The 114,572-nt window shown below is 55.8% G+C and carries 107 protein-coding genes, 3 tRNA genes, 2 pseudogenes and 1 other annotated feature (2 of these 113 only partly in view); of the genes and pseudogenes, 69 read left to right on the top strand and 43 right to left on the bottom strand.

The annotated features are described in order from the left end of the window. The 11 genes from CDA56_RS04790 to CDA56_RS04840 form a co-directional block, all read right to left on the bottom strand. Positions 1-131: the beginning of a 4-hydroxyphenylacetate 3-monooxygenase reductase subunit gene (locus CDA56_RS04790; RefSeq protein WP_047724590.1), read on the bottom strand. 382 nt of this gene lie to the left of the window's left edge; the window shows 131 of its 513 coding nt (coding positions 1-131); it begins with the start codon at positions 129-131; the stop codon falls past the left edge of the window. Between the two features lie 19 nt (positions 132-150). Then, positions 151-1,713, bottom strand: coding sequence for a 4-hydroxyphenylacetate 3-monooxygenase, oxygenase component (hpaB, locus tag CDA56_RS04795; protein ID WP_102803615.1), 1,563 nt, complete (start codon positions 1,711-1,713; stop codon positions 151-153). Positions 1,714-2,077: 364 nt separating this feature from the next. Continuing rightward, positions 2,078-2,968, bottom strand: a complete 891-nt coding sequence (gene hpaA, locus CDA56_RS04800) for a 4-hydroxyphenylacetate catabolism regulatory protein HpaA (protein WP_102803616.1) — start codon at positions 2,966-2,968, stop codon at positions 2,078-2,080. Between the two features lie 9 nt (positions 2,969-2,977). Beyond that, positions 2,978-4,354, bottom strand: a complete 1,377-nt coding sequence (gene hpaX, locus CDA56_RS04805) for a 4-hydroxyphenylacetate permease (RefSeq protein WP_014227785.1) — start codon at positions 4,352-4,354, stop codon at positions 2,978-2,980. A gap of 43 nt (positions 4,355-4,397) precedes the next feature. After that, the gene (gene hpaI / locus CDA56_RS04810) at positions 4,398-5,189 is read right to left on the bottom strand and encodes a 4-hydroxy-2-oxoheptanedioate aldolase (protein WP_004098302.1); all 792 of its coding nucleotides are present in this window, start codon (positions 5,187-5,189) and stop codon (positions 4,398-4,400) included. Positions 5,190-5,199: 10 nt separating this feature from the next. Then, positions 5,200-6,003, bottom strand: coding sequence for a 2-oxo-hept-4-ene-1,7-dioate hydratase (gene hpaH / locus CDA56_RS04815; protein ID WP_004098303.1), 804 nt, complete (start codon positions 6,001-6,003; stop codon positions 5,200-5,202). A gap of 99 nt (positions 6,004-6,102) precedes the next feature. Continuing rightward, the gene (locus tag CDA56_RS04820) at positions 6,103-6,483 is read right to left on the bottom strand and encodes a 5-carboxymethyl-2-hydroxymuconate Delta-isomerase (protein ID WP_004098305.1); all 381 of its coding nucleotides are present in this window, start codon (positions 6,481-6,483) and stop codon (positions 6,103-6,105) included. A 12-nt stretch (positions 6,484-6,495) separates the two neighbouring features. Then, the gene (gene hpaD, locus CDA56_RS04825) at positions 6,496-7,353 is read right to left on the bottom strand and encodes a 3,4-dihydroxyphenylacetate 2,3-dioxygenase (RefSeq protein WP_004098307.1); all 858 of its coding nucleotides are present in this window, start codon (positions 7,351-7,353) and stop codon (positions 6,496-6,498) included. Between the two features lies 1 nt (position 7,354). After that, positions 7,355-8,821, bottom strand: a complete 1,467-nt coding sequence (gene hpaE / locus CDA56_RS04830; RefSeq protein WP_032719289.1) for a 5-carboxymethyl-2-hydroxymuconate semialdehyde dehydrogenase — start codon at positions 8,819-8,821, stop codon at positions 7,355-7,357. Further along, positions 8,818-9,582: a fumarylacetoacetate hydrolase family protein gene (locus CDA56_RS04835; RefSeq protein WP_103814869.1), complete on the bottom strand. Its 765-nt coding sequence runs from the start codon at positions 9,580-9,582 to the stop codon at positions 8,818-8,820. The genes hpaE and CDA56_RS04835 overlap by 4 nt, the downstream gene beginning before the upstream one ends. Continuing rightward, complete coding sequence (locus tag CDA56_RS04840) at positions 9,579-10,211, bottom strand: fumarylacetoacetate hydrolase family protein (protein ID WP_048262622.1); 633 nt, start codon at positions 10,209-10,211, stop codon at positions 9,579-9,581. The genes CDA56_RS04835 and CDA56_RS04840 overlap by 4 nt, the downstream gene beginning before the upstream one ends. 285 nt (positions 10,212-10,496) lie before the next feature. Between CDA56_RS04840 and hpaR the strand changes: the two genes are divergently transcribed. Beyond that, positions 10,497-10,934, top strand: a complete 438-nt coding sequence (gene hpaR, locus CDA56_RS04845; RefSeq protein ID WP_014227790.1) for a homoprotocatechuate degradation operon regulator HpaR — start codon at positions 10,497-10,499, stop codon at positions 10,932-10,934. Between the two features lie 121 nt (positions 10,935-11,055). Here the strand turns inward: hpaR and CDA56_RS04850 are convergent, their stop codons facing one another. Then, entirely contained in the window at positions 11,056-12,270 is a 1,215-nt protein-coding gene (locus tag CDA56_RS04850) for an amino acid deaminase (RefSeq protein WP_103814867.1), read from the bottom strand. 201 nt (positions 12,271-12,471) lie between these two features. Between CDA56_RS04850 and CDA56_RS04855 the strand changes: the two genes are divergently transcribed. The 5 genes from CDA56_RS04855 to CDA56_RS04875 all read left to right on the top strand — a co-directional run bounded on the left by CDA56_RS04855 (position 12,472) and on the right by CDA56_RS04875 (position 17,458). Next, entirely contained in the window at positions 12,472-13,911 is a 1,440-nt protein-coding gene (locus CDA56_RS04855; RefSeq protein WP_025106893.1) for an N-acyl-D-amino-acid deacylase family protein, read from the top strand. Between the two features lie 10 nt (positions 13,912-13,921). Continuing rightward, a complete protein-coding gene (locus tag CDA56_RS04860) occupies positions 13,922-14,314 on the top strand; it encodes a RidA family protein (RefSeq protein WP_038424036.1) in 393 nt (130 codons plus the stop codon). A gap of 184 nt (positions 14,315-14,498) precedes the next feature. Then, positions 14,499-15,986: a sodium:solute symporter family protein gene (locus CDA56_RS04865; protein ID WP_103814865.1), complete on the top strand. Its 1,488-nt coding sequence runs from the start codon at positions 14,499-14,501 to the stop codon at positions 15,984-15,986. 10 nt (positions 15,987-15,996) lie between these two features. Further along, complete coding sequence (locus CDA56_RS04870) at positions 15,997-16,869, top strand: 2-dehydro-3-deoxygalactonokinase (protein WP_103814878.1); 873 nt, start codon at positions 15,997-15,999, stop codon at positions 16,867-16,869. Next, positions 16,856-17,458 (top strand): 2-dehydro-3-deoxy-6-phosphogalactonate aldolase, encoded by a 603-nt coding sequence (locus CDA56_RS04875; RefSeq protein ID WP_103814863.1) that lies wholly within the window; start codon positions 16,856-16,858, stop codon positions 17,456-17,458. Before CDA56_RS04870 ends, CDA56_RS04875 begins: the two co-directional genes overlap by 14 nt. On the opposite strand, the gene CDA56_RS04880 is transcribed toward CDA56_RS04875, so the two are convergent. Then, positions 17,455-18,318 carry a MurR/RpiR family transcriptional regulator gene (locus CDA56_RS04880; protein ID WP_014227796.1) on the bottom strand — a complete coding sequence of 288 codons (864 nt, stop codon included), beginning with the start codon at positions 18,316-18,318 and terminating at the stop codon, positions 17,455-17,457. The two genes, CDA56_RS04875 and CDA56_RS04880, sit on opposite strands and share 4 nt — an antisense overlap. 70 nt (positions 18,319-18,388) lie before the next feature. Further along, positions 18,389-18,922 (bottom strand): GNAT family N-acetyltransferase, encoded by a 534-nt coding sequence (locus CDA56_RS04885; RefSeq protein WP_103814861.1) that lies wholly within the window; start codon positions 18,920-18,922, stop codon positions 18,389-18,391. A gap of 32 nt (positions 18,923-18,954) precedes the next feature. Between CDA56_RS04885 and CDA56_RS04890 the strand changes: the two genes are divergently transcribed. Then, a complete protein-coding gene (locus CDA56_RS04890) occupies positions 18,955-19,791 on the top strand; it encodes a GNAT family N-acetyltransferase (RefSeq protein WP_103814859.1) in 837 nt (278 codons plus the stop codon). Positions 19,792-19,794: 3 nt separating this feature from the next. Here the strand turns inward: CDA56_RS04890 and CDA56_RS04895 are convergent, their stop codons facing one another. Both CDA56_RS04895 and CDA56_RS04900 read right to left on the bottom strand, forming a co-directional pair. Next, a complete protein-coding gene (locus tag CDA56_RS04895) occupies positions 19,795-21,156 on the bottom strand; it encodes an MFS transporter (RefSeq protein ID WP_014227799.1) in 1,362 nt (453 codons plus the stop codon). A 179-nt stretch (positions 21,157-21,335) separates the two neighbouring features. Further along, positions 21,336-22,250 (bottom strand): GntR family transcriptional regulator, encoded by a 915-nt coding sequence (locus CDA56_RS04900; RefSeq protein WP_064381016.1) that lies wholly within the window; start codon positions 22,248-22,250, stop codon positions 21,336-21,338. Positions 22,251-22,389: 139 nt separating this feature from the next. Here CDA56_RS04900 and CDA56_RS04905 point away from each other — a divergent pair, with 139 nt between their 5' ends. The 10 genes from CDA56_RS04905 (at position 22,390) to CDA56_RS04950 (ending at position 33,745) form a co-directional block, all read left to right on the top strand. Beyond that, a complete protein-coding gene (locus CDA56_RS04905) occupies positions 22,390-23,412 on the top strand; it encodes a zinc-binding alcohol dehydrogenase family protein (protein ID WP_103814857.1) in 1,023 nt (340 codons plus the stop codon). 11 nt (positions 23,413-23,423) lie between these two features. Then, positions 23,424-24,869: a tagaturonate reductase gene (locus CDA56_RS04910; RefSeq protein ID WP_064375503.1), complete on the top strand. Its 1,446-nt coding sequence runs from the start codon at positions 23,424-23,426 to the stop codon at positions 24,867-24,869. Positions 24,870-25,153: 284 nt separating this feature from the next. Then, positions 25,154-27,919: a sigma-54-dependent transcriptional regulator gene (locus CDA56_RS04915; protein ID WP_103814877.1), complete on the top strand. Its 2,766-nt coding sequence runs from the start codon at positions 25,154-25,156 to the stop codon at positions 27,917-27,919. A gap of 99 nt (positions 27,920-28,018) precedes the next feature. Further along, complete coding sequence (locus tag CDA56_RS04920) at positions 28,019-28,441, top strand: PTS sugar transporter subunit IIA (RefSeq protein ID WP_049083205.1); 423 nt, start codon at positions 28,019-28,021, stop codon at positions 28,439-28,441. A gap of 14 nt (positions 28,442-28,455) precedes the next feature. After that, on the top strand, positions 28,456-28,926 hold the full coding sequence (locus CDA56_RS04925; protein WP_025106881.1) for a PTS sugar transporter subunit IIB: 471 nt from the start codon (positions 28,456-28,458) through the stop codon (positions 28,924-28,926). Positions 28,927-28,944: 18 nt separating this feature from the next. Further along, positions 28,945-29,724: a PTS mannose/fructose/sorbose/N-acetylgalactosamine transporter subunit IIC gene (locus CDA56_RS04930; protein WP_025106880.1), complete on the top strand. Its 780-nt coding sequence runs from the start codon at positions 28,945-28,947 to the stop codon at positions 29,722-29,724. Then, on the top strand, positions 29,702-30,553 hold the full coding sequence (locus CDA56_RS04935) for a PTS system mannose/fructose/sorbose family transporter subunit IID (RefSeq protein WP_014227807.1): 852 nt from the start codon (positions 29,702-29,704) through the stop codon (positions 30,551-30,553). The genes CDA56_RS04930 and CDA56_RS04935 overlap by 23 nt, the downstream gene beginning before the upstream one ends. Before the next feature lie 12 nt (positions 30,554-30,565). Further along, the gene (locus CDA56_RS04940) at positions 30,566-31,627 is read left to right on the top strand and encodes an SIS domain-containing protein (RefSeq protein ID WP_048262645.1); all 1,062 of its coding nucleotides are present in this window, start codon (positions 30,566-30,568) and stop codon (positions 31,625-31,627) included. Between the two features lie 17 nt (positions 31,628-31,644). Next, entirely contained in the window at positions 31,645-32,655 is a 1,011-nt protein-coding gene (locus CDA56_RS04945) for an SIS domain-containing protein (RefSeq protein WP_165795126.1), read from the top strand. 139 nt (positions 32,656-32,794) lie between these two features. Beyond that, positions 32,795-33,745: an Rpn family recombination-promoting nuclease/putative transposase gene (locus CDA56_RS04950; RefSeq protein ID WP_049083202.1), complete on the top strand. Its 951-nt coding sequence runs from the start codon at positions 32,795-32,797 to the stop codon at positions 33,743-33,745. A 53-nt stretch (positions 33,746-33,798) separates the two neighbouring features. Here CDA56_RS04950 and opgB read toward each other — a convergent pair whose 3' ends face one another. From opgB to CDA56_RS04980, 6 genes are all read right to left on the bottom strand, one after another. Further along, on the bottom strand, positions 33,799-36,090 hold the full coding sequence (opgB, locus tag CDA56_RS04955; RefSeq protein WP_048262647.1) for a phosphatidylglycerol--membrane-oligosaccharide glycerophosphotransferase: 2,292 nt from the start codon (positions 36,088-36,090) through the stop codon (positions 33,799-33,801). 257 nt (positions 36,091-36,347) lie between these two features. Beyond that, positions 36,348-36,842 (bottom strand): YjjA family protein, encoded by a 495-nt coding sequence (locus CDA56_RS04960; protein ID WP_014227812.1) that lies wholly within the window; start codon positions 36,840-36,842, stop codon positions 36,348-36,350. Positions 36,843-36,907: 65 nt separating this feature from the next. Further along, positions 36,908-37,645 carry a replicative helicase loader DnaC gene (gene dnaC / locus CDA56_RS04965; RefSeq protein WP_014227813.1) on the bottom strand — a complete coding sequence of 246 codons (738 nt, stop codon included), beginning with the start codon at positions 37,643-37,645 and terminating at the stop codon, positions 36,908-36,910. A 2-nt stretch (positions 37,646-37,647) separates the two neighbouring features. Then, entirely contained in the window at positions 37,648-38,187 is a 540-nt protein-coding gene (dnaT, locus tag CDA56_RS04970; RefSeq protein ID WP_032692989.1) for a primosomal protein DnaT, read from the bottom strand. Between the two features lie 108 nt (positions 38,188-38,295). Continuing rightward, entirely contained in the window at positions 38,296-38,769 is a 474-nt protein-coding gene (locus CDA56_RS04975) for a threonine/serine exporter (RefSeq protein WP_004098364.1), read from the bottom strand. After that, the gene (locus CDA56_RS04980; protein ID WP_025106875.1) at positions 38,760-39,536 is read right to left on the bottom strand and encodes a threonine/serine exporter family protein; all 777 of its coding nucleotides are present in this window, start codon (positions 39,534-39,536) and stop codon (positions 38,760-38,762) included. Before CDA56_RS04980 ends, CDA56_RS04975 begins: the two co-directional genes overlap by 10 nt. A 283-nt stretch (positions 39,537-39,819) precedes the next feature. Between CDA56_RS04980 and pobA the strand changes: the two genes are divergently transcribed. The 4 genes from pobA (at position 39,820) to bglJ (ending at position 43,538) form a co-directional block, all read left to right on the top strand. Then, positions 39,820-41,004: a 4-hydroxybenzoate 3-monooxygenase gene (pobA, locus tag CDA56_RS04985; RefSeq protein ID WP_032747826.1), complete on the top strand. Its 1,185-nt coding sequence runs from the start codon at positions 39,820-39,822 to the stop codon at positions 41,002-41,004. A 22-nt stretch (positions 41,005-41,026) separates the two neighbouring features. Further along, positions 41,027-41,896 carry a helix-turn-helix domain-containing protein gene (locus CDA56_RS04990; RefSeq protein WP_014227817.1) on the top strand — a complete coding sequence of 290 codons (870 nt, stop codon included), beginning with the start codon at positions 41,027-41,029 and terminating at the stop codon, positions 41,894-41,896. A gap of 278 nt (positions 41,897-42,174) precedes the next feature. Then, the gene (locus CDA56_RS04995) at positions 42,175-42,897 is read left to right on the top strand and encodes a helix-turn-helix transcriptional regulator (protein WP_103814855.1); all 723 of its coding nucleotides are present in this window, start codon (positions 42,175-42,177) and stop codon (positions 42,895-42,897) included. Beyond that, a complete protein-coding gene (gene bglJ, locus CDA56_RS05000; protein WP_025106872.1) occupies positions 42,858-43,538 on the top strand; it encodes a DNA-binding transcriptional activator BglJ in 681 nt (226 codons plus the stop codon). The genes CDA56_RS04995 and bglJ overlap by 40 nt, the downstream gene beginning before the upstream one ends. A gap of 13 nt (positions 43,539-43,551) precedes the next feature. Here the strand turns inward: bglJ and CDA56_RS05005 are convergent, their stop codons facing one another. Next, positions 43,552-44,010, bottom strand: coding sequence for a YbaK/EbsC family protein (locus CDA56_RS05005; protein ID WP_014227821.1), 459 nt, complete (start codon positions 44,008-44,010; stop codon positions 43,552-43,554). A 340-nt stretch (positions 44,011-44,350) separates the two neighbouring features. Between CDA56_RS05005 and CDA56_RS05010 the strand changes: the two genes are divergently transcribed. Next, positions 44,351-45,694, top strand: a complete 1,344-nt coding sequence (locus CDA56_RS05010; RefSeq protein ID WP_025106871.1) for a PTS sugar transporter subunit IIC — start codon at positions 44,351-44,353, stop codon at positions 45,692-45,694. Between the two features lie 46 nt (positions 45,695-45,740). On the opposite strand, the gene fhuF is transcribed toward CDA56_RS05010, so the two are convergent. After that, entirely contained in the window at positions 45,741-46,529 is a 789-nt protein-coding gene (fhuF, locus tag CDA56_RS05015) for a siderophore-iron reductase FhuF (RefSeq protein WP_014227823.1), read from the bottom strand. Positions 46,530-46,637: 108 nt separating this feature from the next. After that, positions 46,638-47,684 (bottom strand): GGDEF domain-containing protein, encoded by a 1,047-nt coding sequence (locus CDA56_RS05020; protein WP_025106869.1) that lies wholly within the window; start codon positions 47,682-47,684, stop codon positions 46,638-46,640. 264 nt (positions 47,685-47,948) lie between these two features. Between CDA56_RS05020 and CDA56_RS05025 the strand changes: the two genes are divergently transcribed. After that, the gene (locus CDA56_RS05025; protein WP_014227825.1) at positions 47,949-48,188 is read left to right on the top strand and encodes a DUF1435 domain-containing protein; all 240 of its coding nucleotides are present in this window, start codon (positions 47,949-47,951) and stop codon (positions 48,186-48,188) included. A 19-nt stretch (positions 48,189-48,207) separates the two neighbouring features. On the opposite strand, the gene CDA56_RS05030 is transcribed toward CDA56_RS05025, so the two are convergent. The 4 genes from CDA56_RS05030 to rsmC form a co-directional block, all read right to left on the bottom strand. Further along, positions 48,208-48,293 (bottom strand) — tRNA-Leu (locus tag CDA56_RS05030). Between the two features lie 31 nt (positions 48,294-48,324). After that, positions 48,325-48,411 (bottom strand) — tRNA-Leu (locus CDA56_RS05035). A gap of 28 nt (positions 48,412-48,439) precedes the next feature. Next, positions 48,440-48,525, bottom strand: a tRNA-Leu gene (locus CDA56_RS05040). Positions 48,526-48,693: 168 nt separating this feature from the next. Next, positions 48,694-49,722 (bottom strand): 16S rRNA (guanine(1207)-N(2))-methyltransferase RsmC, encoded by a 1,029-nt coding sequence (gene rsmC / locus CDA56_RS05045; RefSeq protein WP_014227826.1) that lies wholly within the window; start codon positions 49,720-49,722, stop codon positions 48,694-48,696. Positions 49,723-49,880: 158 nt separating this feature from the next. On the opposite strand from rsmC, the gene CDA56_RS05050 reads away from it, so the two are divergent. From CDA56_RS05050 to deoD, 13 genes and pseudogenes are all read left to right on the top strand, one after another. Beyond that, on the top strand, positions 49,881-50,294 hold the full coding sequence (locus CDA56_RS05050; protein ID WP_014227827.1) for a DNA polymerase III subunit psi: 414 nt from the start codon (positions 49,881-49,883) through the stop codon (positions 50,292-50,294). Further along, entirely contained in the window at positions 50,263-50,709 is a 447-nt protein-coding gene (rimI, locus tag CDA56_RS05055; protein WP_004098383.1) for a ribosomal protein S18-alanine N-acetyltransferase, read from the top strand. The genes CDA56_RS05050 and rimI overlap by 32 nt, the downstream gene beginning before the upstream one ends. A 14-nt stretch (positions 50,710-50,723) precedes the next feature. Further along, positions 50,724-51,401, top strand: coding sequence for a pyrimidine 5'-nucleotidase (gene yjjG / locus CDA56_RS05060; protein ID WP_004098385.1), 678 nt, complete (start codon positions 50,724-50,726; stop codon positions 51,399-51,401). A gap of 91 nt (positions 51,402-51,492) precedes the next feature. Beyond that, a complete protein-coding gene (gene prfC, locus CDA56_RS05065; protein WP_004098388.1) occupies positions 51,493-53,082 on the top strand; it encodes a peptide chain release factor 3 in 1,590 nt (529 codons plus the stop codon). Between the two features lie 217 nt (positions 53,083-53,299). After that, positions 53,300-53,911 (top strand): molecular chaperone OsmY, encoded by a 612-nt coding sequence (gene osmY, locus CDA56_RS05070; RefSeq protein ID WP_014227828.1) that lies wholly within the window; start codon positions 53,300-53,302, stop codon positions 53,909-53,911. Positions 53,912-54,035: 124 nt separating this feature from the next. After that, positions 54,036-54,197, top strand: coding sequence for a DUF1328 domain-containing protein (locus CDA56_RS05075; RefSeq protein ID WP_003856556.1), 162 nt, complete (start codon positions 54,036-54,038; stop codon positions 54,195-54,197). Positions 54,198-54,317: 120 nt separating this feature from the next. Then, positions 54,318-55,390 (top strand): annotated as a pseudogene (locus tag CDA56_RS05080) (patatin-like phospholipase family protein). Further along, positions 55,387-56,166, top strand: a complete 780-nt coding sequence (locus tag CDA56_RS05085; RefSeq protein ID WP_064378335.1) for a metal-dependent hydrolase — start codon at positions 55,387-55,389, stop codon at positions 56,164-56,166. Before CDA56_RS05080 ends, CDA56_RS05085 begins: the two are co-directional and overlap by 4 nt. A 146-nt stretch (positions 56,167-56,312) precedes the next feature. Then, a complete protein-coding gene (locus CDA56_RS05090) occupies positions 56,313-57,590 on the top strand; it encodes a NupC/NupG family nucleoside CNT transporter (protein WP_014837350.1) in 1,278 nt (425 codons plus the stop codon). Positions 57,591-58,006: 416 nt separating this feature from the next. Continuing rightward, positions 58,007-58,786 (top strand): deoxyribose-phosphate aldolase, encoded by a 780-nt coding sequence (deoC, locus tag CDA56_RS05095; RefSeq protein WP_014837351.1) that lies wholly within the window; start codon positions 58,007-58,009, stop codon positions 58,784-58,786. Between the two features lie 78 nt (positions 58,787-58,864). Then, entirely contained in the window at positions 58,865-60,187 is a 1,323-nt protein-coding gene (gene deoA, locus CDA56_RS05100) for a thymidine phosphorylase (RefSeq protein WP_103814853.1), read from the top strand. A 52-nt stretch (positions 60,188-60,239) separates the two neighbouring features. Further along, a complete protein-coding gene (gene deoB, locus CDA56_RS05105) occupies positions 60,240-61,463 on the top strand; it encodes a phosphopentomutase (RefSeq protein WP_014837353.1) in 1,224 nt (407 codons plus the stop codon). A 93-nt stretch (positions 61,464-61,556) separates the two neighbouring features. After that, on the top strand, positions 61,557-62,279 hold the full coding sequence (gene deoD / locus CDA56_RS05110) for a purine-nucleoside phosphorylase (RefSeq protein WP_004098401.1): 723 nt from the start codon (positions 61,557-61,559) through the stop codon (positions 62,277-62,279). A 49-nt stretch (positions 62,280-62,328) separates the two neighbouring features. Here the strand turns inward: deoD and lplA are convergent, their stop codons facing one another. Both lplA and CDA56_RS05120 read right to left on the bottom strand, forming a co-directional pair. Beyond that, positions 62,329-63,345 (bottom strand): lipoate--protein ligase, encoded by a 1,017-nt coding sequence (gene lplA, locus CDA56_RS05115; protein ID WP_014227834.1) that lies wholly within the window; start codon positions 63,343-63,345, stop codon positions 62,329-62,331. A 10-nt stretch (positions 63,346-63,355) separates the two neighbouring features. Next, complete coding sequence (locus CDA56_RS05120; protein WP_014227835.1) at positions 63,356-63,997, bottom strand: YtjB family periplasmic protein; 642 nt, start codon at positions 63,995-63,997, stop codon at positions 63,356-63,358. A gap of 104 nt (positions 63,998-64,101) precedes the next feature. Between CDA56_RS05120 and serB the strand changes: the two genes are divergently transcribed. The 3 genes from serB to nadR are packed head-to-tail and all read left to right on the top strand — an operon-like array spanning position 64,102 to position 67,719. Continuing rightward, positions 64,102-65,073: a phosphoserine phosphatase gene (serB, locus tag CDA56_RS05130; protein WP_014227836.1), complete on the top strand. Its 972-nt coding sequence runs from the start codon at positions 64,102-64,104 to the stop codon at positions 65,071-65,073. Between the two features lie 9 nt (positions 65,074-65,082). Further along, positions 65,083-66,465 (top strand): DNA repair protein RadA, encoded by a 1,383-nt coding sequence (gene radA / locus CDA56_RS05135; RefSeq protein ID WP_004098408.1) that lies wholly within the window; start codon positions 65,083-65,085, stop codon positions 66,463-66,465. 21 nt (positions 66,466-66,486) lie between these two features. Beyond that, entirely contained in the window at positions 66,487-67,719 is a 1,233-nt protein-coding gene (gene nadR, locus CDA56_RS05140; RefSeq protein WP_004098414.1) for a multifunctional transcriptional regulator/nicotinamide-nucleotide adenylyltransferase/ribosylnicotinamide kinase NadR, read from the top strand. A gap of 108 nt (positions 67,720-67,827) precedes the next feature. Here nadR and ettA read toward each other — a convergent pair whose 3' ends face one another. After that, positions 67,828-69,495 (bottom strand): energy-dependent translational throttle protein EttA, encoded by a 1,668-nt coding sequence (ettA, locus tag CDA56_RS05145; protein ID WP_103814876.1) that lies wholly within the window; start codon positions 69,493-69,495, stop codon positions 67,828-67,830. A gap of 273 nt (positions 69,496-69,768) precedes the next feature. Here ettA and sltY point away from each other — a divergent pair, with 273 nt between their 5' ends. Both sltY and trpR read left to right on the top strand, forming a co-directional pair. After that, the gene (gene sltY / locus CDA56_RS05150; RefSeq protein ID WP_103814851.1) at positions 69,769-71,706 is read left to right on the top strand and encodes a murein transglycosylase; all 1,938 of its coding nucleotides are present in this window, start codon (positions 69,769-69,771) and stop codon (positions 71,704-71,706) included. A gap of 117 nt (positions 71,707-71,823) precedes the next feature. Further along, positions 71,824-72,156, top strand: coding sequence for a trp operon repressor (trpR, locus tag CDA56_RS05155; RefSeq protein WP_004098417.1), 333 nt, complete (start codon positions 71,824-71,826; stop codon positions 72,154-72,156). Here the strand turns inward: trpR and yjjX are convergent. Then, positions 72,143-72,658 carry an inosine/xanthosine triphosphatase gene (yjjX, locus tag CDA56_RS05160; RefSeq protein WP_014837357.1) on the bottom strand — a complete coding sequence of 172 codons (516 nt, stop codon included), beginning with the start codon at positions 72,656-72,658 and terminating at the stop codon, positions 72,143-72,145. The genes trpR and yjjX overlap by 14 nt on opposite strands. Positions 72,659-72,772: 114 nt before the next feature. Here yjjX and gpmB point away from each other — a divergent pair, with 114 nt between their 5' ends. Next, complete coding sequence (gene gpmB, locus CDA56_RS05165) at positions 72,773-73,420, top strand: 2,3-diphosphoglycerate-dependent phosphoglycerate mutase GpmB (protein ID WP_014227840.1); 648 nt, start codon at positions 72,773-72,775, stop codon at positions 73,418-73,420. Here the strand turns inward: gpmB and robA are convergent. After that, a complete protein-coding gene (robA, locus tag CDA56_RS05170; RefSeq protein ID WP_014227841.1) occupies positions 73,417-74,286 on the bottom strand; it encodes an MDR efflux pump AcrAB transcriptional activator RobA in 870 nt (289 codons plus the stop codon). The genes gpmB and robA overlap by 4 nt on opposite strands. A gap of 209 nt (positions 74,287-74,495) precedes the next feature. On the opposite strand from robA, the gene creA reads away from it, so the two are divergent. Genes creA through creD form a run of 4 tightly spaced genes read left to right on the top strand, consistent with a single transcriptional unit; the run spans position 74,496 to position 78,511 of the window. Continuing rightward, complete coding sequence (gene creA / locus CDA56_RS05175) at positions 74,496-74,969, top strand: protein CreA (protein WP_004098425.1); 474 nt, start codon at positions 74,496-74,498, stop codon at positions 74,967-74,969. 12 nt (positions 74,970-74,981) lie between these two features. After that, complete coding sequence (creB, locus tag CDA56_RS05180; protein WP_032747863.1) at positions 74,982-75,671, top strand: two-component system response regulator CreB; 690 nt, start codon at positions 74,982-74,984, stop codon at positions 75,669-75,671. After that, positions 75,671-77,095: a two-component system sensor histidine kinase CreC gene (gene creC, locus CDA56_RS05185; RefSeq protein WP_103814848.1), complete on the top strand. Its 1,425-nt coding sequence runs from the start codon at positions 75,671-75,673 to the stop codon at positions 77,093-77,095. Before creB ends, creC begins: the two co-directional genes overlap by 1 nt. A 57-nt stretch (positions 77,096-77,152) precedes the next feature. Beyond that, positions 77,153-78,511 carry a cell envelope integrity protein CreD gene (creD, locus tag CDA56_RS05190; protein WP_103814846.1) on the top strand — a complete coding sequence of 453 codons (1,359 nt, stop codon included), beginning with the start codon at positions 77,153-77,155 and terminating at the stop codon, positions 78,509-78,511. A gap of 53 nt (positions 78,512-78,564) precedes the next feature. Here creD and arcA read toward each other — a convergent pair whose 3' ends face one another. Next, positions 78,565-79,281 carry a two-component system response regulator ArcA gene (gene arcA, locus CDA56_RS05195; protein ID WP_002887843.1) on the bottom strand — a complete coding sequence of 239 codons (717 nt, stop codon included), beginning with the start codon at positions 79,279-79,281 and terminating at the stop codon, positions 78,565-78,567. A 95-nt stretch (positions 79,282-79,376) separates the two neighbouring features. Here arcA and yjjY point away from each other — a divergent pair, with 95 nt between their 5' ends. The 6 genes from yjjY (at position 79,377) to thrC (ending at position 85,642) form a co-directional block, all read left to right on the top strand. After that, positions 79,377-79,517, top strand: a complete 141-nt coding sequence (yjjY, locus tag CDA56_RS05200; protein WP_001541509.1) for a YjjY family protein — start codon at positions 79,377-79,379, stop codon at positions 79,515-79,517. A 398-nt stretch (positions 79,518-79,915) separates the two neighbouring features. Further along, positions 79,916-80,602 (top strand): tRNA/rRNA methyltransferase, encoded by a 687-nt coding sequence (locus CDA56_RS05205; RefSeq protein ID WP_102803623.1) that lies wholly within the window; start codon positions 79,916-79,918, stop codon positions 80,600-80,602. A 212-nt stretch (positions 80,603-80,814) separates the two neighbouring features. Continuing rightward, entirely contained in the window at positions 80,815-80,883 is a 69-nt protein-coding gene (gene thrL / locus CDA56_RS05210) for a thr operon leader peptide (protein WP_004222578.1), read from the top strand. Continuing rightward, positions 80,822-80,939 (top strand) — a sequence feature (Thr leader region). Its footprint overlaps the gene before it by 62 nt. 25 nt (positions 80,940-80,964) lie before the next feature. Then, positions 80,965-83,427, top strand: coding sequence for a bifunctional aspartate kinase/homoserine dehydrogenase I (gene thrA / locus CDA56_RS05215; protein ID WP_014227847.1), 2,463 nt, complete (start codon positions 80,965-80,967; stop codon positions 83,425-83,427). Between the two features lies 1 nt (position 83,428). Next, entirely contained in the window at positions 83,429-84,358 is a 930-nt protein-coding gene (gene thrB, locus CDA56_RS05220) for a homoserine kinase (RefSeq protein WP_004128739.1), read from the top strand. 3 nt (positions 84,359-84,361) lie between these two features. Then, entirely contained in the window at positions 84,362-85,642 is a 1,281-nt protein-coding gene (thrC, locus tag CDA56_RS05225; protein WP_004098452.1) for a threonine synthase, read from the top strand. Positions 85,643-85,694: 52 nt separating this feature from the next. On the opposite strand, the gene yaaA is transcribed toward thrC, so the two are convergent. Together yaaA and CDA56_RS05235 are read right to left on the bottom strand one after the other, a co-directional pair. Next, positions 85,695-86,468 carry a peroxide stress protein YaaA gene (gene yaaA, locus CDA56_RS05230; protein ID WP_102803624.1) on the bottom strand — a complete coding sequence of 258 codons (774 nt, stop codon included), beginning with the start codon at positions 86,466-86,468 and terminating at the stop codon, positions 85,695-85,697. Between the two features lie 77 nt (positions 86,469-86,545). Continuing rightward, entirely contained in the window at positions 86,546-87,976 is a 1,431-nt protein-coding gene (locus tag CDA56_RS05235; RefSeq protein WP_049069364.1) for an alanine/glycine:cation symporter family protein, read from the bottom strand. A gap of 203 nt (positions 87,977-88,179) precedes the next feature. On the opposite strand from CDA56_RS05235, the gene tal reads away from it, so the two are divergent. The 3 genes from tal to CDA56_RS05250 all read left to right on the top strand — a co-directional run bounded on the left by tal (position 88,180) and on the right by CDA56_RS05250 (position 91,251). Further along, a complete protein-coding gene (gene tal, locus CDA56_RS05240) occupies positions 88,180-89,133 on the top strand; it encodes a transaldolase (RefSeq protein WP_004098458.1) in 954 nt (317 codons plus the stop codon). Positions 89,134-89,232: 99 nt separating this feature from the next. Then, positions 89,233-89,820 (top strand): molybdopterin adenylyltransferase, encoded by a 588-nt coding sequence (mog, locus tag CDA56_RS05245; protein WP_004098459.1) that lies wholly within the window; start codon positions 89,233-89,235, stop codon positions 89,818-89,820. A gap of 120 nt (positions 89,821-89,940) precedes the next feature. Next, positions 89,941-91,251: an MFS transporter gene (locus tag CDA56_RS05250; RefSeq protein ID WP_014227850.1), complete on the top strand. Its 1,311-nt coding sequence runs from the start codon at positions 89,941-89,943 to the stop codon at positions 91,249-91,251. Between the two features lie 46 nt (positions 91,252-91,297). Here CDA56_RS05250 and satP read toward each other — a convergent pair whose 3' ends face one another. From satP to CDA56_RS05265, 3 genes are all read right to left on the bottom strand, one after another. Then, the gene (satP, locus tag CDA56_RS05255) at positions 91,298-91,864 is read right to left on the bottom strand and encodes an acetate uptake transporter (RefSeq protein WP_014227851.1); all 567 of its coding nucleotides are present in this window, start codon (positions 91,862-91,864) and stop codon (positions 91,298-91,300) included. Positions 91,865-91,952: 88 nt separating this feature from the next. Beyond that, positions 91,953-92,702, bottom strand: coding sequence for an acidic protein MsyB (msyB, locus tag CDA56_RS05260; RefSeq protein WP_102803625.1), 750 nt, complete (start codon positions 92,700-92,702; stop codon positions 91,953-91,955). 27 nt (positions 92,703-92,729) lie between these two features. After that, entirely contained in the window at positions 92,730-93,134 is a 405-nt protein-coding gene (locus CDA56_RS05265; protein ID WP_102803626.1) for a DUF2541 family protein, read from the bottom strand. A gap of 386 nt (positions 93,135-93,520) precedes the next feature. Between CDA56_RS05265 and dnaK the strand changes: the two genes are divergently transcribed. The 4 genes from dnaK to CDA56_RS05285 all read left to right on the top strand — a co-directional run bounded on the left by dnaK (position 93,521) and on the right by CDA56_RS05285 (position 98,248). Then, positions 93,521-95,437, top strand: a complete 1,917-nt coding sequence (gene dnaK / locus CDA56_RS05270) for a molecular chaperone DnaK (protein WP_004128758.1) — start codon at positions 93,521-93,523, stop codon at positions 95,435-95,437. An 87-nt stretch (positions 95,438-95,524) separates the two neighbouring features. After that, positions 95,525-96,661: a molecular chaperone DnaJ gene (gene dnaJ / locus CDA56_RS05275; protein ID WP_014837364.1), complete on the top strand. Its 1,137-nt coding sequence runs from the start codon at positions 95,525-95,527 to the stop codon at positions 96,659-96,661. A gap of 167 nt (positions 96,662-96,828) precedes the next feature. After that, positions 96,829-97,776 (top strand): LysR family transcriptional regulator, encoded by a 948-nt coding sequence (locus CDA56_RS05280; protein ID WP_025106854.1) that lies wholly within the window; start codon positions 96,829-96,831, stop codon positions 97,774-97,776. Positions 97,777-97,900: 124 nt separating this feature from the next. Beyond that, entirely contained in the window at positions 97,901-98,248 is a 348-nt protein-coding gene (locus CDA56_RS05285) for a phage holin family protein (RefSeq protein WP_014227856.1), read from the top strand. A 77-nt stretch (positions 98,249-98,325) separates the two neighbouring features. On the opposite strand, the pseudogene CDA56_RS05290 reads toward CDA56_RS05285, so the two are convergent. Both CDA56_RS05290 and CDA56_RS05295 read right to left on the bottom strand, forming a co-directional pair. Beyond that, positions 98,326-98,858, bottom strand: a pseudogene (locus tag CDA56_RS05290) (glycoside hydrolase family 108 protein). Positions 98,859-98,874: 16 nt separating this feature from the next. Beyond that, a complete protein-coding gene (locus tag CDA56_RS05295) occupies positions 98,875-99,318 on the bottom strand; it encodes a winged helix-turn-helix domain-containing protein (protein ID WP_103814844.1) in 444 nt (147 codons plus the stop codon). Positions 99,319-99,703: 385 nt separating this feature from the next. Here CDA56_RS05295 and CDA56_RS05300 point away from each other — a divergent pair, with 385 nt between their 5' ends. From CDA56_RS05300 to nhaR, 5 genes are all read left to right on the top strand, one after another. After that, the gene (locus tag CDA56_RS05300) at positions 99,704-101,803 is read left to right on the top strand and encodes a glycoside hydrolase family 18 protein (protein ID WP_104011296.1); all 2,100 of its coding nucleotides are present in this window, start codon (positions 99,704-99,706) and stop codon (positions 101,801-101,803) included. A 90-nt stretch (positions 101,804-101,893) separates the two neighbouring features. Next, complete coding sequence (locus CDA56_RS05305; protein WP_102804051.1) at positions 101,894-104,953, top strand: chitinase; 3,060 nt, start codon at positions 101,894-101,896, stop codon at positions 104,951-104,953. Between the two features lie 328 nt (positions 104,954-105,281). Then, complete coding sequence (locus tag CDA56_RS05310; protein ID WP_025108496.1) at positions 105,282-105,974, top strand: winged helix-turn-helix transcriptional regulator; 693 nt, start codon at positions 105,282-105,284, stop codon at positions 105,972-105,974. Positions 105,975-106,439: 465 nt separating this feature from the next. Continuing rightward, a complete protein-coding gene (gene nhaA, locus CDA56_RS05315; RefSeq protein ID WP_025108497.1) occupies positions 106,440-107,615 on the top strand; it encodes a Na+/H+ antiporter NhaA in 1,176 nt (391 codons plus the stop codon). Positions 107,616-107,667: 52 nt separating this feature from the next. Next, positions 107,668-108,567, top strand: coding sequence for a transcriptional activator NhaR (nhaR, locus tag CDA56_RS05320; RefSeq protein ID WP_014227863.1), 900 nt, complete (start codon positions 107,668-107,670; stop codon positions 108,565-108,567). A gap of 167 nt (positions 108,568-108,734) precedes the next feature. On the opposite strand, the gene rpsT is transcribed toward nhaR, so the two are convergent. Then, the gene (gene rpsT / locus CDA56_RS05325) at positions 108,735-108,998 is read right to left on the bottom strand and encodes a 30S ribosomal protein S20 (protein ID WP_003018940.1); all 264 of its coding nucleotides are present in this window, start codon (positions 108,996-108,998) and stop codon (positions 108,735-108,737) included. Positions 108,999-109,328: 330 nt separating this feature from the next. Between rpsT and ribF the strand changes: the two genes are divergently transcribed. The 5 genes in view from ribF to ispH are tightly spaced (at most 51 nt apart) and all read left to right on the top strand, a layout consistent with a single transcriptional unit that may run on beyond the window. Further along, complete coding sequence (gene ribF, locus CDA56_RS05335; protein ID WP_004098483.1) at positions 109,329-110,267, top strand: bifunctional riboflavin kinase/FAD synthetase; 939 nt, start codon at positions 109,329-109,331, stop codon at positions 110,265-110,267. Between the two features lie 44 nt (positions 110,268-110,311). Further along, positions 110,312-113,128: an isoleucine--tRNA ligase gene (gene ileS, locus CDA56_RS05340; protein ID WP_014227864.1), complete on the top strand. Its 2,817-nt coding sequence runs from the start codon at positions 110,312-110,314 to the stop codon at positions 113,126-113,128. Beyond that, a complete protein-coding gene (gene lspA / locus CDA56_RS05345; RefSeq protein ID WP_004098485.1) occupies positions 113,128-113,628 on the top strand; it encodes a signal peptidase II in 501 nt (166 codons plus the stop codon). The genes ileS and lspA overlap by 1 nt, the downstream gene beginning before the upstream one ends. A gap of 51 nt (positions 113,629-113,679) precedes the next feature. After that, a complete protein-coding gene (gene fkpB, locus CDA56_RS05350; RefSeq protein WP_103815547.1) occupies positions 113,680-114,129 on the top strand; it encodes an FKBP-type peptidyl-prolyl cis-trans isomerase in 450 nt (149 codons plus the stop codon). Position 114,130: 1 nt separating this feature from the next. Further along, a protein-coding gene (gene ispH, locus CDA56_RS05355) for a 4-hydroxy-3-methylbut-2-enyl diphosphate reductase (RefSeq protein ID WP_014227866.1) crosses the window boundary here: on the top strand, positions 114,131-114,572 show its 5' end (the start). Its footprint extends 509 nt past the window's final position; only the first 442 of its 951 coding nucleotides appear in the window; it begins with the start codon at positions 114,131-114,133; its stop codon lies off the right edge, out of view.

Raw genomic sequence — 114,572 nt, forward strand, 5'->3', positions numbered from 1 at the left:
GTCACCGAACAGACCGCGGTGGCGGTGATACCGCAGCGGCCCGCCTCGCCTTCGGTGGTGATGACGTTAACGGCGGCCGACAGACTGGCCATGGCATCGCGAAAACGCAGACGTTGTTCATCTAATTGCATTGTGACCTCCCGCTGCCGGTTACTTCAGCAGCTTATCCAGCATGTTGATATCGGTATTGTTGTGCAGATGCGGCACCGTCCAGCCGTTCTGGTCGTACTCGGACAGGCAGCGATCCACCATCGCCATCATTTTGTCCATGTTGCCGGAGCTCTGCGCCTGACGCAGGCACTGCAGGCGAATTTCATCCTGGCTACCGGAGTAGTTGATTTCGTACAGCTCATGACGGCCGCCAAACTCGCTGCCGATGGCGTCCCACATCAGTTTGAGGATCTTGATGCGCTCGACGTGATCCATGCCGTTCGATCCGCGCACGTATTTCGCCAGGTATTCGTTGATCTGCGGATTATTGAGATCGCGGGCGCTGGACGGCAGATAGATCAGGCCGCTGGTGACGTTGCGTTCAATAATGTTTTTGATTTTGGCGTAGGCCATCGGCGCCATCACGCGATAGGTTTGCAGCGCGGCGTGATCCGGCAGATACGCGCCGTTAACCCACGGCGTCGCTTCGGCGCACATCGAATCGCTCAGCGCCCAGAACATATTGCGCCAGGCCACCACTTCGCCGAGATCCGCCTGCACGCCGCGGAACTCCAGGGTGCCGGTACACTCCAGCGAGCGTTTCAGCAGGGCGGTGATAAAGTCGAGCTTCACGGCCAGACGCACGCAGGCCTGCAGCGGATACATGCGGGCGAAACCGCCCTCCATCGTCCAGCGGCGGCAGCGATCGAAGTCGCGATAGATCAGCACGTTTTCCCATGGGATCAGCACATTATCCATCACCAGGATCGCATCGTTCTCGTCGAAGCGGCTGGAGAGCGGATAATCGTAGGGCGATCCGGTTGCTCCGGCGACCAGCTCATAGGAGGCGCGGGAGATAAGCTTGACCCCTTCGGCGTCCATCGGCGCGACGAACATCAGCGCGAAGTCCGGGTTTTCGCCCATCACCTGCGCCGAGCCGAAGCCAATCATGTTGTAGTGGGTGAGCGCCGAGTTGGTGGCTACCACTTTCGCGCCGCTGACGATGATCCCGGCATCGGTCTCTTTCTCCAGCTTGATATAGACGTCTTTCACTTCGTCGGCTGGCTTATGGCGGTCGATGGGCGGGTTGACGATGGCGTGGTTAAAGTAGAGGCCGGTTTCCTGGATGCGGGTGTACCAGTTACGGGCGTTCTGTTCAAACTGACCATAAAACGCCGGGTTTGCGCCTAGCGCGCAGCCGAACGCGGCTTTGTAGTCCGGGGTACGGCCCATCCAGCCGTAGCTCAGGCGCGACCATTCGGCGATAGCGTCGCGCTGCTGGCGCAGATCGTCGGCGCTTTTCGCGACGCGGAAGAACTTGTGGGTATAGCCGCCGCTGCCGGTATCGGTGCCCCAGCACAGGGTATCCTGCAGTTCGGGTTTATGCAGCGCGTCGTACATCTGGGCGACGGAGGCGGCGGCGTTGCGGAACGCCGGGTGGGTGGTCACGTCCTTAACGCGTTTGCCGTAGATATAGATTTCGCGGCCGTCCTGCAGGCTCTTCAGGTACTCTTCACCGGTTAACGGGCGTTTAGCGTCGGCACGGAAATTTTCAGGTTTCATAGGTGACCTCTTCAGTATTAATCGGAATGCGATGTTAAATTTATGTTTTGTTTTTGTTGTTCAATTGAAGCGGTTAACGCGGCTTTCGTGAAGAGACTTTTAGGTCAACGGTCGGTACTTTTCAGGCGGGGTTGGGTTATGTGATCGGGGGTTGGTTTTTTCTATTTTCCGGCCTGGCTCCCCGGTGATCCGACGACAAGCCAGGGCGGGTTTTGAATGTGTAGGCCGGACAGATGCGCAGCATCGCCTCCGGGAAATGCAGCGATTCTGCGCTCTGCTCCGGGGGGGCGGCGCTTGATGCGCCTTGCCCGGGATACCGCCTCTCAGACGGCTGCGAACTCGCCGCGCCGTCCCCGGGAAGCTCTTATGATACCGGTACTTTTTGCGTTCTGAACGCGCTCGGCGAGCAGCCGACTAAGCGGTTAAAAAAGCGGGCAAAATAGGCCGGATCCTTAAAGCCCAGCTGCCAGGCTATCTCGTTGACCGCGCTGTCGGAAAAGAGCAGTAGCCTCTTGGCTTCGCGCAGCTGCCTGTCGAAAATCAGCCGTTTGGGCGGCCGGTTGGCGAAGCGGCGGCAGATATCGGTTAACCGGGATTCGGTCAGATGCAGCTCGCTGGCGTAATCCGGCACCGTCCAGTGCTGATGGTAGTGGCCGTCGATCAGCTGGTTAAACCGCTGGAACAGCTTGAGCTCGCCGCGTATCCCGCTGGCCGCGTGATCGTCAAGCTTCGCGTTGCGCAGCAGCAGGGTGAACACCGCCTGCGCCAGCAGCGTCAGGGTATGTTCCCGCCCCGGCAGCTGCGACGTCGATTCCCGTTCAATCAGCCGCCAGTAGTGCGCCAGCGCCGCCAGCTCCTCGGGCCTGTCGGCCAGCGACAGGCAGATGCCCGGCAGACCGAAAGCCTCCCGCGTGCCGGGATAGAGCACCTCCAGCAGCGGCCAGACCAGATCCTCGCGCACCGTCAGCACGTGACCGTCGCTATCGGACTCGGTGATAAAAGCGTGCGGCACCGAGGGCGGCGTCAGGACAAACAGCGGCGCCTGCACCGAATAGTGATGATCGTCGAGCTGCAGCTCAATCTGCCCGGTATCGAGAAAGTGCATCTGAAAATACTGGTCGTGACGGTGCGCCTGCATATCGCGGCCAAAGAACTCCGCCATCCTGGCAAACGATTGATAATGCACATCTTCCGTCCCCAGGCTCTCATCGTACTCTTTATTAATATCGATATTGGCTATCGGGCTCTGGCACATGGCGGCTCCTTACGGCGTCGCGCGCGGACGCGTTCCTTTCATCGGAATCACCCAGATAATCATCGCGCCGATGACCAGCAGGGCGGCGACGAACCACAGGCCGCTACTGAAGCTGCCGGTAATATCCTTCAGCCAGCCGATCATAAAGGGGCTGAGCGCCGATCCGATATTACCCGTCGCGTTGATCACCGCGATACCGATCGCTCTGGCGCGCAGGCTGATCGACTGATCCGGCGTGGTCCAGAAAATGGCCATTGCGCTAAACGATCCGGTGGAGGCCATCACGATCCCGAGCAGCTGGATCAGGTTGTGATCGGTGGCCGACGCCAGCAGCCAGCCCGCGGCGGCGAACAGGAACGGCAGGGCGGTGTGGTGCTTACGCTCCTGATGTTTATCGGAGTGGCGGCTCCAGTAGATCATCCCCAGAATGGTACAAATCTGCGGGATCGCCGCCAGCAGGCCGATGGTGATATTGCTGCTGCTTTCGTTAAAGCTTTTGAGGATCTGCGGCGTCCAGATGCTGATCGCACTGAGCGTATTGGTCAGGCAGAAGTAGGCCAGGGTGTACATCAGCACGATCGGCGTGAACACTTCCCGCCACAGGCTGCGCTGCTGCATGGCGTGATGGCTGATCGCCCCTTCCGGCTGGACCAGCGTCAGGCGGTCGTTATCCATCATCTCCTGCAGGCATTTTTTATCGTCCGCGGTCAGCCATTTCGCCTTCGACGGCGAATCATCAAGCCAGAACCAGACCATAATACCGAGCAGCACCGACGGGAAGCCTTCCAGCAGGAACAGCCACTGCCAGCCGTGCAGGTTCAGCAGGCCGTCCATCGACAGGATATAGCCGGAGACGATCGACCCCAGCGCGGTGGTCACCGGCATCGCGATCATAAACAGCGCGTTGGCGCGGGCGCGGAAAAAGGCCGGGAACCAGTAGGTCAGATAGAGCAGAATGCCGGGCAGAAAACCGGCCTCGGTGATCCCCACCAGCATGCGCAGGATATAGAGGCTGTTCGGTCCGGTCGCGAACATGGTGGCGGTGGAGGCGATGCCCCACAGCACCATGATGGTGGCGATCCAGCGGCGAGCGCCAACGATGCTGAGCATCACGTTGCTGGGAATGCCGAATATCACGTAGGTGGCGTAAAACAGGGTGGTGGCAAGACCAAACATGGTGGCGTTAAGGCCCAGATCCTGGCCCATGGTCAGCCCGGCAAAGCCGATATTGATGCGATCTAAAAACGAAAAGATAAACAGCACGAACAAAAAGACGATCAGGCGGCGAAAGAGCTTGTTGATAACCGACTGCTGCTGCGCCGTCAGCTGCTTGTGCTGATTAGCCGGATCGAACTTTTCCGGGATGGCAGATGATGTATCGCTCATTATCATTTTCCTCTAATGGGAATTTTGTAGGGTACTGCGGGTATTAATAGACGCCTGACGAACCCTGGGCGGTTTTTTCCGCGCCAAATCGCGCCGCCAGCGCTTCCGCGCCGCGGGCCAGCAGGGTGGTATCGACGCCGACGGCGACAAACAGCGCGCCGAGTTCCAGGTAGCGCTTCGCCAGCGGCTCGCTGGCCATCAGGATCCCCGGCGCTTTGCCCGCCGCGCGAATTTGCCCGATGGCGCGCTCAATGGCGGCCTGCACTTCCGGGTGCTGCGGGTTGCCGCTGAAGCCCATATCGGCGCTCAGATCCGCCGGGCCAATAAACACGCCGTCCACGCCCTCGACATCGAGGATCTGCGGCAGATTGTTGAGCGCTTCGCGGGTTTCGATCTGCACCAGCACGCACATCGCGTCGTTGGCCTGATGGAGATAATCCGGGACGCGGTTCCAGCGCGAGGCGCGGGCCAGCGCGCTGCCGACGCCGCGAATGCCCGCGGGCGGGTAGCGGGTGGCTTTCACCGCCAGCCGCGCTTCGTCGGCGTTCTGCACCATCGGCACCAGCAGGGTTTGCGCGCCGATATCCAGCAGCTGTTTAATCTGCACCGGGTCGTTCCACGACGGCCGCACCACCGGCTGGCTGGGGTAGGGAGCGATCGCCTGTAGCTGGGTCAGGATTGTCTGCACGCTGTTTGGCGCATGCTCGCCGTCGATCAGCAGCCAGTCGAACCCGGCCCCGGCCAGCAGCTCGGCGCTGTAGCTGCTGGTCAGCCCCAGCCACAGGCCAATCTGCGGACGACCCGCTTTTAAGGCGTCTTTAAAGGCGTTATGCATCATGTTTCTCCTAGACAAAGCGGCAGCTAATCGCGCCCATGTTGCCGTAGTCGACGTGGAAGGTGTCGCCTTTGCGCGCCGGTACCGGCCGGGTAAAGGAGCCGCCGAGAATAATCTGCCCGGCTTCCAGCTGGACGTCGTACGGCGCCAGCTTGTTCGCCAGCCAGGCCACGCCGTTGGCCGGGTGATTCAGCACCCCCGCGGCGACGCCGGTCTCTTCAATCACGCCGTTGCGATAGAGCAGGGCGGCGATCCAGCGCAGATCCAGCTCGTCGGGTTTAATCGGGCGGCCGCCGAGGATCACCCCGGCGTTGGCGGCGTTATCGGAGATGGTGTCGAAGACTTTGCGCGGGCGCTGGGTTTCCGGGTCGATGTTGTGGCAGCGGGCGTCAATCAGCTCCAGCGCCGGGATCACGTAGTCGGTGGCGTTGTAGACGTCAAACAGGGTGCAGTGGGGGCCGCGCAGCGGTTTGGCCAGCACGAAGGCCAGCTCCACTTCGATACGCGGGACGATAAAGCGGTCGGTAGGAATATCGCCGCCGTCGTGGAAAAACATATCGTCCAGCAGCGCGCCGTAGTCCGGTTCGCTGATTTGCGAACTGGCCTGCATTGCTTTTGAGGTCAGGCCGATTTTATGTCCTTTCAGCACGCGGCCTTCGGCGATTTTCATATTTACCCATTCGCGCTGTACCGCGTAGGCGTCTTCGATAGTGATCGTCGGGTGATCCAGCGAAATAGCGCGGATCTGTTCACGCTGTTTTTCCGCCTGGTTTAGCCGCTGGGCGATCAGGGTATGGGTATGTTTATCGAGCATAGTTGCTTCCTGTTACGTCATTCGGTGCTGCTGCGCCGGAAATAAAAGCCGGCGCCGTTTCGCCCTCTCCCGGCGGGAGAGGGCCTGACCGGCCGCACGCTATTTAAACAAGGCGTGCACGTTGTTCTGCTTGTAGTTCAGCGTCGGGTGCAGTTCATCAATCTCAAACGACAGCGCCAGATAGCGGCTCTCCATCAGCGCGGCGAAATGGGCTTTGATCAGCGTGAACAGCATATCGCCCACGTCCTGGCGGCTCTCCAGGCTGCGTCCGGCGCCAATTTTCAGCGTCATATGCACAAAGGCGTAATCGTGCTGGCCGTCGGCCATCTGCCAGGTATCCAGCCAGATGGCGCGGCTGCGAATGCCGCCGATGGGGAAGATGCCGGTGGCCGCCAGCGCGGCGTTCACTTTGCCGAACAGGCCCGGTAAATCAGCCTGCTCGCGGATGTTGTCGGTACATTCAGCGATAAAATGCGGCATTCTGCGTGCTCCTTACGCCGTTTCCGGCAGCGGGAAGACGGCGTTGACCTGACCGGTGCCGGAGCTGGCGAACAGCTCGGTAATAAACTCTACTTTGCCGTCGTATTTGTCCCAGCCCAGCAGGCCCAGCAGCATCACCGTGTCGTGCATATTGCCTTCGCCGAAGCAGTAGTCGGCGTACTCCGGCAGCATGGTGCAGAACTCTTTGAATTTGCCTTCGCGCCACAGCTTCACGACCCGTTCGTCCATCTGGTGATCGAACTCGCGGGTATAGCTGTTCATCCCCTCTTCGGCGCGCTGGTCGTCGATAAAACGGTGCGACAGCGAGCCGCTGGCAAAGACCGCCACGGTGCCGTCATATTTCTCGATAGCCTTAAGAATGGCTTCGCCCAGCCTGCGGCTGTCGGCAAAATCATGAACGGTACAGAACGCCGAGATAGAGACCACTTTGAAATGCTTATCGCTGTTCATGTAGCGCATCGGCACCAGGGTGCCGTACTCCAGCTTCAGGCTCGGAATGTTATGCGCTTTGGCGCGGACCCCGAGCTTGACCGCTTCGTCGGCGATCAGGTGGCCGAGCGCCGGGTTACCGTCATAGTCATAGGTCATGTCGCGAATAAAATGCGGCAGCTCGTTGCTGGTGTAGACGCCCTGGAAATGGTCGGCACAGTTGATGTGGTAGGCGCTGTTAACCAGCCAGTGGGTATCAAAAACGATGATGGTATCCACGCCCAGCTCGCGGCACCGCTTGCCGATTTCTTTATGCCCATCGATGGCTCCCTGGCGGCAGCCGTGGTTTTTACCCGGCAGTTCAGAGAGATACATCGACGGTACGTGAGTAATTTTTGCTGCTAACGCTAACTTTCCCATATCAGACTCCCCATTTTGGGATCGGATGGTCGCCCATCGAGATGCAGACGTTTTTCATTTCAGCGAACACTTCAAAACTGTATTCGCCGCCTTCGCGGCCGGTACCGGAGGCCTTCACGCCGCCGAACGGCTGACGCAGGTCGCGGACGTTCTGGGTGTTGACGAACACCATTCCGGCTTCGATGCCGCGCGCCAGGCGCAGTACCTTGCTGACGTCCTGGGTCCAGATATAAGAGGCGAGGCCGTACTCCACGTCGTTGGCCAGGCGCAGACCTTCCGCCTCGTCTTTAAACGGCAGCAGACAGGCTACCGGGCCAAAAATCTCTTCCTGCGCCACGCGCATGCGGTTATCGACGTCCGCCAGCACCGTTGGCCGCAGGAAGTTGCCGTTTCTCAGATGGGCGGGCAGATCGGCGGGCTTATCCGCGCCGCCGGCCAGCAGGGTCGCCCCTTCTTCAATGCCGAGGCGGATATAGCCGGAGACTTTCTCCCAGTGCTGCTGGCTAATCAGCGCGCCCACCTGGGTATTCGGGTCGGTGGGGTCGCCGACGCGCAGGCGGTTAGCCCGCTCGGCGAAGCGTTTAACGAACTCGGGGTAGATGCTCTGCTGAATGAAAATGCGCGAGCCGGCGGTGCAGCGTTCGCCGTTGATCGAGAAAATGGTGAATAGCGCGGCGTCGAGGGCGCGCTCAATATCGGCGTCTTCGAAAATCAGCACCGGCGATTTGCCGCCCAGCTCCATGGAGTACTTTTTCAGCCCGGCGTTTTTCATGATGTTGCGCCCGGTGGCGGTACCGCCAGTGAACGAGACCGCGCGTACGTCATGGTGGCGGACCAGCGCATCGCCCGCCGTCGCGCCGTAGCCCTGAACCACGTTCAGCACCCCCGGCGGAATACCCGCCTCCAGCGCCAGCTCGCCAAGACGGTCGGCGGTTAGCGGCGACAGTTCGGACATCTTCAGCACCGCGGTATTGCCCAGCGCGAGGCACGGCGCCACCTTCCAGGTGGCGGTCATAAACGGCACGTTCCACGGCGACACCAGCGCGCAGACGCCGACCGGCTGCACGAGGGTGTAGTTGAGCATCTTGTCGTCAACCGGGTAGGTCTTGCCGTTCATCTGCTGGCACACTTCGGCGAAGAATTCGAAGTTGTGCGAGGCGCGCGGGATCAGCACGTTTTTGGTCTGGTGGATCGGCAGGCCGGTATCGGCGGTCTCCATGGCGGCGATCTCCGGGACGTTCTGGTCGATCAGATCTCCCAGCCGGCGCATCAGACGCGCGCGCTCTTTCATCGGCAGATTGGCCCATTTCGGGAACGCCTCTTTCGCCGCCGCCACCGCCTGATTCACCTCGTCGGCGCCGCCGGAGGCGACTTCCGCCAGCACTTCGCCGGTGGCCGGGTTAGTGGTATGGAAATATTCCGCGGCGGCGACGTTTTTGCCGTTGATCCAGTGGTTAATTTTTTTCATGACAGCTTCTCCTCATATGCCTGCTGGCTAATGATGTGGTTGACCAGGCGGCCGACGCCTTCCACTTCGACGATCACTTCATCGCCCGGCACCACGTCCGACAGCCCCTTCGGCGTGCCGGTGGCGATCATGTCGCCCGGCTGCAGGGTCATAAATTCGCTGAGGTAAGCGATCAGGAACGGAATGCTGAAGATCAGATCGGCGGTGGTGCCCTGCTGGCGCAGTTCGCCATTGACCCAGGTGCACAGCGCCAGGTTGTGCGGATCGGGGATCGTCTCTTTGCTGACGATCCACGGGCCTATCGGCGTCAGGGTGTCGCGGCTTTTGACCCGCAGGTTGGGACGATAGTAGTTTTCCAGGTAGTCGCGGATGGCGTAGTCGTTGCAGACGGTGTACCCGGCTACGTACTCCATGGCGTCGGCTTCGGTGACCTTACGCGCGGTTTTGCCGATCACCACCACCAGTTCAGCCTCGTAGTGCATGTACTCGACGTTATCCGGGCGCACCGACTCTTGCCTATGGCCGATAAAGGTGTTGGGCGCTTTGATAAATACCAGCGGCTCGGTTGGCGGCGTAAACGCCAGCTCGCTGGCGTGATCGGCGTAGTTCAGGCCCAGCGCGAACAGGGTGCCGTCGGCGGGCGGCAGCCAGCGAAACTCGCCTTCCTGAAGTAACCTGCCGTTGGCGAGCTGGACCTGACCGCGTTCATCAACCTGGACATCGTGCCGTTGCCCCTGCCACTCAATACGTGCCTGTTTCATGCTAGTTCTCCTTCAGCAACCACCGGGTTTTCCAGCGCCGGGAAGCCCTCGGCGAGAATGCGTACGCGATCGCCGGGGCGCAGCGTAACGCGGGAGTGGGGCGTACCGATCAGAATCGCATCGCCGGGATTGAGGGTGGCGAATTCGCTCAGGGCGCTCAGCAGCTCGGCGGCGGAGCGCTGGAGATCGACGGTATTCCAGCTGTCCGCCTCGCGACCGTTGATTTCGGTGATGATGGTCAGGTTATCGACGTTGCTGAGCGGCGCGAGCGCGCCAAGCGGGCAGAAGCCGTCGCGGCATTTGGCTTTGATGGCCGGACGATAGAAGCTCTCTTCCGGCAGGCTGACGTCGTTCGCCAGCGCGTACCCGGCAATATAAGCCGCAGCGTCTTCCGCGGCGATTTTGCGTGCGGTTTTACCGACGATTAGCGCCACGGTGGCGCCGCTCTGCACGGTTTCGCCTTGCGGATAGGGAATGCTCTCGCCGTCGCCGATAACGGTGTTGCGCGGTTTGATAAACCAGACCGCGGTCTTCGGCGGGGTTTTATACGGGGCCTGCTGGAACGCTTCGCGCCAGGCGTCGAGCTGGCTGCGGTGGTTAAGCGCCACGGCGAAGATGGTACCTTTCATTGACCACTCCTCTGCTACGGAATTAGGAAGTTAGTTAATTCATTAATATGTTAATGATCATCTTTTATGCTTTGCGGAAAGGTTTGGCAAACAGAAGTGAATGTTTTGTGATCGGATTAACAATAAATTTACAGTTATATTTTTTATTTGTTGTTAATCAATTAGATAATTAATTTTCTTGTACCTTCTGGTACTTTTCAGAGGCAGAAACCGGTTGCCTTCAGAAGGAATTAGCGCTAATTATTAACTTATTAACAGATTGGGGATTTATTTCAGAGGTATGTGATGCATGATTCGTTAACTATCGCGCTGCTGCAGGCGCGGGAAGCGGCGATGGCCCACTTTCGGCCCATCGTTAAACGCCACAATCTGACCGAGCAGCAGTGGCGTATCGTGCGCATCCTCGCCGAAAATCCGTCGATGGATTTTCACGATCTGGCCTTTCGCGCCTGTATTTTACGTCCGAGCCTGACCGGTATTCTGACCCGCATGGAGCGCGACGGCCTGGTGCTGCGTTTAAAACCGGTTAACGATCAGCGCAAGCTGTACGTTTCGCTGACGCCTGCGGGCCTGAAGCTGTATGAAAGCGCCCAGGCCCAGGTCGAAGAAGCCTATCGCCAGATAGAAGCCCAATTTACCGTCGAAAAAATGCGTCAGCTTACCGCGCTGCTGGAGGAGTTTATCGCCCTGGGGAATGGGGTGGGTGGAGAGGAAGAAGCGTAATTTTCCTTCCGTGAAGCTAGAAATATTCCCCCGGTCGCGCTGTGCTTACCGAGGCTACGGGCCGGTGCCATCCCGTAGCCCGGATAAGGCGCCAGCCGCCATCCGGGGAGTTCCCTGCCACTCAGAACAGGGTATCGAGCTCTTCCAGCACGTTATACTGCTCGTCCACCAGCAGTAGGGTTTTCCATTTATCAAACGTCAGGCACGGATGCGAGGTGCCGAACACCAGAATATCGCCGACCTGCACGTCGCTGCCTGGCGCGAGGCGCAGCATACAGTGCTGATCCATGATCCCCACGCTCTCGATCCCCGCCGCAGACAGCTGCGCGCCGTTGCGATAGCGAGCGATCGGCTGCGGCAGTCCGGCGTCGAAGGCGCAGTCGCGCTTGCCGAAGTTGACCACCGCGCGATCCGCTTCCGGCACCGACTGGACCATCGCCATCAGCTCCAGCGCCGAGGTTAAATCACCGCCCAGATCGCAGGCGATCGGATCGCGCGCCACCAGCGCTTTCTGCGCGATATCGTAGATCCCCCGATCGTGGGTGATATAGCAGCCGGGACGGATAACGATCCGGCAGCGCGCCGGTTTCTTCGCCGCCAGCCAGATATTGCACACCACGTCATACCAGACGGTACCGGCGCCGGTCAGCACAAACTCCCCCTCAACCAGATGTTCCATCCGGCAGGCCAAATCGGCGGCCTGGCGCAGCAGAGCCTCCACCTGCGGCTGCGGATCGTCGCCGTGCAACACCCCTTCATACAGCTCAAGTCCGCGCAGCTTAAGGCCCGGAAGGTCCGCGACGGCCTCCGCCAGGGTCTGCGCATCCTCAACGCTGCGGCAGCCGCAGCGCCCGCCAGCCACGCCCAGCTCAATCAGCACGTCCAGCGTTTGCCGCCGTTCGCTGAAAAAGGCCGACAGCGCGCGGGCGTTGGCGAGGCTATCGATGCAGCAGATAAACTCCGCCGCCCGGTAATGCGCCTTCAGGCGCGATACCGCCTGCATATTCGCTCTGCCGACCAGCTGATTGACCATCAGAACGCGCTCAACGCCGCTGGCCATCGCCGCGCTGGCCTGCCAGGCGCTACCCACGCCGATTCCCCATGCGCCCGCCCGCTGCTGGGCCTGAAAAATCCACGGCGTCATCGTTGTTTTACCGTGCGGCGCCAGCGAGACGCCGCGCGCGTCGGCGTAGCGCTGCATCCAGGCGATGTTATTTTCCAGCGCCGTTTTTTTCAGCAGCGCGGCGGGGAGGCAGACCTCCTCCGCCAGCAGATTTGCCGGAGCGGCCATCACGGCGGCTTTGTGCGGAATAAGCGTATCGGAGTGGTATTTCATAACACTATCCTTTTAGGGTTCATGCTCGGAATAAAGCTGAGTATCAATTTTAATTAATTGAAAAATATAAATTTAATATGTGATTTTTATTGTTTGTGAATAAAAGTATCACAATTTGATCTGGTTTTTGCGTAGTTTTCCACTGTTTTTCCGCCTTGTAAATGGTTAACTTGTCGACAGAGTTGAAAGGGAGTCATTGCGATGAAAGTTAACTGGCTTTTCAAAAACGTCACGGTCATTGACGGCAGCGGCGGACCGCAGTTTCGCGGCGACGTGGCGGTGAAGGGCGATCGGATTGTAGATATGGCCCCGGCGCTGAACCTGCCGGCGGAGCAGGTGATTGACGGGCAGGGGCGCGTGCTGGCGCCCGGGTTTATCGATGTGCATACCCATGACGACATCAACGTCATTCGTATGCCAGCCTATTTGCCCAAGCTGAGTCAGGGGGTGACGACGGTGATTGTCGGCAACTGCGGGATCAGCGCGGCGACGGCGACCCTGCGCGACGGCGTGCCTGACCCGATGAACCTGCTGGGCGAGCAGGAGCACTTTGTTTACCCCACCGTTGATGCTTACGCCCAGGCGGTGGAGGCGGCGAAGCCGTCATTGAACGTCGGCACGCTGATTGGCCATACCGCGCTGCGCAATAACCATATGGACGATCTGTTCCGTCCGGCGACGGACACCGAGATCGCCGGAATGCGGGTGCAGCTGCGCGACGCGCTGCGCCAGGGGGCACTGGGTCTGAGCAGCGGGCTGGCCTACGCCAGCGCGTTTCAGTCCACCACCGAAGAGGTGATGGCGCTGGCCGAGGAGCTGGCGGCGGAGGGGGGAATTTATACCACCCACCTGCGTTCTGAGTTCGAGCCGATTCTGGAGGCGCTCGACGAGGCGTTCCGCATTGGCCGCCACGGCAACGTGCCGGTGGTGGTCTCGCATCATAAGTGCGCCGGCGCGAAAAACTGGGGCCGCACCCGCGAGACGCTGGCCTTCTTCGATGAGATGCGCCAGCGCCAGGAGATTGCCTGCGACTGCTATCCCTACTCCGCCAGCTCATCGACGCTGGATATGAAGCAGGTGACCGATGAGTTCGATATCGTCATCACCTGGTCGGAAGCGCAGCCCGAGCAGGCCGGGAAAACCCTGCGGCAGATTGCCGACGGCTGGCAGGTTAGCCTGCACGAGGCGGCGGCGCGGCTGATGCCCGCAGGCGCCATCTACTACAACATGGACGAGCAGGACGTGCGGCGGGTGCTGCGTTACCCGGTGACCATGATCGGCTCCGACGGTCTGCCGAACGACCCGATGCCGCATCCGCGGCTGTGGGGCGCGTTCCCGCGAGTCCTGGGCCACTACTGCCGCGATGAACGGCTGTTTCCGCTGACCACAGCTATCCACAAAATGACCGGGCTGTCGGCGGCGCGTTTCCAGCTGGCGGATCGTGGGTTGGTGAAAGTGGGCTACTTTGCCGATCTGGTGCTGTTCGATCCGCAGACGGTGCGCGATGTCGCCAGCTTCTCCGACCCGAAACAACCGGCGGAGGGGATCGAGGCGGTGATGGTCAACGGCGTGATGAGCTACGGCAGCGACAAAAAGATTATCGGGCGCGCGGGGCGTTTCCTGCGCCGCCAAATGAACTAAGGAGTGCAAAATGAGTATTAAACGTTATGGCGTAGAAGGCGGTACCGGCACCGGCGGGCAGCATCTGCCGTTCGCGCGCGCGGTGGAGGCGGGGGGCTGGCTGTACGTTTCCGGCCAGACGCCGATGAAGGACGGTGAAGTGGTGGAAGGCGGAATTGTCGACCAGGCGCGTCTGGCGATTCAGAACTGCGTGGATATCATGACCGAAGCGGGCTACACCCTGGCCGACGTGGTGCACGTCAAGGTGATCCTCACCGATGCGCGCTATTTCCAGTCTTTCAATAAAGTGTTCCGCGAGTTCTTTGGCGACAACCCGCCTGCCCGTATCTGCTGCGTCGCGGATCTGGTGGTGGATTGTAAAGTCGAAGTAGATGTGACCTGTTATAACGCGACTCGCGTGTAAATCCGAGCGCGAAAAATGGCATCCCCTCCGCCCGGAGGGGAATAAGAAAAAATGTGATATTGGCGCCAGACTGAATAAACAGAATGACGCCAGCGGTGTCGCTTTGCCTTTTTTCAGGCATTGTTTCTATCAACTTATAATATTCAGCAGTACGAGTATTATTTATTACGTCTGGATGTGAGCAATGAATAATATGTCATTTCTGATTTGGTTTTCGATTTATGCCTGCGCGATGATTACGTTAGGTTGGTATGTATCGCGTAAGCAAAAAACCGGCGAAGATTTTTTACTGGGTGGTCGTTCACTGCCGATGATTCTGACCCTGGGATCAACCGTCGGTACCATGGTGGGCACCGGTTCCAGCGTCGGTGCCGTCGGGTTTGGCTACACTAACGGCTGGGCGGGGATGCTATATGGCCTTGGCGGTGCGATAGGTATCCTGCTGGTGGCGTGGCTATTTGCGCCGGTGCGTAAATTTCGCTTCATGACCATGAGCGAAGAAATGTCTTATTACACCGGCGGCAGTAAGATTATTAAAAACCTGGTCGCTATTCTTATTTTTATTGCCTCTATCGGGTGGCTCGGTGCGCATATTTTAGGTGGCGGTCTGTATCTCGCTTGGGCCAGCGGCATCGATATTAATATGGCCAAAATTATTATTGCGCTGGCCTTTGTGGTGTATGTCGGTATCGGCGGTTACTCTGCGGTCGTCTGGATCGATACTATTCAGTCGATTGTTCTGTTCGTCGGTTTTATCCTGATGGCGATTCTGGCGGTACATCACGTCGGCGGCTGGAGCCATATTCAGCAGGCGGTTGATCCGGCGGCACAAAGTTTATTTGCCGTTGATAAGCTGGGCATACTCCCCGCGTTCTCCCTGGCGATGGTGATTGGCGTCGGCGTGCTGGCGACACCTTCTTATCGCCAGCGAATCTATTCGGCGAAGACCGTCTCCTCGGTACGTCAGTCCTTCACCATCACGGGTCTGCTGTATCTCGGCTTCTCCTTCCTGCCGGCGATTATCGGTATGGCGGTGTGGACAATGAATGCCAATCTGGAAAATAGCGGTTTCGCCTTCTTGTTTGCCACGCAGGTGCTGCCACCGGTACTGGCGATGGCGATTCTAATTGCCGGCATGTCGGCCAATATGTCTTCAGGTAGCTCTGATGCCATTGCTGCGGTCTCTATTATGCTTCGCGACCTCTATACCCTGACGACAGGACATATGCCTGCGCCGGAAAAAGCGATTCGCCTGTCCCGGATGTTCCACGTGCTGGTTATCGCCCTGGCGCTGCTGTTCGCACTGACCTCCAACGACATCATCAGCTATATCACCAAAATGATCTCGATGATCATGTCGGGGATGTTTATCTGCACCATGCTTGGCCGCTTCTGGACTCGCTTTAACTGGCAGGGCGCGGTTGCCGCGCTGGCCGGTGGGGCAGGAGCCTCGGTAGTGGTGCTGATGGACAGCGACTGGCTGGCTTTCTGGGGCAATCCGTGTATTCCATCGGTCCTGACCAGCCTGGTCGCCTCTGTGCTGGTGACGTTGGTGACGCCGGCCAGCAGCATGAGCCGTGAAGAAGCGCTTGAGACGATCACCCGCGAACGTGAAAGTCGACCCTCTGCGCCGCCGCTACCCATTGGCAAACGCAATACGTCGCGGGGCTAAGCAGATGGGAATCAAAAACTATATTGCCGTCGACTGGGGCTCTACCCAGCTGCGCGGCTGGCTGATTCGCAACGGCCAGTGCGTCGGGACGAAGCAGCTGCCGCTGGGCATCACCCGCCTGAACGGACGATCGCCCGCTGACGTATTCGCGGAGCATGTGGCCCCCTGGCGCGGCGCCGAAATGCTGCCGGTGCTGATGGCCGGGATGATCGGCAGCGATGCGGGCTGGCAAGCGGTGCCGTATCTGGCCTGCCCGGCGGCGATCGACGCGCCGGGGCAGCAGCGATGCGCCGTGGCTGAAGGCGTGTGGATTATTCCCGGGCTCAAGATTGCCCGGGACGGGGAGTTCAACGTGATGCGCGGCGAAGAGACGCAGCTGCTGGGGGCTATGGAGCTGGCGCCGGCGGAGTGCTACGTGCTGCCGGGCACCCACTGCAAATGGGTACAGGTGACGGACGGCATGGTGCGTCATTTTGCCACGGCGATGACCGGCGAACTGCACCATCTGCTGATGACGCAATCGCTGATCGGCAAAGGACTGCCGGCCCAGCAGGCGGACGAGGCGGCGTTTGAACAGGGGCTGGAAAAAGGGCTGGCGCAGCCGTCGCTGATTAGCGAACTGTTTGTCGCCAGGGCCGCCCGGGTACTCGGGGCGCTGGCGGCAACCTCGGTCAGCGACTATCTCTCCGGGCTGCTGATTGGCGCGGAGGTGGCGACCCTCGGGCAGCGTTACCGTACCTCCGGCGTCACGCTGGTTGGCGACCCGGCGCTGAATGCCCGCTACAGCCGGGCGATGAGGGCGCGCGGAATGACGGTTAACAGCTGCAGCGGCGATGAGGCGCTGCTGGGCGGCATGGCGAGGATAATGCATGAACAAGATTAAACTGGTAGCGATTTTACGCGGTATTCGCCCCGCTGAGGCGGCGGAGCATATTGAGACGCTGATAAAGGCGGGATTTCGCTATATCGAAATTCCGCTCAACTCACCGGACTGGCAGCAGAGCATTCCGCAGATGGCCGCACGCTTCGGCGAGCAGGCGGTGATTGGCGCGGGAACGGTGCTTAAGGTGGAGCAGGTCGATTTTCTGGCCGATGCCGGGGCGAAGCTTATCGTGACGCCGAATACTCAGCCGGCGACCATCCGCCGGGCGGTGGCGCGCGGAATGCGGGTCTGCGCCGGATGCGCTACCGCGACCGAGGCGTTCAGCGCGCTGGACGCCGGGGCGCAGTGGCTGAAGATTTTCCCGTCTTCCACCTTCGGCCCGGACTATATTCGGGCGCTGAAAGCGGTGCTGCCGCCGGAGGTGCCGGTGCTGGCGGTCGGCGGCGTGACGCCGGAGAATCTGGCGAGCTGGGTCGAGGCGGGATGCGCCGGCGCCGGTCTGGGAAGCGATCTGTATCGCGCCGGGCAGGCCGTGGAGCGTACCCGTCAGCAGGCAGAGAGGTTTATCGCCGCCGCCCGCAGCGGTTAATCGCCCAGCGGCTGCCTGTCGACGCCTCCGCGATGGCTGTCGAGCGCCAGCTTAATCCGGCGCAGCCTGCCCTTTGCCTGGGTTTTGTTGGCCATCGCCAGTTCGGTGGCCAGCACGTCAACCATCGCCAGCATCGCATAGCGTGAGGTGCTGGGCTTGAAGATATAGTCGTTTTCGCGCACCAGCAGCGGCAGCACCAGATCCGCCTGCTCCGCCAGCGGCGTTCCGGCGGGGGTGATGGCAATGACCTTTGCGCCGTACTGCCTGGCAATCGCCGCGCTCTCAATAATTTCCTGGGTATAGCCGCCCAGCGACAGCACGATAACCACATCCTTTGGCGTCACCGCCGAGCTCATCATGCGCACCAGCAGGCCGTCGTTCTGGCTGACCACCGGCAGACCGAGGCGAAACAGACGGTACTGGATCTCCTGGGCGCAGATGGTGGAGCCGCCGCCCATCCCGAGGGCCAGGATCTGCCGCGCGTCGCTCAGCCAGCTCACCGCGCGCTTCAGCGCCTCAATATCCAGCGCCCGGCGGTTGGTCTCCAGCACGCCGATGATCGACTCGTAGATCCCCTGCACGCCCTCAAGGTCCGGAACATCGAGGATAAATCGCTGTCCGACCGCCAGGGATTGCGCGAGCTTCATTTTCAGCTCTCGGACGTCTTTGCAGCCGAGCGCCCGGGCAAAGCGGGTGACCGAGGCCTGGCTGGTGTGGGTCAGGCGCGCCATCTCCGCGATGGGCAGCTCCGCCGCCGCCGCGACATCATCGAGAATAAACTGCGCGATGCGTTTTTCGGTCGCCGTGAGTTCCACAAAGCGATCGGTAATGCAGGAAATGATATCGATTGACCAGGACATACGGGTATCAACGGGTAAGTTTTGAATGGTACTTTGTACCATATTCCGCCGCTGAAATCAGCGCCGGAGGCTACAGCGCTAAGCGCATGGCGCAGCGCGTTTCCGGCGGCAGGCCGTGTTCTGTTTCCAGCTCCCTTTTCGCCGCCAGCCCTGCCGGTAGCCTTAGCTCGCTTAACATTGAAAACCCCAGGCGCGTGTAAAACGGCGCGTTCCACGGCACGTCGCGGAAGGTGGTGAGCGTGACCGCCGGATACGCCGCCTGGCGGGCTGTCTCAATGACCTGCTCCAGCATCATGCGGCCAATACCTCGCCCCTGCCACGCCTGATGAACGGCGATCTCCACGATAAACAGCGCATCATCCAGCGGTTCGCTCAGCAGGAAGCCGATCGGTTGGTCATCGGCCACGGCCAGCAGGCTGTGGTCAGTTTCAAGAAACAGCCGGTGGCGCTCGGGGCTTATCACTTCGCTTTCCGCCAGCCAGGCCAGCGCCGGGATCTGGCGAAAAGCCTGGGCCGCCGAGCGCTCAACGGCGGGCAGAAGAGGGATGTCTCTCTCCTCAGTCAGGCGTAACGTCGCGGCGGCGGTTATAGTGTTAGTTTTCATCACCTCAGCATAGCAGCCTCCGGGAGAAATGTATGGAGCTTACCCCCGTTTCCGCCACCCAGTTCAGCGTCGCGCAGCTGACGACGATCCTTTGCGACTGTTTCGAAGATTACCTGGTTCCCGTCACGCTGTCGGTAGAGGTTTTTGTCCAGCGTTTTAGCGCCGAAGGACTGAGCCTGCTGGATTCCTGCGTCTGGCTGGATGGAGAGGTCCCCGCGGCGATGGCGGTCGTCGCCCGCCGCGGCGATGAAGCCAGGCTGGCGGCGTTCGCGGTGCGGCCTGCCTATCGCGGAAAGGGCGTTGGTCGCCGGCTGATGTCGCCGCTTATCGACGCGCTGCGCGAGCAGGGCGTACGGCGGATGTGGCTGGAGGTTATCCGCGACAACCACGCCGCGGTGGCGCTGTATCAATCGCTGGGCTTCGAGGTGCGGCACGGGCTGTGCGGCTATTTAAGCGCGCAGGCCGGAAGTGACGGGCCCTCCGTATTAGAGGATGTTGACGTGCTGGCGCTGACGCGCAGGGCAGGCGCCGAGATTAACGGCCAGCTGCCGTGGTTGATGGACCCGCTTACCTTCAGCACCCTGCCGTGCCGGGCGCTGAGCCTCCATCAGCAGGCTTTCGCCGTGCTGGCGACCTTATCCGGCAGGCCGCAGCTGCAGTTTTTATGGGTCGATCCCGCCGCCCGCGGGCGCGGGCTGGGACGGGAAATGCTGATGGCGCTCGCCCAACGCTTTCCGGGGCTCGGGACCTCGGTGACCATCCCGGAGCGCTTTACGCCGCTGTTTCACGCCGCCGGCTATACGCCCATGGCATTAAAACAGTATGAAATGAGCGCAACGTTGAGCGCCCCGCCGCCAGCAGGGCGTTGAGATTCAGCCGTTACGCGGGTCGCTAATCGGCTGACGAACCAGGAAAATATAGGCCAGCGCGCCGAGGGCGGTCACGCAGCCGCAGATAATCAGCGCCAGCTGGAATGAGTGGGTGGTATCGACGATAAACCCGGTCACCACCGGCGCGAAGGAGGCGCAGATAAAGCTGGCGAAGTTCTGGATGCTGCCGACGGATGCGGTCATTCTCGAGGCCACCGCGACGTGAATCAACCCCCAGCAGGAGGTGCCGGCAAAGTGGATGCAGAACAGCGCCATACCGATTAACAGCACCGCGGCGATAGAGGTAGTGGCCTGCGGCACAATTAACGTAAACGCGGCGGAGCAGAACATCCCGGCAATAATGCAAATTTTACGGCTTTTGATCGGCGCCATGCCGCCTTTAACCAGCCAGTCGGTGACGTAGCCGTTGATAAGCATACCGGCGGCGCCAAACAGGAAAGGAATGGCGGCCATAAAACCGGTACTTTTCAGATCGAGGCTATACGCCGTTTGCAGGTAGCCCGGCAGCCAGGCCAGATACAGCCACGCGGTATAGTTGATGCCGCTGAAGCCCAGCATCATTCCCCACATGGTTTTGTTTTTAAACAGGCTGCGCCATTCGGCAAAGCTCAGCGGGTCGCGGCGAACGTTGACGCTTCCGGCGTTAAGGTAGGCCTGCTCATCGGCGGTGAGAGAGATATCTTCCCGGTTGCGATAGAGCATATACCAGCCGATAGCGACGAAGATCCCCAGCACGCCGATGGTGATAAACATCCCGCGCCAGCCCATCATCAGCATCATGGCGGCAAGGATCGGCGGGCTGATCGCGACGCCAATCGTCGAGGCGGCGTTAAAGAAGCCCATCGGGCGGCCGCGCTCTTTGATATTAAACCAGTCGTTGATCACCTTGACGCCGCAGGGGTTCATCGGCGCTTCGCCGATCCCCATGCCGATACGCACCAGCACGAACTGGGTAAAGCTGTGTACCATCCCCGAGACTGCCTGAAACAGCGACCAGAAAAACATCCCCAGCCCCAGCATGATGCGCGGACCTTTACGGTCCAGCAGCGGCCCGCAGGGAAGCTGGGCGATGCCGTAGGCCAGCGAGAAAACGGACAGCAGCGCCCCGATTTCGGTGGCGCTGAGCCCCAGATCCTCGCGAATCGTTAAGTTCGCGACGGACAATGAACTTCTGTCGAGGTAATTAATCACCGCCGCCAGAAATAACAGGATCATTGCCGTTGTCTGAATTTTTTTAATGCGAGTACTACGCGTTAACGTATTATCTAACGGAACAGTCATCGTCTCCGCCTTTCCTTTATCAAAGGTTGTCTGCGGGTCGATAGTGATATTTCGTGATTCCACGCCTGACTCCTGGTTATTCTATTTGAACGACAAGTGACATCGAATGGTTTAAACCCCACCCACCTATTTCACAGTAAAGTAAGTCGACTTGTTTTCAGCATAAATAACCTTTTTTCTGGCGCTGGTTTATGTTTTGAGAACTGTGCTGCTGATTATCATTTTCTGTTTTTAATCGGTACTTAATAAGCCAGGGATTCGCTCTGCCTGAGCGAGTTAATCATTGATTGCTTCGCCGAGTTCAGGTGGTTACGCAGCGCCAGGTTGGCGTCCAGATCGCTGCGGCAGATGAGCGCGCTCAGGATAGTCATATGTTCATCAATGGCGATGATATTGCGCTGTTTAAGGTCGCTCTCATCCCACTGATAGTGAAAGTGAAAAATCACGGAAATAATCTCAAGGGATTGATTAAAAAATATATTCTCAGCCGCGGACAGGAGCAGAGAATGAAAGTCGCGATCGAGCTGGGAAAACATACGAAAGCTGTCGCCGATGCTGTCACGCAGGGCGCGATGGCGTTCAAGCAGGGTTTTCGCCTGCAGCCAGCGGGCGTCGTTGTCCGGGAGGTTGAGGAAGTGCTGTAGGGCGTGGGTTTCCAGCATTTCCCGCAGTTCGAACAGCTGCTCGGCCCAGGATTGCTCAAACTTCTTCATATTCCACTGGCCGCGCTTTTCGCTTTCAATCAGGTTGTAGCGGCTGAATTTCAACAAAAACTCCCTGACCACGACCGGGCTGACGCCGGCAGCACGCGCCAGCTGTAGCTCGGAAAACACCTCTCCGGCGCGCAGCTGGCGCTGGTTAATCATGGTGTAAAATGCCTGCTCGAAGAGACGGTTCTGCTCGGCCAGCGAGGCGCTGGAGCCATCGAAGCCGTCCTGCATCTCCGGCTGGCGAAGGATCTGGTAGTCCTGACCGCTCTGGCGCAGCACGCCGCGCTCGCACAGGTGGCTGAGGATATGGCGCACGGTGGTGCGGCTGATGTTGTACATCTCCGCCAGCGCGCTTTGTGAGGGCAGCGGCGACGGAAGAAAGCCGCGCGCCATATCGTTAATGACCTGGTTAATGACGTTGTGACGAAGGTTTTGCGAGCGGCTCATTATGCATCTCCATTTTTTTAGCTATTAAAGCCGGATTTAAAACAGTTTTGTGCGTGAGATTTCACAATTTTTGCAATGAATTTATTCTCACCTCTGTTTTTCATCGATATCTAAACCAACAAATACGGAGGAAATTATTATGACGTCGATGAATACATTAGTGTGTCAGGAACCCAAAATATTGCGCTGGGAAAAACGCCAGATTCCCATTCCCGGCGATGATGAAGTGCTTATTAAAATAAAAACGGTGGGGATTTGTGGTACGGATATTCATGCCTGGGGAGGGAATCAACCTTTTTTTAGCTATCCGCGCGTGCTCGGTCATGAAATATGCGGTGAGATTATCGGTCTGGGTAAAAGTATTCTTAATCTGAAAAGCGGACAGCAGGTTGCCGTCATACCCTACGTCGCCTGCGGTCAGTGTCCGGCCTGCCTGAGCGGCCGGACAAACTGCTGCGAGAAAATTTCCGTGATTGGCGTACATCGGGACGGCGGGTTTAGCGAGTACCTCTGCGTGCCGGTAAAAAATCTGCTGGTGGTGGATGACGTCGAGCCGGAAGCCGCGGCGCTGATTGAGCCTTTTGCCATCAGCGCCCACGCGGTGCGTCGCGCCGCTATCCAGCCGGGAGAGCAGGTGCTGGTGGTCGGCGCGGGCCCCATTGGTCTCGGGGCGGCGGCGATCGCCAAAGCCGACGGGGCGCAGGTGGTGGTGGCGGATACCAGCCCGGCGCGGCGCGACCACGTGGCGCAGCACCTGGGTCTGGCCACGCTCGACCCTTCCGACCCGCAGTTCACCGAAAAGCTGTGTGCCACGTTTGGTGGTTCGCTGGCGCAGAAGGTGATCGACGCCACGGGGAATCAGCAGGCGATGAACAATACGGTGAATTTAATCCGCCACGGCGGCAGCATCATCTTTGTTGGCCTGTTTAAAGGTGAGCTGCAGATCCCGGACCCGGAGTTTCATAAGAAAGAGACGACCATGATGGGCAGCCGTAATGCGACGGAAGAGGATTTTGCCAAAGTCGGGCGGCTGATGGCCGAGGGGAAAGTGACCGCCGGGATGATGCTGACCCACCGCTACGATTTCAGGTCGCTGGCTGAGATTTACGAAAGCGATGTGATTAACAATCGCCAGCTTATCAAAGGCGTCATTCATTTTTAGCAGGTAAGGCTATGAAATCGTTAAACAGAAAAGATTTTCCCGGGCCGCGGTACCCGACGCGCGTGATTCAGTTCGGCGAAGGCAACTTCCTGCGGGCGTTTATCGACTGGCAGCTGGACCTGCTGAATGAGCAAACCGATCTGGCGGCAGGCGTGACCATCATTCGCCCGATCAACACCGAGTTTCCGCCGTCGCTTAATATCCAGGACGGACTCTACACCACGGCGATCCGCGGGCTGGACGAACGCGGCGAGGCGGTGAGCGAGGCGCGGATTATTCGATCGGTGAATAACGAGATCAACCCGTGGCAGGATTTTGCCGGCTATCTGGCGCTGGCTCGTAATCCGGCGATCGCGTTCGTATTTTCAAATACCACCGAAGCGGGCATCAGCTATCACGCCGGAGACCGGCCTGACGATAAGCCGCCGGTCAGCTTTCCGGCGAAGCTGACCCAGCTGCTGTTCGAACGGTTCCGCCATTTCAACGGCGCAGCGGATAAGGGATGGACGATGATTCCGTGTGAGCTGATCGACTACAACGGCGAAGCGCTGAAGGCGCTGGTGCTGCGCTATGCCGAAGAGTGGCAATTGCCCGCGGCTTTTCGCGACTGGGTTGAGACCGCCAATACGTTTTGTTCAACGCTGGTTGATCGCATCGTCACCGGCTACCCGCGCGAGGAAGCGGAAAAGCTCGAAGCGGAGCTGGGCTACCATGATGCTTTCCTGGATACCGCCGAATACTTCTGGCTGTTCGTTATCCAGGGGCCGCAGGCGCTGGCGAAGACGCTACGGCTCGAACGTTACCCGCTCAATATCCGTCTCGTAGAGGATATCCGGCCCTATAAAGAGCGCAAAGTCGCCATTCTTAACGGCGCGCACACCGCGCTGGTGCCGGTGGCGTGGCTGTGCGGCGTCGATACCGTTGGCGAAGCGATGCAGGACGAAGCCATTCGCCATTATGTGCAGCAAACTATCGACGAGGAGATTATTCCGGCGCTGGATTTACCGGCCGATGAGCTGAGGCAGTTTGCCGATGCCGTGACCGGGCGCTTTCTTAATCCCTGGATTCGCCATCAGCTGCTCTCTATCGCCCTGAACGGCATGACCAAATTTCGCACCCGGATCCTGCCGCAGCTGCTGACGCATATCCGCCAGCACGGCGCAATCCCGCCGCGGCTAACGTTCGCACTGGCGGCGCTCATCGCCTTCTATCGCGGGCAGCGCGACGGGCAGGCGTATCCGCTGCAGGACGATGACGTCTGGCTAAGCCGTTTTGCCGCAGGATGGGCGCAGGTGGCGCAAGGCCGCCCGCTGCATGAACTGGTCACCGAAGTCCTGCAGGATACCGGGCACTGGGGTGAAGATCTGACGGCAATACCGGGGCTTGCCGAACAGGTCACGCGGTATCTGGAAGTCATTTTGAGCGCGGGGATGCGGGAGGCCCTGAGGCGGCTGTAGTCGGTTTGTTGTGCGGCGCCCGCGGATTTGGGCGCCGTTTTTTTTGTGCTCTGAACCGCAAAAAATAAATTAAGCGCCAATGGTTGGTGGATTTCCCGCATCATAAGAGCCTATCCCATTAGGGCTATTTTGCTTGCCATTTTGAACCTGGGCAGTGCTCAGAATCCTCACGTACTACGTGTACGCTCCGGTTCTTCCGCGCTGGCCGTGTTCAAACTGCCTGCGCCAATAACGCCTACTGGAAGAGGCTCTAAGTACCTATGATGGCATTGATGGGGGATGCGATGCGTAAAACGGAACTGTTGGCTTTTCTGCAAAATCAGACCGATTTTTTTGATCCGGATAACCTGAGCGAGGTCTTCACCGCCGGCTACCTGGCCCGGCGTTTTGCCATGCAAAGAAACACCGCCAGCCACTATCTGAATCAGCTGGTGGCCCAGGATGTGCTGGTGAAGATTAATACCCGTCCGGTCTATTTCCTGCATAAGGCCGCCTTCTGCCAGCAGTTTTTCCCCCTTTCCCGCAGCGAGTACGCCAGCATGGCGGAGCTGCTCGCGGAGAGCGACCGGCAGCCGGAACAGGCGGATCATTTTTCATTGCTTACCGGCCATGACGGTAGCCTGCGCAAGCCTATCGAACAGATGAAAACCGCGCTGTTTTATCCCAACGGCGGGCTGCCGCTGCTGATCGTCGGCGACAGCGGAACCGGCAAAAGCTATATGGCGGAGCTGATGCACGAGTTTGCTATCGCCCAGGGACTGCTGGCGCCCGATGCGCCCTTTGTCTGCTTCAACTGCGCCCAGTACGCCAGTAACCCGGAGCTGCTGGCCGCCAACCTGTTTGGCTACGTCAAAGGCGCGTTTACCGGCGCGCAGGGCGATAAGGCCGGGGCGTTTGAGGCGGCAAACGGCGGCGTGCTGTTTCTCGATGAGGTCCACCGCCTCGATGCGCAGGGCCAGGAGAAGCTCTTCACCTGGCTGGACCGCAAAGAGATCTATCGGGTGGGAGAGACGGCGCAGGGGATGCCGATTTCGCTGCGGCTGGTGTTTGCCACCACCGAAGATATTCACAGCACGTTTCTGACCACCTTTATTCGTCGTATCCCGATCCTCATTAGCCTGCCTGATTTACAAAACCGCAGCCGCGGCGAGAAAGAAGCGTTAACGCTGCAGTTTTTCAGGCAGGAGGCCCGCACGCTGTCCGCCCGGCTGCAGCTGACGCCCCGGCTTTTACAGGTGCTGACGCACTACGTTTATCGCGGCAACGTCGGTGAGCTGAAGAATGTCGTCAAGTACGCCGTCGCGTCGGCGTGGGCCAGGTCTCCGGGCAGCGAGAGGCTAAACGTCACGCTGCACGATCTGCCGGAAAATATCATGGCCGCGACGCCGGCGCTTAGCGAACCGATGGGCCAGCAGGAGCCGCTGCTTATTGAACCGCAGACCAGCCTGGTCTGGCTGCTGCGCGCGCGCGACCCGGTTCAGGGGCTGATCTATGATGCTCAGTGCCGCGTTCTCGCGCTGTATGAGGCGGTGCTGAGTAAAAAAACGGTCTGGGAAGAGGCGCAAAAAAGCATGGGCGAGGAGATGGAAACCCTCTTCGATCGGCTGATTTTCGATAATCATGATGCCAACAGCTCGCATCTGCTGCTGCTGATAACCCATCAGGTGCGGGAGGAGTTTTATCGCCTTGAAAAGCGCTTCAATATTCAGTTTAACGGCAACTGTATCTACGCCCTGAGCCACTACCTGATTCATCGTTCTCGCCAGGCGCAGTCGACGATGAGCAATGAGAAAAGCCGCCAGCTGGAGGATTTCCTGGCGCAGAAATACCCGCTGCTGTATCGCTTTTGTGAAGAGATCCTCGCCGCGCTGGCGCTGAAGCTGGATATTGAACCCCGACGCATTGACCTGCTGCTGCTGGTGCTGTGGTTACAGAAAAATGGCGCCATTAGCCAGCAGCAGGTGACCCGGGCAGTTATCCTCGCCCACGGTTACGCCACCGCCAGCAGCATCGCCAACGTGGCGAACCGGTTGCTGAAAAGCCAGCTGTTTGAGTCATTCGATATGCCGCTCGACGTGACGCCGGAGGCTATCGCTAACCAGGTGATGGCCTGGATCGAGAGTCACGCGCTGGCCTCCGGACTGGTCATTCTGGTCGATATGGGATCGCTGAACGCCATTCACAGCCACTTCAACCGCCGGCTGTCCACGCCGATGGCGATTATTAATAACGTCTCGACCGGGATGGCGATGTACGTCGGGGAGCGGGTTTTGCAGGGCGATATGCTGGAAGATATCGTCCGGGAGATAGGCAATGACCTCGCGGTTGAGCATCAGCTCTATTACCCGCAAACGGACAAACCGCGGGCGATTCTTACAACCTGCGCCACCGGTCTGGGGGCGGCGGCGAATCTGTCGGCGCTGTTAAAAGCCAGCATTCCTGAGACGCTCGGCATCGATATTGTGGCATGCGATGTGGAAACCCTCGCCGATCCCGCGCGGCGGGCGCCGATGCTCAGCCGCTATGAGGTGCTGGCGATCGTCGGCACCCTCGATCCGCATCTCGCCGATCTGCCGTGGATCTCGCTGGATTCGCTGATTTCCGGCGAAGGAAGCCGCCCGCTGATGCGTATCTTCGGCGAACTGGCCTCCGCTGAGCAGGTCAGCGAGATCAATAACCTGATCCTGAAAAATTTCTCGCTGCGCCGGGTGATCGAGTCGGTGACGATCCTCGATACCGGTAAAGTGATCAATCAGGTCGAGCAGTTTTTACTGCGCTATGAGCATCTGGCCGGCTGCGATGTGCCTAACGATCGCAAGGTGGCGCTGTACGTGCATATCAGCTGTCTGATAGAACGCCTGATCCGTAACGCTTCGCCATCCCATTATTCCGGCAAACAGTGTCCGGAGAGCGAGCTGGTTATTCTGCGCGAGGCCTTTAGTGTCATTGAGAACGGATATAGTGTCAAAATCCCCGCCGTTGAGCTGTATTACATTCACGATATCCTGACGCGAGAAACGGAATTTATTCAGGAAGATCAAGAGTTTTAAGACTCGTCATCGGTTCGTCCTTGCGCTAACCGGCACGCCACTGTTTCTGGCACGCCGGTTGCAATTAAGAAAGCAGTGGAATGCGCTTTCGAGGTAAGGATGAAACGACACTATATTTTTGCCAGCCATGGCACCTTTGCTAACGGTTTGCTGAACTCCGTGGAGCTGATCCTCGGTAAGCAGCCGGATATTTATACTCTCTGCGCCTATGTCGAAGAGGAGGCCGATCTGACGCAGCAGGTGGAGATGCTGCTGGCGCGTTTCCCCACCCAGGATGAGCTGATTGTCATTACGGATATTTTCGCCGGTAGCGTCAATAATGAGTTTGTGCGTTTTTTATCGCGCCCTAATTTTCATTTATTGTCCGGTTTAAACCTGCCGCTGATTATTGATTTACTTATTTCCGCAGGCGAAGAAAATACCGAGAAATTAATTTCTGAAGCATTAACAAGCGCCAAAGAGAGCATTCAGTACTGCAATCAGACGATTGCCAGTGCGATGACTATTGATAAAGACTTCTGAAATGAGGGAACACCATGATTACGCTATTAAGGGTTGACCATCGATTACTTCACGGCCAGGTGGCCTTTTCCTGGACCCAGTATGTCGGCGCCGATTGCATTTTAATCGCCAACGATAATGTCCCTGAAGATGAGCTGCGGAAAACCACAATTAAGCTCGCTAAACCGCCTTCGGTAAAACTGGTGATTAAAAATATTAACGACGCTATCGAATCGATAAAAAGCGGCGTGACGGATAAATATCATCTTTTTATCGTCGTGGAATCGGTCAATGACGCCTGGCGTATTGCCAGCGCCGTCGAGGGGATAAAAAGTATTAATCTCGGCGGAATAAAAGCCAAAGAGGGCAGTAAAAATATTTCTAAGGCGATTAATTTACTGCCGGAAGAAATTGAACAACTGCAGCAGCTGGTCGGGAAAGGCGTCGAAGTTGAGATCCGCCAGGTCCCTAACGATCGCAAACAGCTTTTTGCGCAATGCGTTTAACTCCGCGGAGGACAGATTATGGTAGAGGCTCTCTTACTGGGTCTGGTGGCGTTTATCGCGCAATCGGAATATGCCCTGGGGACGTCGCTGATTTCGCGGCCAATCGTCACCGGGCTGCTGACCGGGCTGGTGCTGGGGGATGTCCAGACCGGCGTCATCATGGGCGCGACGCTTGAGCTGGCGTTTATCGGCTCTTTCTCCGTCGGCGCATCGATCCCGCCTGATGTAGTAACCGGCGGTATTCTCGGCGTGGCGTTCGCTATTACCTCCGGCGCAGGAACGGAAACGGCGTTGCTGCTTGGCCTGCCCATCGCCACCCTGACGCTGATCCTGAAAAACGTCTATCTGGGGATGTTTATCCCGATGCTCAGCCAGAAGGCTGACGGCTACGCGGAGCGGGCGGATACGGGCGGCATTGAGCGCATGCATCTGATTGCCGGCTTCGGGCTGTCGCTGATGCTCGCCACGGTGGTGACCATCTCATTCCTGGTCGGCAGCAATGCGGTGAAATCCCTGCTCGATACCATCCCGGAATTTATCAAACACGGGCTCAGCGTCGCTACCGGCATTATTCCGGCACTCGGCTTCGCAATGCTCGCCAGGCTGCTGATTAATAAGAAAGTCGCGCCGTACTTTTTCCTCGGCTTTGTGCTGATGGCCTACCTGAAAATCCCGGTGACCGGCATCGCTATTCTCGGCGCTATCGTGGCGGTGGTGATGGTTAACGTCACCGCGCTGAGCTCACCTCGTACGACGACAGAACAAGGAGTCAGCGATGACGACGAAGATGATTTCTGAAGAAACTCTGCAACCGCAGGCGCAGGAAGAGGCCCGTATCACGCCGCGCGATCTACGCCGGGTATTCTGGCGCTCCTTCCAGATGGAGTTCTCGTGGAACTATGAGCGGCAGATGAATCTCGCCTTTGTTTACGCGCTGATTCCGGTGCTGAAAAAGCTCTATCCGCGCAAAGAGGAGCTGGCCGGGGCGTTGAAACGGCATCTGGTGTTCTTCAATACCACGCCGCATATCGTCACCCTGCTGCTGGGGATCACCACGGCGATGGAGGAGAAGAATAGCCAGCAGAAGAACATGGACGCCAACGCGATTGATAACGTCAAAGCGTCGCTGATGGGGCCGCTGGCCGGGCTGGGGGACTCCTTTTTCTGGGGCACGCTGCGCCTGATCGCTACCGGCATCGGCACCAGCCTGGCGTTAAAGGGCAACATTCTCGGTCCCATTCTGTTTCTGCTGGTGTTCAACGTGCCGCACATCCTGGTGCGCTGGTTCTTTACCCGCTGGGGCTATGTGCTGGGTACCGGGGTACTGCAGCGGATCCAGAAGAGCGGAATGATGGAGAGCCTGACCTACGGCGCGTCGATTATCGGCCTGATGGTGGTCGGGGCGATGACCGCCTCAATGATTGATATCACCATCCCCCTCTCATTCGGCGCCGGAGAGGCGAAAACCCAGGTGCAGGACATTATCAACGACATCCTGCCCTGCATGCTGCCGCTGGTGAGTTTTGGCATCGTTTACTGGCTGCTGGGGCGCAAGGTTAAACCGCTTTCTATTATCGGCGGAATGGCGCTGGTGGGCATTCTGGGGTCGTGGATAGGTTTATTTTAACGGGAGTCGAAAATGGTACCAACGATGATGACCTATATCAGCGAAGAGTCGGCCTGTCTGACGCAGATCCTGCGCGACTACCGGCAAAAGCTGGCGGCGATTGAGACCTTTGCCCGCCAGCACCCGGTGCGCCGCATTCTGCTGTTGGCGACCGGCTCGTCGCTGAACGCCGCCCTGTGCGCGCGCTATTTCTTTGAGCAGCGCTTCGGCGTCCTGGTTGAGATTAAAGAGCCGTACAACTTTACGCACTACGAGGCGGTCGATCCGCATACCGATCTGGTGGTGGCGATTTCGCAGAGCGGTAAAAGCGCCTCGACGCTGGCGGCGATGCGTAAGGTGCAGGCATTGAGCCTGCCGGTTTTTGCGCTGACCTCCGATCCGCAAAGCCCGATCGCCCGGGCCTGCGACGGGATACTGGATATCAATACCGGGATTGAGAGCGTGGGGTTTGTCACCCGCGGGTTTAGCGCGACGGTGCTGAATTTGCTGCTGATGGCGCTGATGATTGCCCGTGCCCAGGGGAAAGCCAGCGAGGCCGAGGAGCAGCGCTATCTTGCCGAACTGCAGCGGCTGGCGGCGGCGATCCCGGATGTCATTGACCGCACCTCGCGGTTTATCGACAGGCATGGCGAAGCGCTGCGGGGCGGCGAGCGCTTCGTCGCCACCGGCTATGGCGCGCTGGTGGGCGTCGCCAAGGAGTTCGAAACCAAATTTACCGAAACGGTACGCGTGCCTTCCAGCGGTTTTGAACTTGAGGCCTATATGCACGGCCCCTATCTGGAAGCCAATGCCCGCCATGTGATGCTGTTTATTGAAGATGCGCCGGATGCGCGGACCCGGGCGCTGCGGGACTATATGGCGCCGTCCATTGCCCGCGCCTTTACGCTGACGCTGAGCGACGAAGAGGATGCGCAGACGCTGGCGCTAAGCTGCCCGTGTGAACATCACCTGGCGCCGCTGCTGCTGATTGTTCCCGTCCAGATGCTGGCCTGGCATACCGCCGGCCTGAAAGGCATCGATCTGGCTAAACGTATTTTTGACGATTTTGATCGCGTCTTAAAAAGTAAAATCTGATTATTCAGGAGAAAACTATGTTGGGTTTTAATCAGGACGAGTACCTGACCAGTGCTCGCGAGATCATCGCTGCGCGCAAACAGGCGGAAACCGTTGCCGATGATATTTATCAGAGCGGCTGTAGCGCCTTATTTTTCGCCTCGGTGGGCGGTTCTTTGGCGCCGATGATGGCAATAAATGAGTTTGCAAAAGAATTAACCAGCGTGCCGGTTTACCTTGAGCAGGCGGCGGAATTAATTCATCGCGGACATAAAAAATTAAATAAAGATGCGGTGGTGGTGACGCTATCTAAATCCGGCGATACCAAAGAGTCGGTGGCCATTGCCGAATGGTGCAAAGCGCAGGGGATTCGCGTGGTGGCCATCACCCGTAACGCCAATTCGCCATTAGCCGAGGCGGCGAGCTGGCATATTCCGATGTGCCACAAGAACGGCGTGGAATATGAATATATGCTGCTCTACTGGTTATTCTTCCGCGTCATTTATCGTCACGGCGAATTTTCCGATTACGATCGTTTTGCCCGCCAGCTGGAGTTGCTGCCGGAGAATCTCCTGCAGGCCAAACGCCAGTTCGATCCGCAGGCGGATAAAATCGCCGCTCAGTATCACGGCTGCGACTATATGATGTGGATCGGCGGGGCGGAAATGTGGGGTGAGGTCTATCTGTTCTCAATGTGTATTCTCGAAGAGATGCAGTGGAAGCGGACCAAGTCGGTGAGTTCGGCCGAGTTTTTCCACGGTACCCTGGAGCTGCTGGAAAAAGAGGTCCCGCTGTTCCTGGTCAAAGGCGAGGGTAAATGCCGGGCGCTGGATGAGCGCGTTGAGCGCTTCGCGGAGAAGATCACCGACCATCTGGTGGTGATTGACCCGCGCGACTATCCGCTGAACGGCATTGATGAGGCTTTCCGCTGGATTATGGCGCCGTGCGTGGTTTCCACCCTGCTGGTGGACAGGCTGGCGGCCCATTTTGAACACCATACCGGGCACGACCTTAATATCCGCCGTTATTACCGTCAGTTTGATTACTAAGCTTTGCTGATGGCGGCCAGCCGGGCTGGCCGCTGCGCGATTCTCCGAGGCGCTTCCCATAAAATCATCGCCAAAACCAACGAAGTAAAAACCGATGGTAGAGTCCGGCTTTCCTTCTCGTTCAGGCAAACGGACGGCCATGAAAAAACGGATGACCTCAACGCCGCACGATGCGGTCTTTAAGCGATTTCTTCGCCACCCGGAGACGGCGAATGATTTTCTCACGCTGCACCTGCCGGAAGCGATCCGCCAGCGGTGTGATTTTTCTACCCTACGGCTGGAGCCGGCGAGCTTTATTGATGAAGATCTGCGCGCCTGGTACTCGGACGTACTGTGGTCGGTACAAACCCCCTGCGGCCTGGGATATGTGTATGTGGTGATAGAGCACCAGAGTTCGCCGGATAACCATATGGCTTTTCGCCTGATGCGCTATGCGATTGCCGCGATGCAGCGGCACCTCGACGCCGGGCACAAAACGCTGCCGCTGGTGGTGCCGATGCTTTTTTATCACGGCGCGACCAGTCCTTATCCCTTTTCCCTGAACTGGCTGGACGAATTTGCTGACCCGCAGATGGCGAGGACGCTGTACGCCTGCCCGTTTCCGCTGGTTGACGTAACGGTGATGCCGGACGATGAAATCGTTCAGCACCGGCGGGTCGCTCTGCTGGAGCTGATGCAAAAGCATATTCGTCAGCGCGATCTCAGCGGGATTACGGAGTCGTTGGCGACCCTGGTGATGCTGGGATACACTAACCGCAGGCAGTTAAGAGTGCTGTTTCATTATATGCTGCAGTACGGCAATAGCGCCGATCCGAGCGTGTTTCTCCGCCGGTTGGCCCGCCGTCTGCCACACTATGAGGAGAGGTTGATGTCTATCGCTCAAAAGCTCAAGCAGGAAGGTCGGCAAGAGGGAAGGCAAGAAGGTCGCCAGGAGGGGAGGCGGGAAGGGATACAGGAAGGCCTGCAGGAAGGGAGCCGGCGGGAAGCGCTGCGCATTGCCGGCAGTATGCTGCAGAACGGTTTAGATACCGAGACGGTACAGCGGATTACCGGACTGTCGGCGGATGAGCTAAAGCCGCTGCATGGCTAATTTCCACCCACCGTCACCACGGCCCGGCGCAAAAAGCCGCCGGGCACGATGGCTTATCCTTCGCTTTTCACCACTTTGATTTCAACCATGCCGATGCCCAGCTGACGGGGAGAGTGGCCGAGAATATTGCCCTCGTTCGTGGACTGCGGGTCCGGCGGCGCAATCGTCAACGTACTGCTGCGCGACGGATTATCGAAATGCAGGGTAGTGGTGGTGACATCATTGGCCAGCGTTAGCGTTTGTTCGCTGTTGCCCACCCGTACCGGAATCGGCTTATTGGCATTCGGCCCGTAGGCTTTGGCGGTAATCACCAGATCGAATTTCTCCGGCAGCGGCTCTTTATATTCAATTTTCACTTCACTGCCGAGCTGGGCATTAGACCAGCGCCCCCAGGTTTCCGGTCGGGAGATGCCGCTGAACTGCTTCACCTCTTCCGGCGCGCCGGCGACGTTAAACAGGAAGCTGTCGGCTTTATAGCGAATATCGTTATCGACGATCTTCAGCGTATCGACGTTGCCTTTATAACGCTCCATGTCGATAAGGGTATCTTTGAACGCGGTTTTACCTTGCCACTGGGCTTTATCGACGCGCTGGACTTTCTGTTCGCCCCCCAGTTGGCCCTGCGAGACGCACCAGTCGGTAGAGAGCGCCACTTCCGGCGACCACAGCTGACCCATCTTGTAGCAGCGGTCGACCCAGACGAAGTTATCGCGCGGCGCGAAATCGGCCAGCTGGAAGCGCAGCGGCGCGGAGTATTCGCTTTCCGGCAGCGGCTCAACGCGCTTATCGGAGATACGCAGCAGCAGCGGCAGGCGGAAATGGCTGCCGGAGAAGGAGATCATATTCTTCTGTGAATCCACGGTGAAATTCTTCATCTCTTTGGGGAAATTCCACAGGCGGATGATATCCGGCTTCCACGCCAGCACCTTCTCTTTCATATTGAGGAACACGGCGGAGAGCGACTCGCCGGAAAGGCTGCTGCGGCCAAGGCCAATAAAGTTATCGCCGCCGAGGATATCGAGCACCGTCGCGCCGTTATCCATGGTATTACGCTTGATGGCCAGCGTATCCTGCTGGGGCTCATCGCCGCGCAGAACGAAAAACAGGTTGCTGCGATCCTGCTTATTCAGATAGTCCCAGGCGCTGTTTTTCATTGCCAGGTGATCGGATGACACCACGATGACCGTATTTTTGAACCACGGCGAAGCTTTAATCTTCTCGATTAACGCCGCGATATGCTCCTGACTACAGGAGACGGCGCTGAACGAAAGATTCTTTTTACCGTCCATATCGTAGCTTTTACGCTGGCAGGTGCGGGAGATAAAGCCATCCGGATGATGGGTATCGACCGTCAGCGCAAACAGCGAAAAGCGTTTTCCTGACTGCGAAAGCGCTTCGAATTTTTTCCAGGTTTCATCAAGAACCGTATCATCGTAGAACCCCCAGTCGTTACGATAGGTCGGATCGGCGACCGTGGTTTTTAGCTCTTCCGCGCCGTACAGATGATCGAAGCCGTGAGATTTAAGGAAAACGTCTTTTCCGGCGAAGCGCAGATTAGCGCCCTGCACAAAGTAGTTCTCATAACCCGAGTTTTTCAGGATATCTCCAAGGCAGATATTCTGCGGGAAAAAGCTGGAAACCGAGGCCGAGGCGTTGCCTTCAAACGGCGCAAACAGCGGGATCCCGCACTGGGAGGCGACCATTCCGGCAATCGTGTAGTCGGTACCGGGGAGCTGGGCGGTGTTGCTAAAGTCCAGCCCCTCGCTTTTCAGTTTGCCGAGCTCTGGGGCCAGGTTCGGGAACGCATCGTTATCAAAATAAGTGCGCTCAAGGCTTTCGCCGTAAATGTACACCAGGTTCAGTTTCGGGTTGGCGATGCTTTTTGACGGCTCTTTGTAGTAAGCCGCAAAGTCAGGATCGCCATCGCGGGACTGGGATTTAACCAACTCGCTAATCTGGCGGAAGGCGGGGCTGGCATCCACTGACGCCAGCGCCAGAACCAGCGCCACCAGGCTGTAACCAAAGTGATGAGGATGATGCCGGCGACGGCGGAGCACCCAGCCGAGTGCGCCAAATACCGCGACCAGCGCGACGACCAGCCCCACGCCCGGCAGAATATATTTGCCCACGCCGGCGCCCGTCAGGCTGTTGGTCAACGTATAAAGTACCGCGTCATTGATACCGTCGCCGGTGAAGTAATTGCTGGCGTAGAGGGTAATATTCAGAACAACGAACAGGCCCAGCACCGTGAGGGTGGCGGCGAACCACCAGGTATTACGACCGGCTTTTAATGCGTAAATCATCACCGAAGCAAGAAACAGGGCGATGGATAACAACTCTGACACAGCTCATCCTCATTCACGCCAGCTGTCGGCTGGCCAGATAGATCTTTTTTCACGCTACACTGTAATTGCAGCGCAATATTGCCGCAATTGTATCGTCATGAATTTGTGCTGTGGTTCAGAATTGGTTTAGAAATCGCCGTTTTTGAACTGCCTCACATCCAGTCAGCCAGGGGATTTGGGGGAAAGATGTTAAAAAACAGACGTTGCCGCCGCGCAGGCCGGGGTAACGCGCCAAACGCGGCATTAAGAGGATGAAATCAGGAGAGGAAGCTCACGCCCTGTTTTAAGACCAGATCGCAGGCTTTGGTTTTCACTTTTTCCGCCAGCGGGCTGCTGCCAAGGGTGTTCAGATTCAGCTGCTGGCCGTCTTTACTGGTCAGCAAGCCCTGAAGGCCCTCAAGATAGCTGGTGTCCTCTTTTTGTTTTTCCGGCGTGCTGAGACCCAGCTTATCCAGAACCTGATTTTTAACGTTTTCGGTATTGGTAACCGAAGCCAGCTTCTGTTTCGCGCAGTAAGACATAATCCCGGCGGCATTATTCATGCTGCTGGAAGTCAACGACTGGCTGCCGCCGTTGAGCAAACCGGTCAGCGAAGAGAGGGACATACCGCCGCTTTGCTGGCTTCCGCTCTGACTGCTGAGCTGGTTAGCGGCGCTGGAGAGCGAATCCTGCCAGGAGGTGGCGTGCGCGCCAAAGGTCAATAAAGCGCCGGCCACCATTGCCGTGCGGAACAACGTTTTTGCAGATTTCATAGACGTACTCTTCGCCGTGACTGAATAATCCCCTGATTATAACGCCGGCGGGGTTCAGAAATATCTTAATACTCTTTTCCGGTTACGCGATCGCGGTAGCTGTCCCAGTTGAAGTTAACCCACAGGCTATTGCCCAGCCGCATCCGGTCCATCACGCGCTCGCCGAGCAGCTTGTTCATCTCGTCCATGGTGCTGTTGGTTAACATACCGGTAGGGCGCTTTGACGAAGAGCGGCGATCGACGATCTGGTTAATAATCACTTTTTCGTAGCGTGATTCCGTTTGCATGCCGATTTCGTCAATCACCAGCAGGTCCACCTTGCTCAGGTCGGTGAGCAGCTGCTCTTCGCTGGTTTCCCGGTTGCCAAAGGTATCTTTCATCGCTGACATGATATCGGCGACGGTGATGATCAACACCGACTTACCCCGAAGCAGCAGTTCGTTGCAGATAGCGGCGGCGAGATGGTTTTTTCCGGTACCCGGTTTGCCGGAGAAGATAAAGCTGGCGATATTGCCGTCGAACTCCTCGACGTACTGGCGCGCTCGGGACAGCGCAATCATCTGGCCTTCACACTCCACCCGGTAGTTATCCAGCGAGCAGTTTTGATGCAGCGGGCGGATGCCGGAGCGGTTAAAGGTTCGCTGCATTTTCATGGCCCGGTTTTCGCGTTCCAGCGCCTCAGAACGCAGCTTGCCCTGTTCTTTTTGCCATGCCAGCAGCTCCTCACCTGTCTTAAACGCGGGTTCGACATGGGCTGGCATCATCTTTTGCAGGCGCTTCATTAAATCGCCGACATTTTTCATGCTCATCCTCGGAATCCTCGTGGAATGTGATTATCAGGTTCGCTAATCGCGTTGACGTCCCGGCGCGGCTGGCCGCCGTTGCTGGCCCGGCCAATCTGTACGCTGCGCGCCAGCTTCTGCTGCCACTGGACATGATGAAAGACTTTACCTTCAGCCTGCCAGTAAGCGACAAATGCCGCCAACTCTTCCGGCGTAACGGGCTGGCTCAGGGCGATGCCCCACAGCGCGGCCAGGCGCTGAAAATCCGCATCCGGCTGCCAGTCGGCGTACATCGGAAATTTCCCCATCGGAACCGCAACGGGGGTCGCCGTCGGCTCGTCAAAAAACTGCGCGTCCAGCGCAATATCGCTGTTAGGACGCGCGAGTTTTGCTTCCAGCTCCAGCAGCTGCGCCAGACGCTCCGGCGTCAGCGCATAGAATGCGGGGGCGTTGTTGGCAAATACGGCGACGGCGCCGCTGGCCGATTTTGCCAGTACCGCTGCGTGATCCTGTATGAAGTCATCCAGACCGCTAAAATCGGTAGTTAATATTCGTGAAGACATAAATCAATCTCAACTCTGAACAACTAAAAAGAGAGGGGTAGCTGCACACATAGTAGCATAGAGGTCGCTCAGGAAGGAGCGCCGCGGGCGACCCGGCGGCGCGATTAGCTAGACGCGCGGACGCTTGCGATACAGCCAAAGCCCGGGGATAGACAAGCCAATGGATAATGCGCCAACGATCGATGAAGCCTTAAGAAAGTTGCTCAGCAGCATAATCATCATCTCTTCCGAGTAGCCGAAATGGCTGATTTTCACCGCTGAAATCATCGCGGTATAGGCGGAGATGCCGGGGAACATCGGGATCACCGCCGCTACGGTAAAAATCTTCGGGTGCGCCAGATACCAGCGGGACCACTGGATACCGATGCTACCAACCAGCAGGGCCGCCATAAACGTCGCCCACTCAATATTAAAACCCGCCGTCATCATGACCATGCGCGAGCCGTGGCCGATAGCGCCCAGCAGCGCGCACCAGCGCAGCGCCCGCTGCGGGACGTTGAACACCATGGCGAACCCGACGGCGGGAATGGCTGCCAGCATCATATCCAGCGCCAGTTCGTAGAGATAGAAAATTATGCCCATCCGCGTAGTCCCCACATCGTCATCGCCATCACCACGCCGATACAGGTGGCGAGCGTCAGCAGGCTGGCAATGGCCCAGCGCGCCAGACCGGTGTTGATATGCCCCTTAAACATGTCGGCAACGGCGTTGATCAGCGGAAAACCGGGTACCAGCAGCAGCACGCTGGCGGCCATCGCGATCGTTGGCGTGCTGGCGAAAGCCGGCAGGCGCAGCATCAGCCCGGAGATAGTCGTTGCGACGAAGGCGGTAAGGCAAAAGTTGATTTGCGGATGCATTGAACGATGGGTGAGTACCTGGCGAATATACATGGCTACCGTACTGGCGCAGAAGGTGACCAGCGCACCGTCCCAGCCGCCGTTGTTAAGTTTGCAAAAGCAGGCGCAGGAGAGGCCGACCATGAAAACCAGCAGCCAGCGCGGATAGCGCAGCGGCTTGATTTGCGCGAATCGCTTTTCGACATCCTTATAATCCAGCAGCTTATGCTCTGCCATAATCACAATATGCTGAACCTCCGTGACGACGTGCATATTGATGCCGCGATCGGTGTTTTTTCGCGTTGAGGTCAGACACTCCCCATCCTTAATGGTGGTGAGAACAATCGCATTCGAAGAGATGGCGCTTTCCACGCTATCCATCCCTAAGGCCAGACCCAGACGGGTTGAGAGCTCCTCAACCAGCGCGCTTTCCGCGCCGTGTTGTAATAAGAAAAGACCACATTGAATACACAATCGCGTGATAGCGCGCTGAGTTGCCCGATCTGCTTGCATAAATACCTGCTGTCCGTGATGCCCGTTGCCGTAGTGTCTGGCGTTACTTTTACCTGAAGTCTTGTTTTAGCTGAGCGGTCAGGATCAAACAATGTGTAAAAAACCACCCGCTCTACGGGAACCCTGAAATTTGAACTCTGCCACACTTCCGCAAGATTGGTGAAAAGTCCAATTTTTGCACCCGTTTCTCCCTTCTTTTTCCCATCAGAGTTATCAAAAATGCAAATTCAAACTTTTAATAAACAAAAAATAAACAAATAATTAACCATGCTGAGGCGATGCGATGAAAACACAGGTGGCGATTATCGGAGCGGGCCCGTCGGGACTCCTGCTGGGGCAGTTATTACATCACGCCGGGATTCAGACCGTCATCCTTGAGCGACAGACGCCTGAGTATGTGCTGGGGAGGATCCGCGCGGGAATTCTGGAAAGCGGAACGGTAGAACTGCTGCGCGAAGCCGGGGCGGCCCGGCGAATGGATGCGGAAGGGCTGATCCATCACGGCGTCGAATTTTTGTTTGAGGGCAAGCGCGTACCGGTTCCGCTAACGGAACTGACGGCAGGCAAAAGCGTGATGGTGTATGGCCAGACCGAAGTGACGCGGGATTTGATGGCGGCGAGGGAGGCATGCGGGGCAGCGACGATTTATGGCGTCAGCGATGTCACCATTAATGAGGCAAAAAGCGATCGACCGTCGGTCTCTTTTATCAGCAATGGCGAAAACTGCCGCCTTGAGTGCGACTTTATCGCCGGCTGCGACGGCTTTCACGGCGTGTCCCGCCAGAGCATCCCGGCAGGGGTGCTGAAAGAGTACGAGAGCGTCTGGCCGTTTGGCTGGCTCGGGCTGCTGGCCGATACGCCACCGGTGAACCCGGAGCTGATTTACGCCCACCACGAGCGGGGGTTTGTGCTCTGTAGTCAGCGCTCACTAACTCGAAGCCGCTATTATCTGCAGGTACCGCTTAGCGAAAAGGTGGAGGAGTGGTCTGATGAACGCTTCTGGACTGAGCTCAAGCGGCGTCTCCCTGATGAGCTGACCAATAAGTTAGTAACCGGTCACTCACTTGAGAAGAGTATCGCGCCGCTGCGCAGCTATGTAGTGGAGCCGATGCAGTACGGGAGGCTATTTCTGCTGGGAGATGCGGCGCATATCGTACCGCCTACCGGGGCGAAGGGGCTGAATCTCGCGGCGTCCGATGTGAACTATCTTTGGCGGATCCTGCGTGAGTATTATCACCATGGCCGTATTGACCTCTTAGCCAGCTACTCGCGTTTGGCGCTGGATCGGGTGTGGAAAGGTGAGCGATTCAGCTGGTTTATGACGCGTCTGCTGCATGATTTTCCGCAACAAAGCGAGTTCGACAGAAAAATGCAGGCGGCGGATCGTCGCTACTATCTTGAATCACGCGCCGGGTTAACCACTATCGCTGAAAACTATGTGGGTCTGCCGATGGAACGCGTGGCGTAATAGAAAAGGCTCTGGAGTCGTGATGCAGGCAGCGAGTACCATTCCCGTTTTCAAACTGTATGGCGAAGATCAGGGCTGGCCAACGCCCGATCTTCTGCACTGTGAGTCCATACTCCAGCGCAGCCATCTTTATGAATGGCATATCCGCGTGCATCAGCACGCAGAGCTGGTGCAGCTACTGTATCTGCATAAAGGGCGGGCGGAGATTGAAATCGAAGGCGCGACGACCGTGATGACGGAGTCCTGTATTCAGGTGGTTCCGGCGCTATGTATTCATGGATTTCGCTTTTCGCCGGGTACGGAGGGCTACGTTTTGTCGCTGGCGCTGCCGCTGCTCGGAAGCCTTGAAAATCAGTTTGGCAGTCAGCTGGATGTGCTCGGCCACCCGCGTTGCGTGCCGGTGAAGAGCTCCCGGGGCCATATCCGGGCGCTGTTTACCGCTTTGCAAGAGGAGTACCGCGAAGATTACGATGCGCGCGAAATGATGCTTCATTCACTGCTGGGAGCGCTGTTGGTCTGGCTGAATCGGCAATATCAACCGCAGCTCATAACGGAGGACAAAGCGGAACGTAAGCGGAGCGTCATGCGTCATTTCTCGCGCCTTATCGAAAGCCACTATCGTGAACATATGCCATTAGCCGGGTATGCCAGGGAGGTGGGGGTGTCTGCGACTCATTTGAATTATTTGTGTCATGAATTTTATGGCTGCAGCGCACTGGGAGTTTTACATCAAAGGTTGATGCTTGAGGCGCGTCGCAACCTGCAGTACACCAGCATGACTATCGCTCAACTTTCTGATTACTTAGGGTTTACTGATGCGGCCTATTTTTCTCGCTTCTTTCGCCGCTATAGCGGTGAATCACCAAAAGTATTTAGGAAAAAAATAAAATAAATAAATCTTTATTTAATATATCTTAAGTTAGCGTATCTAACGACGATGTTAACCATTTCTAATTTATTGATGACAACTACCTGTGTTAATGTTAATCATTGGTATGGATAACAGCAATATGTTACTCCTCATTATTAAGTTGGCTTTAGGGTGCGATATCGCGCACCCGCCAGGGATGATAAAGATTCATTTGGGCAAAATAATTACGATGACTATTAAATTATGCATCCAATTGTTTTTCCGCCGGCGGTGAGTCTTCGACAGGAAGCGGAGGGTTTATGTTACCAGGACAAGGTAAGTTCGGCATTATTATCAGCAGAATACCGGTTATGCAGTCCGGCTTAAAAGCCATCGTTGGGGAGCATCTCCCTGATTATGAATTGAGTTTTTGTCGTTCTCAGGATGAGCTAACCCTGCTGCAGCTGCGTCGTGCAGTGTTAGTCATTGCTGACTTGTCCGGTGAAATAGAGCATCCAAGAAATATTTGCGAACATTACTACTCTTTAATGACTCAATACAGGGATATACACTGGGTCTTTATGGTAGGCAACGCCTGTTTTCCGTTAGCTGTTCAATTATTAATGCGTCCTGAAAGTACATTAATTTCGGACAGCGAGCCGGTAAAACGTCTCATTGAGGTTGTGCGCGCGGGTGGACTTGCCGCTGAACGAATTAGCCAGACGTTGTTCTCTCCTGAGGTAGAACGCATCGATGAAGAACCGCAAAAGCTGGTTATTCTGACTCTTTCTGAGCGTAAGGTGTTGAGGCTTCTTGCAAAAGGATGGGGAATTAATCAAATTGCTGCTTTATTGAAGAAGAGCAATAAAACCATAAGTGCGCAGAAAAATAGTGCTATGCGCCGCTTATCTTTGCGTAGTAATGCAGAGATGTATGCCTGGATTAATAGTGCACAGGGAATGAAGGAGCTGAATATTTATTCAGTCTATGGAGATCAAACAGAATGGAAAAAGACCTCACAACAAGATATGTCGCTATCGTAGAGAAATGTGCGATGACAGAAGTGGCGCTTCGCCACATATTAATTAATGAAAGTGGTAAGAATTATCGTATTCAGTTCTTTAAAGATACGATGGCATTAAAACGGGAGTTTCAGGCGAGAGATTTTTCTGCGATTATTTTTTCACTTTCAGGTAACCGCAGATCCCGACTTGAAAGCTTGCTCTTTCTCCATGAGATCGCGCGTTATTGTCCCGACACGCAAAGAATTATCTTAGCTAATGATGAAGCGGAAATGCGTTTGGTCAGCCATCTGACGCCTTCTCGCTTACACGGTATTTTGAATAAATCGGCCTGTCGGCTACAGCTGCAGGAGTGCTTGCTTCAGCTTCTCGATCGTAGCTATCCGGCGAATGAGAGCTCGTTAAGCCAAAAGCAGAGTATCTATAGCCAACTTTTGAGCCCAACGGAACATACCATCCTGCGATATATGTCTTATGGCTACTCGTTGCCGGAAATAGCGACGCAGCTGGAACGCAATATCAAAACGATCCGGGCCCATAAGTTTAACGCCATGACCAAGCTCGGCGTCAGTTCTGATATGGGACTACTGAGCGCGGCAGACATACTCATGCGCCTGTCGGCGAATAATGATGATGCCACGGTGATGCGCCTTGCTCAGTAACCTCAGCGGTCTGTTAAAGACACACGTCAATCCACTTAGCATCAGTCAGCTGCGCCAACCGTTCAGGTGAAATACGAACGGCGCTATATATTGAACCTGCTGCTGGCAGCACTTCCGGGTACTGCCTCAGTGAGATATCGCAGTACACAGCCAGCGGAACTTCCAGGCCAAATGGGCAGACGCCGCCAATGGGGTGTCCCGTTAGCGTAATGACCTCATCGCTGCTTAGCATACGGGCTTTAGCGCCAAAGGCTTCCTTTAGCTTTTTATTATCCAGGCGCGCATCGCCTTTCGCGACAACGAGAACAACCCTTTCTTTTATTTTTAAAGACAGGGTCTTGGCGATTTGCCCGGGTTCAACGTTATGCGCCGCTGCGGCTAACGCTACCGTGGCCGTGCTCTGAGTAAGTTCGATGATTTCGATATCGGGGGCGTGGTCAGTAAAAAACTGCCGCACGGACTGCAGACTCATTGGAATCTCCTGATTAAGGCTTGTTAAAAATCTGTCACAAGCTTCGCAAAGTGTAAATATCCATGGTAGAGAATCAAGATTCTTTTTAATTTCTGGATCTCCTTCACATTCACCGCAACCGGTTACTGTAACCGGTTGCGGTTATTCACAGAGACAGGAATACTGACAAGGTAACTTCCCAGCGTCACCTATAACAAAGAGCCGAAGATGAATCGAACCTGGTTGAGCAGTCGGGCCAGCAGGCTATCCGATTGGGTAACCCCCTCGCCGAAGCGGGTTCATCATAACGGCAAGATAATCGTTGTTGGGCCTGTTCATCTAGCCTGTCAGGAGGGCTGCTATGTCTGCTAACCATGCTGCATTTAATCTGATATTTCGCTTCGTAGAAAATTACATCAGCCCTGTCGCCGGACGCATCTCGTCTCAGCGCCACGTTATGGCAATCCGCGACGGTTTTATCTCCGCCATGCCGTTTATGATTGTCGGCTCTTTTCTGCTGGTATTTGCGTATCCGCCGTTTTCACCGGATACCACATGGGGATTTGCCCGCGCCTGGCTGGATCTGGCAAAAGAGTTTGAAGGGCGAATTCTGACGCCGTTCGATATGACGATGGGCATTATGTCGATCTACATTTGTGCCGCGATCGCCTATAACCTCGGCAAGCATTACGAAAAAACCAATCAGCTCGACCCCTTTATGTGCGCCATGCTGTCGATCATGGCCTTCCTGCTGGTGGCGGCGCCAAAAACGAACGGCAACCTGCCGGTAGATAGCCTGGGAGGAACGGGCATATTTACGGCGATTCTGGTGGCGGTCTACTGCGTTGAAATGATGCGCTTCCTGAAGGCGCATAATATCGGTATTCGCCTGCCGGATCAGGTGCCGCCGATGATCAAAAACTCGTTTGATCTGTTGATCCCGGTACTGGTTGTCGTCCTGACGCTCTATCCCCTGAGCCTGCTTATTCAGCATCATTTCGATATGCTGATCCCTCAGGCGATTATGGCTATCTTTAAGCCGCTGGTTTCCGCAGCGGACTCCTTACCCGCAATTTTGTTGGCGGTTCTGGTGGGCCACCTGCTGTGGTTTGCGGGGATCCACGGTGCGGCCATTGTTTCCGGCATGCTGCAAATGTTCTGGCTCACTAACCTCGGCATGAACCAGCAGGCCCTGGCTCAGGGGGCTCCGCTGCCGCATATCTTTATGGAAGCGTTCTGGACATTCTTTATTGTGATTGGCGGCTCAGGGGCGACGATGGGGCTGGTATTCTGCTATCTGCGCAGCCGCTCCGCGCATCTGCGTTCGATTGGCCGTCTGAGCGTGGTGCCAAGCCTGTTTAACATCAACGAGCCGGTTATTTTTGGCACCCCTATCGTGATGAACCCGGTATTCTTTATTCCCTTCCTGCTGGCGCCGATGGTTAATGCCGTACTGGCCTGGGCGGCAATGAAGCTGGATCTTATCGGCCGGGTGATTTCGGTTGTTCCGTGGACTGCTCCGGCGCCGATTGGCGGCGCGTGGGCGCTGGGGTGGGATTTCCGGGCGGCGATTCTGGTGGTCGTCCTGGCCTGCGTTTCGGCGATTATCTACTTCCCGTTCTTCAAGGTGTACGAGAAACAGCTGCTCGCGCAGGAAGCCGAAGAGGCGCAGCGCATGGCGGAAGAGAGTCAGCAAACGGCATAAAAACAAACGGGCGGCTGAATAGCCGCCCGTTTGTTTTCACCATCGATTATTTCAGCGTACAGTCCCCGCACTGCTGTACGTCCGGCAGGCGATAGCGCTGGCAGCAGGTGCGGCGCACGAGCTGCCCTTCACGTAAAACCACCGTACGCCACAGCGGGTTATCCTCACCGCCTGATAGCTGTTTGTTGAAGAAGAAGAGCTGACGCAGCGCGGCCACTTTTTCATCTCCGACCAGGGTTCTCATTTCCCCGAGATACCAGTTAATCAAATAACCCGTATTGCTCCAGATAAGTTTGCCATTGATATCGCCAGTAGCTTCAAGCGCCTGCACCACGGGTTGCAAAGCGGTGGTGACCAGCTTTTCCATCCGGGACTGCGCGGATTCTGCCGGGGAAGTACCTGCTGAATGGATATCAATCCAGAAACAGGCGGCACGGCCTGTTTCATGAAACTCGACGCGAAAATGCTCCGGCGCCAGGCTAACGGCGCGTTCTTCACTCAACAGCGCCAGCATTAAAGGGGGCACCAGTAAACCGATGTACCATTGTGCCCAGAGGGATAGCAGCGGTTTTTGCTCACGGGCTTGCCCGGGCTGGTTGCGATAAATATGGTCAGAATACGTCGCGATTAACGAACTCAGCGTCGCGGGCTGCGACCACTCAGCCAGGGTGAGGGCATGATGAGGGGCTTCTTCATTCAGACGGATAAAATCCAGCAGATGCGGACGTAACGCGGTAATTTTGTCCCGTATTGCGTTCGCCAGTTCACGCTCAGCCGAAGGGAGCGGAGCCCGCCAGATGATCTCATTGTTGAATGCGAGTGAACGGTAAGCCATCGGGTGCCAGATACAAATCTAAATGATAATGATTTCTGATACTAATGCCGCGGCACCGGCTTGGCAAGAGATTTGTCCGCGCGGCGACGCCTGCCGCGCGGTAAAGGCCTAGCTGGTGAGAATAATGTTACGTCCCATATTTTTGGCTTCGTAGAGCGCGTTGTCCGCCCGTTTCAGCGCGCTGTCGATATCCGCATCCATCAGCGGCGTCATGCCGATACTGATGGTCACGTTGGTCGCGACGCTTTCATTAAACATATGCGGGATTTTTAGATCGTAGACCCGCTGGCGGATGCGCTCTGCGGCCTGAAGGGCGTTTTCCGCACAGCTGCTGGTCAACAGCACCATAAACTCCTCGCCGCCAAAGCGGGCAACGATGTCGCGCGAGCGCACGGCGTTACGAATGGCGGCGGAGACCTGAATCAAAGCCTGGTCGCCCATCATATGCCCGTAGTGGTCGTTGTAGGCTTTGAAATGATCAATGTCCAGTAGCAGAACGTAATGCCCGGCGCCGTCGAGAGAAAGAATGGTGTCCAGCCGGTTTTGTAAGCCCCGGCGATTATACAAACCGGTAAGCGGATCCAACATACTGAGATCGTTAAGGGTATTGCGTTCCTTCAGCAGCTTATCCATGAGCCCCTGCGTGAATACATCGCTGCGTTTCTGAATAAGGCTTTGCAGGGTGATACCGGCAATAGGCAACAGAAAGCACCAGGACATGCGCAGCCATTGTTCTCCTCCGCCAAGAATCAGGCAGATAAGGTATGTGGGTAAAGAGTGCAAAGTAAAGCCAATGATATTGCTGGAAAAAGCAATGGTGCCAATAAATAACACGCTTAATAAGGCGATCACCAGGTAGTTAAAATGCGGCGGCCCCATCACCATTGCTTTTAGCGCAACGTGCCACGCCCAAAGCAGGCCAAATAGCAGAGAAATAACCGGAATATTTATTTTGTGCTGAGAGAATTTACAGTGCCATAGCAGCAGGACCGTGCTGCAGGCAACTATCAGAAAACAGGGTAATGTAAAAGTGATGACGGTAAAGAGCGGGCTGACAAGGGATAAGACGGATGAAACTAAATTAAGCAGTAAAAATAGCCGTAAGGAATACTGATATTTCTGTTCGTAATGGGAGCGCCAGGATTGTGCAGTCATGTCGGAGTTGTCATTATTAATCGTTAAAATTCAATGTGATGTTAGTTTGAAGTGAATAATAAAAAACAGTGCGCAAAATAAGGTTTTTACGAAATAATCAGATAATTTAATATATTATTTTTTTGCCGCTTAATTTATCACCTTCATGAATGTATGTCATTACCACAAACGTAAAGAATAAGGACGCGCTATTTTCCCGGGATGACAAATGATAAAAATTACCATATGATATTGGTTATCATTATCGTTGTGAGAGGCGAAAACATGTTGCAGCGAACTTTAGGGAGTGGATGGGGCGTGTTAATCCCTGGCGTACTGATTGCCGTCCTCGGGTTTGCCGATTTGTCGGTAGATGCCTGGCGCGGATTGGTGACGCTGGGAATGCTCATGTCAGCGGTGATGATTTGGCACCGTCAGCTAAGGCACTTTGTTCTGCTGCCATCATGCGTGGCGCTGGTCAGTGGGATGATGCTGGTAATAATGAATTTGAAGCTGATGGGATAAAACGGAAGGGTAAGAATATTGGTGCGAGGGGGGGACTTGAACCCCCACGTCCGTAAGGACACTAACACCTGAAGCTAGCGCGTCTACCAATTCCGCCACCTTCGCACAGTATTCTTAATTTTTGATATCGCCTCGTTGGTGCGAGGGGGGGGACTTGAACCCCCACGTCCGTAAGAACACTAACACCTGAAGCTAGCGCGTCTACCAATTCCGCCACCTTCGCCCAGTGCGAGCAATATCAACGTGGATTATGGTGCGAGGGGGGGACTTGAACCCCCACGTCCGTAAGGACACTAACACCTGAAGCTAGCGCGTCTACCAATTCCGCCACCTTCGCATACCATCGACACTATGAAAGTATCGTTACCACGGAGGCGCATTCTAGTGGTTTTCAGCTATTCGTCAATAGTTAATTGTATCAGTTGGATTGATTGTTGCAAAAATGGACGGTCAGAAAGGAAAAACATCGGCGACCAGCGTCTGCTGGCGCCGAAAAAACGCAGGATTATTTCTTCGCCTGACGGGTCATCACCGTCCGGTAGACCTTAAAGCGGCCCGTTTGGGCAATCACTTCATGGAAGCCGAAGATCTCATCCAGCACGTTCGGATAGGGCAGGAAGGCGTTAGCGACGATGCGCAGCTCGCCGCCGCTGTTCAAATGACGAACGGCGCCGCGAATCAGCGTTTGCGCGGCCTCCAGGCTGGTCTGTAGACCATCGTGGAAAGGCGGGTTGGAGATAATCATGTCGAAGCGGCCGTTCACTTCAGAGAACACGTTGCTGGCGAACACTTCCCCTTCGATGCCGTTAGCGGCCAGCGTGGCGCGACTGGCTTCAACTGCCGGGGCGCTGACGTCGCATAAGGAGAGGCGGACTTTAGGCGAGTGGCTGGCCAGCACGGTTGCCAGCACGCCGGCGCCGCAGCCGACATCAAGCACTTTACCTTTGGTATGCGGCGTCAGCGTAGAAAGCAGCAGCTGGCTACCGACATCCAGGCCATCGCGGCTGAAGACGCCCGGCAGCGTTTTAATCGTCAGATTATCCAGCGAATACTCGCCCCAGTACTGTTCTGCATTGAACGCGGGCTGTTTTTCCAGACGACCGTGATACAGCCCACAGCGGCGCGCGCTGTCGACTTTGCTCAGCGGCGCATATTCCGCCAGCATCTGCTCGGCGCTGCGCACGCCGCTGCGGTTCTCGCCAACCACGAAAATATCAATACCGGTCGGCAGCAGCGAAAGCAGGTTCATCAGCTGAAACTGCGCTTCCGGTTTGTTCTTTGGCCAGTAGTAAATCAGCGTATCGCAATCGGCGACATCGCCGGCCTCTGCGACCAGGCTATAGCGGGCATTTTCGCCCATCTGGCGGCTCAGTACCTGCCAGTGGTGGAACTGCTGGGTATGGGCGCGGCTGGCGGCCGTGTCCAGACGTGCGGGCAGGTCATCCTGCAGGTCACCGGCAAACAGAACGCGGGCGGACTCGAAATCATCACTGTGGCGCAGCAAGACTTCACTTGCCGGGGTAAAAGCGGACATGAAACACTCCTTCATTAAGACTGGCGCCGATTATACACGTTATCTTTCGGCCTGCCTCTTTGTTGGCGGCGGGATGCGCTCCGACCGCCGCGTAGTTTGTTGGCGCAGATACGACGGATTTGCTATATTGCGCGCTTAATTAACAGGAGTGTTTCGCTATGACATCCCGACGAGACTGGCAATTACAGCAGCTGGGCATCACCCAGTGGTCGCTACGTCGTCCTGGGGCGTTACAGGGTGAAATCGCTATCTCGCTTCCTGGACACATTCGTCTGGTGATGGTGGCGGAAGAACCGCCATCGCTGACCGAACCGCTTATCAGCGATATTCTGCGCGCGCTGGCCCTGATGCCGGAGCAGGTGATGCAGCTGACGCCTGAACGCGTTGCGATGCTGCCTCAGGACGCACGCTGTAATAGCTGGCGGCTCGGCACCGACGCGCCGCTGCTGCTGGCGGGCGCACAGCTTTCCACGCCCGCATTCGATGAACTTCAGACCAGCACGCCTGCTCGCATGGCGCTCTGGCAACAGATTTGCGCACATGAACACGATTTCTACCCTCAATCCGGCTGATTTGCCCCGCGCCTGGCAAATTGAAACGCGCGCCCACGCTTTTCCGTGGAGCGAACAGACGTTTGCCAGTAATCAGGGCGAGCGCTATCTGAATCTTCAACTGTCCGTGGACGGCGTGATGGCGGCCTTTGCCATTACGCAAATCGTGCTCGACGAAGCGACGCTGTTCAATATTGCCGTCGACCCCGCTTTCCAGCGTCGCGGTCTGGGCAGGGCGCTGCTGGAACGGGTGATTGATGAAGTTGAAAAACGCGGCGTCGTCACGCTGTGGCTGGAGGTGCGCGCGTCTAACGTCGCCGCCATCGCGCTCTATGAAAGCTTAGGCTTTAACGAGGCGACGATTCGCCGCAACTATTACCCCACGGTCGACGGACGTGAGGACGCCATCATAATGGCACTGCCAATCAGTATGTAAGACAAGGTGATACGATGAAGTGGGACTGGATTTTCTTTGATGCCGACGAAACGTTATTTACGTTTGACTCATTTAGCGGCCTACAGCGGATGTTTCTCGACTATAGCGTGACGTTCTCCGCAGAGGATTTTCAGGACTACCAGGCCGTGAATAAGCCGCTATGGGTGGATTATCAAAACGGCGCCATTACCTCTCTTCAGCTGCAGCATCAGCGCTTTGACGGTTGGGCGGAACGCCTGAACGTCCCTCCCGGCGAGCTGAACGCCGCGTTTATGAACGCGATGGCGGAGATCTGCTCGCCGCTGCCGGGGGCGGTATCGCTGCTTGATTCGCTGCAGGGGAAGGTAAAAATGGGCATCATCACCAACGGTTTTACCTCACTGCAGCAGACGCGTCTTGAACGTACCGGACTGCGCGATCACTTTGATTTGCTCATTATTTCCGAAGAGGTTGGGGTGGCTAAGCCGGATGCGCGTATTTTCGACTATGCGCTGGCGCAGGCGGGCAATCCCGATCGTTCGCGGGTGCTGATGGTTGGCGATACGGCGGAATCGGATATTCGCGGCGGCGTGAATGCCGGCCTGGCGACCTGCTGGTTCAACCCCCATCAGCGCGAACTGCCCGCGGACCTCCGCGCGGACTGGACGGTCACCTCTTTAAGCGAACTGGAGCAACTCCTGTGTAAACACTGATTGCCTCCCCCCATTGATGGGTAAAATAGCCGCAATTTTTTCGTATTCAACATGCGCGGCGCGTTGCCGCGTTTACTAAGAAGATTGAATTATGACGTTGTCTCCTTATTTGCAGGAGGTGGCCAAGCGCCGCACTTTTGCCATTATTTCTCACCCGGATGCCGGTAAAACGACCATTACTGAAAAGGTACTGTTATTCGGACAGGCTATTCAGACCGCCGGAACGGTGAAAGGTCGCGGCTCCAGCCAGCATGCGAAATCTGACTGGATGGAGATGGAAAAGCAGCGCGGTATCTCCATCACCACGTCCGTGATGCAGTTCCCGTATCACGACTGCCTGGTTAACCTGCTGGATACCCCGGGCCACGAAGACTTCTCCGAGGATACCTACCGTACCCTGACGGCGGTGGACTGCTGCCTGATGGTTATCGATGCCGCGAAAGGCGTCGAGGATCGTACCCGTAAGCTGATGGAAGTCACCCGTCTGCGCGATACGCCGATCCTGACGTTCATGAACAAACTCGACCGCGACATTCGCGATCCGATGGAGCTGCTGGATGAAGTGGAAAACGAGCTGAAAATCGGCTGTGCGCCGATCACCTGGCCGATTGGCTGCGGCAAACTGTTCAAGGGCGTTTACCATCTTTATAAAGATGAAACCTACCTGTATCAGACCGGTAAAGGCCACACCATCCAGGAAGTGCGCATCGTGAAGGGGCTGGATAACCCGGAGCTTGATGCCGCGGTGGGTGAAGACCTGGCGCAGCAGCTGCGCGATGAGCTGGAGCTGGTGCAGGGCGCGTCTAACGAATTCGATAAAGAGCTGTTCCTGGCGGGCGAAATTACGCCGGTATTCTTCGGCACCGCGCTGGGTAACTTTGGCGTCGATCATATGCTGGACGGTTTAGTGGAGTGGGCGCCTGCGCCGATGCCGCGCAAAACCGACACCCGCACCGTGGAGGCCGCGGAGGAGAAGTTCACCGGCTTCGTCTTTAAAATTCAGGCCAACATGGACCCGAAACACCGCGACCGCGTGGCCTTTATGCGCGTGGTTTCCGGTAAGTACGAGAAGGGTATGAAGATGCGCCAGGTGCGTATCGGCAAGGACGTGGTGATCTCCGACGCGCTGACCTTTATGGCCGGCGACCGTTCGCATGTGGAAGAGGCGTATCCGGGCGATATCCTGGGTCTGCATAACCACGGCACCATTCAGATTGGCGATACCTTCACCCAGGGTGAAATGATGAAGTTCACCGGTATCCCGAACTTCGCCCCGGAACTGTTCCGCCGCATTCGCCTGAAAGATCCGCTCAAGCAGAAACAGCTGCTGAAAGGGCTGGTTCAGCTCTCTGAAGAGGGGGCGGTGCAGGTGTTCCGTCCGATCGCCAATAACGATCTGATCGTTGGCGCGGTGGGTGTGCTGCAGTTTGATGTGGTTGTTGCTCGCCTGAAGAGCGAGTACAACGTTGAGGCGATTTACGAGTCCGTCAACGTCGCGACCGCACGCTGGGTGGAATGCAGCGACGCGAAGAAATTCGAAGAGTTTAAGCGTAAGAACGAAATTCAGCTGGCGCTGGATGGCGGCGATAACCTGACTTATATCGCCCCGACCATGGTTAACCTGAACCTGACGCAGGAACGTTACCCTGACGTCCAGTTCCGTAAAACCCGCGAGCACTAATCCTCTCCGGAGCGCGGTTTTCGCCGCGCTCCACGCCATTTTCCCCTCGGATTGCCCTTTCTGGAAAGTTCTTAATTCTTACCGTTTTGCGCGCTTTTTTACCCGTTCATGCCGCACTCTTCCGCGTATCTACTACATTTAATAAGTAATTTTTGGAATCCTGGCTTAATAGACTACTTATTTTGCTTTACCTGCTTAGATATAACGAGGAACAACGATGACAAAACTTAAGAGCGGCAAGACACTCCTGGCCCTCTTCCTGGGCTCAGCAATAATCAGCGCTTCGGCGTATGCGGAAAACTCGACCGCAGATAGCGCAAAATCTGCAGCAAGCAATGCCGGGCAAGCCGTTGATAATTCGATGAACAAAGTCGGGAATTTTATGGACGACAGCACCATCACCGCCAGGGTGAAAGCGGCGCTGATCGATCATAAAGATATTCGCAGCACCGATATCTCTGTGAAAACTGAAAACAAAGTCGTCACGTTAAGCGGTACGGTTGACAGTTCAGAGCAGCATAAGCAGGCGCTTAGCGTAGCGAAAGCGGTTGAAGGCGTGACCTCCGTTAACGACAAGCTTAGCGTACAGAACGAAAAATCTGCTTCGCTGAAGGGCTATGCCGGCGACACGGCGGTGACCAGCGAGATCAAAGCGAAATTACTGGCTGACGATATCGTTCCGTCGCGTAACGTGAAGGTGGAGACCACCGATGGCGTTGTACATTTATCCGGTACGGTAGAGTCCAGTAAGCAGTCGGAGCGGGCGGAAGGTATTGCGAAAGCCGTTTCCGGCGTCAAAAGCGTGAAGAATGACCTTAGCGTCAAATAAATCTATTCACTAAAAAAATTTATTCTGCGGTCTTTCCGCAGGATGTGTAGCACCACAGGGTTGTGTATGCGCGGCCTGAGTGCGCAGAAAATCGACCGTCATTAACTATGGTAAGGAGAGACGTATGTTTAGATGGGGCATTATTTTTCTGGTGATCGCGTTAATTGCCGCCGCTCTGGGCTTTGGTGGCCTGGCGGGTACCGCTGCCTGGGCTGCGAAAATTGTCTTCGTTGTTGGTATTATCCTGTTCCTGGTCAGCCTGTTCACCGGCCGTCGGCGTCCCTAGACGTTAACGCGTGAAATACCGTCTTACATAAAGCCAGTCAATGTGACTGGCTTTCTCAGTTTCAGGGCGTTAAAAATTGCGTTACCTTTGTTTTTATAATAAGCCAGACAGGAAAGCAGGGTGGGGCAGCGAATTCCCGTTACGTTGGGCAACATTACGCCGTTATCTGTTAAACCCTTCCAGCCGGGCAGGCTCGCACTGGTGTGCGAAGGCGGGGGCAGAGAGGGATTTTTACCGCCGGGGTACTGGATGAATTTATGCGCGCGGGATTCAACCCGTTCGACATGATGTTCGGTACCTCTGCCGGGGCGCAAAATCTCTCGGCCTATCTGTGCAACCAGCCCGGCTATGCCCGCAAAGTGATCACCCGCTACACCACCGCCCGCGAGTTTTTCGACCCGATGCGTTTTGTGCGCGGCGGGAATCTTATCGATCTTGACTGGCTGGTCGACACCACCTCGAAAAAGATGCCGCTGGCGATGGCCTATGCTGAAGATTGTTTTGCTCAGGGAAAAGAGTTCTGGATGTGCGCCTGTCGCGGCGATGATTACACGCCAAACTACTTTTCCCCCACTCAGCAGACCTGGCTTGACCTGATTCGCGCCTCCAGCGCCATTCCCGGTTTTTACCGCAGCGGCGTGCTGCTGGATGGCGTGAGCTATCTTGACGGCGGCGTCAGCGATGCGATCCCCGTACAGGAAGCGGCCCGCCGAGGGGCGCAAACCATCGTGGTGATCCGCACCGTTCCGTCCCAGATGTACTACACGCCGCAGTGGTTTAAACGGATGGAGCGCTGGCTTGGCGAAAGTAGTCTGCAGCCGTTTGTGAATCTGGTGCAGCATCACGAAACCACCTATCGCTCCACGCAAGAGTTCATTGAAAAACCGCCGGGTAAGCTGAGAATTCTGGAAATTTATCCGCAGAAGCCGTTGAGGAGTATGGCGTTAGGCAGCCGTCTTCCGGCGTTGCTGGAGGACTACAAGACCGGACGCCAGTGCGGGCGCTACTTTCTCGCTACCGTCGGTAAACTGCTGGCCGACAGACCGCCGCTGCTGCGCCATGCGCCGCGTATTGCGGTACCGAAAACGGTCGTTATTCCGCCAGCGCCGGTGGCCAATGAGATCCCTCAGGCGCCGGTCATCGCGGCGGTGCAGGCCAATGATGCCAGCTTTGAAAATGAGGACCTGGCGTGACCCTACGATTTATTGATACCCACTGCCATTTCGATTTTCCCCCTTTCACCGGCGACGAAAGCGCCAGCATTGCCCGGGCGACGGAGGCTGGCGTGACGCAGATCGTGATACCTGCGACAGAAGCGGATAACTTCGCCCGCGTGTTAGCGCTGGCGGAGAAATATGATGAGCTCTACGCCGCCTTAGGCCTCCATCCGATAGCGATTGAACGGCATAGCGCAGAGAGTCTTGAACGGCTTGAAGCCTGCCTGGCGAAACGCGACGCTAAGCTGGTCGCGGTTGGGGAGATCGGTCTCGATCTCTATCGGGAAGATCCGCAATTTGCACGTCAGGTTTCTGTATTTGAGGCGCAGATGCGGCTGGCGAAACGCTACGATTTGCCGGCGATCCTCCACTCCAGACGCACTCACGACAAGCTGGCGATGCTGCTGAAAAAGCACGCTTTACCGCGAACCGGCGTAGTGCATGGTTTTGCCGGTAGCCTTCAGCAGGCGGAGCGGTTTGTGCAGCTGGGCTACAAGATTGGCGTTGGCGGCACCATTACCTATCCGCGCGCCAGTAAGACCCGCGATGTGATCGCGCAGCTGCCGCTTTCGGCGCTGCTGCTGGAGACCGATGCGCCGGATATGCCGTTGAACGGTTTCCAGGGGCAGCCGAACAGGCCAGAACGGGTGGCTCGCGTCTTCTCCACCTTATGTGAGCTACGCTCTGAGCCCGCGGAAGAGATAGCGAATATCCTGATTGATAATACAAATGCGCTTTTTGCGCTTCCGTAGCGCTTTGCTGAGTGACCTGTGTCTCATTCCTGCCTTTTTATCTCATTGTTTTGCTTAAAATGTGTGAGCTGAAATGAGCATGATGGTTTCATGCCGTTATAATCGCGGGGTTTTAAGGCTGAACTCTCAATACACAGGGACTCTGTATGCAAATTATTATGGGACTTATCGGCATGGTGGTGCTGTTAGCCATCGCTGTGCTCCTCTCCAGTAATCGAAAAGCCATCAACCTGCGTACCGTCCTCGGCGCCTGGATTATCCAGGTGGGGATCGGCGCGTTAATTCTCTACGTGCCGGCCGGGCGCACCGCGCTGCTGGCCATGTCGAACGGCGTTGCCAACGTGATTGCTTACGGCAATGAAGGGATCGGCTTTATCTTTGGCGGGCTGGTTTCCGACAAGATGTTTGAAGTCTTCGGCGGCGGCGGGTTTGTTTTTGCCCTGCGCGTCCTGCCGGTCATCGTCTTCTTCTCATCGCTGATCGCCGTGCTTTATTACCTCGGCATCATGCAGTTTGTTATCCGCATTCTCGGCGGGGCGCTGCGGGCGGTACTGAAAACCTCGCGCACGGAATCGCTCTCTGCCACGGCGAACATCTTCGTTGGCCAGACCGAAGCGCCGCTGGTGGTGCGTCCATATATCGCCACCATGACCCGTTCCGAGCTCTTCGCCGTGATGTGCGGGGGCCTGGCCTCGGTTGCGGGCTCCGTTCTGGCCGGTTACGCGCAGATGGGCGTACCGCTGGAATACCTGATTGCCGCTTCGTTTATGGCGGCGCCGGGCGGCCTGCTGTTCGCGAAGATTATCGTGCCCGAAACCGAGCAGCCCCGGGACAACCCGGCGATGGACAAAAACGACGCCGATCCGCAGGCGCCGGCGAACGTGCTGGATGCCGCCGCGTCCGGCGCGGCTTCCGGGATGCAGCTGGCGCTTAACGTCGGGGCGATGCTGCTGGCGTTTATCGCGCTGATTGCCCTGGTTAACGGTATTCTCTCCGGCGTGGGCGGCTGGTTTAACCATCCAGACCTGTCGCTGCAAATGATCCTCGGCTGGGTCTTCTCACCGCTGGCGTGGGTGATTGGCGTTCCGTGGAATGAGGCCACCGTTGCCGGCTCGTTTATCGGCCAGAAGCTGATTATCAACGAGTTTGTGGCCTACATGAATTTCGGTGAATACCTGAAAGCCGACGCCGAGGTCGCAGCCGCCGGTTTGCAGGTGATTTCAACCCACACCAAGGCCATCATCTCGTTTGCCCTGTGCGGTTTTGCCAATCTGTCATCCATTGCGATTCTGATTGGCGGACTGGGCGGCATGGCGCCTAATCGTCGCCAGGAAATTGCCCAGCTGGGCATGCGGGCCGTGGCGGCGGGGACGCTGTCTAACCTGATGAGCGCCACGATAGCGGGCGTCTTCCTCGCGCTATAGCGCCGTCGTTAATCACGACCCTACCCCGCGGCACCGCCGCCGCGGGGATCTCTCATCTGTGTGTTAAAATCCTATCATTTAATAATTATCTGTTTATCAATCACTCATGATGCATCTGGCATTTTTTCGCACAAAATGTCCGCGCTGATATCGAGGTTGACCGCGTGGGTATGTTACAATAATAACATTGCCTCGACGCTGAGATTCCTGATTATGCTTAAAGAGAGTCTGGCCTTCGGGGGGCATGCACAGGGATTTATTATGTGATTCATATCACTCTACAGTAATGCAAATTAGTAATTAGTTTTCATTAACTGTGATGTATATCGAAGTGTAACGGCGAGGGGATGTTACAATAGTAACAGACTCGCAAGGTGAACAAACTTTAATACGGCAATACGCCGTCGGAGTATGAAATGACTGATTTAACGGCAAGCAGCCTGCGCGCGTTGAAACTGATGGACCTGACCACCCTGAACGATGACGACACCAATGAAAAAGTGATCGCGCTGTGCCACCAGGCCAAAACACCGGTAGGGAATACTGCCGCAGTATGCATCTACCCGCGCTTTATCCCGATCGCGCGTAAAACGCTGAACGAGCAGGGTACCCCGGATATCCGGATCGCGACGGTGACCAATTTCCCGCACGGTAACGATGATATTGCTATTGCGCTGGCGGAAACCCGCGCGGCGATAGCTTACGGCGCAGACGAAGTTGACGTCGTATTCCCTTACCGCGCGCTGATTGCCGGCAACGAACAGGTGGGTTTTGACCTGGTGAAAGCCTGTAAAGAAGCCTGCGCGGCGGCAAACGTGCTGCTGAAAGTGATTATCGAAACCGGTGAGCTGAAAGAAGAAGCGCTGATTCGTAAAGCATCTGAAATCGCCATCAAAGCCGGTGCCGATTTTATCAAAACGTCTACCGGTAAAGTTCCGGTCAATGCGACCCCGGAAAGCGCGCGCATCATGCTGGAAGTCATCCGCGATATGGGCGTTCAGCAGAGCGTCGGCTTCAAACCGGCGGGCGGCGTGCGTAGCGCAGAAGACGCGCAAAAGTTCCTCGCTATTGCCGATGAACTGTTCGGTGCCGACTGGGCCGACTCTCGTCACTACCGCTTTGGCGCTTCCAGCCTGCTGGCAAGCCTGCTGAAAGCGCTGGGTCACGGCGATGGTAAGAGCGCCAGCAGCTACTAATACGTAATTTGCCTGACCTCAAGGCCGGATGCTGTCCGGCCTGTGGTTGGTCTTTGACTCTTTCCTCGGGAGGTTATCTTGTTTCTCGCACAAGAAATTATTCGTAAAAAACGTGATGGTCATGCGCTGAGCGATGAAGAGATTCGTTTTTTCATCAACGGCATCCGCGACAACACCATCTCAGAAGGGCAGATCGCCGCGCTGGCGATGACCATTTTTTTCCACGATATGTCTATGCCGGAACGCGTTTCGCTGACCATGGCGATGCGGGATTCAGGGACCGTTCTCGACTGGAAGAGTCTTAATCTCAATGGCCCGATCGTCGATAAACACTCTACCGGCGGCGTAGGCGATGTGACCTCGCTGATGCTGGGGCCGATGGTCGCGGCCTGCGGCGGCTATGTCCCGATGATCTCGGGGCGCGGTCTCGGGCACACCGGCGGTACGCTCGACAAGCTGGAAGCGATTCCTGGGTTCGATATTTTCCCGGACGATAGCCGCTTCCGTGAAATCATTAAAGATGTCGGCGTCGCGATTATCGGGCAGACCAGCTCTCTGGCGCCGGCGGACAAACGTTTTTACGCCACGCGCGATATCACCGCAACGGTGGACTCTATCCCGCTGATCACCGCCTCCATTCTCGCCAAGAAGCTGGCGGAAGGCCTGGACGCGCTGGTGATGGATGTCAAAGTCGGCAGCGGCGCCTTTATGCCTACTTATGAGCTTTCCGCCGCGCTGGCCGAAGCGATCGTCGGGGTATCCAACGGCGCCGGCGTGCGGACGACGGCGCTGTTAACCGATATGAACCAGGTGCTGGCTTCCAGCGCCGGTAATGCGGTGGAAGTGCGTGAAGCCGTGCAGTTCCTCACCGGCGAGTACCGTAATCCGCGGCTGCTTGAGGTGACGATGGCGCTGTGCGTCGAGATGCTGATTTCCGGCAAGCTGGCGCAGAATGACGCCGACGCGCGGGCGAAGCTACAGGCGGTGCTGGATAACGGTAAAGCCGCAGAAGTCTTCGGCCGGATGGTGGCGGCGCAAAAAGGGCCGAACGACTTCGCGGAAAACTACGATAAGTATCTGCCGGCCGCGATGCTGAGCAAAGCCGTCTATGCCGAAGGCGAAGGGTTTGTCGCCGAAATGGACACCCGCGCGCTGGGCATGGCGGTGGTATCAATGGGCGGCGGTCGCCGTCAGGCATCGGATCTGATTGATTACAGCGTCGGTTTCACCGACGTGGTTCGCCTCGGCGCGCGTATCGACGCGCAGCAGCCGCTGGCGGTTATCCATGCTAAAGATGAAAACAGCTGGCAGGAAGCGGCCAAAGCCGTGAAAGCGGCCATTAAACTTGACGATAAAGCGCCTGAAATGACGCCGACGGTCTATCGTCGTATCACCGAATAGTTATATACTGATCTGATCGCTTTTTTGCAGCGCAAAAGGTACGGAGAATAATATGAAACGTGCATTTATTATGGTGCTGGACTCATTCGGCATCGGTGCGACTGAAGACGCCGATCGCTTTGGCGACGTCGGTTCAGACACCATGGGCCATATTGCAGAAGCCTGTGCCAAAGGCGAGGCTGACAACGGCCGCAAAGGCCCGCTCAATCTACCGAATCTGACCCGTCTGGGGCTGGTTAAAGCCCATGAGGGTTCTACCGGTAAAATTGCCGCCGGTATGGACGGCAGCGCGGACGTTATCGGCGCCTACGCATGGGCGCATGAGCTTTCTTCCGGTAAAGACACCCCGTCAGGCCACTGGGAAATCGCCGGCGTGCCGGTTCTGTTTGACTGGGGCTACTTCCCCGAGCATGAAAACAGCTTCCCGCAGGAACTTCTGGATAAACTGGTTAAGCGCGCAAACCTGCCGGGCTACCTCGGCAACTGCCACTCTTCCGGTACCGTTATCCTCGACCAGCTGGGCGAAGAGCATATGAAAACCGGCAAGCCGATTTTCTATACCTCCGCTGACTCGGTATTCCAGATTGCCTGCCATGAAGAGACCTTTGGTCTCGATAAGCTGTACGAGCTGTGTGAAATCGCGCGTGAAGAGCTGACCGAAGGCGGCTACAACATCGGTCGCGTTATCGCGCGTCCGTTTATCGGCGACAAAGCCGGCAACTTCCAGCGCACCGGTAACCGCCACGATTTGGCCGTTGAGCCGCCGGCGCCGACGGTGCTGCAGAAGCTGGTCGACGAGAAAAAGGGCCAGGTTGTATCGGTGGGTAAAATCGCCGATATCTACGCCAACTGCGGTATTACCAAAAAGGTGAAGGCGACCGGCCTGGATGCGCTGTTTGACGCCACCATCAAAGAGATGAAAGAAGCGGGAGACGAGACCATCGTCTTCACCAACTTCGTGGACTTCGACTCTTCCTGGGGCCACCGCCGCGACGTTGCAGGCTATGCCGCAGGGCTGGAGCTGTTCGACCGCCGTCTGCCGGAGCTGATGGAACTGGTCGGGGAAGATGACATTCTGATCCTGACCGCCGACCACGGCTGCGACCCGACCTGGACCGGTACCGACCATACCCGCGAGCACATTCCGGTGCTGATCTATGGCCCGAAAGTGAAGCCGGGTTCGCTGGGTCACCGCGAAACCTTCGCCGATATCGGCCAGACCCTGGCAACGTACTTCGGTACGTCTCCGATGGAGTACGGCAAAAACATGCTGTGATTATTTGCCCGGTGAGCCTCGCTCGCCGGGCCTTTTTTGTCGACCTGATTAGGCATAGCCGCCATCAGGTAAAACATTCAGAAGGATTTAACGATGGCTACTCCACACATTAACGCAGAAATGGGCGATTTCGCTGACGTTGTGCTGATGCCTGGCGACCCGCTGCGCGCGAAGCACATTGCAGAAACGTTCCTTGAAGATGTCCGCGAAGTGAATAACGTGCGCGGTATGCTGGGCTTCACCGGTACCTACAAAGGCCGCAAAATTTCCGTGATGGGTCACGGCATGGGGATCCCGTCCTGCTCCATTTACGCAAAAGAGCTGATCACCGACTTCGGCGTCAAAAAAATCATTCGCGTCGGCTCCTGCGGCGCGGTGCGTATGGACGTTAAGCTGCGCGACGTGGTTATCGGCATGGGTGCCTGTACCGACTCTAAAGTTAACCGTATGCGTTTTAAGGACCACGACTTTGCGGCGATTGCCGACTTTGGCATGGTGCGTAACGCGGTTGACGCGGCAAAAGCGCTGGGCGTTGACGCTCGCGTGGGCAACATTTTCTCCGCTGACCTGTTCTATGCGCCGGACGGCGGCGAAATGTTCGACGTGATGGAAAAATACGGCATTCTGGGCGTGGAAATGGAAGCGGCCGGCATCTACGGCGTCGCGGCGGAATTTGGTGCGAAAGCGCTGACCATCTGCACGGTCTCCGACCACATCCGTACCCACGAGCAGACCAGCTCCGCTGAACGTCAGACGACCTTCAACGACATGATTAAAATCGCGCTGGAATCCGTTCTGCTGGGCGATAAAGAGTAATCATCTCTTCCGCCCTCTCCCTATGGGAGAGGGCCGGGGTGACCGCACGTTAGCGTACCGCGCCGGCAATCCATGCCGAGAGCTCCCGCAGCGCTTTCTCCTGCTCCGGGAAATCCACGAGTAATGCATCGCACTCCTGCTGCAGCATATCCGCGCGGTAGAGGCATCCCTGTAGCCTGGCGGCCAGCGCTTCCAGCGGCGCCGGGTTGAGGCTGTCGGTAAAAATCTGCGTGCGCGTGATATGGCCTTTTTCGACGTCGAAATGGAGCTCTACGCCGCCCCAGGTAAAACGTTCATCCAGCAGATGGCTGAAGGCCGGGGCCTGGCCAAAGTTCCACTCCCAGCTGCTCTGGCGGGCAAAGGTCGCGGCAAAATTCGGCAGGTCCGGCATTTTCTCCGGAGAGATCACTTCGGCCTCCACGCGCTCGCCGTAATGGGCGAAGAACGCCTCCTGAATCGCTTCGCAAACCTGCTGATGGGTAATGCCCGGCAGCAGCTCGACCAGATTGGCTACCCGTCCGCGCACGGAGGTAATGCCTTTGGCCTGCAGCTTCTTCTTATCGGGATTGAGGTAGTTGGCAAGGCGGCTTAAATCGGCGTTCAGCAGCAGCGTACCGTGGTGAAAGCCGCGATCCATCGTTTCGCGATAGGCGGAACCGGAGACCTTGCGGTCGCCTTCGGCGGTTTTGACCACCAGATCGTTGCGGCCCGAGGCTTCCGCCGCTACGCCCAGCGCATTCAGCGCCGTCAGCACGATATTTGTGGAAACGGTTTTATCGTACTCCGGTTTGCCGGCCATAAAGGTAAAGCAGGTATTGCCCAGATCGTGGAATACCGCGCCGCCGCCGCTGCTGCGACGGGCCAGGCGCACGTTATCTTCTTCCATACGTCGGGTGTTGCACTCTTTCCACGGGTTCTGCGCGCGGCCAATGACCACCGTATCGGCATTGCGCCACAGAAACAGCACCCGTTGAGTCGCGGGCATCTGGCGAAAAATAGACTCCTCAACCGCCAGATTGAACCAGGGGTCGTAAGAGTCGGAGAGCAGCAGGCGCAGCGTGGACATGGCGATTTCCTTATTCTGATTCATCTTTATCTTCATCCTGCACCGGCTTATTGGCGGTGAGCAGGAAAGGCGATTGCTGCCAGCGGGTACGTTTACCCTGCAGCAGGGTGCGCGTCAGGACGACGCCGATGGCCAGAGATAGCAGCAGCATCAGACGCAGGATATTGGTGGTATTATCGACCTGCTGCGCTTCGGTGGCCAGGGTATGGGTATCCAGCGTCAGGCGCAGGTAGCCGAGCGGGCCGTTTTTACCCTGAACAGGTTCGACGATTTGCTGGTTGAAGTAGCCGCCGGCTTTTTTACCGTCCAGCGCCAGCCGATCGCGTACCTCGACGCTTTCGCCGGAACGCGCCACCAGGTCGCCCTGTTCGTCATATACGCCGGCGTCGAGGATCCGGCTTTTATGGGTAAGCTGATCCAGCAGCTGGCTAATCCGCTTTTCGTCGGGCGTTTCGCTACGCATCAGCGGCGCCAGGTTGAGCGTGACCTGCTGGGCGAGCGTGCGGGCCAGTTCTTCCAGCTGCGGATTGCGCTGCTTCTGGCTGTTCTGGCTGAACCATGAGGCCCCCTGCATCAGGGCGACGAGGAGCGCGAGACAGATCAGAACAATCACCGCGCGATGCAGCCGGAATTTAAGTTTTGCGCGTACCATATTCCACCTTTGAAAATTTGCAGCTTAATGTTGCCAGAAGCGCTGGTTACAAGGTAGCCTCATGCGTTATTTTCCTCGCCTGAATGAAGTTATGTGGAGCCGTGATGCCAAACAGTTTGACCTGGTGCGACCTGCCTGAAGATGTTTCCCAGTGGCCTGGATTGCCGCTTTCCCTGAGCGGTGATGAGGTCATGCCGTTGGATTATCACGCCGGACGCAGCGGCTGGCTGCTGTATGGCCGCGGTCTTAACAAGCGTCGCCTGACCGAGTGGCAGCGAGAACTGGGGGCGGCCCTGGTGATTGTTGCCTCCTGGGCGGTTGACGACTATCAGGTGATTCGGCTGGCTGGTTCTTTAACGCTACGAGCGACCCGTCTGGCCCATGAGGCCGGTTTTGACGTCGCGCCGCTGGGTAAAATCCCGCATTTACGTACGCCGGGGCTGCTGGTCATGGATATGGACTCGACGGCGATTCAGATTGAGTGCATTGATGAAATCGCCAAACTGGCCGGTACCGGCGAGCTGGTCTCTGAAGTGACCGAGCGCGCGATGCGCGGCGAACTTGATTTTACCGCCAGCCTGCGCCAGCGGGTGGCGACGCTGAAAGATGCCGATGCCAATATTCTGCTGCAGGTGCGGGAAACGCTGCCGCTGATGCCGGGCCTGACCCAGCTGGTGCTGAAGCTGGAAACGCTCGGCTGGAAAGTGGCGATCGCCTCCGGCGGCTTCACCTTCTTTGCCGAGTATCTGCGCGACAAGCTGCATCTCGACGCGGTGGTCGCCAACGAACTGGAGATCATGGACGGTAAGCTGACCGGCAACGTTATCGGCGATATCGTCGATGCGAAATACAAAGCCAATACGCTGCGTAAACTGGCGGAAAAGTATGAGATCCCGCCGGCGCAAACCGTCGCCATTGGCGATGGCGCAAACGATCTGCCGATGATTAAAGCGGCAGGGCTCGGCATCGCCTATCATGCTAAGCCCAAAGTTAATGAACTGGCGGAAGTGACAATCCGCCACGCTGACCTGATGGGGGTATTCTGTATTCTCTCCGGCAGCATGAATCAAAAGTAAGAGGTTAACGTGGCGAAAGCTCCAAAACGCGCATTTGTCTGTAATGAATGCGGTGCGGATTATCCGCGCTGGCAGGGGCAGTGCAGCGCCTGTCATGCCTGGAATACCATAACCGAGATGCGCATTGCCGCTTCGCCCCAGGTGGCAAGAAACGAACGTCTGTCAGGATATGCCGGTAATGCCGGCGTATCGAAAGTGCAGAAGCTCTCCGATATCAGCCTCGAAGCGCTGCCGCGCTTTTCGACCGGCTTTAAAGAGTTTGACCGCGTGCTCGGCGGCGGCGTGGTGCCGGGGAGCGCGATTCTGATCGGCGGCAACCCCGGCGCGGGTAAGTCGACGCTGCTGCTGCAAACCCTGTGTAAGCTCGCCGAAGGTATGAAAACGCTCTACGTCACCGGGGAAGAGTCGCTTCAGCAGGTGGCGATGCGCGCTCACCGTTTAGGCCTGCCGACGGCTAACCTCAATATGCTGTCAGAAACCAGCATTGAGCAGATTTGCCAGATTGCCGATGAAGAAAAGCCGCAGCTGATGGTTATCGACTCCATCCAGGTAATGCATATGGCCGACGTGCAGTCGTCGCCGGGCAGCGTGGCCCAGGTGCGCGAAACGGCAGCCTATTTAACGCGCTTTGCCAAGACGCGCGGCGTGGCTATCGTCATGGTCGGCCACGTGACCAAAGATGGCTCGCTGGCCGGGCCGAAAGTGCTGGAGCACTGTATCGACTGCTCCGTGCTGCTCGACGGCGACGCCGATTCTCGTTTCCGCACCCTGCGCAGCCATAAAAACCGCTTCGGCGCGGTCAACGAGCTGGGCGTATTCGCTATGACCGAGCAGGGGCTACGTGAAGTGAGCAACCCCTCGGCTATCTTTCTGAGCCGCGGTGACGAAGTGACTTCCGGCAGTTCGGTGATGGTGGTCTGGGAAGGCACGCGACCGCTGCTGGTGGAGATCCAGGCGCTGGTCGATCACTCGATGATGTCCAACCCGCGCCGCGTGGCGGTGGGGCTGGAGCAGAACCGTCTGGCGATCCTGCTGGCGGTTCTGCATCGTCACGGCGGTCTGCAGATGGCCGACCAGGACGTCTTCGTCAACGTGGTTGGTGGCGTGAAGGTCACCGAAACCAGCGCCGATCTGGCGCTGCTGCTGGCGATGGTTTCCAGCCTGCGCGACCGTCCGCTGCCCCAGGACCTGGTGGTTTTCGGCGAAGTGGGTCTGGCAGGCGAGATTCGCCCGGTGCCGAGCGGCCAGGAGCGTATTTCAGAAGCGGCTAAGCATGGTTTTCGTCGGGCGATTGTTCCGGCAGCCAATGTGCCGAAAAAAGTGCCGGAAGGGATGCAAATCTTTGGCGTGAAAAAGCTTGCGGACGCACTTAGCGTCTTTGACGACTTATAATAAGTTAAAAGGAGACTCGCTATGTCGTCATTTGACTATTTAAAAAGCGCCATAAAGCAGAAGGGGTGTACGCTACAGCAGGTAGCTGACGCCAGCGGGATGACAAAAGGCTATCTGAGCCAGCTGCTGAACGCGAAAATTAAAAGCCCCAGCGCGCAGAAGCTGGAAGCGCTGCACCGGTTTCTCGGGCTGGAGTTTCCGCGTCGGCAAAAAAGCGTTGGCGTGGTATTTGGTAAGTTTTACCCGCTGCATACCGGACACATCTATTTGATTCAGCGCGCCTGTAGCCAGGTCGATGAGCTGCACATCATTATGGGCTACGACGATCCCCGCGACCGCGAGCTGTTTGAAAAGAGCGCGATGTCGCAGCAGCCGACCGTGCCCGACCGCCTGCGCTGGCTGCTGCAGACCTTCAAGTACCAGAAAAATATCCGCATCCACGCCTTCAATGAAGAGGGGATGGAACCTTATCCGCACGGCTGGGACGTCTGGAGCCGCGGGATCCGCGCCTTTATGAACGAGAAGGGCATTGAGCCTAACTGGATCTACACCTCGGAAGAGGGCGACGCGCCGCAGTATCTGGATCATCTGGGAATTGAAACCGTACTCATCGATCCTAAACGCACCTTTATGAACATCAGCGGCGGGCAGATTCGTGAAAACCCGTTCCGCTATTGGGAATATATTCCTACCGAAGTGAAGCCGTTTTTCGTGCGCACGGTGGCGATCCTGGGCGGTGAATCGAGCGGTAAGTCGACGCTGGTGAATAAGCTATCCAATATCTTTAATACCACCAGCGCCTGGGAGTATGGCCGCGACTACGTCTTTTCGCACCTCGGCGGCGATGAGATGGCGCTGCAATATTCCGACTACGACAAGATTGCCCTCGGCCACGCGCAGTATATTGATTTCGCGGTGAAGTATGCCAACAAGGTGGCGTTCATCGACACGGACTTTGTCAGCACCCAGGCGTTCTGTCTCAAGTACGAAGGGCGGGAACATCCCTTTGTGCAGGCGCTGATCGACGAGTATCGTTTTGACCTGGTCATCCTGCTGGAAAACAACACGCCGTGGGTGGCTGATGGTTTGCGTAGCCTTGGCAGCTCGGTGGACCGCAAAGAGTTTCAGACGCTGCTGGTGTCGTTGCTCAAGGAGAACGAGATAGATTTTGTGCATGTGAAAGAGGCCGACTACGATGCCCGCTTCCTGCGCTGCGTGGAGCTGGTGAAAGAGATGATGGGCGAGCAGGGATAGGCCTTCTGCGGCCTGATGCCGCATGAATGCCTGCGCCGGGCTACAGCCCTCTCCCGGCGGGAGAGGGGGCAAACACGAAAAAGGGCAACCTGCGTTGCCCTTTTGCTTTTATTTCGCGATACGTTTGTACTTAATACGCTTCGGCTCCAGCGCATCGGCGCCGAGGGTGCGTTTCTTGTACTCTTCGTATTCGGTAAAGTTACCTTCGAAGAACTCCACCTTACCTTCATCCTGGTAGTCCAGAATGTGGGTCGCGATGCGGTCGAGGAACCAGCGGTCGTGCGAGATAACCATCGCGCAGCCCGGGAACTCCAGCAGGGCGTTTTCCAGCGCGCGCAGGGTTTCGATATCCAGGTCGTTGGTGGGCTCATCGAGCAGCAGGACGTTACCGCCCACCTGCAGCAGCTTCGCCAGGTGCAGACGACCGCGCTCACCGCCGGACAGCTCGCCAACGCGCTTGCCCTGGTCAACGCCTTTGAAGTTAAAGCGGCCCACGTAGGCGCGGCTCGGCATCTCGGTGTTGCCAACCTTCATGATATCCAGCCCGCCGGAAACTTCTTCCCATACGGTTTTGCTGTTGTCCATCGCGTCGCGGAACTGATCGACGGAGGCCAGCTTGACGGTTTCACCCAGGGTGATTGAACCGGCATCAGGCTGTTCCTGACCGGACATCATGCGGAACAGGGTGGATTTACCCGCGCCGTTCGGGCCGATGATGCCGACGATAGCGCCTTTCGGTACCGAGAAGCTCAGGTCGTCAATCAGCAGACGGTCGCCGTAGGACTTACGCAGGTTGCTGACTTCAACCACTTTATCGCCCAGACGTGCGCCTGGCGGAATAAACAGTTCGTTAGTCTCGTTACGCTTCTGGTACTCGACGTTGTTAAGCTCTTCAAAGCGCGCCAGACGGGCTTTGCCCTTAGACTGACGGCCTTTCGCGCCCTGACGGACCCACTCCAGCTCTTTCTCGATTGACTTACGGCGCGCCGCTTCCTGAGAAGCTTCCTGCGCCAGACGCTGATCTTTCTGCTCCAGCCAGGAGGAGTAGTTGCCTTCCCACGGAATACCTTCGCCGCGGTCAAGCTCAAGGATCCAGCCGGCGACGTTATCGAGGAAGTAGCGGTCGTGGGTAATCGCCACGACGGTGCCTTCGAAATCGTGCAGGAAGCGTTCCAGCCACGCGACGGACTCTGCATCCAGGTGGTTAGTCGGTTCATCGAGCAGCAGCATGTCTGGTTTTTCCAGCAGCAGGCGGCACAGCGCGACGCGGCGGCGCTCACCGCCGGACAGGTTGGCGATTTTCGCGTCCCAGTCCGGCAGACGCAGGGCATCCGCCGCGCGCTCAAGCTGGACGTTCAGGTTATGGCCATCGTGCGCCTGGATAATCTCTTCGAACTTGCCCTGCTGAGCGGCGAGCTTGTCGAAGTCGGCATCCGGCTCCGCGTATTTGGCGTACACCTCGTCGAGACCTTTCAGGGCGTTGACCACTTCGGCCACCGCTTCTTCAACCGACTCACGGACGGTCTGCTCCGGATTGAGCTGCGGCTCCTGCGGCAGATAGCCGATTTTCAGGCCCGGCTGCGGACGGGCCTCGCCTTCGATATCGGTATCGATGCCGGCCATGATGCGCAGCAGGGTAGACTTACCGGCGCCGTTCAGACCGAGAACGCCGATTTTTGCGCCAGGGAAAAAGCTCAGGGAGATATTTTTCAGAATATGACGTTTCGGCGGAACCACTTTGCCGACACGATGCATGGTATAAACGAATTGAGCCACGTTGGACTTCGCCTCTTTTATATACTCTTCATCCCTCAGGCTCGCTTGATGCAGCCAGAATGATTTTGAGTAGGGTAGTGAATAGTTTTCAAAGGCGAAGTGTAGCCTTTTTCGCGCTTTAATCCCAGCGAGGCGATGGGATTCACAAAAGCGTAAAAAAATGTCCGGGACGTGGCGCGATTCGCGTTGTCTGATTAGCATATCTACGTAATACCTGAAATTTTTGCCCGCGGCATGATGCTGCTGTGGTGTATCTGAATAGAGGAAGAGCTTGTGGAAAAAGCCAAAACTGTGACGTGGCGTCTTCTGGCCGCCGGCGTAAGTCTGCTGACGTTAAGCCAACTGGCGCATGCGGATTCACTGGATGAACAGCGCAGCCGCTATGCTCAAATTAAACAGGCGTGGGACAGTCGACAAATGGACGTCGTCAATCAGCTGATGCCCACCCTGACGACCTATCCGCTCTATCCTTATCTCCAGTACCGGCAGATTACCGACGATCTGATGAACCAGCCGGCGCTGGTGGTGACCAACTTTATCGCCGCCAACCCGACGCTGCCCCCCGCGCGCTCGCTGAAATCACGGTTCGTCAATGAACTGGCGCGCCGTAGCGACTGGCGCGGCCTGCTGGCCTTCAGTCCGGATAAGCCGACCGGCACCGAGGCGCAGTGCAATTACTACTATGCGAAGTGGAACGTCGGCCAGGCTCAGGAGGCCTGGGACGGCGCCAAAGCGCTGTGGCTGAGCGGCAAAAGTCAGCCAAACGCCTGTGATCAGCTGTTTGGCGCCTGGCGCGCCTCCGGCCAGCAGGATCCGCTGGCCTACCTTGAACGCATTCGCCTGGCGATGAAAGCGGGCAATACCAGCCTGGTGCGGGTCCTGGCCCAGCAGATGCCTGCCGATTATCAAACGATTTCGACGGCGGTCATCGCGCTGGCTAACGATCCCAATAGCGTGATGACGTTCGCCCGGACAACCGGCGCGACGGATTTTACCCGCCAGATGGCGGCGGTCGCGTTTGCCAGCGTTGCGCGGCAGGATGTGGAAAATGCGCGCCTGATGATCCCCTCATTAGCGCAGGCGCAGCAGCTCAATGAAGATCAGATTCAGGAGCTGCGGGACATCGTCGCCTGGCGCCTGATGGGCAGCGACGTGACCGAAGAGCAGGCCATCTGGCGCGACGATGTCATCATGCGTTCGCAATCCACCTCGCTGGTGGAGCGCCGGGTTCGTATGGCGCTGGGCCTTGGGGACCGCCGGGGCCTGAACACCTGGCTGGCGCGCTTGCCGATGGAAGCGAAAGAGAAGGACGAATGGCGCTACTGGCAGGCCGATCTGCTGCTGGAGCGCGGGCGCGATGACGAAGCGAAAGATATTCTCCGCTCGCTGATGCAGCAGCGCGGCTTCTATCCGATGGTCGCCGCGCAGCGCCTTGGCGAGGAGTACAGGTTCCGCATCGATAAAGCGCCAGCGAACCTCGATCCGGCGCTGACCTCGGGGCCGGAAATGGCGCGGGTGCGCGAACTGATGTACTGGAATATGGATAACACCGCCCGCAGCGAGTGGGCCAATCTGGTCACCAGCAAGACCAAAGACCAGCAGGCGCAGCTGGCTCGTTACGCGTTTAATCAGAACTGGTGGGATCTCAGCGTCCAGGCCACCATCGCCGGTAAATTGTGGGATCAGCTGGAAGAGCGTTTCCCGCTGGCCTATAACGACCTCTTTACCCGCTATATCAGCGGTAAAGATATTCCGCAAAGCTACGCGATGGCCATTGCGCGTCAGGAGAGCGCCTGGAACCCGAAAGCCGGTTCACCGGTTGGCGCCCGCGGTCTGATGCAGATTATGCCGGGGACGGCAACGCATACGGTGAGCATGTTCAGTATTCCCGGCTATAGCGGTCCATCGCAGCTGCTCGATCCGGAAATGAACATCAACATTGGTACCAGCTATCTGCAATATGTTTACCAGCAGTTTGGCAATAACCGTATCTTCGCCTCCGCGGCCTATAACGCCGGTCCCGGGCGGGTGCGCACGTGGCGGGGCAACAGCGGCGGCCGCATTGACGCGGTGGCGTTTATTGAGAGCATTCCTTTCTCTGAAACGCGCGGCTACGTGAAAAACGTTTTGTCCTATGACGCCTACTATCGCTATTTTATGGGCCAGAAAGAGACGCTGCTGAGCGATACGGAGTGGAAGCTGCGCTATTAATATCGCCGTCGTCGGGCAACATCGTATTTCGCGATGTTGCCCGAAATCCGTAGAGTCCGGACAGAAGTATGTTATGCTTTGTACTCGTTAGTGAGTACATTCGACAGGTGGCGTAACATGACCCAACAATCCCCCTATTCAGCGGCGGTGGCCGAACAGCGTCATCAGGAGTGGCTGCGATTTGTTGCCCTCCTGCAGCAGGCGTACGCCGACGATCTCCATCTGCCGCTTTTACAGCTCATGCTGACGCCCGACGAGCGCGAGGCGCTGGGCACGCGGGTGCGTATTATTGAAGAGCTGCTGCGCGGCGAGATGAGCCAGCGCGAGCTGAAAAACGAGCTCGGCGCCGGGATCGCCACCATTACCCGCGGTTCGAACAGCCTGAAGTCAGCCCCGCCGGAGCTGCGTCTGTGGCTGGAGCAGGCGTTGATTAACGTTAACGATAAATAGCGTTATGAAACGGGCTTAGCGCCAGCACGACGGCCTGATGATAAACGCTGCTGCGCGTCAGTTTTCCGGCCGTAAATACGCCGATAGCGCCCTCTTTACGGCCAATTTCATCGATGCCGGTATACTGAGACATCACCGGCCCTAGCGCTTCTCCTGCCTGGACTTTTTCAAGAATGACCTGCGGCAGCGGCAGGGTCGCCGAGCGCGCTTCGCCGCGCAGGCTGCCGTCCTCGATCGTCACCCAGCTAAAGGTGCTGCCCTCATCGATGCCGGCTTCAATAGCGACCCAGAAGTCAGCATTGGGCTGCGCGCGACGCGCGTTAGCCACGCGGTTTCGTGCGCCAGCGCGCGTTTCGTCGCTGCCGAAAGGCTGTTCCGGCACGCCGCTCTCGACGGAGACGGACTCAATGTGGCAGGATCCTTCGCCGAAGATCTCGTTAAAAGCCTGCAGAATTGCCTGAATTTTGGCGGGATTAGTGGTAGCTGAGACAACATGGTGCATAATCAAAACAACTCAGAAATACTAAACATCATCGCAGTATACTCCAAATCATTCTTGTTGCAGGCGGCTATGCTTGTAGCTTAATGGTTAAGAGCTCATAACGGATAATAAAGCATGTTACAGGTATACCTTGTTCGCCACGGTGAAACGCAGTGGAACGCCGAGCGACGTATTCAGGGCCAGTCCGACAGTCCGCTTACCGCCCACGGTGAGCGTCAGGCCTGGCAGGTAGGCGAGCGCGCCAGAACGCTGGGGATTACGCATATTATCGCCAGCGATTTAGGCCGGACGCGGCGTACCGCAGAAATCATCGCTGAAGCCTGCGGATGCAGCGTCATGACCGATTCACGCTTGCGTGAGCTGGATATGGGCGTGCTGGAAAAGCGCCATATCGACTCGCTGAGCGAAGAAGAAGAGGGCTGGCGTCGACAGCTGGTTAACGGTACGCCCGACGGGCGCATCCCGCAGGGAGAGTCAATGCAGGAGCTGAGCGACCGTATGCACGCGGCGCTGACCTCTTGTCTGGAGCTGCCCGCAGGTAGCCGGCCGCTGCTGGTGAGCCACGGCATGGCGCTGGGGTGTCTGGTGAGTACGATTCTTGGCTTGCCCGCCTATGCGGAGCGTCGCCTGCGTCTGCGCAACTGCTCTATCTCTCGCGTTGACTATCAGCAAAGCCCCTGGCTGGCGTCGGGATGGGTCGTGGAAACCGCGGGGGATGTCTCGCATCTTGATGCCCCCGCGATGGATGAGCTACAGCGTTAACGACGAATCGGAATCAGGTATTCGCAGCGCAGCTGAATAGGCGGTTCCTGATTCCGGTTTTCATCTTCCGGGAAGAAGCGTTCGATATCCAGGCCCTTACGACGAGTGAGATTGAGCATCGGCATGCAGGTGCCGTAAACCGTCAGAATAAATTCCTGTAGCCCGGTGCCCAATCCTTCGTAGGTAAACATCACGTATTCGCCGCCTTCCAGCGTCACCGGGTGGGCGTTGTGCAGATGGCCGTTAGCCAGCTCCGGCGTCAGCGCGGTGGTGTAAAACACCTCCTGCTCATCGTCTTTATCGAGGCTCGGACGCGGCTCATGCAGGCCGTACAGCGTCGGAGGAATCGACGGCGTATTGGCGAGGAATTCACGCCAGAACTGCACGCGCATCTGATTACGGAAATCGGAGATCTCTTCCAGCTTGCAGGTATAGCTCTGGGTCACGCCGACCAGCTGAGTGGTGTTCAGCGTGACGAATTCGTACTGCGGCATGGTGAACTCGCCCAGACGCAGCGGAGGACGCATACCGTAAGAGCTCCAGTCGGGGGAGCGTCGGTAAAGGGCTGGCGTCAACGAGAACTGTTTTTTAAATGCGCGAGTAAAAGTCTGCTGCGAGTCAAAGCGATACTGCAGCGCAATATCGAGAATCGGACGCGCGGTCAGGCGTAGGGCAACCGCTGACTTAGATAAGCGACGGGCGCGAATATAGGCACCAATGGCATGGCCGGTCACGTCCTTGAACATTCTTTGCAGATGCCACTTGGAATAGCCCGCCTTCGCTGCCACATTGTCCAGTGAGAGTGGCTGATCCAGGTGACCTTCCAGCCAGCTAAGGAGATCGCGAATAATCCCTGCTTGATCCATAAAATATCCCCATCCTTAAACTCAGGTGCCTGATACTAAAGGTAGCGGATAATAGCATTTTTTGATGTTTTAGCATTCAGTGTTTTTTTTGCTTTTAAATGCGATTCTTCCAGAAGTATCGGTGGTAATTTTGTAAAGCTGTGATCTATAAAACTTTTCTTCTTAATGTGTGATAATCACTCAGCTAAATTTTTAAGAATGGTAACAATATGAAATACAAGAAGTTAGTGGCAGGTATGCTTTTACTGGCGGGGTCTCAGATGGCGCAGGCGGAGCAAATTGGCTCTGTGGATACCGTGTTTAAGTTCCTTGGGCCGGATCATAAAATTGTCGTAGAGGCCTTTGACGACCCGGATGTACAAAACGTGACGTGCTACATCAGCCGGGCGAAAACCGGGGGAATTAAAGGCGGGTTAGGGCTGGCGGAAGATACCTCTGATGCTGCGATCTCCTGTCAGCAGGTGGGGCCGATTGAGCTGACGGATAAAATCAAAAACGGTAAAACGCAGGGCGATGTCGTGTTCCAGAAACGCACCTCGCTGGTATTTAAAAAGCTGCAGGTGGTGCGCTTTTACGATGCCAAACGCAATGCGCTGGTCTATCTGACCTATTCGGATAAAATCGTCGATGGCTCGCCGAAGAACGCGATTAGCGCGGTGCCGATTATGCCATGGAATAAATAACAGGGAACGCCGATGCAACAACCGCGGATCTGGTTGGTGGAAGATGAGATGAGCATCGCCGATACGCTCGTCTACCAGCTGCAGCAGGAAGGATTTATCGTTACGGCGTTCGAGCGCGGGCTGCCGGCGCTCGATGCGGCACATCACCACCAACCCGACCTGGCGATTCTCGACGTCGGGCTGCCGGATATCAGCGGGTTTGAGCTCTGTCGGCGGCTGCTTGCTCGCTACCCGGCGCTGCCGGTGCTGTTCCTGACGGCCCGCAGCGAAGAGGTGGATAAGCTGCTTGGCCTGGAAATCGGCGCTGATGACTATATTGCCAAGCCATTTTCCCCTCGTGAAGTTTGCGCCAGAGTTCGCACCGTTCTGCGGCGGCTGCAGAAGTTCGCCGCCCCTCCACCGCTCTTGCGCGTGGGGGAGTTCACATTGAACGACGCCGCGGCTCGGGTCACCTGGTGCGGTCAGAGCCTGAATCTGACCCGCTATGAGTTTTTATTATTAAAAACGCTACTGCACTCTCCGGGGCGCATTTTTTCCCGCCAGCAGCTAATGGAGCAGGTATGGGGCGATGCGAACGAGAGCTTCGATCGTACCGTGGATACTCATATCAAAACGCTGCGCGCTAAGCTGCGAGAAGTGAACCCTGACATCTCCCCCATCAATACGCACCGCGGCATGGGATACAGCCTTGGAGGCTTCTGATGCGCATCGGTATGCGGCTGCTGATGGGCTACTTTTTGATTGTGGCGATCGCGGCCTGGTTTGTGCTTTCCATCTTCGTTCAGGAGATTAAACCCGGGGTCCGGCGGGCAACCGAAGGGACGCTGATTGATACGGCTACCCTGCTTGCCGAGCTGGCCCGCGAGGATTTACTTTCCCCCGATCCCCAGCACGGGCGCCTGGCCCAGGCTTTTCAAACGCTGCATCGCCAGCCGATCAACGCCAACATTGCCGGCATTAATAAAGTTCGCAATGAATATCACGTCTATATGACCGATGCGCAGGGCAAGGTGGTGTTTGATTCTGCGGGCAGTGCGCTGGGGCAAGACTACTCGCGCTGGAACGATGTCTGGCTCACTTTACGCGGGCAATACGGCGCGCGCAGCACGCGCAGCGATCCGAACGATGATAACAGCTCGGTGATGTATATTGCCGCGCCGGTGACTGACAGCGGCCGAATCATTGGCCTGCTAAGCGTCGGGAAACCCAATCTGGCCATGGCGCCGGTCATTAAACGCAGCGAGCGGCGTATTCTGTGGGCCGGCGGGGCGCTACTGGGGATCGCGCTCCTGATAGGCGCTGCGATGGTATGGTGGATTAACTTTTCCATCGGCAAGCTGGTTCGCTACGCGGACTCCGTGACCGCCGATCGTCCGGTTCCGCTGCCGAATCTGGGCGGCAGTGAACTGCGTAAGCTGGCGCAGGCGCTGGAGAGTATGCGCCTTAAGCTTGAAGGTAAAAACGCCATTGAAAACTATATTTATGCGCTGACCCATGAGCTGAAGAGCCCGCTGGCGGCGATTCGCGGCGCGGCAGAAATTCTCCGTGAGGCTCCTCCACCTGAGGTCGCCGCCCGTTTTACGCGTAATATTCTGGCGCAGAACGCGCGAATGCAGTCGCTGGTGGAGAATTTGCTCCAGCAGGCCCGGCTGGAGAACCGGCTGGAGATCGCCCGACGTCCCGTCCCCGTCGCTGAGCTATTTGATCGCCTGGCCGAGGAGCGCGAGATCGCGCTGGCGGCGAAAAAAGTGACGCTGCGCTGGCAGGATACGCCTCTGATGGTTGAAGGCGATCGGGAGCTTCTGGTGCAGGCGTTGGGTAATCTCCTTGATAATGCTATCGATTTCACGCCTTCCGCAGGGGAGATCCTGCTTGGGGCGGAAGAGCGTGATGGCGGCGTGCTGTTAACCGTATGCGATACGGGATGCGGCATTCCCGACTACGCCCTGGAGCGTATTTTTGAACGTTTCTATTCCCTGCCTCGTGAAAATGGGCAAAAAAGCAGTGGCCTGGGACTGGCGTTTGTTCGTGAAGTCGCGCGCCTGCATCAGGGGGATATCCAGCTGGTTAATCGCCCTGAAGGCGGCGCGTGCGCTTTGCTGGCACTTCACGCTCACTTCACATAGCTTCAAACTCTCCCCACACGGCCCCTTTAAGGTGAGCGCATCACTAAGGAGAGGGCTATGTTGAAATCACCACTATTCTGGAAAATGAGCACCCTGCTGGGGTGCATTTTACTGTTGTCGATCCCGCTGATGCTGGTCCGGCAGCTGATCGTTGAACGCGCGGACTATCGTAGCGACGTGGTTGACGCGCTGGAGAGCAGCACCAGCGGATCGCAGAAACTGGCCGGACCGCTGATTGCCATTCCGGTGACCGAGACGCTAACGCGGGTTGAGGGAACTAAAACGGTAGAATATCAAACCCAATGGGTACACTACTGGCTGCCGGAGACGCTGGCGGTCACCGGTAATCAGGATGTTGAATCCCGGCGAATCGGTATCTATGAGGGGCAGATCTGGCACAATAATCTCAGCGTCAAAGCGCATTTTGAACCTTCGCGCATTAAGGCGCTCAGGAAGCAGACGATTACGCTGGGCAGACCGTTTCTGGTCGTCAGCGTCAGCGATGCGCGCGGTATTGGCGAGATTACGTCACCAGAGCTCAATGGCGAGAGGCTACCCGTTGAGCCTGGGCCGGGTCTCGACGATAGCGGGGAGGGCATTCATGTGCCGATGCCGCTGTTACTCCCTGAACAAAAAGCGCTGGATATTGAATTCACGCTCAATCTGAATGGCAGCGGCAGTTTCTCGGTGGTTCCGCTTGGGCGCAACAGTACCTTACAGCTTGCCGGCAACTGGCCGCACCCGGGGTTCCTTGGCGACTTTTTACCTGCAAAGCGGGAAGTCAGCCCAACAGGCTATCGCGCCCAGTGGCAAAGCACCTGGTTTGCCAACAATATGGCGAAGTTTTTTGTTGAGGGTCGGCAGATTGAGTGGCGTCAGTTGCCCGCTTTCAACGTGAATGTCACCACGCCCGCCGATCAATATCAGCTGACCGATCGGGCGACAAAATATGCCGTTCTGTTGATAACGCTGACGTTTATGGCATTTTTTGTTTTTGAAAGCTTAACGCGGTATCGCATGCACCCCATGCAGTATCTGCTGGTGGGGCTGTCGCTGGTCATGTTCTATCTGGTGCTGCTGGCGCTGTCCGAACATATCGGTTTTACGGCATCGTGGATTGCCGCCAGCCTGCTAGGCGCGCTTATCAATGGGGTGTATCTTCAGGCAGTATTGAATGGTTGGCGTAACAGTTTACTGTTCGTCTGTGCGCTACTGCTGCTGGACGGCGTTATGTGGATGCTGTTGCGATCGGAAGATAGCGCATTGCTGCTGGGGACCGGCGTATTGCTGCTGGCGTTAAGTGCGCTGATGTTCCTGACCCGCCACGTTGACTGGTACGCGTTATCTCTGCCGAAGGCAAAAGGTGAACTGCCGGACGCTGGTCAGGATGACGATAAGCTCAGGATCTGGAAATAAAAAAACGGCGCGAATTGCGCCGTTTTTACGTTATGACAGCAAGAAAAACGGTGTTATTCCTGCAGGTCGCCACAGAAGCGGTACCCCTCGCCATGGATGGTGGCGATAATTTCCGGGGTGTCCGGAGTGGATTCAAAATGCTTACGAATGCGACGGATGGTCACGTCCACGGTACGGTCGTGCGGCTTCAGCTCACGGCCGGTCATTTTCTTCAGCAGTTCCGCACGCGACTGGATTTTGCCCGGATTTTCGCAGAAGTGCAGCATGGCGCGGAATTCACTGCGCGGCAGCTTGTACTGCTCACCATTGGGGCTTACCAGCGAGCGGCTATTGATATCCAGCTCCCAGCCGTTGAACTTATAGCTTTCCACGCTACGGCGCTCTTCGCTCACGGTACCCAGGTTCATGGTACGGGAGAGCAGGTTGCGCGCGCGGATCGTCAGTTCACGTGGGTTGAACGGTTTAGTGATATAATCATCGGCGCCAATTTCGAGGCCAAGGATTTTATCCACTTCGTTATCGCGGCCGGTGAGGAACATCAGCGCGACGTCCGCCTGCTCACGCAGTTCGCGTGCTAGCAGGAGACCATTTTTACCCGGCAGGTTGATATCCATGATCACCAGGTTGATATCATTTTCAGACAGGATCTGATGCATTTCCGCGCCATCGGTCGCTTCGAATACATCATAACCTTCTGCTTCGAAAATACTTTTTAACGTGTTGCGTGTTACCAACTCGTCTTCAACGATAAGAATGTGCGGGGTCTGCATGTTTGCTACCTAAATTGCCAACTAAATCGAAACAGGAAGTACCAAAGTCCCTGACCTGCCTGGTGCATGTCGCAAATTAACATGCCCGGCGTAACATGACTAAAGTACGTAATTGCGTTCTTGATGCACTTTCCATCAACGTCAACAACATCATTAGCTTGGTCGTGGGTACTTTCCCTCTGGACCCGACGGTGTCAAAAACGGCTGTCATCCTAACCATTTTAACAGCAACATAACAGGCTAAGTGAGGCATGACACCCAATAAAACTACGCTTCGTTGACATATATCAAGTTCAATTGTAGCACGTTAACAGTCTTGTGAAATCATTGCATCTAAACGGGATTCATCTTCACAATTCATACTTCGCTCAATTAGTTGCAATGAGAAAATAATAAACGCGGTGAATCCAAAGCCTCAAAACGTACTCGGACGTAAATTTCATTGCCAAACATACGGATAAAGCCGTTCTGTTAACATACTCTGTGTCATGGTGCCTTGGGAATAGTTTAGTTTTTTTTATGGGTGATAAAGCTCAAATTTAGTGATTTTTGTTGCAAATTTGTAAATTCACGGCGCGTAAAATGAGGGAAAAAATCGTTATTCCCACCGCCTAAAAGGTAAAAGAGAAACCGAATGCGTTTATCAATTGTATTAGTGTCCCCGGCTCGGGCGGAAAACGTCGGGGCGGCAGCCAGAGCGATGAAAACCATGGGGTTTAGCGACATGCGTATCGTCGATAGCGAGGCGCATTTGCAGCCCGCCGCGCGCTGGGTCGCGCACGGTTCTGGCGATATCCTCGATAATATCAAAACTTATGCCACGCTGGAGCAGGCGCTGCACGATGTTGATTTTACCGTGGCCACGACCGCCCGCAGCCGGGCGCGTTTCCACTACTATGCGACGCCGCAGCAGCTCCTGCCGCTGCTGGAAGAAAAAGCGCAGTGGATGCATCATGCCGCGCTGGTGTTTGGTCGGGAAGATTCTGGTCTGACGAATGAAGAGCTGGCCCTTGCCGATGTGTTGACCGGTGTGCCGATGGCGGCTGACTATCCTTCGCTAAACCTGGGGCAGTCGGTGATGGTCTATTGCTACCAGCTGACCTCATTGCTGCAGCAGGCCCCGTCAACCTCCGCCGACGCAGATGATAATCAGCTGCAGGCGTTACGCCTGCGAACGCGCGATCTGCTTAACCGCCTCGGCGCGGGTGATGATATAAAACTGTCCGACTGGCTGGAGCAGCGGATAGGACTTTTGCAGCAGCGAGACACCGCCATGCTGCATCGTTTACTGCACGATATTGAAAAAAACCTCCCAGGGTAAAATGCTGTCATATTATTTTCATATGGTCTTATGTGCTAATTATTTGCGTCTGGATGCGTAAATACGGATGAATTGTCAGGTTGCTATGGCGTATTGGCCAGGTGTGAAAAAAAGGGCTAAAAGTAGAAATTCGTTGACTTAAGTCGACAGATACTTTAACCAATATAGGCACAGGACACAGACAGATAAAAATTACAGAGTACACAACATCCATGAATCGCATCGGCATGATCACCACGATTATCACCACCACTATTACCACAGGTAACGGTGCGGGCTGACGCGTACAGGAAACACAGAAAAAAGCCCGCACCTGAACAGTGCGGGCTTTTTTTTCGATAAAAAATCAAGGGGTCATAACCATGCGTGTGTTGAAGTTCGGCGGTACATCAGTGGCAAATGCAGAACGTTTTCTGCGTGTTGCCGATATTCTGGAGAGTAATGCCAGGCAGGGGCAGGTAGCGACCGTACTGTCTGCCCCGGCGAAGATCACTAACCATCTGGTTGCGATGATCGAAAAAACCATTGGCGGGCAGGATGCGCTGACTAATATCGCTGATGCCGAACGCATTTTCGCCGAACTTCTGCAAGGCCTCGCCGATGCCCAGCCGGGCTTTCCGCACGCTCAGTTGAAAATGTTTGTCGAGCAGGAGTTTGCGCAAATCAAACACGTCCTGCACGGTATTAGCCTGCTCGGACAGTGCCCGGATAGCGTCAATGCGTCTCTGATCTGCCGGGGAGAAAAGCTCTCCATCGCTATTATGGCCGGCTTACTGGAAGCGCGCGGTCATAACGTCACGGTGATTAATCCGGTTGAAAAACTGCTTGCCGTTGGCCATTACCTCGAATCCACCGTGGACATCGCCGAGTCGACCCGCCGCATTGCCGCCAGCCAGATCCCGGCTGACCATATGGTGCTGATGGCGGGCTTTACCGCCGGTAACGAAAAGGGCGAACTGGTGGTGCTGGGCCGTAACGGCTCTGACTACTCCGCAGCGGTGCTGGCCGCCTGCCTGCGCGCCGACTGCTGTGAAATCTGGACCGACGTTGACGGCGTTTATACCTGCGACCCGCGTCAGGTGCCGGATGCGCGTTTGCTGAAGTCGATGTCCTATCAGGAAGCTATGGAGCTCTCCTACTTCGGCGCCAAAGTTTTGCACCCGCGTACTATCGCCCCCATCGCCCAGTTCCAGATCCCCTGTTTAATCAAAAATACCGGTAATCCGCAGGCGCCGGGTACGCTTATCGGCGGCAGCAGCGATGAAGACGATCTGCCGGTGAAAGGTATCTCTAATCTCAACAATATGGCGATGTTCAACGTCTCCGGGCCGGGGATGAAGGGGATGGTTGGCATGGCGGCGCGCGTGTTCGCCACTATGTCCCGCGCGGGAATCTCCGTTGTTCTTATCACCCAGTCCTCTTCCGAATACAGCATCAGCTTCTGCGTGCCGCAGAGCGATTGCGCTCGGGCGAAGCGGGTAATGGAAGATGAATTTTATCTGGAGCTGAAAGAGGGGCTGCTTGAGCCGCTGTCGATCATGGAACGCCTGGCGATTATTTCGGTTGTCGGCGATGGTATGCGCACCCTGCGTGGGATTTCCGCTAAATTCTTCGCTGCGCTGGCGCGCGCCAATATCAACATTGTGGCGATTGCCCAGGGTTCTTCCGAGCGCTCTATTTCCGTTGTCGTGAGCAACGATGATGCGACCACCGGCGTTCGCGTGACCCACCAGATGCTGTTCAATACCGATCAGGTGATTGAAGTGTTTGTCATTGGCATCGGCGGCGTCGGCGGCGCGCTGATCGAACAGATCAAGCGCCAGCAGAGCTGGTTGAAGAGTAAACATATCGACCTCCGCGTTTGCGGGGTGGCTAACTCGCGCGCCTTGCTGACCAACGTACACGGCCTGAACCTTGAACACTGGCGCGATGAGCTGGCGGAAGCCAAAGAGGCGTTCAACCTGGGGCGACTTATTCGTCTGGTGAAAGAGTACCATCTGCTGAACCCGGTGATTGTCGACTGTACCTCCAGCCAGGCGGTGGCCGATCAGTACGCCGATTTCCTGCGCGAAGGTTTCCACGTGGTAACGCCGAACAAAAAGGCCAATACCTCATCGCTGGATTACTATCATCAGCTGCGTCATGCCGCGAGCAGCTCACGACGTAAGTTTTTATACGATACCAACGTCGGCGCGGGGCTGCCGGTAATCGAAAACCTGCAAAATCTGCTGAACGCCGGCGATGAGCTGCTGCGCTTCTCCGGTATTCTGTCCGGCTCGCTGTCATTTATCTTCGGTAAGCTGGACGAAGGCGTAAGCTTCTCTGCGGCGACGAAGCTGGCGCGTGAAATGGGCTATACCGAACCGGATCCGCGCGACGATCTTTCCGGCGTGGATGTTGCGCGTAAGCTGCTAATCCTCGCGCGTGAAACCGGGCGCGAACTGGAGCTGTCTGACATTATCGTAGAGCCGGCGCTACCGGCGGGTTTTGACGCCAGCGGCGATGTCGACAGCTTTATGGCACGCCTGCCTTCTCTGGATGACGAGTTTGCCTCGCGGGTCTCAAAAGCGCGCGATGAAGGTAAGGTCTTGCGCTATGTCGGTAATATCGAAGAGGATGGCACCTGCCGCGTGAAAATCGCCGCGGTTGATGGCAACGATCCGCTGTTTAAAGTGAAAAACGGCGAGAATGCGCTGGCGTTCTACAGCCACTATTACCAGCCGCTGCCGCTGGTGCTGCGCGGTTATGGTGCGGGTAACGATGTGACGGCGGCTGGCGTTTTCGCCGACCTGCTGCGTACCCTGTCATGGAAGTTAGGAGTTTAAGATGGTCAAAGTATATGCCCCGGCTTCCAGTGCTAATATGAGCGTCGGGTTTGACGTGCTGGGCGCGGCGGTAACGCCGGTTGACGGCACGCTGCTGGGGGACAATGTCTCGGTTGAGGCGGCGACGAGCTTTAGCCTGCAAAACGTGGGTCGCTTCGCCAGTAAACTGCCGACGGCGCCGCAGGAAAATATTGTCTATCAATGCTGGGAGCGTTTTTGCCAGGAGATTGGCAAGAAGGTACCGGTGGCGATGACCCTGGAAAAAAACATGCCGATTGGTTCCGGCCTGGGTTCCAGCGCCTGTTCCGTCGTCGCCGCGCTGGTCGCGATGAACGAGTTCTGCGGCAAGCCGCTCAATGAGAGCCGAATGCTGGCGCTGATGGGCGAGATGGAAGGGCGGATTTCCGGCAGTATCCATTACGATAACGTCGCGCCGTGCTATCTGGGCGGGATACAATTGATGCTTGAGGAAAACGGCATCATCAGCCAGCAGATTCCGGCCTTCGACGAGTGGTTGTGGGTGCTGGCCTATCCGGGTATTAAGGTCTCCACCGCGGAAGCGCGGGCAATTTTGCCGGCGCAGTATCGCCGTCAGGACTGTATTGCCCACGGTCGTCATCTGGCGGGCTTTATTCACGCCTGCTATTCCCGCCAGCCTCAGCTGGCGGCGAAATTGATGAAAGATGTGATTGCCGAACCGTATCGTACCAAACTACTGCCGGGCTTCAGCGAAGCGCGTCAGGCAGCAATGGAAATTGGCGCGCAGGCGTGCGGCATTTCCGGTTCCGGTCCAACGTTGTTTGCATTATGCGATAAACCGGAAACCGCGCAGCGCGTCGCCGACTGGCTGGCTACGCACTATCTGCAAAATCAGGAAGGCTTCGTTCATATTTGCCGGCTGGACACGGCGGGCGCTCGAGTAGTGGGATAACCAATGAAACTCTATAACTTAAAAGATCATAACGAACAGGTCAGCTTTGCGCAGGCCGTCACGCAGGGGCTTGGCAAGCATCAGGGGCTGTTCTTCCCGCACGATCTGCCGGAATTCAGCCTGACTGAAATCGACGAGATGCTGCAGCAGGACTTTGTGTCGCGTAGCGCAAAAATCCTGTCGGCATTTATCGGCGATGAGATCCCGCAGGGCGTTCTGCAAGAGCGCATCGGCAATGCCTTTACCTTCCCGGCGCCGGTCAGCAAAGTGCAGGACGACGTCGGCTGCCTCGAACTGTTCCACGGCCCGACTCTGGCGTTTAAAGACTTCGGCGGCCGCTTTATGGCGCAGATGCTCACCCATATCGCAGGCGACAAACCGGTCACTATTCTGACGGCCACCTCCGGCGACACCGGCGCGGCGGTTGCGCACGCGTTTTATGGCCTGCCAAACGTCAAAGTGGTCATTCTCTATCCGCGCGGCAAAATCAGCCCGCTGCAGGAAAAGCTGTTCTGCACCCTCGGCGGTAACATTGAAACTGTGGCTATCGACGGCGACTTTGACGCCTGCCAGGCGCTGGTTAAACAGGCCTTTGATGATGAAGAGCTGAAAGCTGCGCTGGGTCTTAACTCGGCTAACTCAATCAATATCAGCCGCCTGCTGGCGCAGATTTGCTATTACTTTGAAGCCGTGGCTCAGCTGCCTCAGGAAGCCCGTAACCAGCTGGTTATCTCGGTACCCAGCGGTAACTTTGGCGATCTGACCGCCGGCCTGCTGGCCAAATCTCTGGGTCTGCCAATCAAACGCTTTATTGCGGCGACTAACGCCAACGACACCGTGCCGCGCTTCCTGCAGGACGGTAACTGGTCGCCGAAAGCAACCCAGGCCACGCTGTCTAACGCCATGGACGTCAGCCAGCCGAACAACTGGCCGCGCGTGGAAGAGCTGTTCCGTCGTAAAATCTGGCGCCTGAATGAGCTGGGCTACGCGGCGGTGGATGATGAAACCACCAAAGAGACCATGCGTGAGCTGAAGGCTATCGGCTATACCTCAGAACCGCATGCGGCGATTGCTTATCGCGCGCTGCGCGACCAGCTGCAGGCGGGTGAGTACGGCCTGTTCCTCGGCACGGCGCATCCGGCGAAGTTTAAAGAGAGCGTGGAAGAGATTCTGCAAGAGACGCTGCCGCTGCCGAAAGAGCTGGCTGATCGCGCCGATCTGCCGCTGCTGTCGCATAATCTGCCGGCCGATTTTGCCGCGCTGCGTAAGCTGATGATGGGCTAAGTCTGAATCAGCGCTTCCCTGCTGCGTGATTTGCGGCAGGGAAGCGGTTTTTTTACTGCTCGTGGCGTTTAAAGACCAGCTCTCCGTTACCCGAAGCGTCGGCGTCAAAGAAATAGCCTTCACTATCAAAGCGGGTCAGCTGCTCCGGCTTCGTTAAGCGATTCTCAATGATGTAACGACTCATCAAGCCGCGCGCTTTTTTAGCGTAGAAGCTGATCACTTTAAACTTGCCGTTTTTCTCATCAAGGAATACCGGCTTTATCAGCTGGCCCTCAAGCCGTTTGGGTTTCACCGACCTGAAGTACTCATCAGAGGCCAGATTTACCACAATATCGTCGCCCTGGGCTTTCAACGCCTGATTCAGCTTATCGGTAATAACGTCTCCCCAATACTGATACAGATCTTTGCCTTTTGCGTTCTCAAGCTTAATCCCCATCTCCAGACGATAGGGTTGCATCAGATCCAGCGGGCGCAGAACGCCGTACAGGCCGGAAAGCATCCGCAGATGCTGCTGGGCAAAATCGAAATCGGCTTCGCTAAAGGTCTCTGCCCGCAGGCCGGTATAGACATCGCCCTTAAACGCCAGGATTGCCTGACGGGCGTTGTCCGGGGTGAAATCTGGCTGCCAGTCGTGAAAGCGGGTCGCGTTCAGGTCAGCCAGCTTGTCGCTGATGCCCATCAGTTTACCAATCTGCGGTGCCGACAGCTGACGGGCAATGCCGATAAGCTCCTGAGAGTGTTCCAGTAGCTCTGGCTGGGTATAACGCGTCGTTGCCGGCGGGCTTTGATAATCGAGCGTTTTTGCAGGTGAAATCAGAATGAGCATATCCAGTCCTTACAGGAAATTTTTGACGACTTTAGCAAAAAAACGTCATGAGAGGATCGATAGCTGCGATTGCCGCGCTATTCGCGCGGCAGGTTGTCCCATGTTCCCGGTACCAGCTGCTGATGAATTTCAGGGTAACGGGTGACGTCAAATTCCGGCCGCTGGCCCAGCTTCCGCTGTCGCAGATAATCGCTGGCAATGATGCGCACCGTCGGCGACAGCAGCAGGATAGCCGTCAGGTTAGTTATCGCCATCAGCGCCATGATGATATCCGCCATCTGCCAGACCACCGGTAGGCTGACCATCGCGCCGGTGACGACCATACACAGCGTGAGCAGACGCAGCAGCCAGATGTTACGCAGGCTATCCATGCGGAGAAAAATGAGATTATTTTCGGCATAGATATAGTTTGCGACGATCGAACTGAAGGCGAACAGCAGCACGATAAAAGCGACAAAGCTGGAACCCCAGTCGCCGACGAGGTTGCTCATCGAATGCTGGATAGCCTGAATGCCGCTTGCCGCTTCTTCGTTGCCGTCTCGCGGCGCCAGCATGATGATCACTGCGCTGGCGGTACAGATCACGATGGTATCAATAAAGACGCCAATCATTTGTACGATCCCCTGCGCCGCGGGATGAGGGGGCCAGGAGGCGGCAGCGGCGGCGGAATTTGGCGTCGAACCCATACCCGCTTCATTGGAAAACATCCCGCGCTGAAAGCCGCTGGTGAGCGCCTGGCTGATGGTGTAGCCCACCGCGCCCGCAGCGGCCTCTTGCCAGCCGAAAGCGCAGCGGAAAATGATTTCAAAAATCGTCGGCAGGGCGGTGATATGCCACAGGCCGATAATCAGGCTGGTCAGCACCCACAATAAAGCCATAAGCGGCACGAGCCACTGCATCAGCCGCGCTACGCCGCGAATCCCGCGAACGATGACCAGCAGGGTCAGCGCCGCCAGGACGCCGCCGGTGATAACATCGGGTAAACGAAACGCATACTCCATGGCATGGGCAACGGAGTTGGCTTGTACGGTATTAAAGATGACGCCGTAGGCCAGCAGGAGAAGAATAGAAAACAGCACGCCCATCCAGCGCATGCCGAGTCCCCGGGCCATATACCAGGCCGGGCCACCGCGAAAGTGCCCGCGGGAGTCGCGCTCTTTATAAAGCTGCGCGAGAGAACATTCGGCGAAACTGCTGGCCATGCCGAGCAGCGCCGAGACCCACATCCAGAAAACGGCGCCGGGGCCACCTGCGGCAATGGCCAGCGCCACGCCTGCCATATTGCCGCTGCCCACGCGCGCCGCCAGACTCATACAGAGCGCCTGAAAAGAGGTTAACCCGCCGGGCTGCGGCTGAAGGCTCTTTTTCAGACTTCTGCTAAACTGGCGGATATAACGGAACTGAATATATTTTGTTCGCCAGGTAAACCAAACTCCAGCGCCCAGTAACAGATAAATCATTACCGAGCCCCAGAGTATTTCATTGATAAACGACAGAAAATCAGGCATCAAGCATCCTCTTGCCCATATCGGTGCGCGAGTGTAAGCGCTACCAATCCAGTGACAATCCTTTAGTGTTCAGGGAATTAATTGGCCCAGTTTATCACACTCTGCGCTCATGCATTGTAGGCGGTTGCGCTGCCCCGGCAGCGTGTTATCATCTTGGCAGACCGGTTACATCCCCTTAACTGCTGTTTAAGAGAAACACTATCATGACGGATAAATTGACTTCTCTGCGTCAGTACACCACTGTCGTAGCTGATACCGGAGATATCGCGGCAATGAAGCTGTATCAGCCTCAGGACGCCACGACTAACCCTTCTTTGATTCTCGGCGCGGCTCAGATCCCTGAGTACCGTAAGCTGATTGATGACGCCGTTGCCTGGGCTCGCGGCCAGAGCAGCGACCGCGCGCAGCAGATTATCGATGCTTCCGATAAGCTGGCGGTGAACATTGGTCTCGAAATTCTTAAGCTGATCCCTGGCCGTATTTCCACCGAAGTTGATGCTCGCCTGTCCTATGACACCGAGGCTTCTATCGCCAAAGCTAAGCGCCTCATCAAACTGTACAACGATGCTGGCATCGGCAACGATCGCATTCTGATTAAACTGGCTTCTACCTGGCAGGGCATTCGCGCCGCTGAGCAGCTGGAAAAAGAAGGCATCAACTGTAACCTGACGCTGCTGTTCTCCTTCGCTCAGGCGCGTGCCTGTGCGGAAGCGGGCGTATTCCTGATTTCTCCGTTCGTTGGTCGTATCCTCGACTGGTACAAAGCCAACACCGATAAGAAAGAGTACGCGCCGGCAGAAGATCCGGGCGTGGTGTCCGTAAGCGAAATCTACGAATACTACAAACAGCACGGTTACGAAACGGTGGTTATGGGCGCAAGCTTCCGTAACCTCGGCGAGATCCTCGAACTGGCCGGCTGTGACCGTCTGACTATCGCTCCTGCGCTGCTGAAAGAGCTGGCGGAAAGCGAAGGCGCCATCGAACGCAAACTGGCCTTCAGCGGCGAAGTTAAAGCGCGTCCGGCGCGTATCACCGAATCTGAATTCCTGTGGCAGCACAACCAGGATCCGATGGCGGTAGATAAACTGGCGGAAGGCATCCGCAAGTTTGCGATCGACCAGGAAAAACTGGAAAAAATGATCGGCGATCTGCTGTAATCCCCCATGTGGCCGGCGTCCGTCGGCCACATTAAACTGTCTGCCTTGCTCCCCTCGGTGTATTATTCTGTCTATTAATACTGTTTGAACGGAATAATCATGAACACCTTACGAATCGGCTTAGTTTCCATTTCCGATCGCGCCTCCAGCGGCGTCTATCAGGATAAAGGCATTCCCGCGCTTGAAGCGTGGCTGGCCCGTGCGCTCTCCACGCCTTTCGAATTGCAAACCCGCTTGATCCCGGATGAACAGGTTATTATCGAGCAAACCCTCTGTGAACTGGTCGATGAAATGGGCTGCCATCTGGTCCTGACTACAGGCGGCACGGGCCCGGCCCGCCGTGATGTCACCCCGGATGCGACGCTGGCGATTGCCGATCGGGTGATGCCCGGCTTTGGTGAGCAAATGCGCCAGGTGAGCCTGCATTTTGTGCCGACGGCCATTCTTTCTCGTCAGGTTGGCGTTATCCGCAAGCAGGCGCTGATCCTTAACCTGCCCGGGCAGCCAAAGGCGATTGAGGAAACGCTGGAAGGCGTGAAAGATGCGGAAGGTAACGTGCTGGTGCACGGCGTTTTCGCGAGTGTACCGTATTGTGTACAGCTGCTTGAGGGGCCTTATGTGGAAACAAACGGCGAGGTAGTAGCAGCTTTCCGCCCTAAAAGCGCCAGACGTGAAACATTATCCTGAATTTACCGTATTCCTGATATAACCTGCATCACCAGTGGTGTGTTGTTTTATTTACGATATAGTGTTTTTTACTTTACACCGTGCGTAGAATATCTTCATACCTCTGGATGATTGCCCGTTATGTCACACTACACCCGACCTCTGAATCGACAGGATTATAAAACGCTGACGCTGGCCGCCCTCGGCGGCGCGCTGGAGTTTTACGATTTCATTATCTTTGTCTTCTTCGCCGCCGTTGTCGGCGAGCTATTTTTCCCGGCCGATATCCCGGAATGGCTGCGCCAGGTACAGACCTTCGGCATTTTTGCGGCGGGCTATTTAGCTCGTCCTCTTGGCGGCATCATTATGGCCCATTTTGGCGATCTGGTCGGGCGTAAGAAGATGTTTACCCTGAGTATTTTACTGATGGCGCTGCCTACGCTGGCGATTGGCCTGCTGCCCACCTACGCGTCGGTAGGCATCGTGGCGCCGCTTTTGCTGCTGCTTATGCGCATTCTTCAGGGGGCGGCGATTGGCGGTGAAGTCCCCGGCGCCTGGGTCTTTGTGGCGGAGCATGTACCGGAAAAAAGAATAGGTATCGCCTGCGGTACGCTGACCGCTGGCCTGACGGTGGGGATATTACTGGGGTCGGTCGTCGCGACGCTGATTAATACTCATCTGACTCCTCAGGGTATCCACGATGGCGGCTGGCGTATTCCGTTCCTGTTAGGCGGCGCGTTTGGTCTTGTCGCCATGTATCTGCGCCGTTGGCTCCAGGAGACGCCGATTTTCCTCGAAATGCAGCAGCGTAAAGCATTAGCGCAGGAGCTGCCGGTTAAAGCCGTCGCGCTGAAGCATCAGAAAGCGGTGGTGGTCTCAATGCTGCTGACCTGGCTTTTATCCGCCGGCGTGGTGGTGGTGATCCTGATGTCGCCGGTCTGGCTGCAAAAGCACTACGGTTTTGCCCCCGCAATCACCCTGCAGGCGAACAGTATTGCCACTATCATGCTGTGTATCGGCTGCCTGCTGGCAGGGCTGGCCGCTGACCGTTTTGGCGCCAGCCGCACGTTTATTGTCGGCAGCGTATTCCTCGCGGCGGCAAGCTGGGCGTTCTATCATCTTTCCGGCGATAGCCCGCAGCGCCTGTTCCTGCTTTACGGTGCGGTGGGGCTGTGCGTCGGCGTGGTCGGGGCGGTTCCGTATGTGATGGTGCGCGCGTTCCCGGCTGAAGTGCGTTTTACCGGTATCTCATTCTCTTATAACGTCTCTTACGCCATCTTTGGCGGTCTGACGCCGATTGCGGTGACCATGCTGATGGGCGTTTCGCCGATGGCGCCCGCGTGGTACGTGCTGGCACTGTCGTTGATGGGATTGGGGCTGGGGATCTGGCTGCGCCAGGGGCTGGAACAACAGGTCGCTGCGCCGAAAGCTGAACTGCAGCGCCTGCCGTAAATCGATAGGGCTCACGTCGCCGCTCGCGAACGGGCGGCGACGTTAATTAATGCTTTTCGCCGATTGGCAGAACGGTGCGGCCAAACTGCTCGTTCAGCACTTCACCCATCGCCAGATAGATGGCGCTAGCGCCACAGACCAGACCGACCCAGCCCGCAATCTTAACGATGCCTTCGTTATCAGCCAGGTGACCAATCGCCAGCAGCGCGAACAGCACGGTCAGACTGAGGAAAACAAACTGCAGCATACGCGCGGCTTTCAGGGTGCCAAAGAACATAAACAGGGTAAAAACGCCCCATAGTCCCAGGTACATACCGAGGAAGTGCGCGTTGGGTGCTTCTGCAAGGCCCATTTTCGGCATCAGAAGAATAGCAACCAGCGTCAGCCAAAAAGCGCCGTAAGACGTGAATGCGGTTAAACCAAAGGTGTTGCCTTTTTTAAACTCCAGCAGGCCGGCAAAAATCTGCGCAATGCCGCCGTAAAAAATGCCCATCGCCAGGATAGCTACATCAAACGCGAACAGGCCGCTATTTGCCAGGTTAAGCAGAATAGTGGTCATGCCGAAGCCCATAAGGCCCAGCGGTGCCGGATTAGCCAACTTAGTGTTGCCCATAATTCCTCAAAATAATGATTAGAAAGGGAAGCATTCCCCGTCTCTCAGCGACGGGGCGCGGCATAATAATTAGGCGCTGCGAAACTGTCTATGATCTGGCGGGGTATTTTTCACCAATTTCATTTTTCACCTGATAAAGACTGGTCATTTGCCGTAAACAGGCAATATGCAGTACGGCCGGGATGGTCACGCGATAAGCGCTGCCGCTCACGGCTTTGACGCCATTAAACGCGGCGCCGAGGGGGCCGCCAAGCCCCGCGCCGCGAACCAGACCGTGGCCGATGACGCTAACCGCGGCGTGCGTGCGCAGGATCTTCGCCAGCCGGATTTCCAGAAGGTGGTTGACGCCCTGCGCCAGCTTATTTGTCTGCAGCAGATGGGGAAGTAATGCTTTATGGTCGTTGACCCGACACTCAACGGCAGTGAAGAAGTCAGCTTTCTGCCGATCGTCCATCTTCTTCCAGCTGTGTTCAAGGAAGTGCTCCAGAAGATGCAGTTCTATTTCCGGCGTAGAGGTGTGCTTATCGGCTTTGATTTTTAGCCGCTTGCAGACATCCAGCAAAATTTCCCGGTAGAACTTTCCGTGACGACGCAGCGTGTTGGCGATGCTGTCGCCGCCAAAGTGCTGGAGCTCGCCGGCAATGAGCTGCCAGTTGCGACGATAGCGTTCGGGATGCCCTGCCATCGCCTGGAAAGTTTGATTACGTAATAGCGTGCTTGAAAGGCGCGGCTTTCCATTCTCATTGTGGGTCAGAATTCGGGTGAATGTTTCCAGATGCTCTTCGCTACAGCGATGAAGAAAAGAGAGGTCTTCATCATCCAGATAATTAATTTTCATAAATACCAGATAAGGTGAACAGTAATATTAATCGTCGCCAATGATTTTTAGCGAGGCCATGTCAGAAGAGTTAATCGTGTGGCCAGAAAAAGCGATTTTTTTTACGCAGCGCTTGTTATCGTTGTCGCTATTAATGTTAATCCAGTCGGTGGTTGCCCCCTGTTTGATGGTTGATGGAACGTTGAGGCTCTGGCTGGCGCTATTGCTGGCTTTAAAGTACACCGTCGCGCCGGAGAGCTGGACGTCGCCGCGATCGGCAGTGAGCTGGATACGCTTAATCACCCGGCATACCGGTAGCTTCAGCGTGAGATCGTTAGTCTCATTTCGCGGCATGGCGACAATCCCTAAAATTTTATGATCGTTAGCGGATGCTGATGTTATTAAGGCGGTGCTTAAAAATAACCCTGCTGATATATGAATCAGTGATTTCATGAGGATTTCCTGAATATTGGATGAGTCATAGCGGGGGCGTATTTTATCACCGGAACTTTATTGTCTTTAGCACGTAATCATTGCGGATTATGTCAATTGTTTTATGAATATATTTAACTTTAATTATTATCATTAATTATATTTTGTGCGTTTTTAGGCCCGCTTTCCGGACCGCTTATGAGGCCTGCTTGCCACCCGTCGGCGCGGGCAGGGCAAAAATTTTTTTGTATCCCCCCTTGATGCCGCGGTGGGCGACCCCATCTTGTAGTCAACCGCAGTGAATGAACCTGAAAAAAAATGATGTCTGGGTAGTTGAAACCGCACGTTTCGCCCTTATTACAGGTTCACAACCACATGTTGACTGAATTTTTAGTGGAGACGTTTAGATGGGTAAAATTATTGGTATCGACCTGGGTACTACCAACTCTTGTGTAGCGATTATGGATGGCACTACTGCACGCGTGCTGGAGAACGCCGAAGGCGATCGCACCACGCCTTCTATCATTGCCTATACCCAGGATGGTGAAACTCTGGTTGGTCAGCCGGCTAAACGTCAGGCAGTGACAAACCCGCAAAATACCCTGTTTGCGATTAAACGCCTGATTGGCCGCCGCTTCCAGGACGAAGAAGTCCAGCGTGACGTTTCTATCATGCCGTACAAAATCGTTGCCGCAGACAATGGCGACGCATGGCTTGATGTGAAAGGCACTAAAACCGCACCGCCGCAGATCTCTGCCGAAGTGCTGAAGAAAATGAAGAAAACGGCTGAAGATTACCTGGGTGAACCGGTAACTGAAGCGGTTATTACCGTACCTGCTTACTTTAACGATGCTCAGCGTCAGGCAACCAAAGACGCCGGCCGTATTGCAGGTCTGGAAGTCAAACGTATCATCAACGAACCGACTGCCGCTGCGCTGGCTTACGGTCTGGATAAAGAAGTCGGCAACCGCACTATCGCGGTGTACGACCTCGGTGGTGGTACCTTCGATATCTCCATTATCGAAATCGACGAAGTTGATGGCGAAAAAACCTTCGAAGTTCTGGCGACCAACGGTGATACCCACCTGGGCGGTGAAGACTTCGATACCCGTCTGATCAACTATCTCGTTGACGAGTTTAAGAAAGATCAGGGCATTGACCTGCGTAACGACCCGCTGGCGATGCAGCGCCTGAAAGAAGCCGCTGAGAAAGCGAAGATTGAACTCTCTTCCGCTCAGCAGACCGACGTGAATCTGCCGTACATCACCGCAGATGCCACCGGTCCGAAACATATGAACATCAAAGTGACCCGTGCGAAACTGGAAAGCCTGGTAGAAGATCTGGTTAACCGTTCCATCGAGCCGCTGAAAGTTGCTCTGCAGGATGCTGGCCTGTCCGTATCCGATATCCAGGACGTTATCCTGGTTGGTGGTCAGACCCGTATGCCAATGGTTCAGAAGAAAGTTGCTGAGTTCTTCGGTAAAGAGCCGCGTAAAGACGTTAACCCGGACGAAGCCGTTGCCATTGGCGCTGCTGTTCAGGGCGGCGTCCTGACGGGTGAAGTGAAAGACGTTCTGCTGCTGGACGTTACCCCGCTGTCTCTGGGTATCGAAACCATGGGCGGCGTGATGACTGCGCTGATCAATAAGAACACCACCATCCCGACCAAGCACAGCCAGGTGTTCTCAACTGCTGAAGACAACCAGTCTGCGGTAACCATCCATGTTATTCAGGGTGAGCGTAAACGCGCATCGGATAACAAATCTCTGGGTCAATTCAACCTGGATGGTATCAACCCGGCACCGCGCGGTATGCCTCAGATCGAAGTGACTTTCGACATCGATGCTGACGGTATCCTGCATGTGTCCGCGAAAGACAAAAACAGCGGTAAAGAGCAGAAGATCACTATCAAAGCCTCTTCTGGTCTGAACGAAGAAGAAATTCAGAAAATGGTACGCGATGCTGAAGCTAACGCAGAGGCTGACCGTAAGTTTGAAGAACTGGTACAGACCCGTAACCAGGGTGACCACCTGCTGCACAGCACGCGTAAGCAGGTTGAAGAAGCAGGCGATAAACTGCCGGCTGACGATAAAACCGCTATCGAGTCTGCGCTGACCGCGCTGGAAACTTCGCTGAAAGGTGAAGATAAAGCCGATATTGAAGCGAAAATGCAGGCGCTGGCCCAGGCTTCCCAGAAGCTGATGGAAATCGCTCAGCAGCAGCACGCTCAGCAGCAGGCTGGCGGCGCTGACGCTTCCGAGAGCAACGCGAAGGACGACGATGTTGTTGACGCTGAGTTCGAAGAAGTGAAAGACAAAAAATAATCGCCCTTTGAACGGGTAAAACACTGGCACGGGCGAAGAGGTTTCCTCTCCGCCCGTGCACGCATGTTAAGGGGCTGAAAAACACCAATGGCAAAGCAAGACTATTACGAGATTTTAGGCGTTTCCAGAACAGCGGAAGAGCGTGAAATCAAAAAGGCGTATAAGCGCCTGGCCATGAAGTATCACCCGGACCGTAACCAGGGTGATAAAGAGGCTGAAGCTAAATTCAAAGAAATCAAAGAAGCGTATGAAATCCTGACCGATGCCCAGAAGCGTGCAGCCTACGATCAGTACGGTCACGCCGCGTTTGAGCAGGGCGGCATGGGCGGCGGCGGCGGTGGTTTTGGCGGCGGCGCGGATTTCAGCGATATCTTTGGCGATGTTTTCGGCGATATCTTTGGCGGCGGACGCGGTCGCCAGCGCGCAGCGCGCGGCTCGGACCTGCGCTATAACATGGATCTGACGCTCGAAGAAGCCGTTCGCGGCGTAACCAAAGAGATCCGTATCCCGACTCTGGAAGAGTGCGACGTTTGCCACGGCAGCGGAGCCAAAGCGGGTAGCCAGCCGCAGACTTGCCCAACCTGTCACGGTGCGGGCCAGGTCCAGATGCGCCAGGGTTTCTTCGCCGTTCAGCAGACCTGTCCGCATTGCCAGGGGCGCGGTACGCTGATTAAAGATCCGTGCAATAAATGCCACGGTCATGGTCGCGTTGAGAAAACCAAAACGCTGTCGGTTAAAATCCCGGCGGGCGTCGATACCGGCGACCGTATTCGTCTGGCAGGTGAAGGTGAAGCGGGCGAGCATGGCGCACCTGCTGGCGATCTGTATGTACAGGTCCAGGTTAAGCAGCACGCCATTTTCGAGCGTGAAGGAAATAATCTGTACTGCGAAGTCCCGATTAACTTCACCATGGCCGCTCTCGGCGGAGAGATTGAGGTTCCGACGCTGGACGGTCGTGTAAATCTTAAAGTGCCGGGCGAGACGCAGACAGGTAAGCTGTTCAGGATGCGCGGTAAAGGCGTGAAGTCCGTGCGCGGCGGTGCGCAGGGCGATCTGCTGTGCCGCGTGGTGGTTGAAACTCCGGTTGGTCTTAACGATAAACAAAAGCAGCTGCTGAAAGATCTTCAGGAGAGCTTTGGTGGACCAACGGGTGAGAAGAACAGTCCGCGCTCTAAAAGTTTCTTCGATGGTGTGAAGAAGTTTTTCGATGATTTGACGCGCTAATTGCTATTCATTTCCTGACTTTCTCCAAGCCCGGGCCTTCGTGCCCGGGCTTTTTTCTATCCGGCTTCCACACTATTTAAATTAACCTATTATTTATCAGGGCTAACAATTGATTTATTTTGAGTATTATCTATATTGCTTTTTTCATTTTTAGAGGCCTGCAGCGGATGGGATCGAAAGGTGCCAATAAGGATTTTGATTATAATTTAATCAAGACTCTTGACGCTGTTATTTCGGCTGGAAATGCTGCTAAAGCAGCCAAAAAACTTGGAATTACCCCTTCTGCCGTGTCATTGGCGCTCCGCCGTTTACAAGGGTATTATCAGGAAGAGTTGTTTGTTCGTGGTAAAGATGGTTTGTTACCTACCGCGAAGGCGATTGAAATCTATCAAAATTTCCGTCAGGTGATGGAATTGGTAGAGAGCACATTTATTTCCGACAAAAAAGATAACGCTGACGCCAGGATGACTATTTTAGGCGGAGATATCGTTGAGACTTACTACCTCTCTCAGCTTTATGCAGACGATATCTTTGAGCACGTGTTACTAAATCATTATTCATCACGAAATCTTTCCCGCGAGGTGCTGGCTGATTTACTACTCACTGCGGAATGCGATCTTCTGATTAGCAGCGAGCCGTTGAATATCCCGGGAATTGATAATCAGCTTATCGACAGCTTCAGGAGCTTTGTTTGCATTTTCGCCAGCAACCATATCCTGAGTACCTTACCTCATATCTCATTACATCATTTCTATTCTTCTCGTCACGCGATGTATCAACTGGGTAGGTATTCTCCGATGATTATAAATGATAAAGGCCTTTTTAAAGATAATCTTTATTATAAAGGATCGCGCATTATCGGCTATCGCACCGATTCACTTAATGGGATGTTAAGTATGATTGAACGCACCTCATTAATCGCATTAATGCCGTTAAAGCTGGCACTTTTTTATAAAAATCAGCGCAAATATGATATTAAGTTTGTTCAGCCGCCACCTGAACTCACGTTCAAATCTATACAGATTTATGCATCATGGGACAAAAATAGTAAAAATATATCCATCATTAACGAAGTTGTCTCCCGGTTACACACGCTGTCATCATTTCGTCGCTGAGGAGTATCTTTTCAAACACTATATCAAATATGGTTTGGTTTGATACTCTTTGATTATTTTAAAATAGTCAACCTACCTACACTCTGGTGGTGCCTTTTTATATGAGTTAATCAAGGAGTGTACTATGTCTATTCCCAACCATCTCGAAACCACGGAAGTCGTTTTGCTGGAAGTCGAAATATTGTTCACAATTATTGCTACCGGCGCCTGGGGGGGATTTGTTAGCTATCTTATCCGCCGTGATAGGCAAGAGGGTGACGATCATTCCCATAAGGGAATCATGCACTGTTTGACCCAAGTGGTGGTTTCCTGTTTTACCAGTTTTTTGCTCAGCGCTGTAGCGATTGAAAAAGAGCTTAGTTTTAATATGGTGCTACTCGCCGCCGGTCTTGGCGGAGTATTTGCAGGGCCGATTTTAAAAATTCTTGGCGAGAAAATTAAAAAAGCGCTGGACGACGCAAAAATACATTAACTACATCTTTAATGTATATCGATCATGATAAAAGGCTCATCCCTGAGTCTTTTATTAGCTATAATTAAATAATCGTGTTATTTGACTCTGGCTTTCATCCAGCCAAAAATGAACTCTTCATTTTGTCTATTTTTTTCAGTGATATCCAGGTAGTAGGCGCCCTGGCTACAGTTGAGCGCTTTGACTAATACCTCCTCCCCCTGCTTACCACGTAAGGTCAGAAAATACTTGAGGGCCGCGAGCGTTCGGGGCCAATCTTGCCATCGGTTTTGATATCCTGGTAGCTTCTTTCTTCCCGATTTAGTGCATTTAGCCAGCGCTGTAGCCACACGCAGGGATAGTGGGGGCCAATATTGACTGCGGCATCGCAGAGTTCAAAGGAAATGGGCCAGGAGAGTGTTGATATCTGCTCGAAGCCAGGTTTAATCCAATAATCTTCTTCGAGAATAGAAAATGCTTCAGTTCGCGTCAGGTTGATCATCTCACCGGTATAACCATGGGCCCGGGCTGTCGCCTCAGTGATTCCCCAGTTGGTTGCACCACCTTTATCTTTCGGGTTCAGGCTGTAACCACCTTCCATCGCCAAAATGCCATCAATGATTGGGTTCATTTTTTCTCTCCTTGAATTAATGAATATGCAAATACATCACTGTACCGAGGGTGACAGAAAAGACCGTGGTTAATGCTGCCAGCGTCTTTCTGAAAACCTGTCGTTTGTTTTCTTTCTTCTTGCTTTCCATTGCTTTAATAGGGATCTCTTTATTAACTTGAATGCCTTGTCTTGGGATGGTGATAAAGAGATCGTTTATTCCAAGCGACTTCAGATCTCGTCTGAACAGGTAGAGTATTTGCGTTAAATTTGCATCATTGACAAAATGGCTACGACTTCCCCATAACTCTGTGGTTATTTTTTGGCGCTCAATAATATCCATATCAGCATTTTCGATGATGAAGCTAAGACACTTCGCCCTCATTGCCGTCATTTTAATGACCTTTGAGTTGGAAGCGGTTCTCAGTTCATACTTTCCTTCATTATAAACGCAATTGTCGTTGATGAGATAAGTTTTCATATTGTCGTCCTTTAGATATGATCCTGTTTGCTTGCGTTAAATATATTGTACGAGAATTGTCTTAATCTATTACTTGTCATCCGTATTATTGTAATGTCATTTGATGGTGAGAGCTTAATCACATAATCTCATGTAAGTTAAATGATATTTAACTAGATGATTAATGATATTTACTATGCTGCTGATGTTTTAATCCCGTTTTGATGAGATGCGTTTACCTGCTGATGAGCCGGAGATTATTACTATCATTTTGGCCTCATAAATTAGCGTGAAGCCTGTCTCGAAAACGTGATGTTTTGTGATTAGCCATCGCCTCGTAAGGATTGGATTATTGGCCCGGCAGAACGAACTGCGACAATTTTTCAAACTTAAAAGGAAATTAAAAATGGCTACCAGCAAATTGATTCAAGGCGATACGCTGACCGAAACCAGCAACGCCGCAGACGGCTTTAACCCGGCAACAGAAGTGAGCGCATACAGCTATACCTCCGCTCGCGTCGCTAAACCGGTCTATAACAAATACAAAGCTTCCACCACCAAACCCAAAGTCTTCGGCTACTACACCGACTGGTCACAGTATGATGGTCGTCTGCAGGGCGATGATTCAAAAGATAACCGCGGTCGCGGCTACGACCTGGCCAACGTTTCTCCTACCGCCTACGACAAAATCATCGTCGGTTTCGTCGGCGTGACCGGCTTCCACAAAGTAGACAACCTGTGGCGCGACGTGGTTGCCGAAGGTGCCGATCAGTGCGGAAAAGTGAAGTACGAGCCCACCTTTCTCGACCCGTGGGGCGACTTCCAGTCTTACGTTAACGTTGGCCATACCGTCAGCGGCTGGGATGTCGATCCGAAGACCGTGACCCAGAGTAATACTAAAGGCCTGCTCGGCGGCCTGCGCGATCTGCAGGCCAAAGCGAAGCAGCAGGGCCACGACCTGGTGCTGTCCATGAGCATCGGCGGCTGGAGCATGAGTAACGGTTTCCATGAAACCGCCGCGTCTGACGCCGCGCGTAAGGTCTTTGCCAAAGGCGTGGTAAAACTGTTCAAACAGTTCCCGATGTTCAGCGAAGTGGATATCGACTGGGAATATCCGAACGCCGAAGGCGCTGGCAACCCGTACGGCCCGGAAGACGGCGAGAACTACGCCCTGCTGATTGGCGAACTGCGTAAGCAGCTGGACGCCGCAGGCCTGAGCAACGTCAAAATCTCCATTGCCAGCTCGGCGGTGGTCAAGACGCTCGGCTACTCTAACGTCAATGCGCTGCTGGAAGCGGGCCTGTACGGTATCAACGTCATGACCTATGACTTCTTCGGTACCCCGTGGGCGGAGAGCGTGACCCACCACACCAACCTGAAGGCGCTGGAAGAAGGCGGCTGGGGGGTGGATACCGTTGTCGGCCATCTGCTGTCCGAAGGCTTCCCGGCAGAGCGCATCAACATTGGTTACGCTGCCTACACCCGTAACGGGCGCAACGCGGAGCTGGAATCCCTGTCCCCGCTGAAAGGCACCTATAACCCGGGCACCGGCACCACCGCAGGCTCCTTCGAATCGGGTACCACCGAATGGTACGACATCATTTATAACTACCTGGATCTGGAAAACCAGAAAGGCCGTAACGGCTTCAACGTCTACACCGACAAGGTTGCCGACGCGGACTACCTCTACAACCCTGACAGCAAACTGTTCATGTCCCTGGATACGCCGCGCACGGTGAAAGCCAAGGGCGAATACGCCGCCAGCCTCGGCCTGGGCGCGCTGTTCACCTGGACAATCGACCAGGACAACGGCGTGCTGGTTAACGCCGCCCGTGAAGGTCTGGGCTATGAAATAGCGTCTGAAGTTATCGATATGGAGCCGTTCTATTTCGAAGGCATCAACGTCGACCCGGCGGATGAACCAGATGAAGAAGATGCGACTACCGACGTGAACCACGCGCCGAAAGCCGCCGTTGAACTGCGCGTCGTCGGCGGCTCTACCGTACAGCTTTCCGGTGAAGGATCCTCTGACGAAGATAAAGACGATATCACCTTCAGCTGGGGGGTTCCGTCTGAAATCACCGTGGCTGACAAAACCGTTCCCGTGATCGAGTTCGTCGTTCCGGACGTTTCCGTTAAAACCAACTTCCAGTTCACCCTGTTTGTCCGGGATGTCTGGGGTGAGCCTTCTACCCAGCAGCGTTTCGTGCTGGTCGCCGTTCCGGCTGCGTCTCAGATTCAGCCTGAGCCGGAAGAGGAAGATAGCGTTGTGCCAGTAGAGCCGGAAGAAGATACCACGCCGGCAGAAGATGAGACTTCCGGGGATGACGCGACTACGCCTTACCCGCTGTGGGATGCTGCTACCGTGTACGGTGGGAACTGGGGATCATTCGAAACGGTAAGCTGGAAAGGCCATAACTACCAGGTGAAATGGTGGTCTCAGGGCGACCAGCCGGATCTGAACTGCGCTGCGGGCCAGGCGTGGACTGACCTTGGTGCTTACTAATCCTTTTCATTAAAGGAAAAGGATTGAGTTCAACAATACAAGCCCCGGAAAACCGGGGCTTTTTCCACCAGGGAACGAGGAGTGTTGTCAATGACGGTCTCGATTAAAAACAGCCAGATCGATGTGAATAGCTGGTATCAAAAAATCACGTTAACCATCACCAATGAAAATAACCGTGCCGTGGATATGAATCATGCGGTCATTAGCTTTACTGGGTCCGGCCATCAGGATCCGTGGGGAAATTTTGGCGGTACCCTCAAAGGGGACATGCCTCTTACGTTAAGCGGTAAATCACAGGGGACCGTTGACGTCAATGAAATCATTATTAATAACAGCCGGCAGCTGTTACTGCAGCCGGGCGAAAGCGGTACGTTATTCTTCAGTTTTGCCGCCACTCAGGTTCCGGTAAAACTCTCGACCTTCACATTAACTCTGGCCTCTTCGGCACAAGACGAGACAACGGATGACGCTGCAGATGAGGTTGAGCCAGAACCTGAAGTTCCCGCCGATGATGATACTGATAGCCTGAAGCCCGAACCTGAAGACAATATCCCTGCTGATGAGGAAACGGATGAGGTTGCTCCGGAACCTCAAGAGCAGGGCGATGATGCGGTTGAGGAAGAGGAAGGGATAGTTATTGCGGCAAGCCAGCTGAGTACGACCAGCTGGTATCAGCGCGTCACCCTGACGCTGACCAATCTCTATTCCCACTCTATCGATCTTAATCAACTTAAGCTGGAGTTTACCGCCAGCGGGCATCCCGATCCTTACAGCCCGTTCAGCGGTTCTTTGCTCGGCAATAAGCCCGTGACGCTGGGCAGCGACGGCGGTTGGCCCATCGAGAAAAATACGATTACCATTCATCATGATGGCGAGTTCTGGCTGACGGCCGGGGCCAGCGCCGAGCTGCAGTTCTTTCTTTCCGCGACCCAAACTCCGGTCACGATGAGCGGCTTAACCGCAACCCTGGCGCACGATCCTGGCCGTCAGGGGACGATTGAAATTCAGTTTCCACCGTTGGCGGAAAGCACAACCCTCAAGCCGACCATCGATCTGCGCTATCCAGACGCAACATCACAACGCTTTGCCGGCGAGTGGGGACAGGCTTTAGTCATCGGCGATCTTAGCGCCGGCGATTACGCTATCACCGTGCTGGAGCTGTGCAATGATGATATGCGGATCGCGCCTGTTGAATCGACGTATCCGCTTAAGCTTGTTTCCGGCCATGACGCCCAGACCTGCCGGGTTGCGTATCAATCGCCAGTACCGTTGGCTTCGGTACGCCTGACTGTCGATGCCCCTGAGTTCATCGGCGCGGAAATGGTGGTTGAGCTGTGGACGGAATCTGGCGTCTGCGAAAGAACCCTGACAATGCCCGTCAATCAAATGCAGCTGGTGACCCGGCTTACCGCGGGGCACCGCTATCAGATGGGTTTGCAACCTGCGGTTATCAATAACCAGATGGTGACGACTCCCGCCCAGCCGACTATTTTTACCCCTGAACAAGGGGTGGCGAAAGAGGTCCTCGTCGGTTTCCGGCAGACGGAGGTTGATAGCCATGATTTTGTTGAGGTTCAGGCCACTATACTGGGCTTGCCTGAGGGCGTTTCGCCCCAGCGCTATCGGTTCTGCTATGGGCAATATCAATATACTCTGATGCTGGAGAGCACTCCCCATCTGCAAACGCTGGCGATGCCTATGGCTCCTGGCCAGTACAGCGTTGAGGCGCCAGAGGTTTATCTCTCCGGGACGCCGTGGCGCTGTGAACCGGACGCGCCGCTGCGGCTGTTGCAAAGCGTCAACCATATCACCCTGGAGTTTGTTCAGGGCGTTCCCTTGCAGGTTAAAGGCTGGCCAAACTATCTCGCCCACGGTGGCGTGACGGTGAATGCGGCGGACACCGTATCGCTATACCGCGACGTCCCCTTCAGCGCCCTGTTTAAATACGATGGTTTTGATGGCGGCGGTGACCCCGTCCCGGCTGCGGAAGTGGATAAAAACGGCGACGGCTTTCTTGATTATGATTCGCTCCCGATTCACAAAACCGTTCCTCTGGTACGTGAGATTGAAAAAGAGGCGGGCCGTTGCGTAATGCCGGTCATGGTGGTGTATACCGCCAATGCCAGCGGCGGCAGCGCGCTCGCCGATCTCCAGGACGCTCAGCGGTTGCGTAACCATTTTGGCAACTTCATCACCCAGTGTCTCGCGGCGCAATCCTGGAAGGATGACGAGCATCCGGTTCCTGCCACCTTTGTGCTGAACCCCGATTTTCTTGGCGCGATGCAGCAGGAGCCGTATGGCTACGCTGCGGTGCGTCAAGCGAATAGCATGCAGGTTAATGTCCAACTGGCGGCCGCGATTAACGCTTTGCCTGCGCTTCCGGGATTCAGCGCGCCGGTGTTGCCGACTTTCTCTAACGATCTCTACGGTTATGTCCAGGCGATCAACTACCTTGTGCGGCAGTTCGCGCCGGATGTGGCATTCGGCTGGCAGACAAACGTATGGGCGACAGGAACGGCAGATTGGGTACTCAGGCCGAACGCCGATCCGGCCGCGCAGGGGACCGCTATCGCCAACTTTATCAATGAGCTGGGTGTCTATAGCGGTGAGTATGCGCCAGACTTTATCGCCTTTGATAAATTTGAGCGCGATTGCTTTAGCCCTGATGCATTAGCGCACTATGCCTGGAACGCGACCTGCTGGTTTAATTATCTGGGGATGGTAAAACACGCGGCTAAAGCGCTGCGTAAACCGGCAATGCTGTGGCAAATTCCGGGCGGCCATATGCCAACCGTGGATGAAGGCAACAGTAAAATTGCCGCCGCGCATTACGCATCGGGCGGAAGCTTCTTCATGGGCGATGCGCGTATTGGCTGCGATCTCGATACCATCGCGTCAGATCTGCTCAATACGACGGTGAATAGCGCAACTTACGGCGCGGCGACCGTCGGTGACTTTTTACGCCAGGATAAGGGTTACGACTGGGGGCAAATGCAGGCATTGAATCTACCCGACTACCATGTTTTCTCAGTACTGTGGGGCGGCGGCTCGACGGTAAGCATAACCACCATTCACTCTAATGGTGAAGATGGCGGTTGGCTTGCAGATAAAATGGTTGAGTATTATACCGCACCGGCCTATTTCAGTTAATGTCGCATTTACCCCGCCATAGCGCCTGAAAAATGCATCGCTGTTCATAGTGATTCAGAATATTTAATTTCTGAATCACTATTTTTTAGTGTATTTTTATTTCGTAAGAGATAGTTTCAGCAGTTATTTTATTGTTATGTTAATTTTTTGTTTTGCGATTTATTTGTGGTTGTTGAAGTTTATATTAAGAATTTGCGCTTTGTGCTAAGTATTGCGTTTTCGTGCTTGCGGCTAAAAATATACTTCCGGGAGGATGTTTATAATGAATTGAAGATAACCTCCGTTAAGTATATCTTGGGGTAATCTATGATTATGGTAATAATGAAAAATGAAATTAGACGTTGCTGAAAATGATAATGGGAATACCCTGCATTCCTATCTTTTTTCCCAACAGGCTAAACCGCATGCAGCGCTTGATGCACTCTTCGCCTCGCTATGGCCCTTCGGTAAACCTTTTAATTTGGCTCCCGGAGATGAGTTTTTACTGAATTCAGACGGGGAAAATAAAATTGTGTTGCTGGAGTCCGGTATATTTTCGTTTTGCCGCTGTGGCAGCGGACTTCATGTTAATTCCTCTTTTGCTCCCGCCATTATCGGATTAGTCGATAGTTATGGGGTGACTTACAATGTTCCGACCCGGCCAGAACACTTTCTGATAGCGGAAACGAAGTGCAGCGGACGCGCAGTGTCTCTGCCCGACTTTATCAAGACTGTTGATGAGTGCGATCTGTGGCACGATGTCGCACGAATACTTGCCTATCGTCTGATGGTCATGAGCGTACGCGATCGTGAACTGGTTGGCGTGGACTCTTATCTGAAGGTGAGATCGTTATTAATCGAGCTTTGGGCTTATGCCAGCGAATATCGACAAAGTATTAATGTGCTTAACTTCATTCAACGCCGAACAGGAATATCCCGTAGCCGTACCATGAAGCTTCTCTCTGAACTGAAAAAAGGCGGCTATATAACTATTGATGGCGGCCGTTTAATAGATATGAAAAAATTACCCACGGCTTTTTAATACTTTTCAGGGCAAAGGTGTTTATTAGATTAGTAGTCACCTTTTAAACTTTCTTGGTACAGCAATCGTCGAGATATTCATATATTGATTATCCTGTCAATCATGCTAATGACGTAAAGAGAGATTTCCCATTGGTATAGTTTTTAAATATCTTATGGGGCATAAAAAGCGTCGACGATCGCGGCAATCGCTCATGCTTCATCCCATTCACGCTAAGCTAATACGCATAACCATGAAGATGGCGATACGGATTCTTTCCTTATGGCCGTTGAGGATGGGGCTGGCGTACCTCTGACTTCCTGTTCGGACAACGCAGCGCCCCCACTGACGATCGGACGGCCAATCTCTTAACGAGGGTTAATTCGTAAAAATCGAGTCTAATGGCAATTTAAAACTGATTTTTTCGAGGTTTCCGCATATGTATTATACTTTTATCGAGTTGTTTGCGGATAAGGTGAGGTAAAAGTGAAACATCTGCAGCGTTTTTTTCAGAGCGATGCTTCCGGGGGCATTATCTTAATCCTGGCCGCCATCATGGCCATGTTATTAGCCAATACCGGCATGACCAGCGGCCTGTATCGCTCTTTTCTGGAAACGCCCGTCCAGCTGCGCGTAGGTGCGTTAGAGATCAACAAGAACATGCTGTTGTGGATTAACGACGCGCTGATGGCGGTATTTTTCCTGCTTATCGGTCTGGAAGTGAAGCGTGAAATGAATCAGGGGGCATTGGCCAGCCGTCGCCAGGCGGTGTTTCCGGTGGTCGCGGCGTTGGGCGGCATGGTGGTGCCGGCGCTGGTCTACCTGGCGTTTAACGGCCAGGATTCGATTGCCAGAGAAGGGTGGGCAATTCCGGCCGCCACCGATATTGCCTTCGCGCTGGGCGTACTGGCGCTGCTGGGGAATCGGGTGCCCGCCGCGCTGAAGATTTTCCTGATGGCGCTGGCCATTATCGACGATCTGGGCGCCATTATTATTATTGCGCTGTTCTATACGCACGATCTTTCCGTCGTCTCATTGGTTGTCGCTGCCGGAGCCATTGCTGTGCTGGCGGGGTTAAATCTGTGCGGCGTACGGCGTACCGGGATCTATATTCTGGTGGGCGCCATACTCTGGACCGCGGTTCTTAAGTCGGGGGTTCACGCAACGCTGGCTGGGGTCATTGTCGGCTTTATGATCCCGCTAAAAGAGCAGAACGGCAAATCGCCGGCGAAGCAGCTTGAGCACGTGCTGCATCCGTGGGTGGCATTCCTGATCCTGCCCCTGTTCGCCTTCGCTAACGCGGGCGTTTCTTTGCAGGGCGTCACGGTCGAAGGGCTGACCTCACTGCTGCCGTTGGGTATTATTGCCGGGCTGTTTATCGGCAAGCCGTTGGGTATTAGCGTCTTCTGCTGGCTGGCGCTGAAGCTGAAATGGGCTTCGTTACCCGAAGGAACTACCTGTAAGCAAATTATGGCTGTCGGCATCCTGTGTGGGATTGGCTTCACAATGTCGATTTTTATTGCCACCCTGGCCTTCGGTAGCGTCGACCCCGGATTGATCAACTGGGCCAAGCTTGGCATCCTGATTGGATCGATATTATCGGCCGTCACGGGATACATAATATTGCGTAAGCGTGTAACGGATTCGGGCTACGCGGCTTAACATCTCACGGAGAGCCGCTACGGCTCTCCTGGACATTATCAGGGAGAGAAGCATGTCGCATATCAACTACAACCACCTGTATTACTTCTGGCATGTCTACAAAGAGGGCTCCGTTGTTGGCGCGGCGGAAGCGCTGTTCCTGACGCCGCAGACCATTACCGGGCAAATAAAGGCGCTGGAAGAACGTCTGCAGGGGAAATTGTTCAAGCGCAAAGGAAGGGGGCTGGAGCCTAGCGAATTAGGTGAACTGGTGTTCCGCTATGCGGATCGCATGTTTACGCTGAGCCAGGAGATGCTCGACATCGTTAACTACCGTAAAGAGTCGAATCTGCTGTTTGATGTTGGCGTTGCGGACGCGCTGTCGAAAAGGTTGGTGAGCGGCGTACTGGATGCCGCCGTCGTCGAGAATGAACAGATCCATTTACGCTGCTTCGAGTCGACCCACGAAATGCTGCTGGAGCAGCTAAGCCAGCATAAACTCGATATGATTATTTCCGACTGCCCCATCGATTCCACCCAGCAGGAAGGGCTGTTTTCGGTGAAAATCGGCGAGTGCAGCGTGAGCTTCTGGTGCATGAATCCGCCGCCGGAAAAACCGTTCCCCGGCTGTCTGGAAGAACGTCGACTGCTGATCCCCGGTCGCCGTTCCATGTTAGGGCGCAAGCTGCTGAACTGGTTTAACTCGCAGGGTTTGCAGGTGGAAATTCTGGGCGAGTTTGATGATGCGGCGTTGATGAAGGCCTTCGGCGCGGCGCACAATGCGATATTTGTCGCACCGACGCTCTATGCGCATGATTTCTATAGCGATGAGTCGATAGTCGAGATCGGACGCATGGACAACGTCATGGAGGAGTATCACGCCATCTTTGCCGAACGAATGATCCAGCATCCGGCGGTGCAGCGTATTTGTCATCGCGACTATTCGGCGCTCTTTACGCCGCCTCAGGCATAGGCCAGAACGGTTTCTTGCCGCGCGGGAAAACGCCGCACCAGTTCATGCGGAAGCATGAGCTGGCTGCGATAACCAGAACGCGAGTCGTGACGTATTACGTGATAAACGACAGGCATAAAAAAACCCGCTTTCGCGGGTTTTTTTACAAAGCGACAACAAGCAGGCGATTAAGCCAGTTTGTTGATCTGAGCGGTCAGGTTTGCTTTATGACGCGCAGCTTTGTTTTTGTGGATCAGACCTTTAGCAGCCTGACGGTCCACGATTGGTTGCATTTCGTTAAATGCTTTCAGTGCAGTAGCTTTGTCGCCAGCTTCAATAGCTGCGTATACTTTCTTGATGAAAGTACGCATCATAGAGCGACGGCTAGCGTTGTGCTTGCGGGCCTTTTCAGACTGAACGGCGCGCTTCTTAGCTGATTTGATATTAGCCAAGGTCCAACTCCCAAATGTGTTCTATATGGACAATTCAAAGGCCGAGGAGAATGCCCGTTTAGCCTTCTTTTGTCAATGGATTTGTGCAAATAAGCGTCGTTTAAACTAACAACGCTTTATTACGTAGTGATGGCGCAAGATTCTACCAGCTTGTTGCAGGCGAATACAGCCTTTCGACCATAAAAATCGACGACCCCGGAGAGATTTTCCCGCAATCTCGCGCTGAGTGAATGAATTCCCGGGATCTTTCGGTGAAGAGGTGCAATCGCTGGTTAACGTCGCCAGTTGTACAAGGTATACTCGGACGATTTTCACTGTTTTGAGCCAGACATGAAGCTGATACGCGGCATACATAATCTCAGTCAGGCCCCGCACGGGTGTGTGCTGACCATTGGAAATTTTGACGGCGTGCATCGCGGGCACCAGGCATTATTGCAGCGTTTGCGCGCAGAAGGTCGCCAGCGTGGCTTACCGGTGGTGGTGATGATTTTTGAACCACAGCCGCTTGAGCTTTTTGCCGCCGATAAAGCGCCCGCGCGTTTAACGCGCCTGCGTGAGAAGCTGAATTATCTGGCCGAAAGCGGCGTCGATTACGTACTGTGCGTGCGCTTCGATCGGCGCTTTGCGGCATTGACCGCCCAGGACTTTATCAGCGAACTGCTGGTGCGCCAGCTGGGCGTCCAGTTCCTCGCCGTTGGCGATGATTTCCGCTTTGGCGCCGGTCGCCAGGGGGATTTCTTGTTACTGCAAAAAGCCGGCGTGGAGTTCGGCTTTGACGTCACCAGCACTCAAACCTTCTGTGAAGGCGGCGTGCGCATCAGCAGCACGGCGGTACGCCAGGCGCTGGCGGACGACGATCTGCCCCTCGCGGAGACGCTGCTGGGGCATCCGTTTACCATCTCCGGTCGCGTCGTGCACGGCGATGAGCTCGGGCGCACAATAGGCTTCCCGACGGCGAATTTACCGCTGCGCCGTCAGGTTTCCCCCGTAAAAGGGGTCTATGCGGTAGAAGTGACAGGGCTTGGCGACAAACCTTTTATGGGCGTCGCCAACATTGGTACTCGTCCAACGGTCTCCGGCGTGCGTCAGCAGCTGGAAGTTCATCTCCTGGATGTTGTAATGGACCTCTACGGTCGCCATATAGATGTAATACTGCGTAAAAAAATACGTAACGAGCAGCGATTTGCGTCGCTTGATGAGCTGAAAACGCAAATCGCACGTGATGAGTTAACGGCCCGCGACTTCTTTGGGCTAACCGGCCAGGCATAACCCTGACGGTGTTTATCAAACCGAAATACGGAACCGAGAATCTGATGAGTGACTATAAATCGACCCTGAATTTGCCGGAAACAGGGTTCCCGATGCGCGGCGACCTCGCCAAGCGTGAACCGGGAATGCTGGCGCGTTGGACCGATGATGACCTGTACGGCATCATTCGTGCAGCCAAAAAAGGCAAAAAAACCTTCATTCTGCATGATGGCCCTCCTTATGCGAATGGCAGCATTCATATTGGTCACTCGGTTAACAAGATTCTGAAAGACATTATCGTTAAGTCCAAAGGGCTGGCGGGCTATGACTCTCCGTACGTACCGGGCTGGGACTGCCACGGTCTGCCGATCGAGCTGAAAGTGGAGCAGGAGTACGGCAAGCCGGGTGAGAAATTCACCGCCGCCGAGTTCCGCGCTAAGTGCCGTGAATACGCCGCCACCCAGGTTGACGGACAGCGTAAAGACTTTATCCGTCTGGGCGTGCTGGGCGACTGGTCGCATCCGTACCTGACCATGGACTTCAAAACCGAAGCCAACATCATCCGCGCGCTGGGTAAAATCATCGGCAACGGCCACCTGCACAAAGGCGCTAAGCCGGTGCACTGGTGCGTAGACTGCCGCTCCGCGCTGGCTGAAGCGGAAGTCGAGTATTACGACAAAACCTCTCCGTCCATCGACGTGGCGTTCCACGCGGCCGATAAAGCGGCGGTGCTGGCGAAATTTGGCGTGGCCGATGTCAACGGCCCGGTTTCTCTGGTTATCTGGACCACCACCCCGTGGACCCTGCCGGCGAACCGCGCCATCTCGCTCTCCCCGGAGTTTGACTATGCGCTGGTGCAGGTTGACGGTCAGGCGCTGATCCTGGCAAAAGACCTGGTCGACAGCGTGATGAAGCGCGCCGGCATTGCTGATTACACCATCCTGGCGGTGGTGAACGGCGCCGAGCTGGAGCTGATGCGCTTTAAGCACCCGTTCCTCGATTTTGACGTCCCGGCGATCCTGGGCGATCACGTGACGCTGGACGCGGGTACCGGTGCGGTGCATACCGCGCCAGGCCACGGTCCGGATGACTATGTCATCGGTCAAAAATATGGCCTGGAAGTGGCGAACCCGGTTGGCCCGGACGGCGCCTATCTGCCGGGAACCTATCCAACGCTGGACGGCGTAAACGTCTTTAAAGCCAACGATGTTGTCGTTGCGCTGCTGTCAGAAAAAGGCGCGCTGCTGCACGTTGAAAAAATGCAGCACAGCTACCCGTGCTGCTGGCGTCACAAAACGCCGATCATCTTCCGCGCCACGCCGCAGTGGTTCGTGAGCATGGATCAAAAAGGTCTGCGCAAACAGTCGCTTTCCGAAATCAAAGGCGTGCAGTGGATCCCTGACTGGGGCCAGGCGCGTATCGAATCGATGGTCGCCAATCGTCCTGACTGGTGTATCTCCCGTCAGCGCACCTGGGGCGTACCGATGTCGCTGTTCGTGCATAAAGAGACGCAAGAGCTGCATCCGCGCACGCTGGAACTGATGGAAGAAGTGGCGAAACGCGTAGAAGTCGACGGCATCCAGGCGTGGTGGGATCTCGATTCCCGCGACATCCTCGGCGCCGACGCGGATAGCTACGAGAAGGTGCCGGATACGCTGGACGTCTGGTTTGACTCCGGTTCGACCCACTCTTCCGTCGTTGACGTGCGTCCGGAGTTCGCCGGTCACGCCGCCGATATGTATCTGGAAGGCTCCGACCAGCACCGCGGCTGGTTTATGTCATCTCTGATGATCTCTACCGCGATGAAGGGCAAAGCACCTTACCGCCAGGTACTGACCCACGGCTTTACCGTTGATGGCCAGGGCCGCAAGATGTCCAAGTCTATCGGCAACACCGTTTCTCCGCAGGACGTGATGAACAAGCTGGGCGCGGATATTCTGCGCCTGTGGGTGGCTTCCACCGACTACACCGGCGAAATGGCGGTCTCTGACGAGATCCTCAAACGCGCCGCTGACAGCTATCGTCGTATCCGTAACACTGCGCGCTTCCTGCTGGCGAACCTCAACGGTTTCGATCCGGCAAAAGATATGGTGAAACCGGAAGAGATGGTCGTGCTGGACCGCTGGGCAGTAGGCTGCGCGCAAGCGGCGCAGGACGATATCGTCAAAGCCTACGAATCCTATGACTTCCACGAAGTGGTGCAGCGCCTGATGCGCTTCTGCTCCATCGAAATGGGCTCGTTCTGGCTCGATATCATTAAAGATCGCCAGTACACCACCAAGGCTGACAGCATCGCGCGTCGTAGCTGCCAGACCGCGCTGTACCATATTGCCGAGGCGCTGGTGCGCTGGATGGCGCCGATCATGTCCTTCACCGCTGACGAAATCTGGGGTTACCTGCCGGGCGACCGCGAGAAATACGTCTTTACCGGCGAATGGTATACCGGCCTGTTTGGCCTGGACGCTGACGAAGCGATGAACGACGGCTTCTGGGACGCGCTGCTGAAGGTGCGTGGCGAAGTCAACAAGGTTATCGAACAGGCTCGTACGGACAAGCAGGTGGGCGGCTCTCTGGAAGCGGCGGTAACGCTGTACGCCGATGCCGATCTCGCGGCGAAGCTGAACGCGCTGGGCGATGAATTGCGATTTGTCCTGTTGACCTCAGGGGCGAACGTTGCCGATTATGCGCAGGCTCCGGCCGACGCCTGGCAGAGTGAACTGCTCAAAGGTCTGAAAGTCGTGCTGAGTAAAGCCGAAGGTGACAAGTGCCCGCGCTGCTGGCATTACACCACGGATATCGGCAAGGTGGCGGAACACGCGGATATCTGCGGACGCTGTGTCAGCAACATCGCCGGTGACGGCGAAAAACGTAAGTTTGCCTGATGAGTAAACCGATTTGTTCAACGGGGCTACGCTGGCTGTGGGTCGTCGTAGCCGTGCTGATTATCGATTTAGGCAGTAAATTCCTGATCCTCCAGAACTTCGCTCTGGGGGATACGGTATCGCTGTTCCCATCGCTTAATCTGCACTATGCGCGCAACTATGGCGCGGCTTTTAGCTTCCTCGCCGACAGCGGCGGCTGGCAGCGCTGGTTCTTCGCCGGTATCGCTATCGGTATCTGCGTGATCCTTGCGGTGCTGATGTATCGTTCTAAGGCGACGCAAAAGCTGAATAATATTGCCTACGCCCTGATTATTGGCGGCGCGCTGGGGAATTTATTCGACAGGCTGTGGCATGGTTTTGTCGTCGATATGATCGATTTCTACGTTGGGAACTGGCACTTCGCCACCTTCAACCTCGCCGATACCGCTATCTGCATCGGCGCGGCGCTGATTGTGCTGGAAGGCTTCTTACCGAACGCGGCTGCGAAGAAACAGGCGTAACAAAACTCGCCCGGCGGCGGCGCCGCCGGGCAAAACAAGTGAGCAACCTGCATGTCTAAATCAGTACAGAGCAACAGTGCGGTGCTGGTGCACTTCACCTTAAAGCTCGACGATGGCTCCACCGCAGAGTCAACCCGCAATAACGGTAAACCCGCGCTCTTTCGCCTGGGCGATACCTCGCTTTCTGAAGGTCTGGAACAGCATCTGCTGGGGCTGAAAGAAGGGGATAAAACCACCTTTTCGCTGGAGCCGGACGCCGCGTTTGGCGTACCGAGCCCGGACCTGATTCAATATTTCTCGCGCCGGGAGTTTATCGACGCGGGCGAGCCGGAAGTCGGCGCGATTATGCTTTTTACCGCAATGGATGGCAGCGAAATGCCCGGCGTGATCCGCGAAGTGAACGGCGATTCGATCACCGTTGATTTCAATCATCTGCTGGCCGGGCGTACCGTTCATTTTGATGTTGAAGTGCTGGAGATCGATCCGGCGCTGGAGGGGTAAGATGCAGATTCTGTTGGCTAACCCGCGCGGCTTCTGCGCAGGCGTTGACCGCGCTATCAGCATTGTTGAAAACGCGCTGACGCTATACGGCGCGCCGATCTACGTGCGTCATGAAGTCGTGCACAACCGCTATGTTGTCGACAGCCTGCGTCAACGCGGCGCTATTTTTATCGAGCAGATTAGCGAAGTGCCGGACGGCGCCATCCTGATTTTCTCCGCCCACGGCGTCTCTCAGGCCGTTCGCAACGAGGCGAAAAGCCGCGATTTGACGGTTTTTGACGCCACCTGCCCGCTGGTGACTAAAGTGCATATGGAAGTCGCCCGCGCCAGCCGCCGCGGCGAAGAGTCCATTCTAATTGGCCACGCCGGTCACCCGGAAGTTGAAGGCACCATGGGGCAGTACAGCAACCCGCAGGGGGGGATGTACCTGGTGGAATCGCCGG

This window comes from Klebsiella michiganensis (assembly GCF_002925905.1).
Taxonomy (GTDB): Bacteria; Pseudomonadota; Gammaproteobacteria; order Enterobacterales; family Enterobacteriaceae; genus Klebsiella; species Klebsiella michiganensis.

Excerpts from the sequence above, each read along its gene's own strand:
- hpaB (WP_102803615.1), bottom strand. The coding sequence starts at position 1,713 with ATGAAACCTGAAAATTTCCGTGCCGACGCTAAACGCCCGTTAACCGGT.
- hpaA (WP_102803616.1), bottom strand. The coding sequence starts at position 2,968 with ATGTGCCAGAGCCCGATAGCCAATATCGATATTAATAAAGAGTACGAT.
- hpaX (WP_014227785.1), bottom strand. The coding sequence starts at position 4,354 with ATGAGCGATACATCATCTGCCATCCCGGAAAAGTTCGATCCGGCTAAT.
- hpaI (WP_004098302.1), bottom strand. The coding sequence starts at position 5,189 with ATGCATAACGCCTTTAAAGACGCCTTAAAAGCGGGTCGTCCGCAGATT.
- hpaH (WP_004098303.1), bottom strand. The coding sequence starts at position 6,003 with ATGCTCGATAAACATACCCATACCCTGATCGCCCAGCGGCTAAACCAG.
- CDA56_RS04820 (WP_004098305.1), bottom strand. The coding sequence starts at position 6,483 with ATGCCGCATTTTATCGCTGAATGTACCGACAACATCCGCGAGCAGGCT.
- hpaD (WP_004098307.1), bottom strand. The coding sequence starts at position 7,353 with ATGGGAAAGTTAGCGTTAGCAGCAAAAATTACTCACGTACCGTCGATG.
- hpaE (WP_032719289.1), bottom strand. The coding sequence starts at position 8,821 with ATGAAAAAAATTAACCACTGGATCAACGGCAAAAACGTCGCCGCCGCG.
- CDA56_RS04835 (WP_103814869.1), bottom strand. The coding sequence starts at position 9,582 with ATGAAACAGGCACGTATTGAGTGGCAGGGGCAACGGCACGATGTCCAG.
- CDA56_RS04840 (WP_048262622.1), bottom strand. The coding sequence starts at position 10,211 with ATGAAAGGTACCATCTTCGCCGTGGCGCTTAACCACCGCAGCCAGCTC.
- hpaR (WP_014227790.1), top strand. The coding sequence starts at position 10,497 with ATGCATGATTCGTTAACTATCGCGCTGCTGCAGGCGCGGGAAGCGGCG.
- CDA56_RS04850 (WP_103814867.1), bottom strand. The coding sequence starts at position 12,270 with ATGAAATACCACTCCGATACGCTTATTCCGCACAAAGCCGCCGTGATG.
- CDA56_RS04855 (WP_025106893.1), top strand. The coding sequence starts at position 12,472 with ATGAAAGTTAACTGGCTTTTCAAAAACGTCACGGTCATTGACGGCAGC.
- CDA56_RS04860 (WP_038424036.1), top strand. The coding sequence starts at position 13,922 with ATGAGTATTAAACGTTATGGCGTAGAAGGCGGTACCGGCACCGGCGGG.
- CDA56_RS04865 (WP_103814865.1), top strand. The coding sequence starts at position 14,499 with ATGAATAATATGTCATTTCTGATTTGGTTTTCGATTTATGCCTGCGCG.
- CDA56_RS04875 (WP_103814863.1), top strand. The coding sequence starts at position 16,856 with ATGAACAAGATTAAACTGGTAGCGATTTTACGCGGTATTCGCCCCGCT.
- CDA56_RS04880 (WP_014227796.1), bottom strand. The coding sequence starts at position 18,318 with ATGTCCTGGTCAATCGATATCATTTCCTGCATTACCGATCGCTTTGTG.
- CDA56_RS04885 (WP_103814861.1), bottom strand. The coding sequence starts at position 18,922 with ATGAAAACTAACACTATAACCGCCGCCGCGACGTTACGCCTGACTGAG.
- CDA56_RS04890 (WP_103814859.1), top strand. The coding sequence starts at position 18,955 with ATGGAGCTTACCCCCGTTTCCGCCACCCAGTTCAGCGTCGCGCAGCTG.
- CDA56_RS04900 (WP_064381016.1), bottom strand. The coding sequence starts at position 22,250 with ATGAGCCGCTCGCAAAACCTTCGTCACAACGTCATTAACCAGGTCATT.
- CDA56_RS04905 (WP_103814857.1), top strand. The coding sequence starts at position 22,390 with ATGACGTCGATGAATACATTAGTGTGTCAGGAACCCAAAATATTGCGC.
- CDA56_RS04910 (WP_064375503.1), top strand. The coding sequence starts at position 23,424 with ATGAAATCGTTAAACAGAAAAGATTTTCCCGGGCCGCGGTACCCGACG.
- CDA56_RS04915 (WP_103814877.1), top strand. The coding sequence starts at position 25,154 with ATGCGTAAAACGGAACTGTTGGCTTTTCTGCAAAATCAGACCGATTTT.
- CDA56_RS04920 (WP_049083205.1), top strand. The coding sequence starts at position 28,019 with ATGAAACGACACTATATTTTTGCCAGCCATGGCACCTTTGCTAACGGT.
- CDA56_RS04925 (WP_025106881.1), top strand. The coding sequence starts at position 28,456 with ATGATTACGCTATTAAGGGTTGACCATCGATTACTTCACGGCCAGGTG.
- CDA56_RS04930 (WP_025106880.1), top strand. The coding sequence starts at position 28,945 with ATGGTAGAGGCTCTCTTACTGGGTCTGGTGGCGTTTATCGCGCAATCG.
- CDA56_RS04935 (WP_014227807.1), top strand. The coding sequence starts at position 29,702 with ATGACGACGAAGATGATTTCTGAAGAAACTCTGCAACCGCAGGCGCAG.
- CDA56_RS04940 (WP_048262645.1), top strand. The coding sequence starts at position 30,566 with ATGGTACCAACGATGATGACCTATATCAGCGAAGAGTCGGCCTGTCTG.
- CDA56_RS04945 (WP_165795126.1), top strand. The coding sequence starts at position 31,645 with ATGTTGGGTTTTAATCAGGACGAGTACCTGACCAGTGCTCGCGAGATC.
- CDA56_RS04950 (WP_049083202.1), top strand. The coding sequence starts at position 32,795 with ATGAAAAAACGGATGACCTCAACGCCGCACGATGCGGTCTTTAAGCGA.
- CDA56_RS04960 (WP_014227812.1), bottom strand. The coding sequence starts at position 36,842 with ATGAAATCTGCAAAAACGTTGTTCCGCACGGCAATGGTGGCCGGCGCT.
- dnaC (WP_014227813.1), bottom strand. The coding sequence starts at position 37,645 with ATGAAAAATGTCGGCGATTTAATGAAGCGCCTGCAAAAGATGATGCCA.
- dnaT (WP_032692989.1), bottom strand. The coding sequence starts at position 38,187 with ATGTCTTCACGAATATTAACTACCGATTTTAGCGGTCTGGATGACTTC.
- CDA56_RS04975 (WP_004098364.1), bottom strand. The coding sequence starts at position 38,769 with ATGGGCATAATTTTCTATCTCTACGAACTGGCGCTGGATATGATGCTG.
- CDA56_RS04980 (WP_025106875.1), bottom strand. The coding sequence starts at position 39,536 with ATGCAAGCAGATCGGGCAACTCAGCGCGCTATCACGCGATTGTGTATT.
- pobA (WP_032747826.1), top strand. The coding sequence starts at position 39,820 with ATGAAAACACAGGTGGCGATTATCGGAGCGGGCCCGTCGGGACTCCTG.
- CDA56_RS04990 (WP_014227817.1), top strand. The coding sequence starts at position 41,027 with ATGCAGGCAGCGAGTACCATTCCCGTTTTCAAACTGTATGGCGAAGAT.
- CDA56_RS04995 (WP_103814855.1), top strand. The coding sequence starts at position 42,175 with ATGTTACCAGGACAAGGTAAGTTCGGCATTATTATCAGCAGAATACCG.
- bglJ (WP_025106872.1), top strand. The coding sequence starts at position 42,858 with ATGGAAAAAGACCTCACAACAAGATATGTCGCTATCGTAGAGAAATGT.
- CDA56_RS05005 (WP_014227821.1), bottom strand. The coding sequence starts at position 44,010 with ATGAGTCTGCAGTCCGTGCGGCAGTTTTTTACTGACCACGCCCCCGAT.
- CDA56_RS05010 (WP_025106871.1), top strand. The coding sequence starts at position 44,351 with ATGTCTGCTAACCATGCTGCATTTAATCTGATATTTCGCTTCGTAGAA.
- fhuF (WP_014227823.1), bottom strand. The coding sequence starts at position 46,529 with ATGGCTTACCGTTCACTCGCATTCAACAATGAGATCATCTGGCGGGCT.
- CDA56_RS05020 (WP_025106869.1), bottom strand. The coding sequence starts at position 47,684 with ATGACTGCACAATCCTGGCGCTCCCATTACGAACAGAAATATCAGTAT.
- CDA56_RS05025 (WP_014227825.1), top strand. The coding sequence starts at position 47,949 with ATGTTGCAGCGAACTTTAGGGAGTGGATGGGGCGTGTTAATCCCTGGC.
- rsmC (WP_014227826.1), bottom strand. The coding sequence starts at position 49,722 with ATGTCCGCTTTTACCCCGGCAAGTGAAGTCTTGCTGCGCCACAGTGAT.
- CDA56_RS05050 (WP_014227827.1), top strand. The coding sequence starts at position 49,881 with ATGACATCCCGACGAGACTGGCAATTACAGCAGCTGGGCATCACCCAG.
- rimI (WP_004098383.1), top strand. The coding sequence starts at position 50,263 with ATGAACACGATTTCTACCCTCAATCCGGCTGATTTGCCCCGCGCCTGG.
- yjjG (WP_004098385.1), top strand. The coding sequence starts at position 50,724 with ATGAAGTGGGACTGGATTTTCTTTGATGCCGACGAAACGTTATTTACG.
- prfC (WP_004098388.1), top strand. The coding sequence starts at position 51,493 with ATGACGTTGTCTCCTTATTTGCAGGAGGTGGCCAAGCGCCGCACTTTT.
- osmY (WP_014227828.1), top strand. The coding sequence starts at position 53,300 with ATGACAAAACTTAAGAGCGGCAAGACACTCCTGGCCCTCTTCCTGGGC.
- CDA56_RS05075 (WP_003856556.1), top strand. The coding sequence starts at position 54,036 with ATGTTTAGATGGGGCATTATTTTTCTGGTGATCGCGTTAATTGCCGCC.
- CDA56_RS05090 (WP_014837350.1), top strand. The coding sequence starts at position 56,313 with ATGCAAATTATTATGGGACTTATCGGCATGGTGGTGCTGTTAGCCATC.
- deoC (WP_014837351.1), top strand. The coding sequence starts at position 58,007 with ATGACTGATTTAACGGCAAGCAGCCTGCGCGCGTTGAAACTGATGGAC.
- deoB (WP_014837353.1), top strand. The coding sequence starts at position 60,240 with ATGAAACGTGCATTTATTATGGTGCTGGACTCATTCGGCATCGGTGCG.
- deoD (WP_004098401.1), top strand. The coding sequence starts at position 61,557 with ATGGCTACTCCACACATTAACGCAGAAATGGGCGATTTCGCTGACGTT.
- lplA (WP_014227834.1), bottom strand. The coding sequence starts at position 63,345 with ATGTCCACGCTGCGCCTGCTGCTCTCCGACTCTTACGACCCCTGGTTC.
- CDA56_RS05120 (WP_014227835.1), bottom strand. The coding sequence starts at position 63,997 with ATGGTACGCGCAAAACTTAAATTCCGGCTGCATCGCGCGGTGATTGTT.
- serB (WP_014227836.1), top strand. The coding sequence starts at position 64,102 with ATGCCAAACAGTTTGACCTGGTGCGACCTGCCTGAAGATGTTTCCCAG.
- nadR (WP_004098414.1), top strand. The coding sequence starts at position 66,487 with ATGTCGTCATTTGACTATTTAAAAAGCGCCATAAAGCAGAAGGGGTGT.
- trpR (WP_004098417.1), top strand. The coding sequence starts at position 71,824 with ATGACCCAACAATCCCCCTATTCAGCGGCGGTGGCCGAACAGCGTCAT.
- yjjX (WP_014837357.1), bottom strand. The coding sequence starts at position 72,658 with ATGCACCATGTTGTCTCAGCTACCACTAATCCCGCCAAAATTCAGGCA.
- gpmB (WP_014227840.1), top strand. The coding sequence starts at position 72,773 with ATGTTACAGGTATACCTTGTTCGCCACGGTGAAACGCAGTGGAACGCC.
- robA (WP_014227841.1), bottom strand. The coding sequence starts at position 74,286 with ATGGATCAAGCAGGGATTATTCGCGATCTCCTTAGCTGGCTGGAAGGT.
- creA (WP_004098425.1), top strand. The coding sequence starts at position 74,496 with ATGAAATACAAGAAGTTAGTGGCAGGTATGCTTTTACTGGCGGGGTCT.
- creB (WP_032747863.1), top strand. The coding sequence starts at position 74,982 with ATGCAACAACCGCGGATCTGGTTGGTGGAAGATGAGATGAGCATCGCC.
- creC (WP_103814848.1), top strand. The coding sequence starts at position 75,671 with ATGCGCATCGGTATGCGGCTGCTGATGGGCTACTTTTTGATTGTGGCG.
- creD (WP_103814846.1), top strand. The coding sequence starts at position 77,153 with ATGTTGAAATCACCACTATTCTGGAAAATGAGCACCCTGCTGGGGTGC.
- arcA (WP_002887843.1), bottom strand. The coding sequence starts at position 79,281 with ATGCAGACCCCGCACATTCTTATCGTTGAAGACGAGTTGGTAACACGC.
- yjjY (WP_001541509.1), top strand. The coding sequence starts at position 79,377 with ATGACTAAAGTACGTAATTGCGTTCTTGATGCACTTTCCATCAACGTC.
- CDA56_RS05205 (WP_102803623.1), top strand. The coding sequence starts at position 79,916 with ATGCGTTTATCAATTGTATTAGTGTCCCCGGCTCGGGCGGAAAACGTC.
- thrA (WP_014227847.1), top strand. The coding sequence starts at position 80,965 with ATGCGTGTGTTGAAGTTCGGCGGTACATCAGTGGCAAATGCAGAACGT.
- thrB (WP_004128739.1), top strand. The coding sequence starts at position 83,429 with ATGGTCAAAGTATATGCCCCGGCTTCCAGTGCTAATATGAGCGTCGGG.
- thrC (WP_004098452.1), top strand. The coding sequence starts at position 84,362 with ATGAAACTCTATAACTTAAAAGATCATAACGAACAGGTCAGCTTTGCG.
- yaaA (WP_102803624.1), bottom strand. The coding sequence starts at position 86,468 with ATGCTCATTCTGATTTCACCTGCAAAAACGCTCGATTATCAAAGCCCG.
- CDA56_RS05235 (WP_049069364.1), bottom strand. The coding sequence starts at position 87,976 with ATGCCTGATTTTCTGTCGTTTATCAATGAAATACTCTGGGGCTCGGTA.
- tal (WP_004098458.1), top strand. The coding sequence starts at position 88,180 with ATGACGGATAAATTGACTTCTCTGCGTCAGTACACCACTGTCGTAGCT.
- mog (WP_004098459.1), top strand. The coding sequence starts at position 89,233 with ATGAACACCTTACGAATCGGCTTAGTTTCCATTTCCGATCGCGCCTCC.
- CDA56_RS05250 (WP_014227850.1), top strand. The coding sequence starts at position 89,941 with ATGTCACACTACACCCGACCTCTGAATCGACAGGATTATAAAACGCTG.
- satP (WP_014227851.1), bottom strand. The coding sequence starts at position 91,864 with ATGGGCAACACTAAGTTGGCTAATCCGGCACCGCTGGGCCTTATGGGC.
- msyB (WP_102803625.1), bottom strand. The coding sequence starts at position 92,702 with ATGAAAATTAATTATCTGGATGATGAAGACCTCTCTTTTCTTCATCGC.
- CDA56_RS05265 (WP_102803626.1), bottom strand. The coding sequence starts at position 93,134 with ATGAAATCACTGATTCATATATCAGCAGGGTTATTTTTAAGCACCGCC.
- dnaK (WP_004128758.1), top strand. The coding sequence starts at position 93,521 with ATGGGTAAAATTATTGGTATCGACCTGGGTACTACCAACTCTTGTGTA.
- dnaJ (WP_014837364.1), top strand. The coding sequence starts at position 95,525 with ATGGCAAAGCAAGACTATTACGAGATTTTAGGCGTTTCCAGAACAGCG.
- CDA56_RS05280 (WP_025106854.1), top strand. The coding sequence starts at position 96,829 with ATGGGATCGAAAGGTGCCAATAAGGATTTTGATTATAATTTAATCAAG.
- CDA56_RS05285 (WP_014227856.1), top strand. The coding sequence starts at position 97,901 with ATGTCTATTCCCAACCATCTCGAAACCACGGAAGTCGTTTTGCTGGAA.
- CDA56_RS05295 (WP_103814844.1), bottom strand. The coding sequence starts at position 99,318 with ATGAAAACTTATCTCATCAACGACAATTGCGTTTATAATGAAGGAAAG.
- CDA56_RS05300 (WP_104011296.1), top strand. The coding sequence starts at position 99,704 with ATGGCTACCAGCAAATTGATTCAAGGCGATACGCTGACCGAAACCAGC.
- CDA56_RS05305 (WP_102804051.1), top strand. The coding sequence starts at position 101,894 with ATGACGGTCTCGATTAAAAACAGCCAGATCGATGTGAATAGCTGGTAT.
- CDA56_RS05310 (WP_025108496.1), top strand. The coding sequence starts at position 105,282 with ATGAAATTAGACGTTGCTGAAAATGATAATGGGAATACCCTGCATTCC.
- nhaR (WP_014227863.1), top strand. The coding sequence starts at position 107,668 with ATGTCGCATATCAACTACAACCACCTGTATTACTTCTGGCATGTCTAC.
- ribF (WP_004098483.1), top strand. The coding sequence starts at position 109,329 with ATGAAGCTGATACGCGGCATACATAATCTCAGTCAGGCCCCGCACGGG.
- ileS (WP_014227864.1), top strand. The coding sequence starts at position 110,312 with ATGAGTGACTATAAATCGACCCTGAATTTGCCGGAAACAGGGTTCCCG.
- lspA (WP_004098485.1), top strand. The coding sequence starts at position 113,128 with ATGAGTAAACCGATTTGTTCAACGGGGCTACGCTGGCTGTGGGTCGTC.
- fkpB (WP_103815547.1), top strand. The coding sequence starts at position 113,680 with ATGTCTAAATCAGTACAGAGCAACAGTGCGGTGCTGGTGCACTTCACC.